The 114,852-nt window shown below is 67.5% G+C and carries 106 protein-coding genes and 2 tRNA genes (1 of these 108 only partly in view); 49 read left to right on the plus strand and 59 right to left on the minus strand.

All coding sequences use genetic code 11. From position 1 onward, the window contains the following. From AC1U2B_RS22970 to AC1U2B_RS22980, 3 genes are all read left to right on the plus strand, one after another. On the plus strand, positions 1–147 hold a 147-nt coding region (locus AC1U2B_RS22970; protein ID WP_480218684.1), incomplete at its 5' end, for an MmpS family transport accessory protein. Continuing rightward, positions 144–3,068, plus strand: a complete 2,925-nt coding sequence (locus AC1U2B_RS22975) for an MMPL/RND family transporter (RefSeq protein WP_480218611.1) — start codon at positions 144–146, stop codon at positions 3,066–3,068. The genes AC1U2B_RS22970 and AC1U2B_RS22975, both read left to right, overlap by 4 nt. Positions 3,069–3,098: 30 nt before the next feature. Next, positions 3,099–3,557 carry a DUF5078 domain-containing protein gene (locus tag AC1U2B_RS22980; protein WP_260940944.1) on the plus strand — a complete coding sequence of 153 codons (459 nt, stop codon included), beginning with the start codon at positions 3,099–3,101 and terminating at the stop codon, positions 3,555–3,557. Here the strand turns inward: AC1U2B_RS22980 and AC1U2B_RS22985 are convergent. Genes AC1U2B_RS22985 through AC1U2B_RS22995 form a run of 3 tightly spaced genes read right to left on the minus strand, consistent with a single transcriptional unit; the run spans position 3,463 to position 6,460 of the window. Then, positions 3,463–4,515 carry a TIGR03617 family F420-dependent LLM class oxidoreductase gene (locus tag AC1U2B_RS22985; protein ID WP_480218612.1) on the minus strand — a complete coding sequence of 351 codons (1,053 nt, stop codon included), beginning with the start codon at positions 4,513–4,515 and terminating at the stop codon, positions 3,463–3,465. The two genes, AC1U2B_RS22980 and AC1U2B_RS22985, sit on opposite strands and share 95 nt — an antisense overlap. A 17-nt stretch (positions 4,516–4,532) precedes the next feature. Then, positions 4,533–5,429: an alpha/beta fold hydrolase gene (locus AC1U2B_RS22990; protein WP_480218613.1), complete on the minus strand. Its 897-nt coding sequence runs from the start codon at positions 5,427–5,429 to the stop codon at positions 4,533–4,535. 5 nt (positions 5,430–5,434) lie between these two features. Continuing rightward, positions 5,435–6,460 carry a zinc-binding dehydrogenase gene (locus tag AC1U2B_RS22995; protein ID WP_480218614.1) on the minus strand — a complete coding sequence of 342 codons (1,026 nt, stop codon included), beginning with the start codon at positions 6,458–6,460 and terminating at the stop codon, positions 5,435–5,437. 117 nt (positions 6,461–6,577) lie between these two features. Here AC1U2B_RS22995 and AC1U2B_RS23000 point away from each other — a divergent pair, with 117 nt between their 5' ends. The 3 genes from AC1U2B_RS23000 to AC1U2B_RS23010 are packed head-to-tail and all read left to right on the plus strand — an operon-like array spanning position 6,578 to position 8,732. Next, positions 6,578–7,384 carry a helix-turn-helix domain-containing protein gene (locus AC1U2B_RS23000; protein ID WP_480218615.1) on the plus strand — a complete coding sequence of 269 codons (807 nt, stop codon included), beginning with the start codon at positions 6,578–6,580 and terminating at the stop codon, positions 7,382–7,384. After that, positions 7,375–8,361, plus strand: a complete 987-nt coding sequence (locus AC1U2B_RS23005) for an alpha/beta hydrolase (RefSeq protein ID WP_480218616.1) — start codon at positions 7,375–7,377, stop codon at positions 8,359–8,361. The genes AC1U2B_RS23000 and AC1U2B_RS23005 overlap by 10 nt, the downstream gene beginning before the upstream one ends. Continuing rightward, positions 8,358–8,732, plus strand: coding sequence for a cupin domain-containing protein (locus AC1U2B_RS23010; protein ID WP_480218617.1), 375 nt, complete (start codon positions 8,358–8,360; stop codon positions 8,730–8,732). The genes AC1U2B_RS23005 and AC1U2B_RS23010 overlap by 4 nt, the downstream gene beginning before the upstream one ends. A gap of 14 nt (positions 8,733–8,746) precedes the next feature. Here AC1U2B_RS23010 and AC1U2B_RS23015 read toward each other — a convergent pair whose 3' ends face one another. The 3 genes from AC1U2B_RS23015 to AC1U2B_RS23025 form a co-directional block, all read right to left on the minus strand. Next, entirely contained in the window at positions 8,747–10,543 is a 1,797-nt protein-coding gene (locus tag AC1U2B_RS23015; RefSeq protein WP_480218618.1) for a hypothetical protein, read from the minus strand. A 166-nt stretch (positions 10,544–10,709) separates the two neighbouring features. Continuing rightward, positions 10,710–12,212 (minus strand): alpha/beta hydrolase, encoded by a 1,503-nt coding sequence (locus AC1U2B_RS23020; RefSeq protein WP_480218619.1) that lies wholly within the window; start codon positions 12,210–12,212, stop codon positions 10,710–10,712. A 70-nt stretch (positions 12,213–12,282) separates the two neighbouring features. Beyond that, positions 12,283–12,504 carry a hypothetical protein gene (locus tag AC1U2B_RS23025; RefSeq protein ID WP_480218620.1) on the minus strand — a complete coding sequence of 74 codons (222 nt, stop codon included), beginning with the start codon at positions 12,502–12,504 and terminating at the stop codon, positions 12,283–12,285. Between the two features lie 538 nt (positions 12,505–13,042). Here AC1U2B_RS23025 and AC1U2B_RS23030 point away from each other — a divergent pair. Next, positions 13,043–13,459 (plus strand): transglycosylase family protein, encoded by a 417-nt coding sequence (locus tag AC1U2B_RS23030; RefSeq protein WP_043400454.1) that lies wholly within the window; start codon positions 13,043–13,045, stop codon positions 13,457–13,459. Between the two features lie 41 nt (positions 13,460–13,500). Here the strand turns inward: AC1U2B_RS23030 and AC1U2B_RS23035 are convergent, their stop codons facing one another. Continuing rightward, positions 13,501–13,974 carry a nuclear transport factor 2 family protein gene (locus tag AC1U2B_RS23035; protein WP_480218621.1) on the minus strand — a complete coding sequence of 158 codons (474 nt, stop codon included), beginning with the start codon at positions 13,972–13,974 and terminating at the stop codon, positions 13,501–13,503. 128 nt (positions 13,975–14,102) lie between these two features. Between AC1U2B_RS23035 and AC1U2B_RS23040 the strand changes: the two genes are divergently transcribed. Next, positions 14,103–14,693, plus strand: a complete 591-nt coding sequence (locus AC1U2B_RS23040; protein ID WP_480218622.1) for a TetR/AcrR family transcriptional regulator — start codon at positions 14,103–14,105, stop codon at positions 14,691–14,693. A 56-nt stretch (positions 14,694–14,749) separates the two neighbouring features. On the opposite strand, the gene AC1U2B_RS23045 is transcribed toward AC1U2B_RS23040, so the two are convergent. From AC1U2B_RS23045 to AC1U2B_RS23060, 4 genes are all read right to left on the minus strand, one after another. After that, positions 14,750–14,890, minus strand: a complete 141-nt coding sequence (locus AC1U2B_RS23045; protein ID WP_162625338.1) for a hypothetical protein — start codon at positions 14,888–14,890, stop codon at positions 14,750–14,752. Positions 14,891–15,099: 209 nt separating this feature from the next. After that, on the minus strand, positions 15,100–15,339 hold the full coding sequence (gene mbp1 / locus AC1U2B_RS23050; protein WP_071286898.1) for a microaggregate-binding protein 1: 240 nt from the start codon (positions 15,337–15,339) through the stop codon (positions 15,100–15,102). Between the two features lie 103 nt (positions 15,340–15,442). Beyond that, positions 15,443–16,762 (minus strand): Dyp-type peroxidase, encoded by a 1,320-nt coding sequence (locus AC1U2B_RS23055; RefSeq protein WP_480218623.1) that lies wholly within the window; start codon positions 16,760–16,762, stop codon positions 15,443–15,445. Beyond that, positions 16,762–17,322: a hypothetical protein gene (locus tag AC1U2B_RS23060; RefSeq protein ID WP_480218624.1), complete on the minus strand. Its 561-nt coding sequence runs from the start codon at positions 17,320–17,322 to the stop codon at positions 16,762–16,764. Before AC1U2B_RS23060 ends, AC1U2B_RS23055 begins: the two co-directional genes overlap by 1 nt. 201 nt (positions 17,323–17,523) lie before the next feature. Here AC1U2B_RS23060 and AC1U2B_RS23065 point away from each other — a divergent pair, with 201 nt between their 5' ends. The 4 genes from AC1U2B_RS23065 to AC1U2B_RS23080 all read left to right on the plus strand — a co-directional run bounded on the left by AC1U2B_RS23065 (position 17,524) and on the right by AC1U2B_RS23080 (position 19,368). Beyond that, positions 17,524–17,826, plus strand: a complete 303-nt coding sequence (locus AC1U2B_RS23065; protein ID WP_480218625.1) for a hypothetical protein — start codon at positions 17,524–17,526, stop codon at positions 17,824–17,826. A gap of 38 nt (positions 17,827–17,864) precedes the next feature. Further along, positions 17,865–18,209, plus strand: a complete 345-nt coding sequence (locus AC1U2B_RS23070) for a heme-binding protein (protein WP_043400445.1) — start codon at positions 17,865–17,867, stop codon at positions 18,207–18,209. Between the two features lie 26 nt (positions 18,210–18,235). After that, positions 18,236–18,841, plus strand: coding sequence for a hypothetical protein (locus tag AC1U2B_RS23075; RefSeq protein ID WP_480218626.1), 606 nt, complete (start codon positions 18,236–18,238; stop codon positions 18,839–18,841). 203 nt (positions 18,842–19,044) lie between these two features. Further along, positions 19,045–19,368: a CD225/dispanin family protein gene (locus AC1U2B_RS23080; RefSeq protein WP_043400440.1), complete on the plus strand. Its 324-nt coding sequence runs from the start codon at positions 19,045–19,047 to the stop codon at positions 19,366–19,368. 154 nt (positions 19,369–19,522) lie between these two features. Here AC1U2B_RS23080 and AC1U2B_RS23085 read toward each other — a convergent pair whose 3' ends face one another. From AC1U2B_RS23085 to AC1U2B_RS23095, 3 genes are all read right to left on the minus strand, one after another. Next, a complete protein-coding gene (locus AC1U2B_RS23085) occupies positions 19,523–20,119 on the minus strand; it encodes a fascin domain-containing protein (RefSeq protein ID WP_260940916.1) in 597 nt (198 codons plus the stop codon). Between the two features lie 119 nt (positions 20,120–20,238). Next, the gene (locus tag AC1U2B_RS23090) at positions 20,239–22,287 is read right to left on the minus strand and encodes an FUSC family protein (protein ID WP_480218627.1); all 2,049 of its coding nucleotides are present in this window, start codon (positions 22,285–22,287) and stop codon (positions 20,239–20,241) included. Between the two features lie 180 nt (positions 22,288–22,467). Continuing rightward, positions 22,468–23,718, minus strand: a complete 1,251-nt coding sequence (locus tag AC1U2B_RS23095) for a hypothetical protein (protein ID WP_480218628.1) — start codon at positions 23,716–23,718, stop codon at positions 22,468–22,470. A gap of 380 nt (positions 23,719–24,098) precedes the next feature. Here AC1U2B_RS23095 and AC1U2B_RS23100 point away from each other — a divergent pair, with 380 nt between their 5' ends. From AC1U2B_RS23100 to AC1U2B_RS23110, 3 genes are all read left to right on the plus strand, one after another. Next, positions 24,099–25,751: a C39 family peptidase gene (locus AC1U2B_RS23100; RefSeq protein WP_480218629.1), complete on the plus strand. Its 1,653-nt coding sequence runs from the start codon at positions 24,099–24,101 to the stop codon at positions 25,749–25,751. Continuing rightward, positions 25,751–26,737 (plus strand): hypothetical protein, encoded by a 987-nt coding sequence (locus AC1U2B_RS23105; protein ID WP_480218630.1) that lies wholly within the window; start codon positions 25,751–25,753, stop codon positions 26,735–26,737. Before AC1U2B_RS23100 ends, AC1U2B_RS23105 begins: the two co-directional genes overlap by 1 nt. A 101-nt stretch (positions 26,738–26,838) precedes the next feature. Then, positions 26,839–27,960, plus strand: coding sequence for a T6SS phospholipase effector Tle1-like catalytic domain-containing protein (locus tag AC1U2B_RS23110; RefSeq protein ID WP_480218631.1), 1,122 nt, complete (start codon positions 26,839–26,841; stop codon positions 27,958–27,960). Between the two features lie 278 nt (positions 27,961–28,238). Here the strand turns inward: AC1U2B_RS23110 and AC1U2B_RS23115 are convergent. Next, a tRNA-Ile gene (locus AC1U2B_RS23115) sits at positions 28,239–28,312 on the minus strand. 88 nt (positions 28,313–28,400) lie between these two features. Here AC1U2B_RS23115 and AC1U2B_RS23120 point away from each other — a divergent pair. Both AC1U2B_RS23120 and AC1U2B_RS23125 read left to right on the plus strand, forming a co-directional pair. Then, entirely contained in the window at positions 28,401–29,645 is a 1,245-nt protein-coding gene (locus tag AC1U2B_RS23120) for a phytanoyl-CoA dioxygenase family protein (RefSeq protein ID WP_480218632.1), read from the plus strand. Positions 29,646–29,679: 34 nt separating this feature from the next. Continuing rightward, positions 29,680–30,483, plus strand: a complete 804-nt coding sequence (locus AC1U2B_RS23125; RefSeq protein ID WP_480218633.1) for an acyl-CoA thioesterase — start codon at positions 29,680–29,682, stop codon at positions 30,481–30,483. Positions 30,484–30,514: 31 nt separating this feature from the next. Here the strand turns inward: AC1U2B_RS23125 and AC1U2B_RS23130 are convergent, their stop codons facing one another. Further along, the gene (locus AC1U2B_RS23130; protein WP_480218634.1) at positions 30,515–31,759 is read right to left on the minus strand and encodes an NADH:flavin oxidoreductase/NADH oxidase family protein; all 1,245 of its coding nucleotides are present in this window, start codon (positions 31,757–31,759) and stop codon (positions 30,515–30,517) included. 124 nt (positions 31,760–31,883) lie between these two features. Between AC1U2B_RS23130 and AC1U2B_RS23135 the strand changes: the two genes are divergently transcribed. Next, on the plus strand, positions 31,884–32,465 hold the full coding sequence (locus AC1U2B_RS23135; RefSeq protein WP_480218635.1) for a TetR/AcrR family transcriptional regulator: 582 nt from the start codon (positions 31,884–31,886) through the stop codon (positions 32,463–32,465). Positions 32,466–32,475: 10 nt separating this feature from the next. On the opposite strand, the gene AC1U2B_RS23140 is transcribed toward AC1U2B_RS23135, so the two are convergent. Then, positions 32,476–33,318: a carboxymuconolactone decarboxylase family protein gene (locus tag AC1U2B_RS23140; RefSeq protein WP_480218685.1), complete on the minus strand. Its 843-nt coding sequence runs from the start codon at positions 33,316–33,318 to the stop codon at positions 32,476–32,478. A 14-nt stretch (positions 33,319–33,332) separates the two neighbouring features. Here AC1U2B_RS23140 and AC1U2B_RS23145 point away from each other — a divergent pair, with 14 nt between their 5' ends. Beyond that, positions 33,333–34,358, plus strand: a complete 1,026-nt coding sequence (locus AC1U2B_RS23145; protein WP_480218636.1) for a threonine aldolase family protein — start codon at positions 33,333–33,335, stop codon at positions 34,356–34,358. On the opposite strand, the gene AC1U2B_RS23150 is transcribed toward AC1U2B_RS23145, so the two are convergent. Then, complete coding sequence (locus AC1U2B_RS23150) at positions 34,342–35,712, minus strand: metallopeptidase TldD-related protein (protein ID WP_480218637.1); 1,371 nt, start codon at positions 35,710–35,712, stop codon at positions 34,342–34,344. The two genes, AC1U2B_RS23145 and AC1U2B_RS23150, sit on opposite strands and share 17 nt — an antisense overlap. Beyond that, positions 35,712–37,229 (minus strand): TldD/PmbA family protein, encoded by a 1,518-nt coding sequence (locus AC1U2B_RS23155; RefSeq protein WP_480218638.1) that lies wholly within the window; start codon positions 37,227–37,229, stop codon positions 35,712–35,714. The genes AC1U2B_RS23150 and AC1U2B_RS23155 overlap by 1 nt, the downstream gene beginning before the upstream one ends. A gap of 38 nt (positions 37,230–37,267) precedes the next feature. On the opposite strand from AC1U2B_RS23155, the gene AC1U2B_RS23160 reads away from it, so the two are divergent. From AC1U2B_RS23160 to AC1U2B_RS23170, 3 genes are read left to right on the plus strand one after another with little or no spacing between them, the layout of a single operon-like run. Then, positions 37,268–38,140: a carbohydrate ABC transporter permease gene (locus AC1U2B_RS23160; RefSeq protein ID WP_480218639.1), complete on the plus strand. Its 873-nt coding sequence runs from the start codon at positions 37,268–37,270 to the stop codon at positions 38,138–38,140. Further along, positions 38,127–38,939 carry a carbohydrate ABC transporter permease gene (locus tag AC1U2B_RS23165; RefSeq protein WP_480218640.1) on the plus strand — a complete coding sequence of 271 codons (813 nt, stop codon included), beginning with the start codon at positions 38,127–38,129 and terminating at the stop codon, positions 38,937–38,939. Before AC1U2B_RS23160 ends, AC1U2B_RS23165 begins: the two co-directional genes overlap by 14 nt. After that, a complete protein-coding gene (locus AC1U2B_RS23170; RefSeq protein ID WP_480218641.1) occupies positions 38,936–40,258 on the plus strand; it encodes an ABC transporter substrate-binding protein in 1,323 nt (440 codons plus the stop codon). Before AC1U2B_RS23165 ends, AC1U2B_RS23170 begins: the two co-directional genes overlap by 4 nt. Here the strand turns inward: AC1U2B_RS23170 and AC1U2B_RS23175 are convergent. Further along, the gene (locus AC1U2B_RS23175; RefSeq protein WP_480218642.1) at positions 40,255–41,091 is read right to left on the minus strand and encodes a CbiQ family ECF transporter T component; all 837 of its coding nucleotides are present in this window, start codon (positions 41,089–41,091) and stop codon (positions 40,255–40,257) included. The two genes, AC1U2B_RS23170 and AC1U2B_RS23175, sit on opposite strands and share 4 nt — an antisense overlap. Next, a complete protein-coding gene (locus AC1U2B_RS23180; RefSeq protein WP_260940443.1) occupies positions 41,088–43,115 on the minus strand; it encodes an ATP-binding cassette domain-containing protein in 2,028 nt (675 codons plus the stop codon). Before AC1U2B_RS23180 ends, AC1U2B_RS23175 begins: the two co-directional genes overlap by 4 nt. Positions 43,116–43,214: 99 nt before the next feature. Between AC1U2B_RS23180 and AC1U2B_RS23185 the strand changes: the two genes are divergently transcribed. Next, positions 43,215–43,658 carry a MarR family winged helix-turn-helix transcriptional regulator gene (locus tag AC1U2B_RS23185; RefSeq protein WP_480218643.1) on the plus strand — a complete coding sequence of 148 codons (444 nt, stop codon included), beginning with the start codon at positions 43,215–43,217 and terminating at the stop codon, positions 43,656–43,658. Between the two features lie 81 nt (positions 43,659–43,739). Here AC1U2B_RS23185 and AC1U2B_RS23190 read toward each other — a convergent pair whose 3' ends face one another. Continuing rightward, positions 43,740–44,243 carry an LppP/LprE family lipoprotein gene (locus tag AC1U2B_RS23190; protein WP_260940439.1) on the minus strand — a complete coding sequence of 168 codons (504 nt, stop codon included), beginning with the start codon at positions 44,241–44,243 and terminating at the stop codon, positions 43,740–43,742. A gap of 247 nt (positions 44,244–44,490) precedes the next feature. Here AC1U2B_RS23190 and AC1U2B_RS23195 point away from each other — a divergent pair, with 247 nt between their 5' ends. The 3 genes from AC1U2B_RS23195 (at position 44,491) to AC1U2B_RS23205 (ending at position 46,824) form a co-directional block, all read left to right on the plus strand. Continuing rightward, positions 44,491–45,810, plus strand: coding sequence for a cellulase family glycosylhydrolase (locus tag AC1U2B_RS23195; RefSeq protein ID WP_480218644.1), 1,320 nt, complete (start codon positions 44,491–44,493; stop codon positions 45,808–45,810). 116 nt (positions 45,811–45,926) lie between these two features. Next, positions 45,927–46,319, plus strand: coding sequence for a hypothetical protein (locus AC1U2B_RS23200; RefSeq protein WP_260940435.1), 393 nt, complete (start codon positions 45,927–45,929; stop codon positions 46,317–46,319). A 31-nt stretch (positions 46,320–46,350) separates the two neighbouring features. Continuing rightward, positions 46,351–46,824, plus strand: a complete 474-nt coding sequence (locus AC1U2B_RS23205) for a GNAT family N-acetyltransferase (protein ID WP_480218645.1) — start codon at positions 46,351–46,353, stop codon at positions 46,822–46,824. Between the two features lie 13 nt (positions 46,825–46,837). On the opposite strand, the gene AC1U2B_RS23210 is transcribed toward AC1U2B_RS23205, so the two are convergent. From AC1U2B_RS23210 to AC1U2B_RS23220, 3 genes are all read right to left on the minus strand, one after another. Further along, entirely contained in the window at positions 46,838–47,347 is a 510-nt protein-coding gene (locus AC1U2B_RS23210) for a PRC-barrel domain-containing protein (protein ID WP_480218646.1), read from the minus strand. Beyond that, positions 47,340–47,564 carry a hypothetical protein gene (locus AC1U2B_RS23215; RefSeq protein WP_043394089.1) on the minus strand — a complete coding sequence of 75 codons (225 nt, stop codon included), beginning with the start codon at positions 47,562–47,564 and terminating at the stop codon, positions 47,340–47,342. The genes AC1U2B_RS23210 and AC1U2B_RS23215 overlap by 8 nt, the downstream gene beginning before the upstream one ends. Positions 47,565–47,751: 187 nt before the next feature. Beyond that, positions 47,752–47,824 (minus strand) — tRNA-Asn (locus tag AC1U2B_RS23220). A 158-nt stretch (positions 47,825–47,982) separates the two neighbouring features. Here AC1U2B_RS23220 and AC1U2B_RS23225 point away from each other — a divergent pair. Further along, complete coding sequence (locus AC1U2B_RS23225; protein ID WP_071286920.1) at positions 47,983–48,225, plus strand: hypothetical protein; 243 nt, start codon at positions 47,983–47,985, stop codon at positions 48,223–48,225. Between the two features lie 38 nt (positions 48,226–48,263). Here the strand turns inward: AC1U2B_RS23225 and AC1U2B_RS23230 are convergent, their stop codons facing one another. The 3 genes from AC1U2B_RS23230 to AC1U2B_RS23240 all read right to left on the minus strand — a co-directional run bounded on the left by AC1U2B_RS23230 (position 48,264) and on the right by AC1U2B_RS23240 (position 51,875). Continuing rightward, positions 48,264–48,545, minus strand: a complete 282-nt coding sequence (locus tag AC1U2B_RS23230; RefSeq protein ID WP_418002744.1) for a DUF7155 family protein — start codon at positions 48,543–48,545, stop codon at positions 48,264–48,266. A 78-nt stretch (positions 48,546–48,623) separates the two neighbouring features. Continuing rightward, positions 48,624–50,537 (minus strand): DNA primase, encoded by a 1,914-nt coding sequence (dnaG, locus tag AC1U2B_RS23235; RefSeq protein ID WP_480218647.1) that lies wholly within the window; start codon positions 50,535–50,537, stop codon positions 48,624–48,626. A 69-nt stretch (positions 50,538–50,606) separates the two neighbouring features. Continuing rightward, positions 50,607–51,875, minus strand: a complete 1,269-nt coding sequence (locus AC1U2B_RS23240) for a deoxyguanosinetriphosphate triphosphohydrolase (RefSeq protein WP_043394095.1) — start codon at positions 51,873–51,875, stop codon at positions 50,607–50,609. A 63-nt stretch (positions 51,876–51,938) separates the two neighbouring features. On the opposite strand from AC1U2B_RS23240, the gene AC1U2B_RS23245 reads away from it, so the two are divergent. Next, on the plus strand, positions 51,939–53,885 hold the full coding sequence (locus AC1U2B_RS23245) for a TPM domain-containing protein (RefSeq protein WP_480218648.1): 1,947 nt from the start codon (positions 51,939–51,941) through the stop codon (positions 53,883–53,885). Here the strand turns inward: AC1U2B_RS23245 and AC1U2B_RS23250 are convergent. The 4 genes from AC1U2B_RS23250 to AC1U2B_RS23265 all read right to left on the minus strand — a co-directional run bounded on the left by AC1U2B_RS23250 (position 53,882) and on the right by AC1U2B_RS23265 (position 57,225). Beyond that, entirely contained in the window at positions 53,882–54,721 is an 840-nt protein-coding gene (locus AC1U2B_RS23250) for an SDR family oxidoreductase (RefSeq protein WP_480218649.1), read from the minus strand. The genes AC1U2B_RS23245 and AC1U2B_RS23250 overlap by 4 nt on opposite strands. A 68-nt stretch (positions 54,722–54,789) precedes the next feature. Further along, positions 54,790–55,230, minus strand: coding sequence for a hypothetical protein (locus tag AC1U2B_RS23255; protein ID WP_043394100.1), 441 nt, complete (start codon positions 55,228–55,230; stop codon positions 54,790–54,792). Next, on the minus strand, positions 55,227–55,757 hold the full coding sequence (locus AC1U2B_RS23260) for an EspA/EspE family type VII secretion system effector (RefSeq protein WP_260971618.1): 531 nt from the start codon (positions 55,755–55,757) through the stop codon (positions 55,227–55,229). The genes AC1U2B_RS23255 and AC1U2B_RS23260 overlap by 4 nt, the downstream gene beginning before the upstream one ends. An 82-nt stretch (positions 55,758–55,839) precedes the next feature. Beyond that, positions 55,840–57,225 carry a glycine--tRNA ligase gene (locus AC1U2B_RS23265; RefSeq protein WP_260940423.1) on the minus strand — a complete coding sequence of 462 codons (1,386 nt, stop codon included), beginning with the start codon at positions 57,223–57,225 and terminating at the stop codon, positions 55,840–55,842. A gap of 115 nt (positions 57,226–57,340) precedes the next feature. Between AC1U2B_RS23265 and AC1U2B_RS23270 the strand changes: the two genes are divergently transcribed. Continuing rightward, positions 57,341–57,733, plus strand: a complete 393-nt coding sequence (locus AC1U2B_RS23270; RefSeq protein ID WP_418002752.1) for an ArsR/SmtB family transcription factor — start codon at positions 57,341–57,343, stop codon at positions 57,731–57,733. Further along, a complete protein-coding gene (locus AC1U2B_RS23275) occupies positions 57,730–58,122 on the plus strand; it encodes a Fur family transcriptional regulator (RefSeq protein WP_043394108.1) in 393 nt (130 codons plus the stop codon). The genes AC1U2B_RS23270 and AC1U2B_RS23275 overlap by 4 nt, the downstream gene beginning before the upstream one ends. A 15-nt stretch (positions 58,123–58,137) precedes the next feature. Here AC1U2B_RS23275 and AC1U2B_RS23280 read toward each other — a convergent pair whose 3' ends face one another. Genes AC1U2B_RS23280 through recO form a run of 4 tightly spaced genes read right to left on the minus strand, consistent with a single transcriptional unit; the run spans position 58,138 to position 60,637 of the window. Beyond that, positions 58,138–58,527 (minus strand): NUDIX hydrolase, encoded by a 390-nt coding sequence (locus tag AC1U2B_RS23280; RefSeq protein WP_043394110.1) that lies wholly within the window; start codon positions 58,525–58,527, stop codon positions 58,138–58,140. Beyond that, complete coding sequence (locus tag AC1U2B_RS23285) at positions 58,524–58,937, minus strand: hypothetical protein (protein WP_043394112.1); 414 nt, start codon at positions 58,935–58,937, stop codon at positions 58,524–58,526. Before AC1U2B_RS23285 ends, AC1U2B_RS23280 begins: the two co-directional genes overlap by 4 nt. A gap of 25 nt (positions 58,938–58,962) precedes the next feature. Next, on the minus strand, positions 58,963–59,847 hold the full coding sequence (locus AC1U2B_RS23290; protein WP_480218650.1) for a decaprenyl diphosphate synthase: 885 nt from the start codon (positions 59,845–59,847) through the stop codon (positions 58,963–58,965). Continuing rightward, positions 59,792–60,637 (minus strand): DNA repair protein RecO, encoded by an 846-nt coding sequence (gene recO / locus AC1U2B_RS23295; protein ID WP_043394116.1) that lies wholly within the window; start codon positions 60,635–60,637, stop codon positions 59,792–59,794. The genes AC1U2B_RS23290 and recO overlap by 56 nt, the downstream gene beginning before the upstream one ends. Before the next feature lie 79 nt (positions 60,638–60,716). Between recO and AC1U2B_RS23300 the strand changes: the two genes are divergently transcribed. Next, positions 60,717–62,150 (plus strand): amidase, encoded by a 1,434-nt coding sequence (locus AC1U2B_RS23300; protein WP_480218651.1) that lies wholly within the window; start codon positions 60,717–60,719, stop codon positions 62,148–62,150. Here AC1U2B_RS23300 and era read toward each other — a convergent pair. The 5 genes from era to AC1U2B_RS23325 form a co-directional block, all read right to left on the minus strand. Continuing rightward, positions 62,147–63,064 (minus strand): GTPase Era, encoded by a 918-nt coding sequence (gene era, locus AC1U2B_RS23305; RefSeq protein WP_260971659.1) that lies wholly within the window; start codon positions 63,062–63,064, stop codon positions 62,147–62,149. The two genes, AC1U2B_RS23300 and era, sit on opposite strands and share 4 nt — an antisense overlap. Then, complete coding sequence (locus AC1U2B_RS23310; protein WP_480218652.1) at positions 63,054–64,403, minus strand: hemolysin family protein; 1,350 nt, start codon at positions 64,401–64,403, stop codon at positions 63,054–63,056. Before AC1U2B_RS23310 ends, era begins: the two co-directional genes overlap by 11 nt. Beyond that, positions 64,400–64,936 (minus strand): rRNA maturation RNase YbeY, encoded by a 537-nt coding sequence (gene ybeY / locus AC1U2B_RS23315; RefSeq protein WP_043394124.1) that lies wholly within the window; start codon positions 64,934–64,936, stop codon positions 64,400–64,402. Before ybeY ends, AC1U2B_RS23310 begins: the two co-directional genes overlap by 4 nt. Positions 64,937–64,940: 4 nt before the next feature. After that, entirely contained in the window at positions 64,941–66,002 is a 1,062-nt protein-coding gene (locus AC1U2B_RS23320; protein WP_480218653.1) for a PhoH family protein, read from the minus strand. A gap of 150 nt (positions 66,003–66,152) precedes the next feature. Then, entirely contained in the window at positions 66,153–66,368 is a 216-nt protein-coding gene (locus AC1U2B_RS23325) for a hypothetical protein (protein ID WP_043394126.1), read from the minus strand. Positions 66,369–66,645: 277 nt separating this feature from the next. Between AC1U2B_RS23325 and AC1U2B_RS23330 the strand changes: the two genes are divergently transcribed. From AC1U2B_RS23330 to AC1U2B_RS23355, 6 genes are read left to right on the plus strand one after another with little or no spacing between them, the layout of a single operon-like run. Beyond that, the gene (locus AC1U2B_RS23330) at positions 66,646–68,298 is read left to right on the plus strand and encodes an EspA/EspE family type VII secretion system effector (RefSeq protein WP_480218654.1); all 1,653 of its coding nucleotides are present in this window, start codon (positions 66,646–66,648) and stop codon (positions 68,296–68,298) included. Positions 68,299–68,319: 21 nt separating this feature from the next. Then, positions 68,320–68,634 carry an ESX-1 secretion-associated protein gene (locus AC1U2B_RS23335; RefSeq protein WP_043394130.1) on the plus strand — a complete coding sequence of 105 codons (315 nt, stop codon included), beginning with the start codon at positions 68,320–68,322 and terminating at the stop codon, positions 68,632–68,634. 3 nt (positions 68,635–68,637) lie between these two features. Beyond that, positions 68,638–69,219: a hypothetical protein gene (locus AC1U2B_RS23340; protein WP_480218655.1), complete on the plus strand. Its 582-nt coding sequence runs from the start codon at positions 68,638–68,640 to the stop codon at positions 69,217–69,219. A 44-nt stretch (positions 69,220–69,263) separates the two neighbouring features. Further along, positions 69,264–70,787 carry an EspA/EspE family type VII secretion system effector gene (locus AC1U2B_RS23345; protein ID WP_480218656.1) on the plus strand — a complete coding sequence of 508 codons (1,524 nt, stop codon included), beginning with the start codon at positions 69,264–69,266 and terminating at the stop codon, positions 70,785–70,787. Positions 70,788–70,805: 18 nt separating this feature from the next. Further along, positions 70,806–71,120, plus strand: a complete 315-nt coding sequence (locus AC1U2B_RS23350; RefSeq protein WP_418002766.1) for a type VII secretion target — start codon at positions 70,806–70,808, stop codon at positions 71,118–71,120. Between the two features lie 5 nt (positions 71,121–71,125). Further along, positions 71,126–71,656 carry a hypothetical protein gene (locus AC1U2B_RS23355; protein WP_480218657.1) on the plus strand — a complete coding sequence of 177 codons (531 nt, stop codon included), beginning with the start codon at positions 71,126–71,128 and terminating at the stop codon, positions 71,654–71,656. On the opposite strand, the gene AC1U2B_RS23360 is transcribed toward AC1U2B_RS23355, so the two are convergent. The 3 genes from AC1U2B_RS23360 to hrcA are packed head-to-tail and all read right to left on the minus strand — an operon-like array spanning position 71,653 to position 74,630. Next, positions 71,653–72,390, minus strand: a complete 738-nt coding sequence (locus AC1U2B_RS23360) for a 16S rRNA (uracil(1498)-N(3))-methyltransferase (RefSeq protein ID WP_480218658.1) — start codon at positions 72,388–72,390, stop codon at positions 71,653–71,655. The two genes, AC1U2B_RS23355 and AC1U2B_RS23360, sit on opposite strands and share 4 nt — an antisense overlap. 15 nt (positions 72,391–72,405) lie before the next feature. After that, positions 72,406–73,557: a molecular chaperone DnaJ gene (gene dnaJ, locus AC1U2B_RS23365; protein ID WP_043394137.1), complete on the minus strand. Its 1,152-nt coding sequence runs from the start codon at positions 73,555–73,557 to the stop codon at positions 72,406–72,408. 41 nt (positions 73,558–73,598) lie between these two features. Further along, positions 73,599–74,630, minus strand: coding sequence for a heat-inducible transcriptional repressor HrcA (hrcA, locus tag AC1U2B_RS23370; protein WP_480218659.1), 1,032 nt, complete (start codon positions 74,628–74,630; stop codon positions 73,599–73,601). Between the two features lie 179 nt (positions 74,631–74,809). Between hrcA and AC1U2B_RS23375 the strand changes: the two genes are divergently transcribed. Next, positions 74,810–75,139, plus strand: coding sequence for a type II toxin-antitoxin system VapB family antitoxin (locus tag AC1U2B_RS23375; RefSeq protein WP_043394140.1), 330 nt, complete (start codon positions 74,810–74,812; stop codon positions 75,137–75,139). A gap of 7 nt (positions 75,140–75,146) precedes the next feature. Here AC1U2B_RS23375 and AC1U2B_RS23380 read toward each other — a convergent pair whose 3' ends face one another. The 10 genes from AC1U2B_RS23380 to AC1U2B_RS23425 form a co-directional block, all read right to left on the minus strand. Next, a complete protein-coding gene (locus AC1U2B_RS23380) occupies positions 75,147–75,497 on the minus strand; it encodes a hypothetical protein (protein ID WP_480218660.1) in 351 nt (116 codons plus the stop codon). Positions 75,498–75,586: 89 nt separating this feature from the next. Next, complete coding sequence (locus AC1U2B_RS23385) at positions 75,587–76,837, minus strand: IS30 family transposase (protein WP_480218661.1); 1,251 nt, start codon at positions 76,835–76,837, stop codon at positions 75,587–75,589. 89 nt (positions 76,838–76,926) lie between these two features. Then, positions 76,927–77,139, minus strand: coding sequence for an MbtH family protein (locus AC1U2B_RS23390; RefSeq protein WP_480218662.1), 213 nt, complete (start codon positions 77,137–77,139; stop codon positions 76,927–76,929). After that, positions 77,117–78,409 (minus strand): NADPH-dependent L-lysine N(6)-monooxygenase MbtG, encoded by a 1,293-nt coding sequence (gene mbtG / locus AC1U2B_RS23395; protein WP_071286145.1) that lies wholly within the window; start codon positions 78,407–78,409, stop codon positions 77,117–77,119. The genes AC1U2B_RS23390 and mbtG overlap by 23 nt, the downstream gene beginning before the upstream one ends. Further along, the gene (locus tag AC1U2B_RS23400; protein ID WP_480218663.1) at positions 78,406–82,764 is read right to left on the minus strand and encodes a non-ribosomal peptide synthetase; all 4,359 of its coding nucleotides are present in this window, start codon (positions 82,762–82,764) and stop codon (positions 78,406–78,408) included. The genes mbtG and AC1U2B_RS23400 overlap by 4 nt, the downstream gene beginning before the upstream one ends. After that, a complete protein-coding gene (locus tag AC1U2B_RS23405; protein ID WP_480218664.1) occupies positions 82,761–87,824 on the minus strand; it encodes a non-ribosomal peptide synthetase in 5,064 nt (1,687 codons plus the stop codon). The genes AC1U2B_RS23400 and AC1U2B_RS23405 overlap by 4 nt, the downstream gene beginning before the upstream one ends. A gap of 1 nt (position 87,825) precedes the next feature. Continuing rightward, complete coding sequence (gene mbtD, locus AC1U2B_RS23410) at positions 87,826–90,732, minus strand: mycobactin polyketide synthase MbtD (protein WP_480218665.1); 2,907 nt, start codon at positions 90,730–90,732, stop codon at positions 87,826–87,828. Further along, positions 90,729–92,045: a beta-ketoacyl [acyl carrier protein] synthase domain-containing protein gene (locus AC1U2B_RS23415; RefSeq protein ID WP_480218686.1), complete on the minus strand. Its 1,317-nt coding sequence runs from the start codon at positions 92,043–92,045 to the stop codon at positions 90,729–90,731. The genes mbtD and AC1U2B_RS23415 overlap by 4 nt, the downstream gene beginning before the upstream one ends. A 4-nt stretch (positions 92,046–92,049) precedes the next feature. Next, positions 92,050–92,808, minus strand: coding sequence for a thioesterase II family protein (locus AC1U2B_RS23420; RefSeq protein ID WP_480218666.1), 759 nt, complete (start codon positions 92,806–92,808; stop codon positions 92,050–92,052). Beyond that, entirely contained in the window at positions 92,805–96,293 is a 3,489-nt protein-coding gene (locus tag AC1U2B_RS23425; RefSeq protein ID WP_480218667.1) for a non-ribosomal peptide synthetase, read from the minus strand. The genes AC1U2B_RS23420 and AC1U2B_RS23425 overlap by 4 nt, the downstream gene beginning before the upstream one ends. Positions 96,294–96,388: 95 nt before the next feature. Here AC1U2B_RS23425 and AC1U2B_RS23430 point away from each other — a divergent pair, with 95 nt between their 5' ends. From AC1U2B_RS23430 to AC1U2B_RS23440, 3 genes are all read left to right on the plus strand, one after another. Continuing rightward, complete coding sequence (locus AC1U2B_RS23430) at positions 96,389–98,032, plus strand: (2,3-dihydroxybenzoyl)adenylate synthase (RefSeq protein WP_480218668.1); 1,644 nt, start codon at positions 96,389–96,391, stop codon at positions 98,030–98,032. Between the two features lie 126 nt (positions 98,033–98,158). After that, the gene (locus AC1U2B_RS23435) at positions 98,159–98,821 is read left to right on the plus strand and encodes a VC0807 family protein (protein WP_418005996.1); all 663 of its coding nucleotides are present in this window, start codon (positions 98,159–98,161) and stop codon (positions 98,819–98,821) included. 43 nt (positions 98,822–98,864) lie between these two features. Further along, positions 98,865–100,247 (plus strand): acyltransferase family protein, encoded by a 1,383-nt coding sequence (locus tag AC1U2B_RS23440; protein WP_480218669.1) that lies wholly within the window; start codon positions 98,865–98,867, stop codon positions 100,245–100,247. Here the strand turns inward: AC1U2B_RS23440 and AC1U2B_RS23445 are convergent. After that, a complete protein-coding gene (locus tag AC1U2B_RS23445; RefSeq protein WP_480218670.1) occupies positions 100,188–100,898 on the minus strand; it encodes a VldE C-terminal domain-containing protein in 711 nt (236 codons plus the stop codon). The two genes, AC1U2B_RS23440 and AC1U2B_RS23445, sit on opposite strands and share 60 nt — an antisense overlap. 114 nt (positions 100,899–101,012) lie before the next feature. Here AC1U2B_RS23445 and AC1U2B_RS23450 point away from each other — a divergent pair, with 114 nt between their 5' ends. After that, positions 101,013–101,501: a MarR family winged helix-turn-helix transcriptional regulator gene (locus AC1U2B_RS23450; RefSeq protein ID WP_480218671.1), complete on the plus strand. Its 489-nt coding sequence runs from the start codon at positions 101,013–101,015 to the stop codon at positions 101,499–101,501. Between the two features lies 1 nt (position 101,502). On the opposite strand, the gene AC1U2B_RS23455 is transcribed toward AC1U2B_RS23450, so the two are convergent. The 4 genes from AC1U2B_RS23455 to hemW all read right to left on the minus strand — a co-directional run bounded on the left by AC1U2B_RS23455 (position 101,503) and on the right by hemW (position 107,696). Further along, complete coding sequence (locus AC1U2B_RS23455; protein ID WP_480218687.1) at positions 101,503–102,855, minus strand: salicylate synthase; 1,353 nt, start codon at positions 102,853–102,855, stop codon at positions 101,503–101,505. A 42-nt stretch (positions 102,856–102,897) separates the two neighbouring features. Beyond that, positions 102,898–104,652 carry an ABC transporter ATP-binding protein gene (locus AC1U2B_RS23460; protein ID WP_480218688.1) on the minus strand — a complete coding sequence of 585 codons (1,755 nt, stop codon included), beginning with the start codon at positions 104,650–104,652 and terminating at the stop codon, positions 102,898–102,900. A gap of 2 nt (positions 104,653–104,654) precedes the next feature. Then, complete coding sequence (locus tag AC1U2B_RS23465) at positions 104,655–106,457, minus strand: ABC transporter ATP-binding protein (RefSeq protein WP_480218672.1); 1,803 nt, start codon at positions 106,455–106,457, stop codon at positions 104,655–104,657. A 96-nt stretch (positions 106,458–106,553) separates the two neighbouring features. After that, positions 106,554–107,696 carry a radical SAM family heme chaperone HemW gene (gene hemW / locus AC1U2B_RS23470; protein WP_480218673.1) on the minus strand — a complete coding sequence of 381 codons (1,143 nt, stop codon included), beginning with the start codon at positions 107,694–107,696 and terminating at the stop codon, positions 106,554–106,556. Positions 107,697–107,768: 72 nt separating this feature from the next. On the opposite strand from hemW, the gene AC1U2B_RS23475 reads away from it, so the two are divergent. The 7 genes from AC1U2B_RS23475 to epsC all read left to right on the plus strand — a co-directional run. Beyond that, entirely contained in the window at positions 107,769–107,891 is a 123-nt protein-coding gene (locus tag AC1U2B_RS23475) for an Ms4527A family Cys-rich leader peptide (RefSeq protein WP_377042186.1), read from the plus strand. Positions 107,892–108,014: 123 nt separating this feature from the next. Then, complete coding sequence (locus tag AC1U2B_RS23480; RefSeq protein WP_480218674.1) at positions 108,015–109,679, plus strand: nitrite/sulfite reductase; 1,665 nt, start codon at positions 108,015–108,017, stop codon at positions 109,677–109,679. A gap of 8 nt (positions 109,680–109,687) precedes the next feature. After that, positions 109,688–110,389 (plus strand): phosphoadenylyl-sulfate reductase, encoded by a 702-nt coding sequence (locus AC1U2B_RS23485; protein WP_260940393.1) that lies wholly within the window; start codon positions 109,688–109,690, stop codon positions 110,387–110,389. An 8-nt stretch (positions 110,390–110,397) separates the two neighbouring features. Continuing rightward, positions 110,398–111,099 (plus strand): sirohydrochlorin chelatase, encoded by a 702-nt coding sequence (locus AC1U2B_RS23490; RefSeq protein ID WP_480218675.1) that lies wholly within the window; start codon positions 110,398–110,400, stop codon positions 111,097–111,099. A 301-nt stretch (positions 111,100–111,400) separates the two neighbouring features. Next, on the plus strand, positions 111,401–113,317 hold the full coding sequence (locus AC1U2B_RS23495; RefSeq protein WP_480218676.1) for a potassium transporter Kup: 1,917 nt from the start codon (positions 111,401–111,403) through the stop codon (positions 113,315–113,317). 220 nt (positions 113,318–113,537) lie between these two features. Beyond that, on the plus strand, positions 113,538–114,473 hold the full coding sequence (gene cysK / locus AC1U2B_RS23500; protein WP_480218677.1) for a cysteine synthase A: 936 nt from the start codon (positions 113,538–113,540) through the stop codon (positions 114,471–114,473). A gap of 35 nt (positions 114,474–114,508) precedes the next feature. Continuing rightward, positions 114,509–114,852, plus strand: the 5' portion of a protein-coding gene (gene epsC, locus AC1U2B_RS23505) for a serine O-acetyltransferase EpsC (RefSeq protein WP_480218678.1). 241 nt of this gene lie beyond the right edge of the window; the window shows 344 of its 585 coding nt (coding positions 1–344); it begins with the start codon at positions 114,509–114,511; its stop codon lies beyond the right edge, outside the window.

Genomic DNA, 114,852 nt, shown 5'->3' on the forward strand with positions numbered 1-114,852 from the left:
ACCGCACCGGCAGCGTCGCCCAACATCGTCGCCCAAGGCGACGGTGACTCCATCACCTGCACCGTCCACGTCGACGACGAACTCAAAGACACCCGCACCTCCACGGGCGTGCACGCCCAGACCTTCTGCCTGGTGAAATCTGCATGAGCCACCCCACTTCCGACAACTACGCGGGCGCACCGACTGCGGTCATCCCGAAGGCTGAAAAGCCCCACCGGCCCTTGATCCCGCGGTTCCTTCGCACCTTCGCGATCCCGGTGATCCTGTTCTGGATCGGCGTCATCGTCGTGCTCGGGACCGCCGTGCCGTCGCTGGACGAGGTCGGCAAGATGCGCTCGGTCTCGATGTCGCCGGATCAGGCTGCCTCGGTCATCGCAACGAAGCGCGTCGGCGAGGTATTCCAGGAGTTCAAGTCGAACAGCTCGGTGATGGTCGTGCTGGAGAGCGATCAACACCTCGGCGCAGAGGCACACGCCTACTACGACGAGATGATCAAGAAGCTCGAGGCGGATACCACGCACGTCGAGCACGTCCAGGACTTCTGGAGCGACCCGCTGACCGCAGCCGGCTCCCAGAGCAACGACGGCAAAGCCGCCTACGTGCAGGTGTACCTGCACGGTAACCAAGGTGAGTCGCTGGCCAACGAATCCGTTCAGGCCGCGCAGGACATCATCAAGAGCATCAAGACGCCGCCGGACCTGAAGGTCTACGTCACCGGCCCGGCAGCGCTGGCCGCCGATCAGCACATCGCCGGTGACCGCAGCGTCAAGATGATCGAGGGCGTCACGTTCCTGGTCATCATCGTCACCCTGCTGCTCGTGTACCGGTCGTTCATCACCGTGCTGCTCACCTTGTTGATGGTGGTGCTCGAGCTGTCCGCGGCGCAGGGCGTCGTCGCGACACTGGGCTACTACGACATCATCGGCCTGTCGACCTTCGCGACCAACCTCTTGGTCACCCTGGCCATCGCAGCGGCGACCGACTACGCCATCTTCCTGATCGGCCGATACCAGGAGGCCCGCGGCGCCGGCGAGTCCCGCGAAGAGGCCTATTACACGATGTTCGAAGGCACGGCCCACGTCGTGCTGGGTTCGGGTCTGACCGTTGCGGGCGCCACGTTCTGCCTGCATTTCACCCGGATGCCGTATTTCGTGTCGCTGGGCGTCCCGCTGGCCATCGGCATGGTCACCGTGGTGTTTGCCGCGCTGACCCTGGGTCCGGCCGTGATTTCGCTGGCCAGCCGGTTCCGCAAGACGCTCGAGCCCAAGCGCGCGATGCGGGTTCGCGGCTGGCGCAAGATCGGTGCGGCAGTGGTCCGCTGGCCCGCCCCCATCCTGGTCGGCACCATCGCGCTGTCCCTGGTCGGCCTTCTGACGCTCCCGGGCTACCAGCCCGCCTATAACGACCGCCTGTACCTGCCCGCCGACATCCCCGCCAACGAGGGTTATGCCGCGGCAGACCGGCACTTCTCGCCGGCCCGGATGAACCCCGAGTTGATGCTCATCGAGAGCGACCACGATCTGCGCAACTCCGCCGACTTCCTGGTGATCGACAAGATCGCCAAGGCCATCTTCAAGGTCCCCGGGATCTCCAGGTCGCAGACCATCACCCGCCCCGAGGGCAAGCCGATCGAGCACACCTCGATCCCGTTCCTGATGAGCATGAGCGGCACCTCGCAGAAGATGAACGAGAAGTACGCGCAGGACTCGATGGCCAACATGCTCAAGCAGGCCAATGACATGCAGGTCAACATCGACACGATGAAGAAGATGCAGGGCATCACCACCCAGATGGCGGCCACCACGCACAGCATGGTCGGCAAGATGGTGACGATGACCCTGGATGTGGCCGACCTGCGCGACCACATCTCCGATTTCGACGACTTCTTCCGGCCGATCCGCAACTACCTCTACTGGGAACCGCACTGCTACGACATCCCGGTCTGCTGGACCATGCGCTCGGTCTTCGACACCCTCGACGGCATCGACACCATGACCGACGACATCCAGAACCTGATGCCGGACATGTTGAAGCTCGACAAGCTGATGCCTCAGATGGTCGCGTTGATGCCCGAGATGATCTCGACGATGACCAACATGAAGCAGTACATGTTGACCATGTACCAGACCCAGAAGGGTCTGCAGGATCAGATGCAGGCGCAGCAGGACAACGCGAGCGCCATGGGCGAGGCGTTCGACAACTCCCGCAACGACGACTCGTTCTACCTGCCGCCCGAGGTCTTCGACAACGCCGAATTCAAGCGCGGCATGAAGAACTTCATCTCGCCCGACGGCAAAGCAGTGCGGCTGATCATCTCGCACGAGGGCGAACCGATGAGCGCCGAAGGCATCTCGCACATCGACGCGATCAAGAACGCCGCCAAAGAGGCCATCAAGGGCACTCCCATGGAGGGCTCCAAGATCTACCTCGGTGGCACCGCGGCGACCTTCAAGGATCTGCAGGAGGGCGCTGACTACGACCTGCTGATCGCCGGAATCTCCGCCCTCGCACTGATTTTCGCGATCATGTTGATCATCACCCGATCGGTGGTGGCCGCCGCGGTCATCGTCGGCACCGTGGTGCTGTCGCTGGGCGCGTCCTTCGGTCTGTCAGTTCTGGTGTGGCAGCACCTGATCGGGCTCAACCTGCACTGGATGGTCATCGCGATGGCCGTCATCATCCTGTTGGCCGTCGGCGCGGACTACAACCTGTTGCTGGTCGCCCGGTTCAAGGAAGAGATCCACGCCGGGCTCAACACCGGCATCATCCGGTCGATGGGCGGCACCGGTTCCGTGGTCACCTCGGCCGGTCTGGTCTTCGCCTTCACCATGATGTCCATGGCGGTCAGCGAGCTGCACGTGGTCGGTCAGGTGGGAACAACCATCGGTCTGGGTCTGTTGTTCGACACGTTGATCATCCGATCTCTGATGACGCCGGCTATCGCCGCCCTGATGGGCAAGTGGTTCTGGTGGCCACAGCGCGTGCGTCAGCGTCCGGTGCCCGAGCCGTGGCCGCAGCCCAAACAGGCCGGCGAACTGCAATCAGCCTCCAGCAGCACAGGTATCTAGGAAACAGGAGTAAGGACTATGGTCGAGATCATGCGTGGTCTGAAGCATGCCGGTGTCGCGGTCGCAGCCCTGGGCGCGGTCGCCACGACTCTCGCCGGACCGGCCGCCGCCGATGCCACCGACGACTACCCGATCCCCCACCGGATCATCATCACGACCTGTGATGCCGAGCAGTACCTGGCCGCCGCCCGCGACACCAGCCCGGTCTACTTCTCGCGGTACATGATCGACATGCACAACCGCCCGGCCGACATCCAGCAGATGGCCCAGGACCGCATCCACTGGTTCTTCTCGCTGGACGCCGTGGGCCGCCGGCAGTACTCCGAGGACACCGCCACCAACATCTACTACGAGCAGGTGGCCACCCACTGGGGCAACTGGGCGAAGATCTTCTTCAACAACAAGGGCGTCGTCGCCAAGGCCACCGACGTCTGCCAGAGCTACCCCAAGGGCGACCTGAACGTCTGGAACTGGGTGCAGGCACCCTAGGGCCTTCGGCCCAGCCGACCTCGGCGTGATTCGTACCGGTCACCGGTACGAATCCGATCTCGGCAGCGCACTGCTCCGGGGTACCGACGATGCCGATGGTCCGGACCATGTCGTCGCTGATCAGTGCCCGCATGCCGGCGAAGTCACCGACCTTGGACATGGTGTTGAGCGTCGGCTGCAGATCGGCCCACCCCTCGGTCTCCAGCACCGGCAGGTAGGCGGGCGTGGAGCCGTAGAACGCGATCAGCGTCGCGACGCCGTTGATCGCCGCGGTCAGGTCCTCCTCGGTCCGTCCCACCGCCACCATCGCTTGAGCGATGATCTGCAGGTCGCCCGGTGCGCGCCCGGCACGCTGCAGTCCCTCCCCCACCGCCGCCAGGGTGCGGTCGGCGAAATGCCGGGCACTGTGGAACGGCATCACCAGCAGCCCGTCGGCGACCTGGGCGGCGGTGCGGGTCATGATCGGACCCAGCGCGCCCATGAGCACAGCCGGTGGCCCGTAGGGGTTGGGGCCGGGGTTGAAGTTCGGCGGCATCAGGGTGTGGGTGAAATGCTTGCCGCGAAAATTCAACGGCGCCTTGCCTTCCCAGCAGTCGAAGATCGCCTTGATCGCCGTGACGGTCTCGGCCATGCGTTCGGCGGGTTTGGCCCACTGTGCGCCGTAACGCTTTTCGATGTGCACCTTGATCTGTGAGCCCAGGCCCAGCCGGAAACGACCGCCGCTGTACACCTGCAGGTCGTAGGCGGCGTGCGCGAGATGCAGCGGACTGCGCGGGCCGGCGATCGCGACGTTGGTCATCAGGTCCACCTCGACCGCGCCGGCCGCCGCCACCAGTGGCAGGAAGACGTCGTGCGGGCCTTCGAACGTGAACACCCCGTCGGCGCCGAGGCCGGCCAGCTCGCGAGCATGGTCGGCGGCTCGCTGAGGCGCGCCGTCGATCTGGAGTTGTACCCGCATGGGCGGTTGCCTTCCGTTCAGTTCCCGACGTAGTCCAGAATCGCCGCGGCCACCTCGGCCGGCCGGTCGACCTGCAGGAAATGCCCTGCGCCATCGATGGTTTGGACCACCGACCCGGCGGGCAAGGCATTCAGCAACTGCTCGGTGTAGCCGACCTGCATCGCGCCATCCTGCGTTCCGTGCAGGTACAGGATCGGGGCACACGGCAGTTCCTGCAGATACCGCTCGAACTCGGCATACGGCGCGTTGACGCCGCCGGGGCGAACCAGCGCCCGGTAGTAGCCGACCGCGGCGGCCCGATGCGCGGGGCTCGGCAGCGCGGCCAGCGTGGTGGCGACATCGTCGGACACGTCAGTTCCGGCCGGCGACCAGTCTCGCCAGAGTCGCGGGATGACCCGGTGCAGGGTGCGCTCCGGCAGGCCGGGAAGCTGAAAGTACATGATGTACCAACTCATTCGGAGTTGGATCAGGCTCATGCGGACGGTGCGGGCGGCACTGAACCGGGTCTGGCTCATCGCCGCCAGCGGCGGGACGGACATCGACACCACCGAACCGAACGGCGAATTCGGATACGCAGCAACGGCATTGGCGGCGAAGGCACCCCAGTCGTGGCCCACCAGCACGGCGTCGGGCCCACCACCCAGTGCGTCGTAGAGGTCCAGCACGTCGGACACCAGGGCCCCGACGTGATAGTTGCCGTCGGCCGGCACACCGCTCGGTGCATAGCCGCGCATGAAGGGCGCCACGACGCGGTAGCCCGCCTCCGCCAGCAGCGGCGCAACGCGCCGCCAGCCATGTGCGCTGTCCGGAAAACCGTGCAGGCACAACATCAATCGCCCGTCGGCCGGACCCCACGCCAACGCCCGCATGCGCAGGCGCGGTAGCGCGAGGTCCAGGGTCTCCTGATTGGCCATCATCGCTACGGGGTCAGCGTGACCTTGATGCAGTCCGCGGTCCGTGCCGCGACGGCGGCGTAGGCCTTGGGCGCGTCATCGAGCGACATGGCATGAGTGAAGATCCCGTCGACGTCGAGCCGGCCCGACCGCAGCAGCGGGATCAGCGCGGGCCAGGTCTGTTGCACCGGCGCGGTCGTCATGCGCAGGGTGATGCTGCGGATGAGCGACAGCGTCGCGGGGAACGGAAACGGGTTGAGGTCGTGCACCCCGACCACCGACACCGTGCCGCCGGCGCGCACCGCGGCCAGCGCGGCGTTCATGGTGGTGTCGTTGCCGACGGCGTCGATCACCGACGCCGCTCCCCTGCCGCCCGTCGCTTCGTGGACGGCACCGATCTGGTCGGGGGTGATCGCGGTGGCTCCGCTGCGGGCGGCCAACTCGCGCCGCCCCTCGACCGGGTCGACGGCGAACACCTGACCGGCGCCCTGGGCGATGGCGCAGCGCACCGCGCACAGGCCGACCGCACCCAGACCGAACACGACGACGGTGCCGCCCGGCGGGATGTCGGCGCGCTGCGCCGCGGCCCAGCCGGTGGCGAGGTTGTCGGTGAGCAACAGGGCGGCCTCGGTGCTGAGATCGCTTGGCAGCCGGTGCAACTGGAAGTCCGCCGACGGCACGGCGAGCAGTTCGGCCTGGGCGCCGCCGAGCACGCCGGAACCGAAGATCTGCGGACCCGACACACACGTGATCGGGTCCTTCGTGTCGCAGCCGACGCAGTGGCCGCAGCCCGCCACCGACGAAATCAATACCGGGTCACCGACTTTGACGGTGCGAACCTCGGAACCCACCTCGACGACGGTGCCGATGGCCTCGTGGCCGAGCGCCAGCGGCGTGGCCAACGGGTAGTCACCTTCGTAGAAATGCAGGTCCGATCCGCAGATCGCCGCCGTGGTGATCTGGACGACGGCGCCGTCCGGCCCGGGCAGCACCGGGTCGGGCACGGTATCGACGTAGACGTTGCCGGGGGCGTCGATCAATACGGTTCTCAACTGTCCACCTCTGCTGATCCGGTGTTCCGTAACGGTGTTACAGGGTCACCTTACGGAGTCCGGATCCGGCTGTGTCGAGAACCCTCGGCAAGCCCGGGCCGCGCCTACCATCGAGGCATGACGGCGAGCACGGGGCGGCTGAGTGCCGCCGTGTGGGACCTCGCGATTCCGGCGCACCGGCAGCCGGGCCTGGCCATGGCGGGGTTCCGCGGCCGGGCCCCGACACAGCTCGCGCTGCAGCTCGTGCCCTACCCCGCCGTGACGGTGTTCATCGAGTTCGGTGACGGCGAGTTGGTCGACGCGTCCGGCACGCGCCGCACCGGCGGCGGTGTCGTCGGACCGGCACCCGGCACGCTGACCGCGGTCGGCCGCGACGTCGACTGCCTGCAAATCCGGCTGTCGCCGCTACTTGCCCACGCGGTGTTCGGCGGCTCCGACCCGACCGGCGTCATCCCCCTCGACGCGGTCTGGGGCAAGGGCGCCCAGCGCCTGTGCGAGCGGCTCCACGCGGCTCCGTCGTGGGACGAGCGGTTTGCCATCGCCACAACGGAATTCGCCCGGCGCCGCGAATCCGGGCCCGCCGTGGATCCCGAGGTCGACGCGGCGTGGCACGCCATGGTGCGCGGCCACGGGCAGGTGCGGGTCGACCGCATCGCCGACGAGATCGGCTGGAGCCGCAAGCGACTGTGGTCGAGGTTCGGCGCACAGATCGGCCTGCGACCCAAGCGCGCCGCGCAATTGATCAGGTTCGACGATGCCGCGCACCGGCTCGCCACCGGCAGTGCGCCGGGCGAGGTGGCCTACGCCTGCGGCTACGCCGATCAGTCGCATCTGCACCGCGATGCGCGGTCGTTCGCCGGGCTGACGCCGGCGGGCGTCGCCGAGGCGCCGTGGCTCGACGTCGACCCCGTGGCGTGGCGGTAAGGGAACATTCGTCCAAGACGCCGCCGTGTCCGGCCACCATCGTGGTGGCCATGGATCCCGAGTTGCAGCCCTTCATATCGCTGTTCCCGAAAGCCGAGCTGGACGATCCGGTGGTCGCCAGCCGCCGGCTCGCCGAACTGTCCGCCGCGGTGCCCGCACCCGACACCACCGGCTTGCAGATCAGCGACCGGCTCGTGCCCGGCAATCCCGACATTCCGGTACGCCTGTACCAACCCGCGGAGCCGATCGGCGCCATCGTGTGGCTGCGCGGCGGCGGATTCGTCATGGGCGACCTCGACACCGAGCACCCGTGGGCCGCTCGTATCGCCCAGGCGACGGGTGCTGTCGTGGTGTCCGTCGGGTATCGCTGTGCACCCGAAAACCCTTATCCGGCAGGGCTGGACGACGTCTACCGGGCGCTGACGTGGGTGGCCACCAACGCGGCGGCGCTCGGAATCGATCGCGACCGCATCGCCATCGGCGGCCATTCTGCGGGCGCGAATCTGGCCGCCGCGGCCGCACTGCGGGCACGCGACGAGGGCGGCCCGCGGATCGCCTTCCAGCTGCTCAACCAACCAGTGCTCGACGACCGCCAGCTCACGTGGTCCGCCCGAGCCTTCACCGACAGCGTCTTCATGACGCGGGCGAAGGTCGCCGCGATTTGGCGGCACTATCTCGGCGGCAGACCCGCGTCGGCGTACGCCGCACCGGCCAGGGCCGAAGATTTGTCCGGGCTGCCGCCCGCCTACCTCGCGACGGCGGAGTTCGACCCCAACCGCGACGAAGCGCTCGAGTTCGGCATCCGGCTGCTACAGGCCGGCGTTTCGGTCGAGCTGCACCAGTGGCCCGGCACGTTCCACGGGTCGCAGGCGATCCTCGGCGCCGATGTCTCGGGGCGTCAGCTCGCGGAGCTCAGCGGCGCGCTGCGTCGCGGCTTGACCACCGACTCGGCGCACCCGCGGGCGGTGTCCGCGTGACCGCCACCGTCGACCTGTTCGCGTCTTTCGTGCACCTCTACGACGACGGCCGCGTCGCACCCGCCGAGCGCAGGTTCGGCTCCGGAGAGCCGGGTTGGCATGTCATGACGTTCCACGCGGAAACCGACGCCGAGGTGCACGCCGATCACTGGGAAATCCACACGGAGGCAGACGAACTCGTCGTCTGCCTCTCCGGGGAGATACGGCTCTACCTACGCACCACGGCGGGCGACGACCCCGGCGTCGCACTGACGACGGGGCACGCGATGGTGGTGCCGCGCGGGACGTGGCACCGCATCACGTTGACCCGTCCCAGCGACATCATGTCGATCACGTTTCCCCGCGGCAGTCGGCTCGAGCAGCGCGACTGACCGCGGGGACAACGTCAGACCACCTCGCGGCGCCGGCGACCGATGTAGATGCTCAGACCGACCGCACCCAGGCTCAGCAGGCCGCAGGTCACCGCGGCGATGGTCAGCGCCTTGTTCGGGTTCTCCAACCCCTTCTGGTCGTTGACCAGTTGCAGGTTGTAGTCGCCGGGCAGCGGTGCCTCACGCGGCTCGTCGAGGCCCGGGAACTGCTGGGTCCGGTGCACCTCGAATTGCCGTTCGCCGGCGGGGCTTTGGGTCCACTGGCCCCAGGCCGGGGTGACGCCGTCGAGCAGCACGCGGCGTTCGCCGTACTGCACGTCGTCACCCGCGTCGACGATGCGCTGCACCCGGAACGGCTGGTAGACCGCGTCCGAATAGCGAACCTGCACAGGCACATTCGCGTAGCTCAGTACCGGTGGAGGCGGCGGAGGCAGCGGCATCCCGACGCCCGGGTAGTAACCGCCGCCGAAGAAACTGCCCACCGCGACGTTGACGGCGGTGTTGACGGCGTTCACCACGACCGCGGTGAAGCTGTACGCCGCGAGGTCGGCGACCTCCATGACGATGCGCTGCAGCGGCGGGATGTACACGATGCGCGGCGCGTTCCGGTAGACGTACACCACCCGGACGGGGTCGCGGTACGGGTTGAACATCACCGGGCGGTAGTAGTCGTCGTACTGCACCCAGTCGGGCCGCCACTGCCGGACCCGGTTGTCCCAGTCCCGGCCCATCGGACGGTTGTCGTGACGATCCCAATCAGCCCGGTTGTCCCGGTTGTCTCGGTCGTCGCGGCGGTTCCAGTCGGCACGGCTGTCGAACTGGAAGTTGGCGACGTTGACGACCTTGGCCAGGTCGGCCACGTCGTGCACCGGGGCCGGTTCCGGCAGCTTGACATCGACCGCCGCGGCTGCCTTTGCGGTCGCGATATCCGCGACCGGGGCGGTCAGCGTCTCGGGCTTGAGCAGCTCGATCGGCCGCACCTCGCGGGCTTCGCGAGCCCCAGTGGTCGACGGCGACGCCGACTTCGACGATCCGGCGGTCACTGTCGCCGAAGCCGTGGCGGTGGCATCGATCCGGCCGGGGCCGGCCTCGATACCCGCGTGCTCGCCGAGCTGGCCCTCCACGCCCGCGAGCGGCTTGCCTTCAGCCACAGTGCGATCGGTGGGAGCCGTCGACTTGTCCGGCTTGTCCGGCTGGACAGCGTCGGCCGGCGACGGGCGCTCTGCGAGCGCGGTGGTCGGGCTCGCCGTCACCGAGGTCGCCGACGGAGCCGACGGGGCCGGCTCGGCGACGACGGTCGACGGACGCGCCTGCGTCGTCGGCTCAACAGGTGCTTCCTGTGCCTTGGTGACCTTGGTGGTCGGCGCGGGGGTTTCCGTGTGCGACGGCGGAGCCGCGACGACAGGCGTCTCGACAGCCGTCGTCGTGGTCGGCGCCTGCGGCGTCTTCTCCGGTGCCTTGTTGTCCGGCACCTTGCTCTCCGGGGCGGCGGTCACCACCGGGGCTACCGGAGCCACCGGAGCCGCGGGTGGGTCGGCGGGCGGCTTGGCCTGGACGACCGGGGCGTCGGCGGGAGCCTGCCGGCTCGGCGCCTCGGCCTCCGCCGTCTGCTCCCGCTGCTTACGGCCGCGCTGGCCACCGTCCTGCCCGTAGCCACCACCGGACCCCGAGCCGTCCTGCGCCGAGGACGAGGAATCCTGCCTGGGCGGCTTGGGCACGAGTGTGGTGGTGCTCGAGCTGTCGGAATCACTGCTCGGCTTGGCCGACACCGGAGCCGCGCCCACGGTGAGCGCGGTCAATGTCGTCGCCACGCCGGCAGCGACCGCTCCTACGAGCCGCCCCTGACGCCGTGACTGCCGAGTGTTCTTGTTATTGGTTTTATCGGTATGAGTAGCCATCGCGTATCGACTCCCTGCTGTGTCGCAACGATCTCACCGAGTCCATCTACTTAGACGGGCTCGGCGTTACATTCGACGTCTACTTGCCCGGGTTTGTTCCGGCCGCGACCGTCGCGGCCGGGCCGGCGGGCGGTGCCGGGGTCGTCGATCCCGCCGGGAACCCGGTCACCGGGACGCCGGGAGTGCCGACCCGTCCGGCCAGCCACGGCAGGCTGGTCTGGAATGCCGTCACCGCAAAGGGCCAGTCGTGCTTTCCCGGCTGCGCGACGACAGCGCAGTCGATCCCCAGCTGCCGGCCCACCGCGCACAGCGTCTTCCCTGCCTCGGTCTGGTCGCCGGGGTTGCCGGCGCCGTCACGGCCGCCGAGGCCGACGGCGTCGGGGTGCGCCTTGGCCCCTTTCCACTGGGTCGGGGCATCCGACGAGATGGAGAACCAGCCCGAAACACCTTGATAAGGGCCGTGTTTGGTCATCACGGTTTGGGGATCGAAGGTCGCCCACTGCGCTTCGCTACCGCCGTAGAGCCGGGCGATGGTCTGCTCCTTGGTACCCGCGTTGGGGCCCATGTCCCCGGCGATGTCGACGAATGTGCCGAACAGCTCGGGGTGCATGACGGTGAGATCCACCGCACAGGTGCCGCCCATGGACCAGCCGACGACGCCCCAGTTGGCCGGTTTTGCGCTGACGCCGAACGTGGACTCCATATATGGCGGGATGTCCTTGGTGAGGTGGTCGGCGACGTTGCCGCGGGGGCCGTTGACGCACTCGGTGTCGTTGTTGAACGAACCGCCCGCGTCGACGAACGCGAATACCGGCGCATTGCCGCCGTGCGCGGCCGCGAAGTTGTCGAAGAGGCTGGCGACGTTGCCGATGCGCAGCCAGTCCGCCGGGGTGTTGAACTCGCCGGCGACCATCATCACCGTCGGCAGCGGCGGGGCGTTGTGCGCGAACCACGCGGGCGGCAGATAGACGACTTCGGTGCGGTGCGCGAAGCCCGACGCGGTGTCCGGGATGTCCACCTGAACCACCGCACCATGCGACGGGACGATGCCGGCGGCCTTCATCGAGGTGACGCTGGACATCTCGGTTTCGTCGGTGAGCGGGCCGGCGGTGAGCTCGCCCCACGCGGTCTGGACGGTCGGGAAGTAGCCGACCCAATCGTTGAGGGCGACACCGGTGCTGAGCAGGCACAGCGGCACGGCGAGAATGGCGACGCCGCGGCGCCACCACTTCGACCCGCGCCAGCCGAGCACCAGCACGCCCAGCGCCAGCCCGGACAGACCCACCCAGATCCACAGTGACGCCGGTGCCGGGTTCCCTGCCAGGCCTTGCGATGCGGTGTACCAGTTCGCCCACGCGGCGGCGGCGATGCCGAGGATGGCGCAGACCGGCAGCCACAGGTACCGCCACCGGCGACCGCGCCAGCCGATGGCGAGGATCAGCACAATCGCGGCGATCACCTGGATGGTGACGGGCAGCCATCCGTAGAGCAGAGAAAGCCCGTGGTGATTGGGCGCGACAACAGGTGGGAGCGGCGGGGCCGCAGGGCCGCCCGGGGCGTCGGCAAGAAACGTCGTCGTCACAGAATTCGATGATGGTCGCGCCAGCTGTGCGCCCGCTGTGCTGACCGCATGAGGCTCGTGAGCTTGCGGCCTAGCCGATGCCGATACCGAAATACAGTTCGGGCACGACGCCCGGATACAGGTCACGCGGGTTGGCGCCACCGGCCTGTCCCGGAATGCCGACGCAGACGTCCTCTTCGACGCCGTCGACGTGCCGGCTCTGGCAGGTGGCCGGCTGATCGGCGGCAGCGGTCGGCGCCGTCAGAAATCCCGATCCGAGGCAGACAGCTGCCATCAGCAGCCCGGCGGCCATCCGCCACGACTGTGCTGCCCTGATCGCTGCGCTTGTCATCACTTGCCCGGCATTCGTCGACCACACCGAATTTCGGCCCTATGAGAAGTCTGCGCGCTGACCGAGCCACACGCCAGGGCCATTCCCGCCACCACTGGGCGTCGAATTCACTCTAGTCACACCAGTCACAGCTGCCACATAGGAAACTCTAATGTGTATTAGTAACTCAGATCACTTCAATAACAATTGCATCACTAAGCGCGACTGAATCACTAATAACAAAAGAATCACAGGCCCCATACGTACCTATAACCACACGGTAAACACTACTCTCGTAACAGCTCACTGACCTGCAGCGACACGCTAGATAACAACTGCCAGTGCCGTCTCTTCTGCATCAGAAATATGCAGAAACACTAAATTTACTCGAAGAATAACAATTACCCCATTAGCACAGCTGATTATCAGGTTTAACGTCTGTATGGACAGCACCACGCGTCAATTGCGAACCATTTTGCGATCGGTATAGGGCCGTTCGCACAACAGGATCGAGGTGGGTATGAGCGGGCACCTATTTGTTCGTGCGGTCGCCATATCCGGCGTACTCGCGATCTCTCAACTGTCGTTGTCGATCTCCGAGGCCAACGCCGAACCCAACTGGGACGCCATCGCGCAATGCGAATCAGGCGGCAACTGGTCGGCCAATACCGGCAACGGCTTCTACGGCGGACTCCAGTTCAGCCCGGGCACCTGGACCGCCAACGGCGGCATGGGATCACCGGCAGCGGCCAGCCGCGGAGAACAAATCCGGGTGGCCCGAAATGTCATGCGTACGCAGGGCATCGGCGCTTGGCCGGTGTGCGGAAGCCAGGCAGGACAGGCGTCGGCGCCCAACGTGTGCCGCACCCTGGTGCAGTTCATCCCGCTGTCGAACCTGCCATTCCTGTGCAGGACGCTGCTGAACGTCTTCCGCTAAAGGGCGGGACACTCCCTTCGACGGCTGACTGGGACGCGTCCTCAGAAGCCGAAATCGCCGAGACCGGGGTGGTCGTCGGGACGGCGGCCCAGCGGCCAGAAGTACTTACGCTCGGATTCGGCGATCGGGAGGGTGTTGATGGATGCGTGGCGAGTGTGCATCAGACCCTGCTCGTCGTATTCCCAGTTCTCGTTGCCGTAGGAGCGGTACCAGTTCCCGGCGTCGTCGCGGTGCTCATAGGCGAAGCGCACGGCGATGCGGTTGCCGCCGTAGGCCCACAGCTCCTTGATCAGCCGGTAGTCGAGCTCGGTGTTCCACTTGCGGGTCAGCAACGCGACGATCTCGTCCCGGCCCGTGGCGAACTCCGAGCGGTTGCGCCAGCGGGAGTCCACCGCGTAGCCCAGCGACACCTTCTGCGGGTCGCGGGTGTTCCACGCGTCCTCGGCCAGTCGGACCTTCTCGATGGCGGCCTCCCGGGTGAACGGGGGCACCGGCGGGCGGGTTGTGATGGTCATATCGACTCAGCTCCTTCGAACTCTGAGGATCCCGAAGGCTCGACGAGCCTCGGAACCATCGGAGAACGCTCGTTCTCTCGATATCTGCTAGCGTAGAGAACGTTGGTTCTCCGCGCAAGGGGGCATAGATGCTAGATCAGGAAACGGCACGCGAGCGCGCGCTCGAAGCGGCCGAGGAGCTGTTCTACAGCCGAGGCATCCAGGCGGTCGGGATGGATGCAGTGCGCAACGCTTCCGGGATATCGCTCAAACGCCTCTACGGGCTGTTCCCCTCGAAGGAAGAGCTCGTCATGGAGTTCCTCCGGCAGCGGGACTCACGGTGGCAGCACGCCCTCGCCGGCTACGTCGACGCGCAGCCACGGACCGAGGAGCGGATCACCGCTGTGTTCGACTGGTTGTACATGTGGTTCTCCGAGCCGGATTACCGCGGTTGCGCTTTCATCAACTCCTTCGGCGAACTGGGCGCGGTCTCGCCCGAGGTCGCAGAGCAGGCCCGACACCACAAGAAGGCCTTCCACGACTACCTCGCCGGCCTCGTCAGGACATCCGGGCGACCTGCCGAACTGGCCGATCAGCTCGCGCTGCTCGCCGAAGGAGCGATCACCACCGCAGCGATCTTCGGTACGCCTGAATCCGCCCACCAGGCACGAGACGCGGCGCGCTTCCTGATGCACGCGCATCCGGCCCAGGTCTCCCAGAACGACGGCGATGACACGTAGCCGAGGCGGCAATCAAGACGCCCGGGTTGGTGACAACGGCGACCGGGGAGCCGGAGCTACCTGCTCAGCAGGGCGAGTTCCTGCTGGGTGACCAAGCGCTCCATCTCGGCGCGATAGGCCTGGTCATCCGACGGACGACGGGTGACGGCGGCGGCGACTTGCGCGACGATGCGTTCCACCTTGTGAGCTGTAGACATTGGACGCTCCCAACCACGAACCGAATGGCCTGACTGCCCTCAAGCCACTCTGATCACACTGGTCTACAGGCGTCACATTTCGGCTACGGCTGCATCACATGTCGCGCACGTTGGCGTGCCGCACGCGTGTCGCGGCACGCCCCTGTGAGAACGTGCCGCGCCCAACGCCAGCCAGGGCGAATGATGGTCGCCCATGTCCGATGCCAGAACTACTGATCAGACTGATTGGCCCGCTGACGCGCTTCTGCCACACGGGCCGCAGCCCGGGCCGATTCCGCTTCGGCTTCCTTCTTCGCCGCATCGCGCTGCGCTTCGGCCTTGTCCTGCTGCGCCTGACCCTCACGGAAAAGGTCATCGCGACCGGTCAGCGCACCGACCACCGCCTTGACCTTGCCCTTGATGCCTTCGACGACGCCCTTGGCAGCTTCTTCCGGACCGCTCTCGCCCATGAGGCTCTCTTTCCGATCGTAGGTTCACACCGACCGTGCATACGGCCGTCACTGTGAGGGTTCCCCTACAACCGAAAGCGAAACATGAACCCGCGACGAGCCCTCATTCCCCCAGCGACGCCAGGTAGCGGATTCCGCCGATGCCCGGCAGGAAGAAGTAGGCGCCGCCCTTCATCGTGGTGAATGCCGGAAGGCCCTTGTGCACCTTGCGGATCGGTCGTTTGGGGACGGTGAAGTCCAGTGTGCCGTCCTGCGTGCCGCAGATCGGATCGTGTTCGTTGCCGAGTTCGTGGAAGGCCTTGTCGTTGATCCAGACGTTCTGCGCAAATTCGAACTGGCGCACCAGATCTGCGCAGATGATGAACGCCGCGATACCGCGGTCGACGCCGTCGTCCGGTGCCCCCTCAGCGAGCGCAGGACCGTACGTCGCGCCGCGCCGGATCATCCGGCGGCGATTCATGTAGTGCGCCGTGTCGCGGGGATTCAGCCGGCGCGCGTGGGAGCCCAGGGGGCACGCATAGCCGAACGGATCTTCTTCCTTGTAGTTGAAGTCGTTGTTGCGCATAGGGTCCGCGCCCAGCTCGGGGTCGTCCTGGTCCGGCGCCAACACCAGCGGGGCGCCGCTGCGCCACCGGCCCATGAACTTCGCGGCCAACAACTCTTCGCCTTCGGGGGTGTCGGCGTTCGCGCGCAGGTAATCCCGAAACACCCCGACGTGCTCTTCGAGTCTGCGGTACGCCATATAGCTGCCGTTGCGCGAAAGCGACTCGGGCTGCGGCAGATCCACCACCGGACCGTTCTCGTCGTCGTATCCGAGGATGAACTCACCGGGCGCCAACGGGTCGCCCGACCCCGGCGTGGGCTCCTCCCCTGAACCCTTCATCACCGGCTGCGACAACCGATCCCGGAAGCCGAAGTGATCGTGGGCGTAGTTGAACGGCGGCGTGGCATTGAGGTCGAGGTACGACAGGCTGCGCACCCCGTCGGTCCGTGCGAGCAGGTCGTCGTGCGCCGCGATGGACCTTGCGTTCTGTTCATCGTTGCGGGAGAACAGGATCGCGATGGCGTGCAGATCGTCGCCCGCCAGCCCGCCCACCCAGTGCTCCGGGGCTGCCGTCCCGGTGTCCCCCAGAATGCTGGCTCGCGACGCCATCCCCTCCCGGAACGCATCGGGGAAGGTCGCCAGCGAATCCTCCGGGACCCCCAGCGCGCGCAGGCCATTCCAGGTGAACGCCAAGGTGACCCAGCGATCGGACTCGCCCATCGTGGCCTTGGCGGCGGTCGCCGACTGCACCTTGTCCCGCAGTTCCGACAGCCATGCCCGGCCACCTTCGGGGGTGTCGAACGTCAGGAACTCGTAGCGCCCGGTGAGGGCGGGAGTTCGCGTCAGCAGGATGTGCTGGATGTCGTCGAACTCGAGCATTACTGCATTTGATCGAGCATCGTCGAGAACGCCGCCTTCAGCCGCAGCGCCTTCTTGATTTCGTCCGCGGTCACATAGGGGTACTCGCCGTACTCCAGGAAACTCGGCTGCTGGTGGTCGCGGACGAACTTGATGAACGCGTCGGTATTGGTCTGCCAATCCTCCGGGAAGCCTTCGAGATTGGTGAAGGCTGTCGTGACGCCGGTCGCGCTGAAGAGCGCCACCGCGTCTTCGGTGTACTTGTCGAAGTCGGTGTCGAAGATGCCCATGTACTGAAAATGCAGACCTGAGCCGACGTCGAACAGATTCCACCGCAGGTAGTGCAGACGCAGCGGCGCCAGTGCCTCCGGGCTGGCCTTGATGGTCTCCTCGATGGTCTTGCCGTAGGCCCGGAGCGCTTCTTCGCGCCCCTCCTTGACCTTCGCGATGATCGAGAAGCCGTAGCAGGCAGGGGTCTTCGGGAACACCGGACCGTAGCGGCCCCGCACCTCCTCGAAGTAGCCCTCCTTCGGGATCGCCATGGCGGCCGGTTTGGTCCAGTCCTGATTGTTCTCACCCATGTCGGCCTCCGGTTGCTTGTCCCCTACGCCGGACGCTAACACCACCCGCCAATTGTCTGAAGCAATCGTCAATATCCGAGAGCAATAACTGCCAACTGGCCCTCCAGCCTGGCCATATCCAATTAGTCTGAGCCAACACCGGTTCCGCGCACCGGCGCAGTGCCGACCACCGCGGACCCAGCCGTCCGGAAGAAGAAGACCATGCGACTGAAGCAGCGCTACTTGAGTCTGGGGCTGGCGCTCACATTCGTCCCTGTCGGCCTCAGCGCCGCAGCGCCGGCATCGGCAGACTGCAGCGGTGCCGGATACGCCACCGTGTGCGCCCAGGGCGACGTCCGCGGCGGCGGGCCGACTCCGCCGTCCGCCGGGCCGGCCTACCCGTCCTACTGCGCCGACCCCTGGTATTGCGACGACGGCTGGGGCATCGACATCAATGTCCCGATCCGCCCGATCCGCCCGCCCAATGGCGGTGGTGGCGGTGGCGGTATCGGTCCGCGTCGCTGATCACCCCTAAACCCAACAACCCTGTAGGAGCAACCCACATGAAGATTCGCAACATCATCGGTGCCGGTGTGATCGCCGGTGCGACGTTCATCGGCACAGCCACAACGGCCATCGCTGATCCGCCGGACTGCACCGCCGCCGACCTCGCCAACGTGATGTCCGGGGTGAACGCAGGCACCGCGTCGTACCTGTTCAGCCACCCCGATGTGAACGCGTTCTTCACGGGCCTCAAGGGCAAGACGCGGGATCAGATGCGCACCGAGATCACGGCATACATGGATGCCAATCCGCAGGTGAAGGCTGAGGTCCAGGGTGTGCGTCAGCCCGCGGCCGACTTCCGCGAGCGCTGCAACGCCCCGATGCCCGACGGACCGTTGAACTGACGGCCCGGAGAAAGGAAACCGATCCGATGAAGGCACGTATGACGGTCGCCGTGGCGGCCAGTATCGCGCTGGTCGCAGCGATGAGCGGTTGCAGCAAGGATTCCGCGCCGCCGGCCGCCTCGAAATCTGCATCGTCGTCGTCCAGCTCCAGCACGTCGGCGACCAGCGCTGCTCCGGCCCAGCCCACCGACTACACCGCGTTGCTCATCAAGGGCACCGATCTGGTTGCGCCGGAGGTGTTCACCGCGGGCGAAGCGACGCAGAACCCCAGCGGTAACCCCGGCGTCGCGACCGCATTCAGCAACCCCGACGGCACCCACGTCGTCGGCGACACCATCCTGATCCTGCCGGACCCCGCCGCCGCCACCGCCGCGCTCGAGGCGGCCAAAGCCGGGCTCGGTACCAATGTCGTCGGCGGTGCACCTGCGCCGATCGAGGCCGGCACTGGCGGCACCACGGTGTCGGGGAACTCGCCCGACGGCTCCAAATCGGTGACCGTCGTGCTGTTCACCGAGGGCAAGGCATTCGTCACCCTGGAATTCGACGGCCCCAAGGACGCCGACGCACCGCCCGATTTCGTCAAGGACGTCGCGCAGAAGCAGGCCGCGGCCATCAAGAGTGGGCTGCACTGACGACGGTCGTCCAATCCATCCGGTAACCGCAGCCAGCTGCCGCAAGTTGGGATCGGTAGCCGCGTCTCTGTTGTGTCCTTGCTCTGTAGGCGTCCCAAACGGATTCCAATCGGTGCGCCGTAGCGTCCCGAAACGGTCGATGCTGACCGCGTCCAACAGACGGGTCTCCTACCGAGTAGTGACCAGAACAGAGAAAGGCTGCAATGACTGAGATACCGCCAGGGAATTACCCTCCGCCGCCGGCCGGCGGCCTCCCGCCCGCAGGCGGACCGCCCAACAACAACCTGGTGCTGGGCATCCTCGTCACCATTTTCTGCTGCCTGCCGTTCGGCATCGTGTCCATCGTCAAGGCGACTCAGGTCTCGGGCCTGTGGGCCCAGGGCCAGCCCCAGGCGGCGCAGGCAGCCGCTGACGAGGCCAAGAAATGGGCGACGTGGGGTGCGATCGCCGGCGCCGTGGTGCTCGTGATCTACCTGGTGTTCACCTTCGTGATCGGCGCGGCGTCCTACGGGGCAGCCTTTACCTGATGTCACTCGGCGGTGGCCGCCAACACCCGCAGGGGTGTTGGCGGTTCACTGCTGAGGGGCTCCGCCGATAGCGTTGGGCGACAACGGGTTACCGCAGGCCGCAGGTCTGACCTGCGGCCTGCGGCTATTTGCCGCTTGATATCGCGGCGTGCGCTCAGCTTCCGCAGTGGATGTGGAACTGCTCCCAGCCGTTGGCCACCGTCGCATCGGAATGGATGGTGTCGGTGGTCCGTCCGCCACCGCCCACGGCGGTGAGGAAGTGCCCGTCGATGGTGCCGATCGAATACACGGCCTGGCCGCCGGGAGCCGACGGAAGCTTCGTGACGGTGAACTTCTCCCACGCCTGCAGCTGCGTGGCGTCGGAGTGGATGACGTCGGTGGTCCGTCCGCCACCGCCGACGGCAGTGAGGTAATGGCCATCAAAGGCTCGGATGCCGTAGTGGGTTCCGTCACCGGCGTCGACGAGCGCAAAGGTCTCCCAGGTCCCGACCCGCACTGCATCCGTGTGCATTACGTCGAATGACGGTTGGCCGAGTCCCGTCAACCCGCCGCTGTTGACTGCCGTCACATAGTGCCCATTGGCGGTCTTGAAAGTGCAGTTGGTCTTTGTTGGGGTAGCCGCCGAGGCCACACCGGACAGGCTCACGGCCATGACAGCCATCGCCGAAACGCCGGCGGCGGCGAGCAGTCGCCGGTGCTTACGCGCAGACGTCGACTTCGGTGCGGACTGGGGGTTGATATCGGCGATCATGAAGTGCTCCTTCGATGTGATCGGGGCCCTGGTTGGCCCCTTACACAGGTAGGAGCACCCAGCCCCGCGCGAGGGGACACTTTTCTACGAATTGATCTTCGAGCGCCTGCACGCCGGCATCACACCCGAACAGTCACCTCGGTCAGGGCACGGTCGATGACATTGAGTGCGCGGATGGCCGCCCGCACCGGTCCTGGCCGCATCTCCGGCAGGCCGACATCGAAAAGAACTGCATCGCTGCGCTTTTCTGTCGGGGTGACGTCGTCACCGGCAATCAATGTCCGGATCCCGGCCACCGCGGTGCCGGCGCGCGCCACCGCCTGATGGAGAGCTTCGTCGGCGCCCTCGGGAGCCGGACCGATATGTGACGCCGCGACCCCCGTGCGAGCCAGAGCGTGCGCGGAGCGATTGGCGACCTGCAACCCCAGCATCAGGCGCCGGACCCCATGCCGTAGTTCCGAAAACGGGCCCATCTGAAGCGGTTTGCCGGCCGTGACGGCTTCCTTCAGCGCGTTGTCCAGCCGGCGGGTATCGGCGACGAGGGCGTCGGCCGCGTCAGCGGTGAGTACCGCAGCGACAGCGGTGTCGATCACCTGCTCCAGCCCGTCGAGGTAGGCATTGACCTTTTCGGCGAACGTGGCCCGGGTTTTGGTGGAGAAGATGAAGTACGCCGACGCGATTCCCACCAGGCTGCCCACGGCTGTTTCGGCGATCCGTACCTCGAGTACCTGAGCGCTGAAGTTGCCGAGCAGCCCATACAACATCGCCAGCAGGACCGTCACGAAGAAGGTCAACCAGAAGTAGGCGACGGTCGCCAGATAGAACGCGAAGAACACGCAGACCACCAGGACGACGATCTGCAGTCCCGGATTCCGCCCGATCTCGGCGGCGAGCAGCACGCCCGCTACCACTCCGACGATCGTGCCGACGATGCGATGTCCTGCGCGCGAGAGGATTTCACCGCGTGTGGTGACGCCGGTGAACACCAGGAAGGCCGTCAGCACCGCCCAATACCCGCGATCGGGCGAGACCATGTTGCCCAAAACCGTTGCCGCACTGGTTGCCACGGCGACCTGAATCGCTGCTTTGGTGCTGGGATTCAGGCCGGACGGTGCGTCCTGACCGTCGTCGCCGTCGGCCACTGCGGCAGCGATGTCGTCATCGCTGATGCCACGGGCGTTGGTGGTGATGTGATGAATTGCCAAGTGCGCCTGCATCGCCCGGTAGGCGGTGATGGTGGCAACCCCAGCTGACGTCGACAGGTCGGCCTTGTCTGCCGCTGTCGTACCCATACGACGGGCCTGCCGCAGCTGATCGTCGGTGGGGTTGTTGTCCAGGCAGATCCGGAGCGCGGCAACCGCATCAACCAGACCATCGGGCCATGGCTCGTCCTCGTCCAGCCACCACAGGAACGACGCCGCCTGCTCGAGCATGATCTGCGCCTCGAACACCCGCAGCGCCAAGTCCCTGCTGGTCACGCTGAGCGACTTTGCGGCCTCATGCCGATCCAGCCAGTCATCGATGAGCAGCGCCGTCTCACCGAGTAGGTCGAGTTGGTGCCGCGCGACGTCGACGCTGACCTGACCGCGTTTGGTGGCCACATCCAGCGTCGAGAGCGACGCGGCCCGCAATGCCGACAACAGCCGGCGCGCCTCCACGCGCGGTCGCTCCGGAAACAGCACCACGTGCACCAACAGAGACGCCGCGAGCCCCACCGCGACGGCGATGGCCAGCACCGGAATGTGGTCCACGGGTGTGCGGAGGAACATGACGAAGAAGTACGCGATGAAGGCAACCATCCCCAGCGCGTTTCCGCGCGGGCCGTACCGGCGCCCCCAGACCGCGGCGAAGAGCACGGCGATGAAGCCGACGTCGACGATCTTGCCGTGCGGCGCCAGGAATGCCGCCAATGCCATGGAGCCGATCGCCGGGAAGAACAGCAGCACCGTGGTGACGTTGCGACTGCGCTGATCGCGGTCTTTGACCGCGGCGGAGGCCTGCATCGCGACCACCGCGCCGAGCATCGCGACCGTGATGGGCTGGCCCGCCGAGTGGGTGAACACCAGCATCGCCACGATTGCGACCAGTAGCGAACAGGTAGTTGCCGCCGCGCTGCGCAGCCGGATGCGGCCGGGGTCAGCAGCGTTGAGGACACTCGCTCTACGCACTACCGCCGATAACTGCACAGGTCGATTCTGCGTCACCAAGCTGGGCGGCGTCCTCAGCCATTCCGGTGATCTAGCTTCTCAAACACTACGTCCAACGTCGACGCTCAGACCAGCCACGATGCACGCCGTCTCACACAATGTCCAACGGGATTTGTCTCAAATTCGTATCCACTCCTACTGCTAGCTCGTCGGTTTCTGCGCATCGGGCACAGTCCCGCCCAGGATGGCCTTCGCGCGTTCGTCGACATATCGGGTGACGATGTGCTGTCCCGCGCCGAAGAACACGGCGAACAGTGCGAGTGCCGGAAACGTCGTTGGCGCTTTGACTGGTAGGTCACCTGTGCTGAGGATCGCGATGCCAATCACCGCCACGAGTGGACCAAACAGAATCTTCAGCAGCGCCTGCTGGTAGGGAAAATTGAACGGACTGAAGTTCAACGGAATCTTGGCCATTGCTGGAATCGTCGTGAACAACGCTCCGACACTGCCGAAGATCATCACCACAAGCAGGAACGCCCAAGCCCGGTGATGCCAATCCGCAATCGCCGGCAGTAAATCCGGATTCCCGAGCTTCAGCTGCACGCAGAAGATTGCCACCGTAAACAAGAAACTCATAAGCGAGGCGATCACCAGGCGATTGCGAAAGTACCGTGCCTCTTGACTCTTTTTGTCAGAACACCTCTGCGTCGCGCGCATCACCTCGACAATTGCCGAGCGCATAGCAAGTGCTGGTGGCGCCAGAGGAGCCGGCTGTTGCAGTGGGAGCGGCGGATTCGCTACCGGAGGATTCGAAGCCTCAGCAACTAACCCGTGGAGGCGCTGCAGCCGCGGGTCAGTGGACTTGAGGTAGTCGCTTCCCCGAGCGATAGCGAAGGCGGCCCACGTCAGAAGCTCGTCCTCCGGCAACAGATCAACAGTCCGTTGCCCTACTTCGTGAAGTCGTGCCCACGCACGCTCGATCTCTGTGCCCCACCACCATCGCCAGAACCGGACTCTCTCCCTTGAGGCAATGTCGGCATCCTCGAGCAATTCCCCGATAAGAAATACACGCTCATCGATCTGGTCCTGCGCAGTGAGATTGAGGCGCAGCAGATCACACACCATCATGACGCGATATTGCTGAACTACCTGCCGCCACGGCGCGGACAGACCTTTCCAGCTCACATGTATCGGTGCCGGATTGGTCGACCACCCGGTCCCAGGACCAGGCGCGGTCACGTCAGTCCCCCACAGTGCGACTGCCGCCGCACTGCGCGGCAATCGATAAAGTTGCGCTGGGTCATGCTCGCCTCCACCGGCGTTTCCACCCCGTTTTGCGTCGGGAGAACGCAAAATCAATTGTATGCCGTGAGCAAACTGAGCTCGGGTGTTTTCGCCGACCAGGAATTCTGAAATTAGTGCGACTATTTCAAGATCGGAAACACCAGCCACTTACAGCATCACTAGTCACGCGGATCGCGCCACGAACCGTCACAGGAACGAGCCGACTCCGTTGTGACTGAACGTTCGTTTATCGATGTCAGAGCGGCATCGTCCGGTGGCAGCGGCGCACCGGACGACAGGCAGATCGCGCGCCCGATAATCGCTCAGGTAAGACTGCGAAAGCTCCACCAATCACCCTCGACACTCGTATCGTTGTTCCTTATTACTCCGGCGCTTGGTCGGAGGGGGAGCAAATGTTTGGAAGCGTTCCAATATGGAATTCCGCCAAAGACATGTGCGCTAACACTGGCGAACCGGGCAGCGCAACGCGGCTGACCGGAATCGGCGCCGACAGCGGACGCGACCTAGCTCAAGGGGGCGCATAACAGATGACAGAGAAAGTTCTGCCTTTTGACCCGGACGTCGTGCCACAGCAACAGACGTGGGACTGCGGGCCGGCGTCGTGCCAAGTGGTACTGAATTCGCGCGGCATCATGCGCAGCGAGGACGATCTGATTCAGCAGATCGGGACCACGGTGAACGGCACGGACTATGTCGGCCTCATCGAGCGAGTCCTCGACGTGATCGTGCCGGACGCCAGATACACGTCGGAGTACATCGACCACTATCCGGCCACCGACCAGCAGAAAACTGACTTGTGGAGCAACGTCGTCCAGTCGATCGACGGTGGCTACGGCGTCGTGATGAATTGGGACGCGCCGCCGGATAACTATCCGATCGGCGTGAAGAACACACCTTCGCCCAGCTACCACGGCGGCGAGGTCCTTCACTACGTCGCATGCATGGGCTACGACGACGACCCGGCCGCGCGGGCATTAAGGATTGCCGACCCCGGCTTCCCCCCATTTTGCTATTGGATCACCTTCGATCAAGCGGCCAAGCTCATCCCGCCGAAGGGCTACGCCTATGCCGACACCGGGGTCAAGCAGGCTGCACCGATAGCGCCGCCAGACCAGGCCGCCGACACGCTGATGCGCGCGATGGGTGGCACGGTGTCGTTCGACCGGTACCGCGCGCTGCTGCCCTCGGTGACCGACGCGCTGCAGCAGTCCCAGTGCAACACCGTCGACCGCGTCGTGATGTGGATGGCCCAGGTCGGCCACGAATCGGTCGGATTGAAGTACATGGTCGAGCTGTGGGGTCCGACGGCCGACCAGGCCGGATACGAGGGCCGCGCTGATCTCGGGAACACCCAGCCTGGGGATGGCTTCCGGTTCAGAGGCCGCGGCCCAATCCAGGTCACCGGGCGAGCCAACTACGCCAGCGTGTCGCATTGGGCGTTCGACAAACAGCTTGTGCCCTCGCCGACGTTCTTCGTCGATGACCCCGATCAGTTGGCAACCGACCGCTACGCGTTGCTCGGAGCCATCTGGTACTGGACCACCCAGCGGCCGATGAACGACTTCGCCGACCGCGGGGACATTGAGGGCGGATCTATTGCGGTCAACGGCCGCAACGAAAACACAGGGCGAGCCAACGGGATCGAAGACCGCATCGCCCGCTGGAACCACTGCCGCGACATGGGCGCGGTCCTACTCACCATCCCCACCACAACAGGAGTGATCAGCATGGCCGACGCCCAAGACATCAAGAACGCCACCGCTGGTGTGGAAGGCAACGGTTTGCCGGAGTCGTGGCGATGGGCGTACTCACGCTGGCCACGCGACTTCAACCAGGTCGTCATGGATCAGGCGCGTGAAAAGTGGGAACGCACCATGCCCGACGGCAGCGTGCATCCCGGTCACACCGATGCCTATGAGCAGATCGTGCCCATCAACGAGCAGATCGCCTGGACGCACGAGTTTTCTGATCACATCGTTCGTGATTCGGGCGATGTGCTGATGGAATTGATGGAGTTCGCGATCCAATGGCGCCAAGCCAACGGCTTGCCCACGAGCGCATTTAAGCCAAACGGCAACGGTGGGCCCGTGAAGGCAGTCGCGGCGGTGAAGGCCGCGAGAAGGCGGCCGGCCAAGGCAGCGGCGAAGAAGCAACCGGCCGCGAAGAAAGCTCCCAGATAGTGACTGACTTCGGGGATTTGCTCGCCGACATCCGCGGGGTCCGCCGGGTCCGTCACGCGTGGCTGACCTGCTCGGGCACCTGGGCGGCTCCGGGCACCGGCTACAGCTCGTGGGTGATCCAAAACGCCAACCCTGAACTGGTTTACGAGGTCGCGGTACAGGCACCCTGGTCATTCGGCCCGGTCAACAGTCCCGACCCGAACGCGCCGAGCTACCGGCAGAGCGTCGCGAAGGGCAAGAAATGGGCGGTGGATTGGATCAACGACCACCCGCGCCAAACATTCGGCCTCGGCGGCTACAGCCAGGGTGCCCAGTGCGCCAGCGAAATCTACATCGAGCTGCTGCCGGGCGGTCAATTGGAGAGCCGATTCGATGATTTTGTTGGGGGTTTCAGCTTCGGCGATCCGATGCGGCCGGCTGGCGTAACCGGTGGCGGCGCACCCGATCCTGGTGGCGCCGGTATCAGCTCAGTTCGGGTGGACCATCCCGATCCGCGCTGGTGGTATGAGGCCAACGGACCCGCCAACGGCGCCACCGGAATCGACCTCTATACGGCTACACCGCTCAACGGCGCCGGCCGAATCATCCGCACGTTCTACGACATGGGCGTGGACATCGGGCTGTCACCGACACCGTTGCCGATGATTCAGGCGATCGCCAAAGGCGTTGTGCAACTGCTCATGGGCTTGTTGGGCCCGCTCGGTGGGCTCGGCGGACTCGCAGCGCTGGGCGCCTTCGCAGCGCAAGCCGGGCAATTGATGAGCACTCCGGGTATCGCTTTGCTGCCAGCAGACCGCGTACAGGGTGTCACCGTAGTTGACGCCATCGAAGCAGCCGTCGTGGCATTGCAGTTCGTCTCCGCCAACACCGCACCACACATCACCTACGACACCACCGACGCGGTCCCCGGCGTGAACCACATCGCGCACGCAGTCGGTCACGTCAATGCCCTGTGCGCCGCGGCATCTGCTCGCATCGCCGCGTGAGGTCTGTGATCACGTCGTTTTGCTGACCGTGAAAGCGCTTACAGCTTCGCGCCGCAGGCTGATCCAGTTGGCCTTCTTATCCCCCTAAGGAAGGAGCCGCGATGTTCAAGCGCCTGGTGGTGTGCTGCGACGGCACCTGGAACACCCCCGACCAGCTCAGCGGTGGCATATCGACACCGACGAATGTCACCAAACTCGCGTTGGCGGTCGTCCCCAACGACCCGAAAGGCCGCGAACAGCGCATCTTCTATCATCGCGGCGTAGGGACCAGCCGGTTCGAACGCATCCGCGGCGGCGCCTTCGGTTTTGGGCTGGCCCGCGATGTCCGAGACACCTATCGCTTCCTCGTGGAGAACTACGAACCCGATGACGAACTGTTCTTCTTCGGCTTCAGCCGCGGCGCGTTCACCGCACGCAGCACCGCCGGGTTGGTGCGCAACTGCGGAATCCTGCGCCGCGAGTGCGCCGACAAAGTCGACGAGGCCTACGCGTTTTACCGCAGTCGCAGCGACACCACCCATCCCCGCAGCGTCGAGGCGGCCCTCTTCCGAAGTTCCTACTCCTACGAGCCAGATATCCGCTTTATCGGTGTCTGGGACACCGTCGGCGCACACGGCATCCCGCTCAACGGGCTGCGTCTGGTCAACCTATTCAACCTGCGCTTCCAGTTCCATGACACCGACCTGAGCACCAAAGTTGATGGCGCATTCCAGGCGCTGGCCATCGACGAGAAACGCGGGCCATTCCGGCCCGCCGTCTGGAAACAGGCGACGAACGCACCCGCTACCCAACGCGTCGAGCAAGTGTGGTTCGCTGGCGTGCACTGCGACGTCGGCGGCGGCTACAACCCGCCTGGCCTCAGCGACATCACGCTGCCGTGGATGGTGCGGCACGCACAGGAATACGGCCTCGCCTTCGACCCGGAAGCCTTCGGCTATCGCGAATCCGCCGACGTCCCACCACCAGATCTGACCACCACCATGGCCGTCCGCACCTCCGTACACCCGGACCCACAACAGCTACCCAACAACTCGCGCACCGGCTTCTACCGGCTGATCCCGCCATACATTCGACCGATCGGCTGCACTGATCCCGACCGGGAATCCATCGCCTCAACGGCAGTCGACCTGCACAACCAGAGGCCGGTTTATGCACCCGACAACCTGATTGCCTACGTCAACGGTCCACACAACACAACCCCGACCGACGTCGACACGGGGTAGCGCCTGCAATTGAGCACTTGCCTGTCGTCGGTGAAGGCCTTGCTGCCCAACACCGGCCCTGCGCACCGCTTCCATCACCTTCGCGATAGCCATTGCCGCAGTGACTATTACGTGCCTGATCGCACTGCTGGGCCGCTTGCGGAACGACCCCCCTGGGCTCCCTCATCTCGGGAGTGTCAAGGATCAACCGACGCAGGTGTAAAGCGCCAGCCGAACCACTGTCGTGCATCACCCGAAGGCAAACGTCAACCATCAGCCGACGTCATACAGCCTTTGAGTAGGGCGGGCGGGGCTCGAACCCGCGACCAAGGGATTATGAGTCCCCGGCTCTAACCAACTGAGCTACCGCCCCGTCGCGAAGATCGCGGCCACCATGGTCGCATGTCGCCGCGGGGCGACGCTCCACGGGCTGATAATCGACGTCAGAGGGAAGGGACACAATGGCGACCGATGAGTTGGGCACTGGTCTTCCGTGGGTCGACGCCATCGCAGCGTCGTTTCCGCAGCATTCGTTCGGCGCGTTCCACACCCGCGATCTGCCCGCTCTCAACGCACGGCACGGCGCCCTCGTCGTCGACGACCTCGCCGGTGTCCCGCCGCTCACCTTCCAGCTCCCGGACGGCACGACCTACACCTGGCGCGCGACGCCAACGGGAGTGGAAACCAGCGCAGGCGACACCAACGCCCCCACCCTGATCGAGCTCGACGAGACCACGTTCTCGGCCTTCCTGCACCGACTGCTGTCAGCATCCGGCGCCGTCCGCACCGGCCGGGCGCGTCTGGTGCGCGGCACGCTGCAGGACTGGCAGCGCTGGGAACCCGCCATCCAGACCCTGCTGAGCGGTACCCCGATCTACACCGCCGCGGTGCGGGACAGTCTCATCGACCGTGACGGCCGGCCGCTCGATCTGAACCAAACCTTCACCGCGGACGACGACGTCGAAGACCTGCGCCACTTCTTCAACGTCGCCGGCTACCTACACATCCGCGGCGTCTACAGCCCCGACGAGATCGCCGCCTGGGGCGCGGAAGTCGAGAACGTCCGAGCCATGAGTACGCCGGGCGACCCGTTTTCGTGGTGGTCGCTGAACTCCAGCGGATCCGAAATCGTCACGCGCATCAACTATCTGGGCCGCTACTCGGACGTCCTGCAAGGGCTGTGCACAGAACCGCGAACCACCGCGTACGCCCAGCTGGCGGGTCCCGAACTCCGGGTCTGCGACGACCGGCTCGACGGCCCAATGGTTTTCATCAAGAACTCCGATGTGGTCAAGGGTGACGGCGATCTGGGCTGGCACGTCGACGACGGCATCGGCGGGCACCCCGTCATGTGCCCACTCATCCAGGCGGGCATCCAGCTCGATCACGCCAACGCGGCCAACGGCCAGCTGATGGTGCTGGCCGGGTCGCACCGCTACACCAAGCACTGGCTCCAGTGGGGGCACGAGGGCGACCTCCCCGTCGTCAAGCTCGACACCGAACCCGGCGATCTCACCCTGCATTACGGCGACATCATGCACAGCACTCCCCCGCCGACCGCGCCGGATGCCGGGCGCAGGGTCCTGTACTACAAGTTCGCCGAAGAGAAGACCTTCGGATGGATTCCGGCGGGCTGCCACTACAACGACGCGCTCTTCCGCGCCGACGCCGCCGGCAAGGTATCCAGCCGCGCCGCAACACACTGAGAGCGCCCAACCAGCACAAGGCATCATGTTGAGCGTGACCAGTTCTCACTCGCTCGACCAAGCCCTGGATTTGCAGCCCATCGATGACACCCGCATGCGCGGCAGCACCCAGCCGGACTGGGCGAACATGGTCGGCCCGTTCGGCGGGGTCACGGCCGCGACACTGTTGCATGCGGTCGAGCTGCGGCCCGATCGCATCGGTGAACCGTTGGCCCTCACCGTCAACTACGCGGCACCGATCGCCGACGGCGAGTTCGACATCGCACTGAAGCCCGCCCGCACCAACCGGACCAACCAGCACTGGATCGCCGAACTCAGCCAAGACGGCGACATCAAGACCACGGCCACCATGGTCTTCGGCGTCCGTCGCGACACGTGGTCGGACGACGAGTCGCGGATGCCGAGCGTGCCGGGACCCGAGGGACTCGCCGTCAGCGGCCCGCCCCTGCCGTGGGTCAGCCAGTACGACATGCGCTTCGTCGAAAACCCTTTTCCGGCAGAGGATGCCCAGCCCAGTGAGTCGTCGAGGACGACACTATGGGTGCGGGACGCGAACCAACGGGGCCTCGACTTCGCCGCGCTCGCCGCGATGTCCGACATCTTCTATCCCCGGGTTTTCCTGCGGCGCGGCGGCTTCTTCCCGGCCGGCACCATCTCGCTGACCACGTACTTCCACGCCAACGGACACGAGCTCGAGAACATCGGCGGTGACTACGTCCTGGGCAGCGCCCACGCAAACCGCTTCTCGGACGGCTACTTCGACCAGAGCGCCCACGTGTGGACCCGCGACGGTGCGCTGCTGGCCAGCACCCATCAGATCGTCTACTTCAAGGGCTGACGCGCGCACAGCGTCACCGCGAGACCGGCCGTCAGGCTCCGCGTTTGCGCCCGAAGGACGCGCGCCCGTTACGCCGCACCATCGCCACGGTGGTCGCGATACGGCCACGCTTGACGTCGGGCTGCAGACCGGCACCGAGGCGATGTAGCTGATCGGTGTGCCAATTGAGATCCAGCAGCCCGTCCATCGACTTGAGATCGACGACCCGCCCGACCACGGGCGGCATGCCGTACCGAATGGTGTGCGAGGTAAGAGCTTCCGTGTGACCAGCCAGGATTTGTTGGGCAGCATCGGTCGTGGTTGCGGTAGGCCGGCCGAGACCGATGACGTCGCATTCGCCGTTGGACACGGCATCGTGCATCGCGGAGCGCGACCGGAATCCACCGGTAACGGCCAGCGGCACATCACCAATCAACTCGCGCACAGTGCGGGCGTACTCGAGGAAATAGGCCTCGCGGGCCCGGGTGCTCTCCGCGGCAGCGCCCATCATGGCGGGTTGTTCGTAGCTCCCGCCACTGATCTCGATGAGGTCCAGTCCTTCCGAGGCGACCGCCGCCAGCACGCCGCGGGACTCGTCTTCGCTGAATCCGCCACGCTGGAAGTCCGCTGAATTGAGTTTGAGCGCAACGGCAAAACTCGGCGAGACCCGGCTGCGGATGCGACGGATGATCTCGACCAGGAAGCGCATCCGTCGTTGCGGGTCACCGCCCCACTCATCGTTGCGCTGATTCGACAGCGGCGACAGGAACTGCGCGACGAGGTAGCCATGCGCGCCATGAATCTCGACGCCGTCGAAACCTGCTGTCTCACAGACCGCAGCGGTCGTCGCGAAACGGTCGATGATGTCCTCGATCTCGCCGGACGTCAGCTCACGCGGGGTTGCCGCACCGGGAAAGTTGAGGGGAACCGCACTGGGCGCAACGGGAACATGTCCGAGTGCGAGCGGATTAGATTGCCGCCCAGGATGATTGATCTGCACGAAGATGGGGACGCCGGCATCCTTGGTCGTCTTGGCCCAGCGCGACAGCGCGTCGAGGTCGCGCTCGTCCTCGATGACGACGTTGCCCGGTTCGCCCAGCTGCGTGCGGTCGACCATCACGTTGCCGGTGACGATCAGGCCGTAGCCGCCACTGCCCCACGCGGTGTACAGCCGTTCGAGACGCTCATCGGGCGCGTTGCGCTTGGTGCCGAGCGCTTCGCTCAAGGCGGCCTTCATGATTCGGTTCGGCAGCACCAGACCGCAGGGCAGGGTCAACGGGTCGTGCAACGCGGTCACGGACTGGTCCTCTCGTCGGCCATCAGATGTTCGGAGGCAAGCGAACTCATCGGGCGCGCGGTCGAAGTATATCGATCGGTATACCGACGACGACCGTAGTACACCGAATGGTATATTTCAAGACGTGCGGGTCCGCGAACGTCTCATCGCAGCGACAGCGTCGCTGATGCGGTGCCACGGCGTCGCAGGGACGGGCATCGCCGGCATCGTCGACCGCAGCGGCATCACCCGACGCTCGATCTACGTCAACTTTCCGGGCGGCAAGGCCGAACTCGTCGCTGCCGCAACGCGTTCGGCGGGCGATGAGCTGGCGGCGATATTGCGCGACAATCTGTCGGAGCCCGATCCGGTCGCGGCCTTCGCCAAGATTTGGGCCGAGCATCTCATCGAGACGAATTTCGAGGGCGGGTGCGCGATCGTCGCTGCGGCGACGAGCCGGGACGAAGCACCCGAGGCGGCCGACGCCGCCGCCGAGGTCTTTGAGGACTGGGCCCAACTGATCGCCTCGCGACTTACCGAAGAGGGCATCAAACCCCAAGTCGCGCAATCGCTGTCAACCACGATTGTCGCCGCGATGGAAGGCGCAGTGGTGATGGCACGCGCCGCGCAGTCAACGACCCCGTTGGACTTGGTCTCCCAGCACATCAGCGAACTCGTCGCAGCGCACCTCCCCCGGCGTGCACCGCGAAAGCGGTCAGCGGTCTAGAGGCACCGCCTCAGGAGAACACCGGCTGACCGTCAGCTCCCAGCAGATACCGCTCGGTGCCTTCGGAGACCCGGGGTGCGTCGCCACCGAGCGCCACGGCGATCTTGTTGATGGCGTTGCGCATGACGTCGAGCGTGATCTCGGTGGCCTCGGCGTCAGAGAAGTGCGCCCGCACGCCAGCGGCCACCTCGGCCGGAATCCGCGACGGCGTCCAGACCAGGGCGTCGACATAGCGCAGCGCCGCCTTCTGCCGCTCGTCGAGCAGCGTTGACGACTCGTACAGTTCGATCTCGGAGTACAGGGACTCGTTGCCGCCGGCGTCCAGCGCAGTGCCCTCGCGCAGTGACTTACACAGCCGACAGTTGTGGGCGGCCGCGCCGCGCAGCCGCACCACCTCGGTCATCACCGGATCGAGCTCGCGTCGCGCCCCGACCGAGCTGGCGAACCGGTTCAGCAGCAGGTCTACCGGGTCAGTGGCGTGGTCCCAGCCGTCGGGGTCGGCTACCGGCGGCAGCCCCAAAGCGGCGAATCCGGCCCGCACCCGCGGCACGAAATCGGCAACGAACATCAGCGCCACGATGCGAAAACTATTGGCGCCCAGCGCTGCAGTGAGCTGTCCGCGCTGGGCCACAGAAACCACCGACACATCGGTGCTGAACTGCTCGGCGAAGTCAGCCACCAGCGGCTCGGCGTCGGACACCGGCCCGAACACCTCTTCATAGGGCAATGCCGCCAGGCCCAAAGTCTCGGCACACGTCTGCCGCATCACCGCATTGAGCCGGCGATCAGCGGGTGGCGACAATGCGATCAGGGCCGTCAGTAGATCCTCCACGCTGTGGATTATGGCCGCGATGAGACCATCGACGCATGGGTTCGACCGTCTCAGCCGCATTCGCCTCCGACAACGCTGCTGGTGCTCACCCGCGGGTGATCGAGGCCATCATCGACGCCAACCGGGGCTCGGTGAGCTCGTACGGCACCGACCCCAGCACAGAACGTGCAGCGCAGGCCCTCAGAGCAGCCTTCGAGGCCCCCGACGCCGACGTGCTGTTCGCGCTGACGGGTACCGCGGCCAACGTCATCGCGCTGGCCTCCGCCGTACAGCCGTGGCAGGAGATTCTGTGCAGCGACATCGCGCACTCGTTGCTCGACGAAGCCGGCGGACCCGTGCGACTGTCCGGCGCGCAGCTGACTCCCCTGCCCAGCGATGACGGGCTGATCGCGCCGCAGGAACTCGATCGGCACATCGCCCGCCGCGGGCCGGTGCACCACTCCCAGCCGCGCATCGTCACCATCACCCAGTCCACCGAGAACGGCCGCGTCTGGTCACCCACCGCGCTGGCGGACTTCATCGACTACGCCCACCGGCACGACCTACTGGTCCACGTGGACGGCTCGCGCATCGCCAATGCCATTGCCGCGCTGGACGTCCATCCGCGCGACGCCATCGGGGACGCCGACATCGTCACCGTCGGCGGCACCAAGAACGGCATGCTGTTCGGCGACGCCGTGCTCGTGCGCCGACCCGAACAGTTCCCCGGAATTCGGTTCGTCCAGAAGCAGATCGGTCACCTCGCCAGCAAGCACCGCTTCATCTCGGCCCAGTTCGAGGCGATGCTGCGCGACGACCTCTGGTTGCACAGCGCGGCCCACGCCAACCGCATGGCCGCGACCTTGAGCGCCGGGGTGGCGGAGGCGGGCCTGCAACTGGCCGCACCGACCGAGGCCAACGAAGTGTTCGTCATCCTCGACGCCGCAACCACGGCGCGCGTCCGGGAACAGTTCGCCGTCCACGCTCCAGATCCGCTGCGACCCATCGTCCGGTTCGTCTGCTCCTGGGCGACCAGTGACGAGGACGTCGCCGCGGCGCTGAAAGTTATTGCGCCTGACTGACCGATGACATGTGGAAGTCCGGAATCCGCAGCGACGGCATCTGGGCGCGGGTGGCCCAGTCGCCCCATTCGCGGGGCAGCGTGGTCTCGCTGACGCCGGCCTCGGTGGCGCGGCGCAGCAGGTCCAGCGGGCTCTCGTTGAACCGGAAGTTGTTGACCGCGCCTGTCACCTCGCCGTCCTCGATGAGGTAGACGCCGTCGCGCGTCAGGCCCGTCAGCAGCAACACTGTCGGGTCGACCTCGCGCATGTACCACAGCGTGGTCAGCAGCAGGCCGCGCTCAGTGCTGCCGATCATCTCGGCCAGGCTCACGGTGCCGCCGGTCATGAGCAGGTTGTCGGCGGGCACCGCCACCGGTGCGTCGAATTCCGCTGCGGCAGAGCGTGGATAGGCCAGCGCGTTCACCACGCCGTCGCGAATCCAGTCGACGCGACCGATGTCCAGGCCGTTGTCGAACACCGACACCCGCTCCGATGAACTCGACGCCGCCACGAACGGAAGGCATTCCAGTCCGGGCGCAACAGGATCCGAGTACAGCGTCAGGCCGAGATCGGTGAGCTTCTCCCCCACCCGGGTGCCGCCCGGCGCCGACAGCGCGGTGCGCCCCTCCTGGGCGCCGCGGCCGTCCATGCTCCAGCCGAGGTAGATCATCATGTCCGCAACGGTCGACGGCGGCATCAGCGTCTCGTACCGGCCGGCCGGCAACTCCACGGTCTTCGACGCCCAACCCAGCCGCAGGCACAGGTCGTCGAGCATGGAATCGATTGGCACATCGACGAAATCGGCGGTGCTGACCCCGGCCCAGGCGCTGGCGCCGTCCCGCTTGGCGTTGACCTCCACCGAGCCCGTCGGCTGCGTGAACCGCCGCCGGATACCGCCCGAGGTGGCCAGATAGGTGGTGTCGAGCTCATGACGGGCGAACCCGTACAGCGCGTCACTGCGGTGGAAGCCGTCGACGAGACGCGCACCCACGTTCCCGAACACCGAGGCGCCGGTCAGCGGCGACGGCGCCTCCCAGTCGTCGTACACCTCCTGACCGGCCAGCGCCGGCGCGCTGTCACGGGCCTCCGGCGCCGCCTGTGCGGCATCCTGCGACGCCGCCACCAGACCGGCGATGGTCGCCGGATCGACCTCGCTGGACTTCACCGCGCCGACCCGGGCCTTATCCCCTTGCCGGACAATCGAAATGACGGTGGTATCCCGGCTGACCGACTCGCCGTTGGTGGTCATGGTGTTGCGGGCCCAGCGCAGCGACGCGGTGGATCGGTCGGTCACCAGGACGATGGTCTCGTCGGCTCGACCCCGGCGGGTGGCCTCGGCCAGCACCAGGTCGACAACCTGCGGTGCACTGATCATCAACGCCCCGATTCAGTTCGCGTGTTGAGCACATTGATTCCCCGGAACAGGGCGGACGGGCAGCCGTGGCTGACGGCGGCCACCTGGCCGGGCTGCGCCTTGCCGCAGTTGAACGCCCCGCCGAGGCGCCAGGTCGATTCTCCGCCAACGGCTTCCATCGAACCCCAGAAATCGGTGGTGGTGGCCTGGTAGGCGACGTCGCGCACCTGCCCGTCCAGCTTGCCGTCGCGAATCTTGAAGAAGCGCTGACCGGTGAACTGGAAGTTGTACCGCTGCATGTCAATTGACCACGACTTGTCGCCGACGATGTAGATGCCGTTCTCGACCCGGCCGATCAGGTCGTCGGTGCTCAGATCGTCGAGCCCGGGCTGTAGCGAGACATTGGCCATCCGCTGGATCGGCACGTGATGCGGCGAGTCCGCGTAGGAGCAGCCGTTGGACCGGGCCACACCCAGTTTCGGCGCGAACACCCGGTCCAACTGGTAGCCGACGAAGACGCCGTCGCGCACCAGGTCCCAACTCTGCGCGCGGACGCCTTCGTCGTCGAATCCGATGGTGGCCAGCCCGTGTTCGACGGTGCGGTCGGCGGTGACGTTCATGATCGGCGACCCGTACTGCATGGTGCCCAGCTTGTCCGGGGTGGCGAACGACGTTCCGGCGTAGGCCGCTTCATAACCGATGGCGCGGTCGTATTCGGTGGCGTGGCCGATGGATTCGTGGATGGTCAGCCACAGGTTCGTCGGGTCGATCACCAGGTCGGTCGGACCGGCTGTCACACTCGGCGCCTTGACCTTCTCGGCCAACAGCGTCGGCAGCTCGGCCAATTCGGTTGTCCAGTCCCACACCTCGTCGCCGGCGACGGCTTCCCAGCCGCGGGCGGTCGGCGGCGCCAGGGTGCGCATGCTCTCGAACGATCCGGCGGCGCTGTCCACGGCGACGGCTTCGAGCATCGGCTGCACCCGCACCCGCTGCTGGGTGATCGACGAGCCGAACACATCGGCGTAGAACACCTGCTCCTTGACTGCCTGCAGCCCCGCTGACACGTGATCCACTCCGTCGGCCGCGAGCAACCGGCCCGAGTACTCGCCCAGCAGCGCGATCTTGTCGGCAGCGGTCACCTCGAACGGGTCGACACCGTACGGCGACACCCACGACACATCGGCGTACACCGGTTCCGGTGCCAACTCGATGCGTTCGGCGTTCAGCGGCGCCAAGGCCACCGCGACCTGCACCGCGCGGCGCGCGGTCTCGGCCGCGACCTCAGGTTTCAGCTCGGCATGCGAGGCGAAACCCCAGGTGCCGTCCACGATCACCCGCACCGCGAGCCCGATCTCGCGGGTCACCACCGAGGTCTCCAGCTCGCCGTCGCGCAGCTGGATGTGCTCGGTGGTGATCCGGTGAACCCGGAGGTCGGCGTAGCTCGCACCAGCAGCCAGCGCGGCCGACACCGCGGCCTCGGCCAGCAAATGGCGCGGCAGGGCCAGGAAGTCGGCGTCAACCCGTCGCAGCGCAGTCACGGCTACACCGTAATGGCAGGACCGGCTTTAATGATCCGGTGGCACGCCGCAGGTTCCGGGACACCCTGACCGGGTACGCGCTGCTCGCCCCCAGCCTGTTCGGCGTGGTCATGTTTCTGCTGCTGCCCATGCTGGTGGTCGGCTGGCTGAGCCTGCAGCGGTGGGACCTCTTGGGACCCATCCGATTTGTCGGGCTCGACAACTGGCAGGCCGTGCTGACCGATCCGACGTTCGGCCGCTCGATGGCAGTGACCTTCGGCTTCATCGCGCTGGTCGTGCCCGTTCAAACAGTGCTGGGTCTGGGGGCGGCCATGCTGCTGGCCCGCGGGCTGCCGGGCACCGGGTTCTTCCGGACGCTGTATGTCCTGCCGTGGATCTGCTCGCCGCTGGCGATCGCGGTGTTGTGGCGCTGGATTCTCAGCCCCACCGACGGCGCGGTCAGCACCGTGCTCGGGCACCGCATCGAATGGCTGACGGACCCGACGCTGGCGCTGCCGCTGGTTTCGGCGGTGACCGTGTGGACCAACGTCGGCTACGTGACGCTGTTCTTCCTCGCGGGAATCCTGGCTATCCCCACTGATGTTCACGACGCCGCCCGGATCGACGGAGCGACGGCGTGGCAACGATTCCGCCGCATCACCCTGCCGATGCTGCGGCCAACGCTGTTCTTCGTCCTGGTGACGGGAATTGTGAGTGCGGCACAGGTTTTCGACACCGTGTACGCGCTGACCGGCGGCGGACCGGACGGCCGCACCGATCTCATCGCGCACCGCATCTATGCCGAGGCGTTCGGCTCGGCGGCGGTGGGCCGCGCCGCGGTGATGGCGCTGGTCCTGTTCGTCCTGCTGCTCGGCATCACGTTGGTGCAGCACATCTACTTCCGCCGACGGGTCAGCTATGACCTCACGTAACGCCCTGATCTACCTGGTCCTGGTGGCCGGCGCCGCGATCACCCTGGTGCCGTTCGGCCTGGGTCTGCTGACCTCGTTCACCTCGGCCCGGCAGTTCAACACCGAGTCGCCGCTGTCGCTGCCGAGCCCGCCGACATTGGCCAACTACACGGCCCTGAGCGACGCCGGCTTCGGTCGGGCCGCGCTGGTGACCGCCCTGATGACCGCGGTGATCCTGTTGGGCCAGTTGGCCTTTTCGGTGACGGCCGCCTACGCCTTCGCCCGGCTCGAATTCCCGGGCCGGGACACCCTGTTCTGGCTGTACCTGGCAACGCTGATGGTGCCGGCGACGGTGACCGTCGTGCCGCTGTATCTGATGATGGCCGAGGCCGGGCTGCGTAATACGTTCTGGGCGTTGGTGCTGCCGTTCATGTTCGGCTCGCCCTATGCGATTTTCCTGCTGCGCGAGTACTTCCGGTCCATCCCGGCCGACCTGATCCGCGCCGCCCGCATCGACGGCGCCGGCACGCTGGATGTCATCGTGCACGTGGTGCTGCCGGCCAGCCGGTCGATCCTCGTGACGCTGGGGCTGATCACCGTTGTCTCGCAGTGGAACAGCTTCATGTGGCCGCTGGTGATCACCAGCGGCTCGTCGTGGCGAGTGCTGACCGTCGCCACTGCCGGGCTGCAGTCGCAGTTCGACGCGCAGTGGACCGTGGTGCTCGCCGCGACGACCGTCGCGATCGTGCCGCTCATCCTGCTGTTCAGTGTGCTGGGCCGGCACATCGTGCGCTCCATCGTCGTCACCGGCTTGAAATGAGGTTCTCGACCCGGTTCGTCACCGCCCTGGCTGCCGCCATGGCGGTGCTGCTGGTGGCCGCCGTGCTCATGGGCCGGACGCCGGACACCGGGAAAATCGTTGTCACCGTGCGGCTGTGGGACGCGCAGGTCGCCGCCGCGTACCGGTCGTCATTCGCCGAGTTCACGCGCCGGCACCCGGACATCGAGGTCCGGGTCGACGTCGTCGCCTATGCGTCGTATTTCGATTCGCTGCGCACCGATGTCGCGGGCGGTGGTGCCGACGACATCTTCTGGCTGTCCAACGCGTACCTGGCCGGCTACGCCGACACCGATCGGCTGCTGGACATCGGACAGCTGTTGGGCCCCGGCGCCGCCGACGCGTGGGATGCCTCGGTGACGCAGCAATTCACCCGCGGCAACAAGGTGTGGGCGGTGCCGCAGCTGACGGACGGCGGCATCGCGGTGTACTACAACGCCGACCTGCTGGCGACCGCCGGAATCGACCCAGCCGAACTGGACGCGCTGCACTGGTCCCCCGACGCCGATGACACCCTGCGTCCGCTGCTGGCCCGGCTCACTCTGGACCGGCACGGAAACCAGGCCGGGGCACCGGGATTCGACGCCGGGCAGATACGGCAGTGGGGCTACAACGCGGCCAACGACCTGCAGGGCATCTACCTCAACTACATCGGCTCGGCCGGTGGCACTTTCAGCGACGGGGACCGCTTCGCCTTCGACAATCCCGGCGCGCGACAGGCATTCGAGTATCTGGTCAACCTGATCAACACCGACCACGTCTCCCCCTCGGCCGCCGACACCAACGGCAACGGCGACTTCTCCCGCAACCAGTTCCTGCAGGGCCGGATGGCACTGTTCCAGTCGGGCACCTACAACCTGGCCGCCATCGCCGATCAGGCGCCGTTCCGCTGGGGTGTGGCGATGCTGCCCAGCGGACCGGCCGGCCGCGTCAGCGTCACCAACGGGATTGCCGCCGCGGCCAATTCGGCCACCCGTCATCCCGACGCGGTGCGTGCGGTGCTGGCCTGGATGGGCAGCGCCGACGGGAACGCATTCCTGGGCACGAGCGGCGCCGCGGTGCCCGCCGTGCTGGCGGCCCAACGGGTCTACTTCGACTACTGGGCGCGGCGCGGGATTGACGTTCTGCCCTTTTTTCAGGTCCTGAACGGCCCGCGCATCCCGGCCCCCGGCGGCGCGGGCTTCCCGGCCGGATTCCTGGCCATCAGACCGCTTTTCGACGAGATGTTCCTGGGCCGCGCCCCGGTCGCATCGACCTTGGCCGACGCGCAGAAGGCGGCCAACGCCGCAGCCGAGCGCTAAAGCTTGCTGGTGGCCAGCGGGGTCCACACCTCGACGTACACCGACAGCGCACACATCGCGACCACCATCAGCAGCGCCACCGCATCGGACAGTCCGGGCCGTGCCGGACTCGCGACGATCTGGCCCACTCCACCACGGGCGGTGATGGCATCGCCCATCTCGTCGCCGCGGCGCAGCGCCACTGTCACCGCGGCCGCCAGCAGGTCGACGATCTCGACGCGACGCTGCCGGCTGCGCTCGCGGCGGGTCTCCGGCTGCGCACGGGGACGCAACCGACGCGCCGCGAACAGCACGCGGTATTCGTCGATCAGCATCGGGAACGCCCGCAGCGCCAAGGCCAACGTGACGGCCCACTCGTCGACCGGGATCCGCAACCACTTCAGCGGACGGCCCAAAGTGGCCACCGCCGGGGCGATTTCGGCGACGTTGGTGGTCCAGGAGACCAGACCACCCAGACCCAGCAGCACGATGGACAGCGCGGTGATCTGCAGGAATTTCAGCAGGCCACCCAGTCCCAGGTGCAACGACGCGATGTCGATGAACGGCTCGCCCCCGGCCAGGGCCGCCGTCCCACCGCCGAGCAACAGCAGCACCCACACCAGGCGCGGCACCGACGGCAGCACGCCGCGCGGGATGCGCGCCAGCCACACCGTCACCATCACCAGCAGCGCGACCAGGCCGATCGGTATCCACCCGGGGTAGATCGTCAGGACGGCGCCGATCAGCGCGACCACGATGAGTTTGGTGCCGGCCCACAGTTCGTGAACCGGCGACGTGCCCGGTATGGGACGCAGCAGCACCATCGACCGGCGCTGGGCGGCTGGAGCGGTCATGATCGTCCTCCCGCGGTGATGGGCGCTTCGGCGAGTTCGCCGCGGTGCAGCCGCAGGATGCGCGGGCACAGCTCATCGAGTCCGGCGAAGTCGTGCGAGATGACGACGACCGTCAGCCCGGTGGTCCGGCGCAGCTCGGCGAGCAGCGTGACCAGGCCGCGCTGGCTCGCGGCGTCCAGCCCGGCCAGCGGTTCGTCCAGGATCAGGGCCCGGGGACGACGAGACAGCAACCCGGCCAACACCACTCGGCGCATCTGGCCGCCACTGAGCTGATCGATGCGCCGGTCGGCCAGCTCGGGGTCCAGGCCGACCATCGCGAGTGCCTCGGTGATCCGGGCGGTGTCGCGCTTCGAGAATCCCGCAGCCGACGCGATTTCGGCGCCAACGCGGGACCGCATCAACTGCAACCGCGCCGCCTGGAACGAAATGGCCACGGCGCCAACCTGATCGGACACGGGCTTGCCGTCGAGCAGACAGCTGCCGGTGGTCGGCACGGTGAGTCCGGCCAGAATCCAGGCCAGCGTGGACTTGCCGGAGCCGTTGAGCCCGTGGATCAGCACGCCCTCGCCCTCGTGGACGGTGAAGCTGATATCGCGCAACGCCGTTGATTCCCAGGGCGTTCCGCTGCCGTACTGGTGGCCGACTCCGCTGACCTCGAGCACCGCCGGGCCGTCGGGTTCGATGCCCGTCGACACGATCGGCACCGGTGCGGTCGCGACCATCTCGATGTTGTCGCTGGCGCCGTCCAGGCGGACCACCCGGTCGGCCGAGTCGGCTTCGTCGTTGTAATGCGTGATGTGCACCAGCGAGGTTCGGTGGTGGCGCGTCAGGTCGGACAGCACCGAGAGCAGCACGTCGCGGCCCTCTTGGTCGACCATGCTGGTGACCTCGTCGGCGATCAGCAGCGCCGGCTCCCGGGCCAGCGCGGCCGCGACGGCCAGGCGCTGCAGCTCGCCGCCGGACAGCCCGCCGGTGTCCCGGTCGGCCATGCCGCTCAACCCGACCTCACCGAGTAGCCGTTCGACGTCGATGGTCGTGCCCGACGGCAGGCCCCAGACCACGTCGTCCGCGACGCGGGTGCCGAGCACCTGACTTTCCGGGTGCTGCATGACCACCGCAGTGCCCCCGGCCTGGCCGAGGCCGACCGCACCCGGTCGGTCGATGCTGCCGGCGGTCGGTGCGCGGCCCGCGAGCATGAGCATCAGCGTGGTCTTGCCCGACCCGTTGGCACCGGTGACGGCGACGTGCTCGCCCGCGTTGATGTCCATGCTCACCGGTCCGAGCGCATCACGATTGGTACCTGGGTACCGGAATCGAACATCGCGCAGGCGTGCCGGGACCGGTGCCACCGGTCCGGCGGATTCGGCGGTGTCGAGCTTGTGCACATCGGGAATGCCGAACAGTCGCTTCAAGACTCGCGACAGTGCCCACCAACCCAGCAGGGTGACGAACAGGATGTGCATGATCATCGAGAGCATCACCGGCACCGGCCAGTAGTGCAGGAATGCGGCGAAACTCGTGCGCAGATCCTCGGCAGCAGGCTCCCCGCCGGGCATCGCCCCGACGATGTTGGCGATGCCGTTGATGTTCGAGGTCATCGACGCGAAGATCAGCTCCCGCAGCCGTCCCACCAGCAGCAGGACACCGATGACGTACGCGCCGAACGCAGCTCCCGCGACCACCGACGCCCACAGGACCGTCCCGATGCCGCGGCCCGTGCGCTTGACGATGCCCGTCAGGCCGCCGATGTAGGCGCAGAACACCACCGTCATCAGGCCGCCCATGCCGGCGATGAGGAACGCGATGGTGCCGCCGGCGACGGTCGCGGCCACCAGCACCCGGAGTCGGTAGCGGTAAGCGAGCAGTCCCATCGGGACCGTGCCCAGCATGCCGAGGCCCGCGGCGAACGGTACGACGACGGCAATGATGGCGGTGGCCGCACTCAGCGCCGCCATCACGGCGGCCTGGGCGTACTCGCCCGGATTGAGGGGACCGGCTTTGTCTCGGATGCCGGCAACAGTCATTGCACAATTCTGCCAGCTGCGTAGACGAGTAAACTCGACGCTGATGTGACCGTCACCACTCGCGACGGTAGTTCGACTACATAGAGAATCTATGAAACCATGTTGAACGTGGCAATTGCACCGGCGACCGACACGACTCTCGGCTCGGATCTCCTCGCCGTCGTTGCCCGCATCAACCGCTTGGCCAATCAGCGCGTCCGGCTGCCGCTGCCGTTCGCCCAGGCCCGGCTGCTCTCCACCATCGAAGCCGAGGGCCGCGCCCGGATCTCCGACCTCGCCGCGCTCGACCACTGTTCACAACCGACGATGACGACCCAGGTCCGTCGGCTCGAGGATGCCGGACTGGTGTCCCGCACCGTCGACCCCCACGACGCCCGCGCCGTGCTCATCAGCATCACCCCGCAGGGCATCGCCACCCTGGCCCAGGTGCGCGCCGACCGCGGCAGCGCCATCGACCCGGTCCTGGATGCGCTCGACAGCTCCGACCGGGAAACGCTGGCCGCTGCCGTCGAGATCATGCGCGGCATGCTCGCCACGTACTGACCTCAGGTGTTGATTCCGCGCTGAGGGCAACCGCTACTCGGACTTTCCCGCCGCAGCCGCAGGGTCAACGGTGGACGCCGGCTACTTCGGTCCGGGAATCGGATCCAGCGCCTTGAGCGCACCACCGTCGACGGTGAATCGCGTGCTACCGATGCCCGTCGGCATTCCCGGCTGATCCTTGGCCTGCTCCCATTGGTACTGAACCGTCACGCTGTCCGGCGCGCTCGCGGTCACCGTGATGTACGGCCGCGCGTTGGGTGTCGGCGTGCCGATCATCGTGTTCTTGTTGAAGAACACGACCTGCTGCGGGCTGTCCGGCGTCGAGTTGTTCTGGCCGACCTGCACCCAGTACAACGCACAATTCGCGGTGTGGCCGCTGCTCATCTGGGTCCACTTGCCCGACGGCGGTGCCGGCAGCGCGAAGATCGATGCGGTCACGACGTTCTGGGCCGGTCCATCGGCTGGCGTGCACTTGTCGGCCTGCGGGGCGGAGTCCGGACCTTTCGGGCTCCAACCACACCCAGCGGTGAGCAGGGCCGAGGCCGAGAGCAGGACGAACGCTGACGTATAGCCGATGGACCGCATGCGGCCAGCCTACGTCCAAGCGCACCAAGCATTTTGAAGTCAGCATGGTTTGCCCATCCACGAGGCGGGGAACTCTACCTCTGTCTTTGACATCCGGTTGGGGTAGCCGGATGCGAATTGGATTGTGACAAGGGGTAATCCGATGTGGCATAGGCAAAAGAAAGGTCAACTCAGGCGGCCGGTGATCAAGACCGGTGTGACACTGGCAATCTCGGCGGCACTGCCGGTCGGGGTTGCAGGTCTGCTCGTGACGAGCATAGGCACCGGCCCCGAACCGGGGCCTTATTCGCTGTCCGCCGCGATCAGCGATTCCAACACGACAATCGGATTCGCCGATTCGGACATCATCGGCATGTCCACCGCCGACATCAACAAGACGCTCGACGAAATGCAGTCGCTGGGTGTTCAGAACGTCCGGATCCTGATCCCGTGGAACAACGTCGAACCGGTACAGGGCTATTGGAATTGGAGCACCGTCGACACCCTGGTGAACGCCGCAGCCGACCGCAATATGGGCATTCTCGGCGTCCTCAACTCGACGCCGGCCTGGGCGGTGCCGGCCGGCTATCCGGCCGTGGCGACGCCACCGGCCTCCGATGCCCAGTACGCGGCATTCGCCAGTGCGGTCGCCCAGCGCTACGCCGGCAAGGTGTCCGCCTACGAAGTGTGGAACGAACCCAACGCCGCGACGTTCTGGTATCCCTCACCCGATCCCGCTGCGTACACGAAGTTGCTGCAGGCGGCGTATCCGGCGATCAAGGCCGCTGATCCGAACGCCACGGTGATCGGGGGTGTGGTCGGTTGGGTCACCGACACCCCGGGCCTGGCCATCAACGCGGCCTCGTACATCCAGGGCATGTACGACAACGGAGCCCAAGGCTATTTCGACGCGCTGTCGTTCCATCCGTACCAATACCAAGTTCCGTTCGGAAACGGCACCCCGTATGGACCGCTGGCGCCCATCAACCAACTCGCGACGATCCATCAGGAGATGGTCGCGGCGGGCGATGGCAGCAAGCAGATCTGGGCCACCGAATACGGGGAACCGACCTCGGTCGTCGACAACACCACGCAGGCGGCGTTCATCTCCAACTTCCTGAATTCGTGGAGCAGCTTCAACTACACCGGGCCGATGTTCATCTACACCACCCGCGATCGCAACACCGGAAGCACCAGCGACCAGGACACTCTCGGTGTCTTCCAAACGAATTGGACGCCCAAGCCCGCCGCGAACGTCATCGCTCAATGGACCGCGACCCATCCGCAGACCGCGCCCGCAGACCCGCCGAGGACGTTGGCACCGATCACCAGCGCCGTCACCAACACTGCGACTGACGCCGCCGCGACCACCAAAACCGCTGCCGCACAGACATTATCGATGGCCCAGGCAACCGTGATGACACTGGCCGGCATGCCGGCCACCACTGCCACGACGGCACCGACGACGGCGTCGACCACAACGCAGGACTCGACAGCCAAGGCGACTACGACGAAGGCCGGGCCGAAGGCCGCGCCGACCAAATCCGGGTCCGTGAAGTCCGGACCGTCACCGAAGTCGAAGAGATAGCCTGTCCGACCGCGCCGGGTAGAGCAGCCTGCCGGGCGCGGCCGGGCACCCCGACCGCTTGCACCGCACCGATAGCTGAGCGTTTCGCCGCACGTGTGCACGGGTACTCATTCGCCATGTCGATCATGGTCGGTGGTGGACCACCGGAGTACGACGGCGATTTGCTCGGCGGTGCGCCGGGGCTGTACGGCACCGGGGCTTTGCCTGCCTCGGGCACCAAAGCTCAACGCCGTGTGCTCGCCCTCGCCGTCGGTGTCCTCGTGGGACTGCAACGACGACGTTGGCAAGACGCCGCCGTGGAATTGATCGCGGTCGCCCATGACTTCGACATGTCGCCCTATGTACTGGCCGAGGCATTGGTCGAGCTGTCGGGCGGCCATTCCCTGCGGCTGGCGGGTAGCTCGCGCCCCGACGCGGTTCGCGTCGCGCAGAAGTATTGGGGCCACCTGCTGAATCCCGCTCCGGGGGCCTCGGACGACCAGGACCCCGACCATGCGCTGGTTTGGTGAGGCCACCGAAGCCGTCATTATTCTTCAGAGCGTGACCGCAACTCAAAGCTTCGCGCTCCGCGCGTGCCACGGCCCCGCCGAATGGCCTGCACTGGTGCGCATCTGGCGTAGTGCAGTGGAAGCGACGCACGACTTCCTGACCGCCGACGACATCGACTTCTACGAACGCCGGCTCGCCGAGGAGTACTTGAAGATGGTCGACGTGACGGTGGCGGATGCCGACGGCGTGCCCGTCGGGTTCTCGGGCGTCGCCGGCGGGAACCTCGAGATGTTGTTCATCGACCACCAGCATCGTGGCCGGGGCGCGGGATCGGTTCTGCTGGCCGATGCGATGGCCAAGAATCCGGGCCTGCTGGTCGATGTGAACGAGCAGAACCCGCAAGCCGTCGGTTTCTACCACCGCCACGGCTTCGTCACCCTGAGCCGTTCGGAGACCGACGGCGACGGGCGGCCGTTTCCGATCCTGCATCTGGGACCCGCCGAGTCTGCCGCGCAACGCGGCTAGGAGCCGTCGGCGGTCACTGACCTGGAGTCTCCGGCTCGGCCGTGCGTGCGGACGTGTTGGCGGCAGTGCCCCCGATTCCTGCTGCCGCGGCCGCGGCTTCCCGGAGGTGCTTCCCCGGCGCCGAGGACTGCTGCGGCGCCGATTCGAGTCCGGTCGCGTGCTCCGCAGACATCCCGTAATGCCGGAGCAGCGTGGCCACCTCCGGCGCGGTGATGCGATCGCCGTCGGCTACCGGCGGGGCGTTCCCGACGATGTTCTTCGCGACGGCAACCCGAACCGATCCGTCACCGCCTCGCGCGCCGCCCAACGGCACGAACGACTCTGAGCTACCGAACCATCCGCTGCGAACAGACGCCCATTTCGGGTGCCCGGTACGCCGATCGACGTACACGCGATGAATCTTGCCGATCTTGTCTCCCGCCAGGTCGTAAACGGTCGCGCCGACAAACCGGGTCACCTCATCCGACATCGAGCTGTTCCCCTGTTCTTCTACCCGCGCTGTCCCGCGCGGGAACTCAGCCATGGTGCAGATGGTGGTGGTGCTCGTTGAGCAACATGCCCGACAGCAACCACACGGCACCGAACGTCGCAGCGGCCAAGGAGACGATCATCGCCACTGCGCCGAACGTCAGATATCCGGCCACCATCGCGACGGCACCGGCAACCAGGGCCACGAAGCTGACGGCGATGGTCACCAGACCCGGCACCATGGCGCCGACCGGGGTAGGTGATTCATTCATGTACTGCGGATACCCGAATGCCAGACGACCAAAACGCTGGGCGCCGGTGCGCCTCTGCCGAGCGTGGGGCTTGCCGAGGCGACACGCCGTAAAAGCCACGGCAGGCCACACGCTCGGCATAGGGCGCGAAGCGGGGACCCCGCCCCAGAAAGCAAAATGACCAGCACTTTCGTGCTGGTCATGCTTGCTCCCCCGATTGGACTCGAACCAATAACCGCCCGATTAACAGTCGGGAGCTCTGCCAATTGAGCTACAGGGGATTGTGCTCAGGCCCCGGGCGCGTGTCCCTGAACCGAGGCATGACTCTAGCGCATGACTGCGCGGATCTTTGAATCGGCTGGTAGCCGCCGGTCGGGCCAGACGCATCGGCGATCGTGAGGCAGGATGGAGCCAAGCACCGTCATCAGGGAGGGGTCCAGTGATCCGAGCCGTCGCCGTCATGGCCGTTGGCTATGTTCTGGGAGCCAAAGCAGGCCGTCGCCGTTACGAGCAGATCGCCGGCACCTATCGCGCCATCACCGAGAGCCCGAAGACCAAGGCGATGCTGGACGCCGGCCGGCGCAAGTTGGCTGACAAGGTGTCACCGGACCCGAACATGGTGCGGTTGACGGCGATCGACACTCAGACCACGGTGCTGCATCCGGAGTCGATTCACGACTGACCCGACTGGTCGTCGTGCGGTTATCGGTTCGAGAACCGTCAGCCGAGCGGCTGGTGCCAGGTCTGGCCGGGCAGCAGCGGACCGCTGCTGACACCGCCATTGGGACCCCAGACGCCCCACGGCGTGCCCACGTTCACGGGCTGACCGTTGGACCGGCCCATGCAGTTGCCGTCTTCTTTGTTGCCGAACCAGGCGAGGCAGCCGCCGTCAGCCGTCGACTGTGACGACGGAGCGCTGCTCAGCGCGACGATGACCGGGGCTGCCACTGCGGTGGCCACGAGCGCTGCTGCGGCGAAAAGCCGGGTTGCTCCGATGGTCATGGTGGGCCTCTCCCCTTTGGTCGGTTCTGCCCCACCATATCGCGCACGGTGGTTCTGCGCGTTACACCAGCTGAAGCGTCAGCTGACGTCGTCGCCGCTGGCCTGCTGCAGCAGGCTGCGTCTGTACTGCTCCATGGCGACGAGGTCACCGAACAACGCGTGGTACTCGGTGCTCTGCTCCACGGGCGACATGCGCTGCAGTTTCGACTTCAACTCGGCGATCTCGCGGCCGACCCAGACTTCCTGCAACCGGGCCAGCACGCTCGCGATGTACCGCGGCAGCCTGTCCTCTTCGACCTGGAACGCCTCGACCGACAGTTCGTTGATCAGACTCGCCGCCGCCGGGTCGGCCGCCCGGATCGCCTCGATCCACTCCGCGCCGCCCAGACCGGACGCCGTGCCGCCCGCGGCGGTGATCGCCTGCCGGACGGCGGCATAGGCGGGGTGGGTGAAGCTGTCGACCGGCAGCCCGTCGAACACCGGGCCAGCCAGCGCCGGGTGTTGCAGCGCCGACTTGAGTGCTTCACGCTGTGGCCACAACGTCGGATCTTTGGGGTTCGGACGCCCCACCGCCGGGACCGGGGCTGCCGGTGCCGCCGGGCGACGGGCGTCGCGCTTCGACGTCGCGGGGCCTGCCTTGGCAGACTCGCGGACTCGCGAAATCACCTGCGCCACATCGTCCCAACCGACCCAGCCGGCCAACTGACGGGCGTACTCGTCACGCAGGGTGGGGTCTTTGATGCGGGCGGCCAGCGGCACACAGCGGCGCAGCGCCGCCACGCGACCCTCGGCGCTGTCCAGGTCGTGCTCTTCGAGCGCGGTGCGAATCACGAACTCGAACAACGGCGTTCGGCGTGCCACCAGATCCCGCAGGGCACTGTCGCCGGACTTGAGCCGCAGATCGCAGGGGTCCATGCCGTCGGAGGCCACCGCGACGAACGACTGGCCGGTCAGATTCTGTTCGCCCTCAAAGGCTTTCACGGCGGCAGCCCGGCCGGCGGCGTCGCCGTCGAACACGTAGATCAGCTCGCCGCGAAAGAAGTTGTCGTCCATCATCAGTCGCCGCAGCATCGACAGGTGCTCGTCGCCGAAGGCCGTGCCGCAGGACGCGACCGCGGTCGTCACCCCGGCCAGATGCATGGCCATGACGTCGGTGTAGCCCTCGACGACGACGGCCTGGTGTCCCTTTGCGATGTCACGCTTGGCCAGGTCGAGCCCGAACAGCACGTTGGATTTCTTGTACAGCACCGTTTCCGGCGTGTTGACGTACTTGGCTTCCATCTGGTCGTCGTCGAACAGGCGGCGGGCACCGAACCCGATCACCTCGCTCGTCGCGCCCCGGATGGGCCACAGCAGCCGGCGGTGGAACCGGTCCATCGGGCCGCGGCGACCTTCCCGAGACAGCCCGGCGGCCTCCAGCTCTTTGAAGGTGAATCCCTTGCGCAGCAAGTGTTTTGTCAGGGTGTCCCAGCCCGACGGCGCGAAACCGCAGCCGAAACGCTTGGCCGCGTCGGCGTCGAAGTTCCGCTCGATCAGGTACTGGCGGGCGGCGGCGGCTTCGGCCGACTGCAGCGCCTCGGCGTAGAACTCCTGTGCGGCGGTGTTGGCGGCGAGGAGGCGGCTGCGGCTGCCCTTGTCCCGTTGCACATTGGTGGTCGATGACCCCTCGTAGCTGATGGGGTAGTTCAGCCGGTCGGCGAGCAGTTCGACGGCCTCGACAAAGGTGACGTGCTCGACCTTCTGCACAAACGCGTAGACGTCGCCGCCCTCACCGCAACCGAAGCAATGGAACTGGCCGTGGTTGGGCCGCACGTGGAACGACGGTGACTTCTCGTCGTGGAACGGGCACAGACCCTTCATCGAGTCGGCCCCCGCGCGCCGCAGCTGCACGTGCTCGCCGACGACGTCCTCGATGCGGGTGCGTTCACGAATGGCCGCGATATCGCGATCAGGAATCCGGCCGGCCACGCGCCCAGTGTAGGCGCGCGCCATCCGGCCGCTGAACGTTGGCTTGTGTTCGAACTTTCGCGCGAAAGTGGCACACCAGCCAACACTCGAGCGCTAGTCCAGGGGCCGCGGCGAGCGGGCTTCGTGGACGCGTTCGAGCCGGGTCTCGGTGTACGACGCGATCTGGTCGACGACCACCCGCAGCCGGGCACCGTCGTCGTCCGCCAGAGCGAACTCGGCGGCGAACTGCGGGTCGAGGCTCGCCGGGGCCTGGCCCCACAGCGACAGCGCGACCTCGCCGACCATGGTGCGCTGGTCGGCCTGAATCTGCAGGTGCTGGTGGTCGGACATGATGAACTGCAGGGCCAGCATCTTGAGCACCGCCACCTCGGCACGGACCAGAGCCGGAACCGCGAGTTCGGCCTCGAAACGGCGCATCGTCGCGCGCCCCGCCTGCAACTTGGTCTCGGTGACCGCGGCGTTGGCGAACCGGCCGACCAGTTCACTGGTGAGCCGCTTGAGCGCCACCGACGTCGCGACAGAACCGTCGTACTTGCCGACGGCGGTGACCACCGGCAGCTCTGACAACCGCGCGGCGGCCGCCAGCATGTCGTCGTGCGTCACCGTCGGATGAGACCGGGCACCCAGTCGGGCCAGGGTGTCGGCCGCGTCCGCGTCGGCGAGGACGCGCAGGTCGATACGGCCGGAGATGATGCCGTCCTCGACATCGTGCACGGAGTACGCGACATCGTCGGCCCAGTCCATGACCTGCGCTTCCAGGCACAGCCGCTCGGCGGGCGCGCCCTCGCGCACCCAGGCGGCGGCGGCCGCGTCGTCGTCGTAGAAACCGAACTTGACGCGGTCCTCGCGGAACCACGGGTACTTGATCACGGCGTCCAGCGCGGCCCGGGTCAGGTTCAGCCCTGCCGAACGTCCTTCGCTGTCAAGCGCTTTCGGTTCGAGCCGGGTCAGGATCCGGAAATTCTGGGCGTTGCCCTCGAACCCGCCGAACGGTTTGGCGATCTCGTCGAGCGCGCGTTCGCCGTTGTGGCCGTAGGGCGGATGGCCGATGTCATGCGCCAGCCCGGCGAGGTCGACCAGGTCGGGATCACAGCCCAGGCCCACCGCCATGTGGCGCCCGATCTGGGCCACTTCGAGCGAATGGGTGAGCCGGGTCCGTGGCGTCTCCCCCTGCCGGGGCCCGACCACCTGGGTCTTGTCGGCCAGTCGGCGCAGCGCGGCGCTGTGCAGCACCCGCGCCCGGTCACGCGAGAAATCCGTGCGGTGTCCGGCATCGGTGCCGGGCAGCGTGGCGCTCTTGACGCCTTCCTCGACCAGCCGCTGCCGGTCGAAGTCGCTGTATCCCTCACCTGCGATGCCCACAGCCGAAGTCTGCCAGCCCGGGTGCGCCGAATTACCACATACCCTGTCACTACATTGGGCGGCATGCGCATTGTGCGACTGCTCTGGCTGATGATCTCGGTCCTGATCGTGGGGACGCTGCTGGCCCCGACCACCACCGCCGAGCCGCCGATGCGGCTGCCGGACTACGTCACCGATGAGGCCGGCGTGCTGAACTCGCAGCAGCGCACCGAGGTCTCGGGCGCGGTGCAGCGGCTGTACGACAAGCGCGGCACGCGGCTGTGGGTGGTCTACGTCGACACCTTCGCCGGGGCGAATCCCCGCGAGTGGGCGGAAAACAGCTGGCGCCAAAGCTTTCTGGGCGACCACGACGCCATCTTTGCCGTTGCGATCAAGGACCGCGCCTACGCGCTGCTGGTCCCGGAGGCCGCGACGGGTGACGTCGACGTCGACCGCCTGCGCCGGGATGTCGTCGAAGCGAAACTGCACGACGGCGACTGGGCGGGCGCGGCCGTCGCTGCCGCCGACGGGCTTCGGGCGCCGGGTGGGCCGTTCAACTGGGTCGGGTTGGTGGTTGCGCTGGCGGTGATCGGCGTCGCGCTGGGCGGACTCATCTGGTGGGTCCGGCGTAGTCGTCGGCAGCGCCGGCAAGCCGATCTGAACGCCGCGCAGCAGGTCGATGCCACCGACGCCAACGCCCTCGCGAAGATGTCGCTGGAGACCTTGGAGGACCTGTCCAAGTCGATCCTCGTCGAGGTCGACAACGCGGTGCGCACCAGTGACAACGAGCTGTCGCTGGCCGTCGGCGAGTTCGGCGAGCGCGACACCGCGCCGTTCACCACCGCGGTGCAGAACGCGAAAACCGCCATGGCACAGGCGTTCCGTGTCCGCCAGATCCTCGACGACGACGTGCCCGAAACCCCGCAGCAGCAGCGCGACCTGCTGACCCAGGTGGTCGTCGCGGCCGCCCGCGCCGACAAGGAACTGGAGAACCAGCGCGCCGCCTTTCATCAGATGCGCGACTTGGTCATCAACGCACCGACCCGGTTGGACGCGCTGACCCAGCAGATGGTCGTCCTGACGGCGCGCGTCGAGCCGGCCCAGCAGACCCTGGCCGGGTTGCACAGCCAGTTCACCCCATCGGCGCTGGCGTCGGTCGCCGGCAACGTGGACGGCGCCAAACAGCGCCTGGCGTTCGCGGACCAGAACATCAGCGCCGCGCGCGGACTGGTCAGCAAGGCCGGCGACAGCCAGGCCGCCCTGGTCAATGCGATCCACGGCGCGGAGTCGGCGCTGGGTCAGACGCAGCGCATGCTGGATGCGGTCGACAGCGCCGCGGACGACATCACGCACGCGATCAGCGCCCTGCCCGCCGCGATCACCGACATCCAGCACGGGATCGCCGCCGCGGAGGCGGTCCCACCCGGAGCGCGCTACACGGAACTGACGGCAGCGCGTACCGCTGCGGTGCAAGCGGTTTCGAACGCGCAGGCGTCGGGCGCGGCTGATCCGTTCGGCGCGTTCACCCAATTGACCGCCGCCGACGCCCAGTTGGACAAGCTGCTGGCGATCATCGCCGACGAGGCCGCCGCCCGGCAACGGCTGCAGCAGTCGTTCGATCAGGCCCTGCAGGCCGCGAGCTCCCAGGTGCGCGGGGTGTCGGATTTCATCGACACGCACCGCGGGAGTGTTGGCCCCGAAGCCCGCACCCGGCTGGCCGAGGCGCAGCGCCGAATCGAATCCGCCCGGCAGACGTCGCGCACCGACCTGCCCGCCGGCATCGAGCAGGCCAACTCCGCAGCCGATCTGCTCAAGCAATCCCAGACGCTGGCCGCGAACGATGTGCTCGCCGCGCGGCAGTCCTACACCGGCACGAGTACCGGCGCCGACCTGGGCGGCATCATCATCGGCGGCATCCTGTCCGGCATGATTCGCGGCGGCAGTAGCGGTGGCAGCAGTGGCGGTGGTTGGAGCTCAACGACTTTCGGCGGCTCCGGTGGCGGCTTCTCGGGCGGTGGCGGGCGGTTCTAGCCCTGCGGGGCGGCGAGACGGGCGCGTTCGCGCATCGAGGCGACCACGCCGCCGTCGTTGAGGATGTCGGTGCCGGTGAGGTAACCGGCCTGGTCGCTGGCGCAGAACGCGAACAGCGCCGCCATCTCTTCGGCTTTGCCCCAGCGTGGGACGGCGGCGTTCGTCAGCATCGCGCCCGCACCGGCGTCGGCCTCCAGTAGCCCCATCTCGGTGTCGACCGAACCCGGCGACACCGACACGATGCGCAAGCCCTTGGCGTTGAAGCGCTCGGCCTGCGAGCTGCTGTACCACTTGACGAAGTTCTTGCTCACCCCGTAGGCCATGCCCGAGCGCAATTCCTCGGGCGCGAACGCGCAGGCCGCCGCCATCTCGGCCAGGAATGCGTCCTCGTCGGTGAGTGCCAGCGGGAATTTCGTGGTCGGGATGATCTCGTCGGGCAGCAGGTGTGCCGCCATCGACGCCACGTTGACGATCGCCGCGCCCTCGTTCGCGACCCGGTAGAAGGCCTCGTTGACATTGACGGTGCCGACGGCGTTGGTGCGCGTCACATAGTCCGCCGCCCCCATGCTGGGGCTCACGCCGGCGGCGTGGATCACCGATGCGATGGGGCCGAGACCTGTTGCGGTAGCGAACAACTGGTCCACCGCGGCCCGGTCGGTGACATCGGCGTTGACGATGGTCGCGGCGATGCCGAGGTCGGCCAACTCGGCGGTGGCTTTGTCGAGGCGATCCTGACGGACGTCGGCGAGCACCACCGCATGATCCCGCCCGACGACCTTGGCCGTCGCTGTACCCATTCCGCCGGCCCCGCCGGTGATCACCGAAACCCGAGTCATACCGGCACGCTATACCGGAAGCCCAACGGGACGCGGACCGGTGCTCACAAACTGCTCAGCAGAATGGCTCAGGTGGTGTACAGCGACAGGTGGACGTACACCTCGTCGGGCCCGCGTTGGTCGACGACGACCTCGCGGTTGACCAGCCCGTGATCCTTGGTGGTGACCTTGTCCTGCAGGAAAAGCGGCGTGGGAGCACTCGCCAGCGACGGTCCCGCGAGCGCCGTCATCGTCTTGGGAATCTGGGACGGTCGCGGCGCCGCCGGGAACTGGCCCAGAAAGTCGTGAAGTTGACTGTCGGTCATCCGCAGCGCCACGCGATAGCGGGTGTCGCGGCCCGAATCGGTGACAGTGGCGAGGACCGCTGCGCCCTGCGGCAACGTCACATCGCCGAACGCCGCAGCCAGCTCAGCGGGAACCGGCACCTTCTGCTCTCGGTTCTCGGTCGAGCATGCGGACAGCGCACACAGCAGCAGGACTGCGGTCAACGCCCGCAGGTATCGGGTCATGGGTGTTTGTCGTTCGGCTCGTCGGCCTCGTCGCCGCGCCCGGCGACGTCGCCGTAGGCCGTGCCGATCTCGCGGATGCGCGCCGCGATGGCGTCCAGATCCGTGTTCGACCGACTGATGATTGCGGTGATCTCAGCCGTCCCCTTGGCCACCACGGGAAGCAGCGCACGGTCACCCGCCGCGGTGGACGGGACGCTGGCCGCGGCATCGATCACCCATTGCTTGACGGAATCGAGATCGCGACGACCTGCCGTCACCACAGCCGCGGACCGATCGACCTCGGCACCGAGGCGCCGGTCGAGTGCGGCCAGCCTGCCGATGGTCCCGGCATGCTCCCGATTGCAGCCGTCGTATGCCTCGGCCGCGGCGCCTGTCCACTCTCCTCCGGGCGCCACCGACAGGACCGTGCTGCGCAGTTCGTGGAACTGCGCACTCCTGTCGAACTCGGAGCCGCCAACCGGCGTGTCGGAGCCGAACGTCGCGCGCGCGTCGTCCCAAGTCGAAAGAAATGCGCCGAGAACCGTCACTGTCGCCCCCTCCAGCGTCCCTTGGCCCTTGGCTCACAAGCCTATTCGAGCCCGCGGTAGGTCCCCGGCGGCAATTTCTCCGTCAGCAGCCCTTGAGGCGCACCGCGAGGTAGTCGCTGACGGCGTCGATGGCGACGCGCTCCTGGGTCATGGCGTCGCGCTCGCGGATGGTGACGGCGTGATCCTCGAGCGTGTCGAAGTCGACGGTGATGCAGTACGGCGTGCCGATCTCATCCTGGCGACGGTAGCGGCGGCCGATGGCGCCGGCGTCGTCGAACTCGACGTTCCAGTTCTTGCGCAGCTCGGCGGCCAGGTCGCGGGCCTTCGGCGACAGGTCGGCGTTGCGCGACAGCGGCAGCACCGCGGCCTTGACCGGCGCGAGGCGCGGATCGAGCTTGAGCACCGTGCGCTTGTCGACGCCGCCCTTGGCGTTGGGTGCCTCGTCCTCGTGGTACGAGTCGACCAGGAACGCCATCAGCGACCGGGTCAGGCCGGCTGCGGGCTCGATGACGTACGGCACGAAGCGGGTGTCGGTGCCCTGGTCGTAGAACGACAGGTCGACGCCCGAGTGCTCGCCGTGCGTGCTCAGGTCGAAGTTGGTGCGGTTGGCGATGCCCTCGAGCTCACCCCACGGGTTGCCGGCGAAGCCGAACTTGTACTCGATGTCGGTGGTGCCGGCGCTGTAGTGCGACAGCTTCTCCAGCGGGTGTTCGTACAACCGCAGGTTGTCCGGGTTGATGCCCAGGTCGGTGTACCACTGGAAGCGGGTCTCGATCCAGTACTTGTGCCACTCCGGCGCGGTCGAAGGCTCGACGAAGAACTCCATCTCCATCTGCTCGAACTCACGGGTGCGGAAGATGAAGTTGCCCGGCGTGATCTCGTTGCGGAAGCTCTTGCCGATCTGGCCGATGCCGAACGGCGGCTTCTTGCGCGCGGTGGTCACCACGTTGGCGAAGTTCACGAAGATGCCCTGCGCGGTCTCCGGGCGCAGGTAGTGCATGCCTTCTTCGGACTCGATGGGGCCGAGGTACGTCTTGAGCATCATGTTGAAGTCACGCGGCTCGGTCCACTGGCCCTTGGTGCCACAGTCCGGGCAGACGATCTCGTCCATCGAGACGGCGTCAGGATCGTCCAGGCCCTTCTTCAGGGCGTAGGCCTCCTGCATGTGGTCCTGACGGTGCCGCTTGTGGCAGTTCAGGCACTCGACCAGCGGGTCGTTGAACACCGCGACGTGGCCCGAGGCCACCCACACCTGCCGCGGCAGGATGATCGCGCTGTCCAGGCCGACGACGTCGTCGCGGGAGGTGACGACGGACTTCCACCACTGGCGCTTGATGTTCTCCTTGAGCTCGACACCCAGTGGCCCGTAATCCCACGCAGACTTTGTGCCGCCGTAGATTTCGCCGGACTGGAAGACCAGACCACGGCGTTTGGCCAGGTTGGCAACGGTGTCGATGATGGACGCCACGATGTTCGAGCACTCCTCGAGTCAGCTGGGATGCAACCCGTCCAGCCTAAAGGCCCCACTCACCGGTCAATGTCGCACCCACCTTTGACATGCGTATGCACGCATGGAAAGCTAAATGAAAACTATTTCCAATAGCTTGGGAGTTACCGGGGTGCCACCCACCACCACGCATGACGAGCTCGACCACCAGCACAGCGGTGCGCCGTTCCCGTCGTCCCCGCCGCGGGAGACGCTCGACGCCGCCGGCGATCTGCTGCGCGCCCTGGCCGCCCCCATTCGCATCGCGATCGTGATGCAACTGCGGGAGTCGCAGCGCTGCGTGCACGAACTCGTCGACGCCCTGGGTGTGGCGCAGCCGCTGGTCAGCCAGCACCTGCGCATCCTCAAGTCGGCGGGGGTCGTCGCCGGCGAACGCGCCGGCCGCGAGGTGATGTACCGCCTGGTCGACCATCACCTCGCGCACATCGTGGTCGACGCCATCGCCCACGTCGAGGAGGACCGGCCGTGACCGCCCCCACCCGGTCCACCAAACAGCGCACCGCGATCGCCGCGCTGCTCACCAACGTCGAAGAGTTCCGCTCCGCGCAGGAGCTGCACGACGAACTGCGTCGCCGCGGCGAAGGCATCGGCCTGACGACCGTCTACCGCACCCTGCAGTCGATGGCCGCGGCCGGACAGGTCGACAGCCTGCGCAACGACAGCGGTGAGGCGCTGTACCGGCGCTGCTCGCAGGCCCATCACCATCACCACCTGGTGTGCCGGCAATGCGGCGCGACGGTCGAGGTGGCCGGCAGCGAGGTCGAGGCCTGGGCCACCGAAACCGCTGCGGCCCATGGCTTTTCCGACGTCAGCCACACCCTGGAGATCTTCGGCGTTTGCAGTCGGTGCACGGCCTGACCGCGTCCGTGCCGGTCAGCTGATCCGAACGAAGTCCAGCACGATGTCGCGGGTCAGCGGCGCCAACACGACGTCGCCGGGATCGTGCGGATCGATCCAGGCCATCTCCTCGATCTCGGCGGCAGCCTGCGGCACGCCGTCGAGCGTCACGAAGAAGAGGTCGGCCGCGACACTGTGCCCGGGCTCGTTGGCCGCGATCGCGGTGTGGTGACCCAACTCTCGCACGTCGGTCACCCCGACCCCGAGCTCTTCACGGACCTCGCGGACCAGCGCGTCGACCGGCGCCTCCCCCGGCTCGAACTTGCCGCCGGGCTGCATGAACGCCGTCGTCCCGCGTTTACGGACCAACAGCAGCCGCCCGTGCTCGTCGACCACCACCGCGGCGACGATCCGGATGACGGTCATGACGCCAGGTCGGCCCGCACGTCGACGCCGGTGGACAGCACCAGCAGGACCAGCGTGGACAACGCGTCGTCGCTGAGACCGGCGGCCGGAAAGTTGTAGCGCAGCATCACGTCGCCGACCTTCTTGGCGCCGTTGCTCCGCGGGTCGCCGGCCCGCTCGACCAATACCACCGAGCCGAGCATGGTGCGTCCCGCATGATCGGACACCCGGTCACGAATCTTGTTGTCCAGCTTGATGTCCCACGCCAGCGGCTGGGTCAGTGAGATCAGTTCCAGGCCCTCGCTGATGTTCACCACCCGCAGCGAGGCCACCGTCCCGTCGTGCCCGACGGTCAGGGCGCCGTCGTTCTCCTCGACGATGGTGACCGTATCGGCCAACACAGAAGCCAAGCGCTGCAACAAGTTCGACATCAGGCCCTCCCACTCAGGTTCATCATCAGGCTCTGCCGAAGCGTCGGTTGCGATTGACGTATTCCTCGCACGCGGCCCACAGGTCGCGACGGTCGTAGTCCGGCCAGAGCTTGTCCTGGAAGACGTACTCCGCATACGCCGCCTGCCACAGCATGAAGTTGCTGGCGCGCTGCTCGCCCGAGGTGCGGATGAACAGGTCGACGTCAGGAATGTCGGGGCGGTGCAGGTGCTTGGCGACCGACGCCTCCGTGATCCGGCTCGGGTTGATCTTGCCCGCGGCCGCCTGCTCGGCGAGTTCGCGTGCGGCTTCGACGATCTCGGTGCGCCCGCCGTAGTTCACGCAGTAGTTGACGGTGATGACGTCGTTGCCGACCGTCATCTGCTCGGCGATGTCGAACTCCTTGATGACGCTGCTCCACATGCGCGGCCGGGACCCGACCCAGCGCATGTTGACGCCCATCGCGTTGAGGTTCTCCCGGCGGCGGCGCACCACCTCGCGGTTGAAGCCCATCAGGAAGCGCACCTCTTCGGTGCTGCGCTTCCAGTTCTCGGTGGAGAACGCGTACACCGACAGGTGCTTGATGCCCAGTTCGATGGCTCCGCAGGTGATGTCGATCAGCACCGCCTCGCCCATCTTGTGGCCTTCGGTCCGCCCGAGCCCGCGCTGGGTGGCCCACCGGCCGTTGCCGTCCATCACGACGGCGACGTGGTTGGGCACCTGGTCGGCGGGAATCTGCGGGGCCACGGCCTTGGACGGGTGCTGCGGCGGCCGGGCGAAGCGCCCATTGGACCTCGGTGGGAGCTCCGGAAAGACCACCGGCCAGGTCGAAACGTCCGGGAAAATCGGATAGTCGTCAGGCGCCTGCGGCAGCTGCGGATAGCTGATCTTGCGCGCCCGGTTGAGTGCCATGGGCAATATCCTGCCTGAGGAGGGTTACTCGCTGTTCAATGAGTGCGGTATCGGGGCGGTAGACGCGCTCGACCAGAGGCAATGTCCGCAGCTGACGCTCCAGATGCCACTGCAGGTGCGCGGCCACCAAGCCGCTGGCCTGGGTGCGATGCCCCGCCGGTGAGTCCTGCGCAAACTCCCAGTCGCCGTCGTGCAGCGCGGCCATCAGATCCAGCACACCCTGAGGTGGGGTGACCGATCCCGACGGCCGGCAGTGCACGCACACGCTGCCGCCGGCCGCGACGTGGAACGCCCGGTGCGGACCGGGTGCGGCGCAGCGGGCGCATTCGGTGATGGCCGGCGCCCAGCCGGCGATCCCCATGGCCCGCAGCAGATAGGCGTCGAGCACCAGTTCACGGGGCCTGCTGCCGTCGGCGACGGCCCGCAGCGCACCAACGGTGAGCCGCTGCAGCGCCGGCATCGGGTTGCGTTCCTCACCGGACAGCCGTTCCGCGGTCTCCAGGATGGCGCAGCCGGAGGTGTAGCGACCGTAGTCGTTGACGATGTCGGTGGCGAACGCGTCGATCGACACCACCTGGGTGACGATGTCGAGGTTGCGGCCGGGGTGCAGCTGCACGTCGATGTGGGCGAACGGCTCCAGCCGCGAGCCGAACTTGCTGCGGGTCCGGCGCACGCCCTTGGCCACCGCGCGGACCAGCCCGTGGTCGCGGGTGAGCAGCGTCACGATCCGGTCGGCCTCGCCGAGCTTGTGCTGGCGCAGCACGACCGCTCGATCCCGGTACAACCGCATCGGGAGATTGTCCCATCGCGGACCGACAACTTCGGTTAGGCAGCGCCGGGCGAGTGCCCAATCTATTCTCGGAATCGCCATGGCCAGCCTTCCGAAACCATCCACTCCGCCCCGATTCCCGACCCTGACCCAGCAGTTGTACCGGCTCGCGAGCGGCGCGGTGACGTCCCAGCAGATCGTGCAGCAGTCGCTCGATGCCATCGCCGCCAGCCAGCTCGAGCTGAACGCGTTCCGGGTGGTCTTCACCGAACAGGCACTGGCCGACGCCGCCGAAGCAGACCGCAAACGCGCTGCCGGACAACACCTTCCACTTCTCGGTGTACCCATCGCGATCAAGGACGACGTCGACGTCGCGGGCGTGCCCACCCGGTTCGGCACCGACGGCACGGTACGTCCGGCCACCGCGGACGCCGAAGTCGTCCGCCGGCTGAAGGCGGCCGGCGCGGTGATCGTCGGCAAGACCAACACCTGCGAGCTGGGCCAATGGCCGTTCACCAGCGGCCCCGGATTCGGGCACACCCGCAACCCCTGGTCCCGCGGGCACACCCCGGGTGGGTCGTCGGGCGGCAGCGCCGCGGCCGTCGCCGCCGGATTGGTCACCGCCGCAATCGGATCCGACGGTGCGGGCAGCGTCCGCATCCCCGCCGCCTGGACCCATCTGGTCGGCATCAAGCCGCAACGCGGACGGATCTCCACCTGGCCGCTGCCGGAGGCCTTCAACGGCATCACGGTCAACGGGGTGCTGGCCCGCACGGTGGCCGACGCCGCGCTGCTCCTCGACGCCGTCTCCGGCAATGCCGACGGTGATCTCCACAAGCCGCCGCCCATCGAGGCGGCCGAGGCCGTCGGGCGGGCGCCGGGTCCTCTGCGCGTCGCGCTGTCGACCAAGTTTCCGTTCACCCTGTTCCCGGCCCGGCTGCATCCGGAGATCCGGGCCGCACTGAACAACGTTGCGGGACAACTGGAAGAACTCGGACACACGGTCCGGCCGGACGACCCGGAATACGGGCTGCAACTGTCCGTGGATTTCCTGGCCCGCTCCACCTCCGGACTTGCCGAATGGCGCGACCGCGTCGGACCCGGGGTCGCTCTGGACCGTCGCACCCGCAGCAACATCCGGACCGGTTGGCTGCTGTCGGAGCACGCGCTCCGGGAGGCACGGCGGCGGGAAAAGTCCCTTCAGCGCCGGATCGGCTGGATTTTCAACCTCTTCGACGTGGTGCTGGCACCGACCACCGCGCTGCCGCCGCCGCTGATCGACGCCTTCGACCGCCTCGGCAGCACCGCCACCGACCGCGCCATCATCGCGGCCTGCCCGGTGTGTTGGCCATGGAACGCGCTCGGCTGGCCGTCGATCAACATCCCGGCCGGCTTCACCACCGACGGGCTGCCCATCGGCGTGCAGCTGATGGGTCCGGAGGGCAGCGAACCGCTGCTGATCTCCCTGGCCGCCAGCCTCGAAGCGATCAGCGGCTGGGCCACCAAGCAGCCCGACAACTGGTGGGCCAGCTAGAAGCCAAGCTTGCCAAGCTGTTTCGGGTCGCGCTGCCAGTTCTTGGCGATCTTCACCCGCAGGTTCAGATACACCTTCGTGCCGAGCAGCTTCTCGATCTGGGTGCGCGCCGCGGTGCCGACCTCACGCAGCCGCGAGCCGCCCTTGCCGATCACGATGCCCTTCTGGCTGTCACGCTCGACATAGATGATGGCGTGGATGTCGCACATCTCGCCCTGTTCGGCGGTGCGGCCTTCGCGCTCGGTGAACTCGTCGATGACCACCGCCAGCGAGTGCGGCAGCTCGTCGCGGACGCCTTCCAGCGCGGCCTCGCGGATGAGCTCGGCGATGAGTACTTCTTCGGGTTCGTCGGTGAGTTCGCCGTCCGGGTAGAAGGCAGGCCCCGGCGGCAACTTGCTCGCCAGCACGTCGATCAGCACGTCGACCTGTTCTCCGGCCACCGCGGAAACCGGGACGATCTCGGCAGTGCCCTCGGTGAGCTCGCTGACCGCCATCAGCTGCGCGGCCACCTTGTCGCGCGGCACCTTGTCGGTCTTGGTGACGACCACCAGCAACGTGGTTCGCGGTGCGACAGTGCGGATCTGCTGATAGATCCAGCGGTCGCCGGGCCCGATGGCCTCGTCTGCCGGGATGCACAGGCAGATGATGTCGACCTCGGAGTAGGTGTCCTTGACCAGTTCGTTGAGTCGCTGGCCGAGCAGCGTGCGCGGCCGGTGCAGGCCCGGCGTGTCCACCAGGATGATCTGGAAGTTCTCGCGGTGCACGATGCCGCGGATGGTGTGCCGCGTGGTCTGCGGCCGATTCGACGTGATCGCGACCTTGGTGCCGACGAGCGCGTTGGTCAGCGTCGACTTGCCGGTGTTCGGCCGGCCGACCAAACAGACGAAGCCGGAATGGAATTCGTCACTCATCAGGTTCTCCTTCTTCAACAGCATCGGGCGCGGCGGATCGTTTCGGCTCGACGGGCTTCACCAGCACGGTGCCGACGCGGACCCGGCCACGATGGTCGCGCCCGCCCTCGGCCCGCAACTGGAGGTAACGGACGTCCTGCGAGCGATGCGACGGAAAGGACACCCGCACCTTGACCCCCGGCAGTGGCACGCGCCCCAGCTCGTGCGCGAGCAACCCGCCGACGGTGTCCACGTCCAGGTCGTCATCGACCTCGAAGCCGTACAGTTCGGCCAGGTCTTCCAACGGGAGACGGGCGGACACCCGAAACTTGTTGTTGCCCAATTCCTCTACCGGCAGCACTTCGTCGGTGTCGTATTCGTCGGCGATCTCGCCGACGATCTCCTCGAGCACGTCCTCGATGGACACCAGACCGGCGATCGCGCCGTACTCGTCGACCAGCAGCGCCATGTGGTTGCGGGTGCGCTGCATCTCGTTGAGCAGCTCATCGAGCGGCTTGGAGTCCGGCACGAACACCGCGGGACGCATCACTTCGGCGACCTTGGTCCCGCGACCGCCGTTGGTGGAGTTGTACGTCCGCTCCACCAGGTCTTTGAGGTAGACGACGCCGACGACGTCGTCGACGTTCTCCCCGATCACCGGGATGCGGGAGTGCCCGCTGCGCACCGCCAGCGAGGTTGCCTGGCCGGCCGACTTGTCGCTTTCGATCCACACCATCTCGGTGCGGGGCACCATGACCTCGCGCGCGGGGGTGTCACCAAGTTCGAAGACGGACTTGATCATTCGCCGTTCTTCGGCGGCCACGACGCCACGCTGCTGCGCGAGATCGACGACCTCGAGCAGCTCGATTTCCGACGCGAAGGGTCCGTTGCGGAAGCCCCGGCCCGGAGTCAGGGCGTTACCGATGAGCACCAGCAGTCGGCTGATGGGGGTCAGCAGTGCCGAAATGAACTGCAGCGGAAGCGCCGACAGCAGTGAGATGGAATAGGCGTTCTGCCGCCCCACGGTGCGCGGGCCGACACCGATACCCACGAAGCTGACGACCACCATGATGGCCGCGGCGGATACCAACGCCCAACCCCGCGTCATCAGATCGTCGAGGTAGTCCACCAACAGGACGGTCGCCGACGCCTCGCAGATAACCCGCAGCAGCACAACGAGATTGACGTACTGTGGCCGGTCTCGGATGATCTTCGCCAGCCGCACCGCACCGGGGCGCTCATCGCGGATCAGCTCATCGACGCGCGCGATGGAGACGGTGTTGATGGCGGCATCGATCGCCGCGAACAGCCCGCCGACGACGACGAGCACGATGGCGCCGATCAGCGGCGTCAATCCGGTCACGGCTCGTCGAAGTACCGCGACTTGTCGAGCAGCCTGCGGTCTTTCTCGGTCTGCCGATCCTGGTGGTAGGCGTGCACCTGGTCGGCAACCCACTCTTCGAGCAGCTGGCGCTGCAGGTCGAACATCTCTTTTTCTTCGTCGGGCTCGGCGTGGTCGTAGCCCAGCAGGTGCAGCACGCCGTGCACGGTCAGCAGCGCCAGCTCGTGGCCCAGCGAATGTCCGGCGGCCTCAGCCTGATTCGCGGCGAACTCCGGACACAACACGATGTCGCCGAGCATCGAGGGCCCCGGCTCGGGCGCATCCGGACGGCCGCCGGGCTCGAGCTCGTCCATGGGAAAGCTCATCACATCGGTGGGGCCGGGCAGGTCCATCCAGCGCATGTGCAGATCGGCCATGGCCGACTGGTCCACCAGGACCATCGAGAGTTCAGCGGCCGGGTTCACGTCCATCTTGGAGATGACGAACCGCGCCACACTGATCAGCTCGTCTTCGGATACGTCGATCCCCGACTCGTTGGAAACCTCGACCGTCACTCCGTCACCGCCTCGTCCGGCCGGTGGATCGGCGGTGTGAACGGTTGGCCAGACCGTGCTCGCTCACTTTGGCTTCCGCTGCTTCATACGCGTCGACGATTTCCGCAACCAGCTTGTGGCGCACCACATCCGCACTGGTGAGTTCGGCGATGTGGATGTCCTCGATGCCGTCGAGGACCTCGACGGCCGTCCGCAGCCCCGACCTCGATCCGCCCGGCAGATCGACCTGAGTGACGTCACCGGTCACGACGATCTTGGACCCAAAACCCAAGCGGGTCAGGAACATCTTCATCTGTTCGGCGGTGGTGTTCTGCGCCTCGTCGAGGATGATGAAGGCGTCATTCAACGTCCTCCCCCTCATATATGCCAGCGGCGCAACCTCGATCACCCCGGCTGCCATCAGCTTCGGGATCATCTCGGCGTCCATCATGTCGTGCAGCGCGTCGTACAGCGGCCGCAGATAGGGGTCGATCTTCTCGTTCAGGGTGCCCGGCAGGAAGCCGAGCCGCTCCCCCGCTTCGACGGCGGGACGCGTCAGGATGATCCGGCTGACCTGCTTGGTCTGTAGAGCGCTGACGGCCTTGGCCATTGCCAGATAGGTCTTGCCGGTACCGGCGGGGCCGATGCCGAAGACGATGGTGTGGGCGTCGATCGCGTCGACGTACCGCTTCTGGTTGAGCGTCTTGGGCCGAATCGTCTTGCCGCGCCGCGACAGGATGTCCAGCGTGAGTACCTGCGCGGGCGACTCGGTGTCGGCACCGTCGAGCATTCCCACGCTGCGGCGCACGACGTCCGGGGTCAGCGACTGCCCGCCGGCGGCGATCGCGATCAGCTCACTGACGACGCGCTCGGCCATCGCCACTTCAGCGGGCCGGCCGGATATCGACAGCGAATTGCCGCGGACGTGGATGTCGGCCGCCAGCAGGTTCTCCAGGGCACGCAGATTCTCGTCGGCCGAGCCGAGCAGGCCCACCACAAGATCAGGCGGAACAGTGATGCTGCTTCGAACCGACGGGTCGAGCTCCGAGGAGCGCGACGAGGCGGCGTTCGTATCGCGGGGCGTCACGTGGTTTTCGATGCCTGCTTTCTTGGGTCGAGCTGAGAAGCACATTCTACCGCCGGGCCGATGGCACGCCCAATGAGTTGGCTGGTCACGCAACCGCGGGCGGTACCTTTCCGGTACCGCCCGCGGGGCCTGAGTAGTTGTGGTCGCCGATTACCGACTCTGGTGGACGTTGGTGTCGACCTTGGGCGACTTGGCGCCCTGGTGGACGTCATCCAGCCAGTTCAGGTGATCAACTCCCGTCGGCACCATCGTTGCCTGCACTCCTGTCGGTGCCGGGCCGGTGGCTGCTACGGCGGGAACGGCGAACCCCATGGCACCGGCGACCAATCCGCCGGCGATAACTGCTGCAATTCCGAAATTCTTCATGGTGAGTTCCCCTTCACGTCTTCTGTCCGTCTTTGTCGCCTTGCGGCCTGTGCCGCTGTGACATTTATGTAAACAGGCAGGTCAAGGGATTAATTCCGCTGGCAGGAAATTATTGTTTCCTGGCAGGAATTGCTGTGCCCCAGGCCACACGATCCGGCCCGTCCGGTCGCGCCGCGGAGTTCCGAATTAGCGCAATGGAGGGGCTGGGGCCGCTGTTAGGCTCGATTTCACCGGCGAGGGTCCGCCGGGGCGATGAGAAATCGGGGAGGGTTTCTGCATGGGTCGGCATAACCGTCACGGCGGTCACGGCGGATCGCATGATTCGCCGAGCACCCGCCGCCCGCGTCACGACGACGAGCCCACGGTGCGCATCCCCCGGCCACATCACAATGATCGCAACGACCACAATCCGCGGCGCCACGACGATCACGACGGCAACTCACACCGGCGCGGCGACCACGACGGCGGTGACACCCCCAGCCTCGGCGAGAAGATCAACGACATCCTCGACAAGGCCAACGATGTCCTCGACACCGCCACCGACATCGCGGACAACGTCAAGAAGCTGATGGAAGGCGACCCGATGGGCGTCGTCGGGCTGCTCAGCGACGCGGGCGACGTCGCCAAGATGCTGATGCCCGAGGCCGCGGCGACCCCCATCATCGAGGGCGGACTGTTCGCGTTGGACCTCGCAGGACTCGGCTTCGGCATCGGCGATCCCGACGTCGGCGGATCATTCTCCGACGGCGCCGAGCTCTTCCAGGCCGCGGGCGACGGACTCAGCGGCGCCTATCCCAACGCGTGGCACGGCACCGGCTCGTCTGCGTACTCCAACCGGAACGCCGAGCAGATCGGCAGCGCCGAACAGTTGCTGCAGGCCGACAATCTCGTCGTCGAAATCCTGAGCGCCGAAGCCGATCAGGTGGTCGCCGGCCGCGAGCAGATGGACAACATCGCTACCGGCCTCGGCGCGATGATCCCCGTCTGCCTGGCGCTGGAGGCGACGGTCATCGGCGCCCCCGAGTCGCTGGCGCTTCAGGCCGCGTCCGTCGCCGTCGCCGCAGCGGCCTCCGCCCTGGTGATGAACAACATGATGGCGCAATCATCAAGTAACGCATCGAAACTGAGCCAGGCGACGAGCATGTACCAGAGCGCGTCGCACGCTCCGCCGCTGAGCACCATGCCGCCGCCCGCGAAAAAGCCGGGCGACGGACCAGATTTCGGCAACAGCGATCCCAATGCGCCGGGCAACCCGAACCAGCCGGGAAATCCGCCGGGAACGAATTCGCCGTACGGCCCGCCGACGGGCAATCCACCCAGTTCCGGCAATCCGACCGGTACGGGTACCGGCACGGGCACGGGTTCCGGTGGCGGCGGCAGCGGTTCCGGCGGCGGTTCGGGCTCCGGTGGCGGTGGCGCTACGCCAAGCATGCCGAAGATGCCTGAAATGCCCACGGCCCCAGCGGCATCGGGTGCGGGCACCGGCGCGGGCGCCGGCATGGGCGGTATGCCGTCCCTGCCGCAAATGGGCGGCGGCTCCGGCAGCGGAGGCGGCGGTCTCCTCGGTACTCTCGCCGGCCTCGCAGGACAGGCCGCGCAAACCGCGACGCAGGCCGCTCAGGCTGCGCAGCAGGGCAAGCAGGATCCGAACGCCCAGGATCCGAACGCACCCGGTGCGGACAAAGACGGAGACGGCAAGCCCGACGATCCGGCCGCCGACCCCAATGCCCAACCCGCGGAAGAGAATCCGCCGGGCGCCGCAGCCGGGACCGACTCCCCCGCGGGACGTGCACCCATCCAGGTGTCGTTCGACGACGGTACCCATCACGTCGAGGTGGCCGTCGATCCCGACACCGCCAAAGGCCCTGTCCACGTGAGCCTCGACCCGGCGAATCCGACTGCGCCACCGCGCATCACGACCGAAATCTAGTTCTTAGCAAAGGAGCAACACATGAGCAGCAAGCTCAGCGTCGAGACCTCAGAGTTGCGAGAGCTCTCCACCAAACAAGACGACGCTGCCGCCACGTTCAGCGCAGCGGGCAACACCACGTCGTACGTCGAGGTCAAGGTGCTCGCGACCCACGGGCCGCTGTGCATGTCGACGCAATCAGCCCTGAGCGCCGCGAACAACGCACGCAAGGCTGCCTGCGAGCAGATGATGAACAAGTCGCGCGACCTGGCCTCGAAGCTGACCACGGCCGCATCGCAATACGACCAGACGGATGCGCAGGAAGGCTCCAACCTCGGCAAGCAGATGCAGATCTGATCGATGTCAGACCATTCTTGGGACGACCACGACGACGAGCATCTCGCCGAACCCGAGGACTCGCTCGACTTTTTCGCCACCGACAGCGGTGACGACGCCGACCCGGAGGACTCGGGCCTGGATCTGTTCGCGGCGTCGGACGACGAAGCACCCGGCGCGGCAGCTGAGACCGACTCGTACGCGGCCGCGATGGAGCAAGCAGTCCCCCCGGTAGCGGACGCCGACGAAGATCAGGGCGACGAAGGTCCGCGGGTGGTGGTGTTCGCCGTGTCCGATCCCGCGGGCAACGTCACCGCCGAGGCGTCGATCGCCGGATCGATCCAGCGGATCAAGCTGGCCCCCAAGGCCGCATCGGTGACCGAGGCCGAGCTCGCTCGCAGCATCTTGGCGACCGCGAAGCTCGCGAACATGAAGGGCCGCGCGGTGCAACGCGCCCTCATGGAAGGCGTCCTCGCGGCCGAAGGGCTGGACGCGGATCGCGTCGAGACCATCATCGAGGCCAACGCACCCGACCTGCCGACAGCGAGACAAGCCGACGACGCGGTCGCCGATGCCCAGGCGGCATACCTCCGCGGTGAGCATTGATCGTCGATGCAGCGGCCCTGGACGAATACGGTTGGGTGGCTTAGATGTTCGGTGGACTCACTGACTTCCTGACCGACGTCGGACGCGGCGCGGCAAACGTCGTGAGCGGCGTCGACCACGTCGTCGATGAGGCTGGCCACGCTTTCGCCGAGGGCGTACAGACCTACACCCACACCCTCGGTGAGGTCGGCGAGAGTGTCCTCGATGGCGGCGAGAACCTGGTCGAAGGTCTGGTCGACGGGGTCAAAGACATCGTCGGGGCCGAACTCGGACTCCTCGGTGACGTCAACACCGCGATCATGGACGGCGTCATGGCGGTCGGCGGACTGGTTGCCGACGCGGCCGACATGGCCGGCAAGTTGTTCCAGATGGCGTCGTTCGAGACGCCGATCATTGCGCGTGGCCTGCAGGACCTCGACAAGATGTCCAAGCAGCTGGGGACGGGTGCACCCGAGAACGGAGAGTCCTTCACCAAGGGTGCGACCGAATTGAATTCGGGCGCCACGGCTCTCGGCCAGGCGGTGCCCGGAGACAGTTGGTCTGGCAGCGGTGCCGACGCCTACTCGACGAAGAACAAGACCCAGATCGCGCAGACCAACGCCATCGCCAAGACCGACAGTGCCGTAGCGAAAATCCTTGCCCGAGAAGCACAGCAGCTCGCCACCGCCCGCAAACAGCTGAACGCGATCTCTACGATGCTGTCCCTGGCCATCCCGGGGGCGGTGATGTCGCTGCACATGGGCGACCTCGTGGGGTGGCAGGTCAAGCAGATCACCGCGGTCAACCTCGCGATGGCGGCGGCCGGCCAGGTCATGAGCACGATGACGGCCCACGCCGCCACCAACGCAGCCGAAATGACCACGGCAGCAAGCGGTTACCAGACGGTGGCGACGGCCACGACGGCTCAGACCCCGACCCCGCCCACCCCGCCCCCGGGCAACACTCCCCGCACCACTCCGGGATCCACGCCCGGCGGCAACCCCGGTACAGGTGGAAACCAGGGCGGTGGCGGCGGGAACTCGGGCGGTGGCGGTGGAAGCTCCGGCGGAGGTGGGTCACCCAGCGCACCCACGATGCCCGAAATGCCCAGCACCACAGGTGCATCCGGCGGGTCCGGCGGCGGGTCCCCGACCGGTGGCATGCCGCCCTCGGGTGGCTCGCCCTCAGGCGGCGGGTCCCCCTCCGGGGGCGGCGGCAGCGGAGCCGGCAGCGGGCTCGGCTCCCTGGGCCAACTGATCGGTCAGGCGATCCAGGCCGCTCAGGAGAAGAAGGACGACAAGACCAAAGAGGGCGAAGAGGGCCCGGCCGACGAAAAGGTCAAGGACGGCAAGGACAAAGAGGGCGAGGCGGACAAGCCTGGCGAGGAGTCGAAGGACCCGGCCGCCGCGCCCGAGGGCGCTGCCGCAGCCGACGGCGCCGCAGGACGCGCGCCGATCCACGTCTCGGTGGACGACGGCGTCCGCCGCGTAGAGTTCGACGTCCAGCCCGAGCAGGCCCAGGGCACTGTCCACGTCAGCCTGGATCCGGCCAATCTGGCTGCGCCGCCCCGCATCACCACCGAGACCTAAACCCGAGAGGACTGCATCATGACCAACCTGAAAGTCATCCCGGGCAAGCTGCGGGAGCTGTCCGGCAAGCAGAGCGAAGCCGCCGCGCACTACCCCACCGCGAGCAGCGCCACCGCAGGCGCGGCCGCCAAGGTGACGTCGACGCACGGCACCATCTGCTCGGCGACGGCCACCGCCGTGACCACTGCCACGACCGCGCGCGCCACCGCATGCACCAACCTCCAGCGGATGGTGACGCAGACCGCCGAAGACCTGATGACCGCTGCCGGCCAGTATGAGCGGGCTGACGCCCAAGGCGGCGAGAACATCAACCGCACCCCGATGCCGCGCTGATCGACATGCCCGGTGACTGGGATGACCCCGACGAGGACGACGCCGGCTGGCCCGACGAAGACCAGGCCGAAACTGCTTGGGTGCCAACGCAGTATGACGAGCCGGTACGCGAGGACCGCTGGCTGCCCGGCGACGACGGCGACCAGCAGCCGCAGCTAGCGCAATACGAGCAGCCGGCGCCGGACACCACCCCGGTCCCCGCTGTCCCGGTCTGGGTGAACGTCTCCAATCCGGCCGGTTCGGTCACGGTGCAGGCCAGCACCGGTGGGCGTATCCAGCGCGTGGCGCTCTCCCCCGAAGTCGCCCGCATGCCGGAATCACAACTCGCGCACCAGATTCTGACCACCGCCAGGCTGGCCAATCTGAAAGGCCGGGCGGTGCAGCACCTGTTGGTCGAACAGATGCTCACCTATCAGGGCCTGGATCGGGCTGCGGCCCGCGACTACATCGATCAGCAGATGCAGCTGCCGACGCCCGAACAGTCACTGGCAGCCGAGGCCGAAGCGCGCGCCCGGTACCTGCGCGGCGAGTACTAGACCTGCCAGCGCGGCGTCAGCACGCCCAAGGCGCCCAACGCGACCGCGGCCGCGGTCGACGTCCGCAGCACCGATGGCCCCAGGCGAACGGCGATCGCGCCGGCGGCAACCAGCGCCGCCACCTCGCCGTCGGTGATGCCGCCTTCCGGTCCGACGATCAGCGTCACAGCCGCAGTGGACGGCGAAATGACTTCGCGCAGAGCCACTTCCGCCGACTCGTGCAGGACCAGGGTGACGCCGGTACCGATCGAGGCGACCAACTCGGCGGTCGATACCGGGCCGCTGACCGACGGTACATACGGCCGCCGCGACTGCCGCGCCGCCGACCGGGCGACCGCACCCCAGCGGCGTAAACCCTTCTCCACCTTGGTCGCACCGTCCCAGCGCGCGACGCACCGCTCGGACTGCCATGCCACGAAAGCGTCGGCGCCGGCCTCGGTGGCCAGTTCGATGGCCAGCTCGGAACGTTCTGATTTGGGCAGGGCCTGCACCACGGTCACGGTCGGCGCCGGGGCCGGGACCTCGGTGACCGACAGCACCCGCGCCGTCAGCCGGCCCTTCACCGCGTCCTCGATCACGCAGTGCGCCAACGTCCCTGCCCCGTCGGACAGGTCGAGTTCCTCGCCGGGACGGATGCGTCGCACCGTCGCCGCGTGGAATCCCTCGTCGCCGTCGACGACGGCAAGCCCGCCGACCTCCGGTACCGCGTCGACGTAGAACAGCGCCCGGCTCACCAGCAGCCCCGAAGGCTAACGGCCGCTGAAGGTTTCGCGCAGGCGGCTGAACAGTCCGCCGCCGCCGCCGGCGACGGACTGCGTGGACCGCACCTCGGTGACGTCCCGGGTCCGCTGCTCCTTGAACTTGCGCAGCAGGTCCAGATCCCGGTTGTCCAGGCGGGACGGCACCACCACGTCGATGTGCGCGTGCAGGTTGCCCCGGACCCCGGACCGCAGGTGCGGCATGCCGTGGCCGCGCAGCGTGGTGATCGAACCGGGCTGGGTACCCGGCGCGATGGTGATCTCGGTCGGCCCGTCGAGGATGGCGTCGACGCTGACAGTGGTGCCCAGCGCGGCGTCGACCATCGGCACCGAGACGGTGCAGTGCAGGTCGTCGCCGTCCCGGAGGAACAGCTCGTGCGCCTGCTCGTGCACCTCGACGTACAGGTCGCCGGCGGGTCCACCGCCCGGGCCGACCTCGCCCTGGGCCGCCAGGCGCACCCGCATGCCCTCACCGACACCGGCCGGAATCTTGACGCTGACGTCGCGCCGCGCGCGGACGCGGCCGTCGCCGCCGCAGCGGTGGCACGGGTCGGGAATGACCTCACCGACACCGCCACACACCGGGCAGGGACGCGACGTCATCACGTTGCCGAGCAGCGACCGCTGGACCGTCTGCACCTCACCCTGACCGTGGCAGGTATCACACCGGGCCGGCTGGGAATTGCCGTGCGTGCCCTTGCCCTGGCACAGGTCGCACAGCACAGCGGTGTCGACGGTGACCTGCTTGGTGACACCCGTCGCACATTCCTCGAGGTCCAGCCGCAGGCGCAGCAGCGAGTCCGAGCCTGGGCGCACCCGGCCGATCGGACCGCGCGAGGACGCACCGCCGCCGAAGAACGCCTCGAAGACGTCGCCGAGACCGCCGAAACCGGCGAAGCCCCCGGCACCACCGCCGCCTCCGGCGCTCCCCATGGGGTCACCACCGAGGTCGACGATGCGCCGCTTCTCCGGGTCGCTGAGGACCTCGTAGGCGGTGCTGATCTCGGCGAACCGTGCCTGTGCGCCCTCATCGGGATTGACGTCGGGGTGCAGCTCCCGGGCCAGCCTGCGATAGGCCTTCTTGATCTCCGAGTCGCTGGCGCCTTTGCTCACGCCGAGCAGGCTGTAGTAATCGCGTGCCACGCCTAAGAACCTTGCCTAATCTCTCGAACCGCTGTGCACCCTCACCGGGTGCCCAGGACCTCGCCTATGTACCGGGCAACGGCCGCGACGTTGGCGATGGTCCCCGGATAGTCCATCCGGGTAGGACCGACCACGCCCATACCGCCGTAAACCTTGCCCAAGCTGCCGTAGGCGGTGCTCACGACTGACGTCCCTGCCATCTGCTCGGCCTCGGTTTCATGGCCGATGCGTACCGTGACTTTACCTGCCTCCTGCTGGGCAGCCAGCAACCGCAGGACCACGACCTGCTCCTCCAGTGCCTCGAGCACCGACCGCAGGGACCCACCGAAATCGGCCGTGTTGCGCGTCAGGTTGGCGGTACCGCCGAGCAACAGCCGCTCCTCCTGGTGCTCGACCAGGGTCTCGACCAGCACCGTCGCCGCGCGGCCCACTGCGTCGCCCAGGCCGCCGTGACCGTCCATCTGCGATGCCAGGTCGGCCACCGCGATCGACGCGGCCGACAGCAGTTTGCCTTCCAGCGCCGCGCCCAGTCGCTCCCGCAGCTGGCCCAGCTCATGCTCACCGATGGAGTCGCCGAGTTCGACAACCCGCTGGTCAACCCGTCCGGTATCGGTGATGACGACCAGCAGCAGCCTGGCCGGGGTCAGCGCGACGACCTCCAGGTGGCGCACCGTGGACCGCGACAGCGTCGGGTACTGCACGATGGCGACCTGCCGGGTCAGCTGCGCCAGCAGCCGCACCGCGCGGCGCAGCACGTCGTCCAGGTCGACCCCGGACTCCAGGAAAGTCAGGATGGCGCGGCGCTCACCGGACGACAGCGGCTTGACGTCGTCGATCCGGTCGACGAACTCGCGATAGCCCTTCTCCGTGGGCACCCGGCCCGAGCTGGTGTGCGGCTGGGTGATGTAGCCCTCGGCCTCCAGGACAGCCATGTCGTTGCGCACCGTGGCGCTCGAAACGCCCAGGTTGTGACGCTCGACGAGCGTCTTGGAGCCGATGGGCTCCTTGGTGGAAACGAAGTCGGCAACGATGGCGCGCAGCACCTCAAAGCGACGGTCGTCGGCACTTCCCATTCGCTACCTCCGGATTCCCTGCCATTTTACGGTGACGATGGATTTGGGCGGGCGTCAGAGGCCATCTGGTGGTTGGATGCCTCGGCAAACCCCGAGTCGACCCGCTAGGGTCAGGTGTATGCCGACGTTGTCACCGCGGACCCGTTCGGCTCACGGGGAGCTTGCGGAGTGATCTACTCATGATTTTCAAAGGGGTACGCGACGGAAAGCCCTACCCGGAACATGGGCTGAGCTACCGCGAATGGGCCCAGATTCCACCGCGGCAGCTGCGTCTCGACGAAATCGTCACCACAACGACGGTGCTCGCCCTGGACCGGCTGCTGTCCGAGGACTCGACCTTCTACGGCGATCTGTTCCCGCATGCCGTGCGCTGGCAGGGCACCATCTACCTCGAAGACGGCCTGCACCGTGCTGTGCGCTCCGCGTTGCGGAACCGCGTGGTGCTGCACGCCCGGGTGTACGACATGGATGTGCCACTGTCGCAGCAGATTTCGCCGACCGGCGTGTGAGCTCGCGCTAGCGCAGGTACATACCGGCCAGCACGATGAGCACCAACGCGACGAGCGCGATCCCCATGCACATCAACGCCGTGACGACTCGATCGCGGGCGCTGCCGCCCAGCCGGTAGGTGCCGCGAAACAGCAGGGACATTCCGATGCTGGCGGCCCGCCAGCCCGTCGAATTGCCGTTGGCCGGCTCGGCCTGCTGCGGGTGGCCGTAGGGCTGTTGGTACCCGTACGGCTGCGGGTAGCCCGGCTGCGCGTACGGGTACGGGTACTGCTGCTGCGGATTCGGATGGCCCTGCGGCGGCGGATACGGCCCCGGCGGTGGTTGTTGCTGCGGATACCGAGGATCCGGATACGTCATTGCTGCACTCCCCCTGGTCAGCTTTGGCTATCGCGACTCTACTCGGGCCCTCGAGCGTGGGGGTTGGCGCGGAAAATCGTCGGGTGAATTCAAGGGCCTAGTGCAACAGCGGGTGGATCGGACGGGTTGGACAGTAGTTCGTCGAGTCGCTGGGCGGGTGTCTTCCAGTCGAGGGTTTTGCGTGGCCGGTTGTTGAGTTTGGCTGCGACGTAGTCGAGGTAGTCCTCGGGGAACACCGATAGGTCGGTGCCTTTAGGGAACCATTGACGCAGAAGACCGTTGGTGTTTTCGTTGGTGCCGCGCTGCCAGGGTGAGTGCGGGTCACAGAAGTAGATATCCAGGTCGATGGCGTCGGTGATCTGGGCGTGGTTGGCCATTTCTTTGCCCTGATCCCAAGTCAGGGTTTTGCGGAGCAGAGCCGGCAGCTGGGGCATTTTGGCGACGATCGCGTTCTGCAGCGCTTCGGCGGTGTGGTTGTCGGGCAGGTGCAGCAGCATCGCGTACCGGGTGGACCGTTCCACCAATGTCCCGATCGCCGATCCTGATTCGGTGCTGCCCAGGATCAGGTCGCCCTCCCAGTGGCCAGGAACAGCCCGGTCGAGGGCTTCGGCGGGCCGTTCACTGAGGTGAACCATGCCCGGGATGCGTCCGCGGCGTTCCCCGGGCCGGCGCCGCGGGTGGCGTAAGGCCCGGCCGGTGCGCAAGCACGTGTGCAGTTCCCGGCGTAGGTTGCCTTTGCCTTGCACGTAGATCGACTGGTAGATCGTCTCGTGGGACACCCGCATCTCCAGGTCGTCGGGAAACTCCATCATCAGCTGCCGGGCGATCTGCTCGGGGCTGTGAAAGTCCGTCAACCAAGTCTGCACCTGAGCATGCAGGCGGCCGTTGGTGGCTAGCTTGCGCGGGTGGCGGCGCCGGGCGTTGCGTTGTGCGCGGCCTTGGGCGGCGCTGGGGAAATAATGCGGTCGCCGCAACGGCCCGCCGCGCCATGGGGCGCCGAACCGGAACTGCGGGCGGTACTTGTTGCGGCCGTCGGAGCTGTTGCGTTTGATTTCCCGGCTGATCGTCGACGGTGCCCGGCCCAATCGCGTAGCGATGGAACGGATCGGTTCCTGCGCCGCTACCGCAAGACCGATCTGTTCACGTTCAGCGAAGGTCAGCCGGGTGTATTTCCTTGGCGCCGAGTCGATCTTGGGTTTCACCCCGCCAGCTTTGACAAACCACGCCCATCCCGTGCCCGGCGACACGCCAGCAGCGACCGCGGCGGCATCGATCGACGGCTCACAACTGACACGGGACCAGAACAGGCGGACCACCGAAGGTGAAGGACCAGGACGCATGAAACAACTCCCCAGGCGAGAGCTGTTGCACTAGACCCTTGAACGGAAGTCGCGCTTTCCTCGCAATCCCCCACGCTCGAGGGAGCGGCTCAGCCGACCAGGGAGTCCCGCAACGTCTTGGGCCGGATGTCGGTCCACGTCTCTTCGACGTAGGCCAGGCAGTCCGCGCGCGTGCTCTCGCCGAACACGACGCGCCAGCCGGCGGGCACATCGGCGAACACCGGCCACAAGCTGTGCTGCGCTTCGTCGTTGATCAGGACGTAGAACGCGCCGCTCTCGTCATCGAACGGATTGCTGCTCATCGCTTCTCCTCGCGGATTGTGTGGAATATTCGGCACCCAGCACGCGGTCGCTGAGCAGACCGAGGCAGCTGAGGTTGGGGAAACCAGGGCCCTGGGTGAGCCAGGACAGGCTGGGCAGGAACAACTTCGGCGCGACGCCCGTGACCGCGAGGTCGTAGCCGATGGACCGCTGCAGCGAGTCGGACGACAGCGGCGCACCGATGCCCAGCTCCAGGACGTCCAGTGCATCCTGGCTCAGCAGCGGCGCGAACCACATGGCATCGGCACCGGAACCGTCGATCACCAGGTCGAAGCCGTGCACGGTCTCCAGACTGCCGGACTCGCGTTCGGTCTGCAGGGTCAACCGGATTCGGTCTTCCCGGGGCACCGCATGGGCGACCCTGCCGCGCAGATGCCGGATGCGGTCGTCGGCCAGGAGCGAATCCTGAACCCGGGCGGAGAACACGCCACGGTCGGTGCGGGCCATGGCATCTCGGCGCTCGGAGACGCTGAGCCCGGCCCAGCCGGTCGGATCCGAGAACAGGGTGTTCTCGAAGTAGCCCTCACCGCGGGTGAACAGGGTGACCCCCGGGGAGATCACCGTGATGGTCGAAACCCGGTGCGAGAACAGCTCATCGAGCATGGTGGCGGCCGTCTCGCCGCCACCGATGACGGCGACCCGCTCGGCGTTGATGCGCTCGTCCTGGGCGACGCGATGCCAGAACTGGGCGATCGACAGCACCCGCGGGTGTCCCGGCAGGATGGACCGCTCGGCCTGGCCGGGCCCGGTGATCATCACGCCGTCGGCGCGGACCTGCTGATCGCGGCAGTGCAGCACCCATTGGTCGCCATCCACCGACAGTTGCGTGACCTCGCCCGTAACCACCTGCATGGCAACGCTTTCCGCCACCCACGCCAGGTACTGGCTCCAGCGCCGGTGGGTGGGCGCGGGCCGTCCGCGGTCGATCCATTCGGCGAACTGCCCCGTCGAGATCAGGTACGACTGCCAGCTGTGCCGCATCATCCGCTCGTCGAGCTCGACGTTGCGGCGCGGCACCAGCGCGGACCGGTACGGGAATCCGACGTCCTTCTCGGGGCCGGTACCCAGCCGGTGCCGGCCGTCGGTCCAGCCGCCGGCGGCCTGCCAATTGGCGCCCACGCCAAGGCGTTCCACCGCGATGATGTCGGGCGCGTCCACGCCCATGGCCCGCAGTTCGGCGGCCTTGGCGGCCACGGCGACGGCCTTGGCACCGGCGCCGATGACGGCCAATGTGTTTCTGGTCTCGGTCATTTCACCACTTCCCTGAGCTGCGATTCCCACAGCTGCTGCAATTCGGCAATGTCGTCTGCGCTGAGAATGTCTGGCACCGTGCGCCATTGGACACCGAGCATCGTGGTCCCCCCGTGGTCGATGATCCCGGCCATCAAGGTCAGCTCGTGGTGCACCGCGTAGTTCGGCTCGGGTACCGGTGACGCGCCGGCCAGCAGTGCACCATCGAGCTGCATCGCATCACCGCTCGCCCCGAGGTGCACTCGGCCCAGGTAGTTCAGCAGCACCTGAGGTTCCGGGTAGGCCGACAACCGCTCCGCGGTGTCCGCGCGCAGATACCGCAGTAGCCCGAAGTCGATGCCGTGGCCCGGGACCGCGGCGATCTCGACGCTGACCTCGTGTGCCGTTTCGGAGCTGATCCGCACCGGGTAGATGGCACTGAGCAAGCCGACGGTGTCACCGGTGTCGACGTCATCCGACACCACGGAGTCTGCGCGGCCGTGGGTCTCCAGAGCCAGCAGCGGAGCCGGGGTGTCCTGTCCGCGGCGCTGCCGCCAGCGGGTCACTGTGCGTGCGGTCGCGGCGGCCAGCAGATCGGTGACCGGTTGACCCGCCGCAAGCACTCGCGCGGTCAGCTCCGGGTCGATGATCGCCATGGCGACCACCACGTCTGCGGCGCAGTCCGTCTCGGGCCGCACCCGGCGGCTGCCGAGCTGCGGATCGGGGCCGGCGACCTGCGCCTCCCAGAAGTCCACGGTGTCGAGGCGCTGCGCTCGTTCGACGACCAGTCGGGACCACGCCCGATAGCTGGTGTGTTCGCGGATGGCGGCGGGTTCGGCACCGGAGGTCAGTGCGTGCCAGCCGTTCTCCAACTCGCCGAGCACAATTCGCCAGGACGCCGGGTCGACGGCCAGCACGTGCGCACTGAGGACCAACACCTTGTCGCCGGACCCGGTGTGTATCAGCACCGCCTGCAGCAGGCGTCCCTGCTCCGGGTCGAGCCGTTCGACCGCGAGATCGGTCTGCTCGGCGACCGCGGCCACGACGTCGCCGTCGACGGTGATCTCGGACAAGATGTCCCCCACCGGATGGTCGACCAGGGTCATCGTGGCCCGGTCCAGACGGCTGCGCAGGGCCGGGTGTGCGGCGATGACGTTGTGCAGCAGCAGGGTCAGTTGCTCGGCGGTGATGGCGTCCGGCAGTCGCAGCGCCTGGGTCTGAGCCAGTCGCCGGCCGTCGCCGTATTGGTACAGCCAATGCACGTTGGGCAGCACCGGTACGGGGCCGGCCTCCTCTGCCGCGGTGGCGGCCAACTCGTTCTCGGCGTCGAGTTCGTCGGCCAGCTCGCGAATGCTGGTGCAGTCCAGCATCATCCGCGCACGCAATGCCAGTCCGCGGCGGCGTGCGGCCTGCACCACCGACAGCGCGACGATGCTGTCGAGCCCCAGATCGAGGAAATCGGCGGTGACATCGAGTCCGGACGGCTCGGCCACACCGAGGACCTCGGCGAACAGCTCGGCCACGGCCAGTTCGGTAGCGGAGGCCGGAGCTGCCGTCTGCCCGGCGCCGGCTGCGGCGTCGATCGCGGCCAACGCGGCGTCGTCCACCTTGCCGTTGACGGTCAGCGGAATCTCGTCGACGGCGATGATGTGGTGCGGCACCAGGTATCTCGGCAGCCGGGACGCCAGCATCCGCCGCAACTCGGCGACCGCTGCCGCTCCGGCGACGTAAGCGACCAGCCGTGGCCCGCTGCCGTGCCGCCGGACGGTGACGTGCGCGTGCCGCACCCCGGGGTGCGCGTGCAACACCGCGGCGACCTCGCCGGGTTCCACCCGGAAGCCACGGATCTTCACCTGATCGTCGGAGCGCCCCTGGAACTGCAGTCCGCCGGTGGCGGGATCGCGGCGCACCACGTCGCCGGTGCGGTACATCCGGGCGCCGGGCACGAACGGATCGGCGACGAACCGAGCGGCGGTCTCACCGGCGCGGCCCAGATAGCCGCGCGTGAGCTGGTCACCGGACAGGTACAGCTCACCGGTGACACCGTCCGGCACCGGCCGCAGCCAGGCGTCCAGGACGTAGGCGCGAGTGGCGGTGGTCGGATGCCCGATGGACGGCGCGTCGTGCTCGGTGAATGCGGCCACGACAGCTTCGACCGTGGTTTCGGTTGGGCCGTAACAGTTGTAGGCCGACATGCCGGTGCGGTCGCACTCCGTGCGGATGGCCGTCCACGCGTTCGGGTCGACGGCCTCGCCGCCCAGCGCCAGCGCGGTCAGTGGCACGGTCGTCAGCAGGCCTTCGGCTTGCAGCTGGGTGAACATCGACGGCGTGGTGTCGATCAGGTCGACGCCGTACTGCCCGATGGTCGCCACCAGCGCCTCGGCATCGCGCTGCACCTCATCACCGACGATGTGCAGGCCGTGGCCGTCCAGCAGCGCCGCCAGCGGCTGCCAGGCCGCGTCGAAGGTGAACGACCACGCGTGCGCAACCCGAAGTGGCCGACCCGTTTTCGCCACCGCGGGGTGCAACACCCGAGCGGCATGATCGGCGGCGTACGCGAGCACCGCGGCATGCGTGCCGATCACGCCCTTGGGCTTGCCGGTGGTACCCGACGTGAACACGATGTAAGCACCCTGGCCGGGATGTGTTGGCGCCGGCTCGAATTCGCCGACGGGAGTGCTGCCCGCGGCGGTCAGCAGGGCGTCGTCCACCACGATCGATGCACTGGTCTGGCCCAGGATCTCTTCGATCCGGTCGGCGGGCATCGACGGATCCAGCGGCACGATCAGTCCGCCGGCTTTGAGCACGCCGAGCATCGCGACCACGTAGTCGGGGCCCCGGCGCAGCAGTATCGGCACCGGCGTCTCGGTCACGACGCCGCGGCGCCGCAGTTCGGCGGCGACGTGGTCGGATGCTTCGTCGAGACCGCGGAAGGTCAGTGCGCCGCCGTCGTAGGTCAGGGCCACCGACCCCGGCTTGCTGCGCGCGGCGGCGGTGAATTTCTCGTGAATGCCACCGGTTTCAGTGGTGGCCGGCGCCCCCGCCACAGCGGGCGCCGTCAGATGGATGCTGACGTCCCGCAACGGCCGGTCCCAGCCGTCGACGAGCCGCTGCATCACCGCGAGCACCTGCCGGCCGAGACTCTCCGGCGAAAGCAGCCCGGTGGCACCGTCTTTCGTCTCGACCAGAATGGTCAGTTCGCCGTCGGTCAGGTGCGCCGCGACGGTGATCGGGAAATGCGCGAGGCTCTGCAGTGCCCGGGGCCGGAAAATGGCTCCGCGGACGTCGAATTCGCCGCTGCCGACCAAGGCACCCGGCGGGAAGTTCTCGTAGACCAGGAGGCTGTCGAACAGTTCCCCCACACCGCCGAGGGATCGGAGTTCGGTGTGCGTCAGGTAGCTGTGCTCGCGCAGTTCGGCAGCGTCCCGCTGCAGTGCCAGACACTGCTCACCGACGCGCCGCAGCGGGTCCAGCCGGATCCGCAGCGGCACGGTGTTGATGAACAGCCCGACCATCGACTCGACGCCGGCCAGTTCTCCCGGCCGTCCCGAGACGGTGACGCCGAAGACCACGTCGCGCCGGTCGGTGAGCACCGACAGTATTGCCGCCCAGGCCATCTGGGTGAGCGTGTTGACCGTGACGCCGTGCGCCCGCGCAGCCTCGACCAGACGATGCGTGTCCTCGCGGGATGCCTTGATCTCGGTGCTGTGCGGCAGATCGTCGCCGAGCTCGCCCGAGCCGAGCGCCGGAGCCAGCATGGTCGGGCCGTCGAGTCCGGACAGGTGCTGCTGCCAGAGCCGGCGGCTGGCCTCCGGGTCGCGGGCCGCGAGCCATCCGATGTAGTCGCGGTACGGACGAGGTGCGGCGGGCAGCACCGTGATGTCGCCGCCGGCGGCGTACAGCGCGAGCAGTTCGCCGACGAACAACGGCAGCGACCAGCCGTCGATCACGATGTGATGCGCGACGACCGCGAAACGCCAACGCCGTTCCGGCATTTCGATGAGCAGGAAGCGGACGGCCGGGCCACGCTCCAGGGTGAACGGACGGCGCCGTTCCCGCGCTTCGAGGTGGTCCGCATCGTCGGACGACTCGGCCGTGAGCTGCTGCCACGGCAGCTCGACGGCACTCGGAATCAACTGCACCGTGCGGGTTCCGGCCTGCACGAAGCTGGCCCGCAGGTTCGGATGCCGCACCAACAACGCTGCCGCGCAGTCCCGCAGGAGCGCCGCGTCGACGTCGCCATCGATGTCGGCCGACATCGCGATCAGGTACGGATCGTCCGCCTGATCGAGCTGGGCCATCGAGTACAGCCCGTGCTGCAGCGGGCTGAGCGCCAGCACATCCTCGATTACCGGTGCCGGTTGCAGTGTGGTCACTGCGGCTCCTGCGACGCCGCGAACGACGCGGTCAACTCGGCCAGCTCTGCCGCGGACAGACCCGACACCGTCATCGGCGCGTGCTCGCGGTCCTCACCCTGTGCCCCAGGAGTTTCCGCGGACGACCGGGCGTCGATCGCCGCCGCCAGCTCGTGGACCGTCGGATACTCGAACACCATGCGAGCGGTCAGCTTCAGGCCCGTGTCGCGGCCCCGGGCTGCCAGCTGCACTGCCTTGATGCTGTCGCCACCCAGACTGAAGTAGTCGTCGTTGCGTCCGATCTCGGCGCCGGCCTCGAGCACCTCGGCCAGCAGGGCGATGAGGGCGCGTTCGGTGTCGGTGCGCGCAGGTTCCGCAACGGTTGTCCCGGTGCCGGCCGCGCGCAGCTGTACGGCCTCGATGCGCTCGAGCTGCCCGTGTGCCAGCCATCTGCCGCGTTCGCCGGTCGGCTCCGAACCTGTTGCGGCGTCGTAGATGTCACCCACCACACCTACGCCCACGGGCTGACGCCACTCGTCGAGCACCAGCACCCCGTCGGTACCTTCAACCGCCTCATCGACACGCAGATCCCGCAAGCGCTGATCGGCGTTCTCGGCGATGCCGGTGATCACCCGGACCAGCCGATCAGCGAGCCGCTCGGCCGTCTGCCGCGTGTACAGATCGGTGCGGAAGATCAGGTGACCGCGGTAACCGTCCTGCGTGGCAAAGAAATTCACCGACAGGTCGGCGTGCGCCACGTCGAAAGTCGGCTCCAGCGCCGTGAACGTGGTGTCGCCGTCGGCACGCGAATCGATGACGTGGTCGGTGGGCAGGTCTTCCCGCACGTGCACGACGACGCCGAACAGCGGGTTGCGCGACAACGACCGGGCCGGGCTGACCGTATCGACGACGTGATCGAACGGCAGGTCCTGATGCGCGTAGGCAGCCAGGGCGGTGTCCCGAGACCGGACCAGAATCTCGCGCAGGGTCGGGTCCCCGCTCAGGTCGTTGCGCAGTACGAGGATGTTGATGAAAAAGCCCACCAGCGCATCGAGTTCGGCTTCGGTGCGGCCCGCGACCGGGGTGCCGAGCGGAATGTCGAGCCCCTCCCCCGATTTCGCGAGCGCCACGGCCACCGCGGACTGCAGCAGCATGAAGTCGGTGATACCGAGCTCGCGGGTCAGCGCGGTCAGCTTGGCCCGAATATCGGGGTCGACGACGAACGGCACCGACGCGCCCTCACCCGAGAGCACCGGCGGCCGGGTGAAGTCGGGCCGCAGCCCCGGGTCGGCGGCCGGCGCGGCGAGTTGGCCGCGCCAGTAGTCACGTTGCTCGGCAAGCATTCCCGACTCATCGGACAGCAGCGTGGCCTGCCAGGCCGCGTAGTCCGAGTACTGGATCGGCAGCGGCACGAACTCGGGAGCGCGGTGCTCGAGACGAGCCCGGTACGCGGTGACCAGATCGGTGAACAGCACGCCGGCCGACCAGTGATCGGCGGCGATGTGGTGCACCATGATCGACAGCACGTGCTGGCCCGGGATCGACAGCACCGCGGCCCGGATCGGCCACTGCGCCTCCAGGTCGAACACGTACCGGCGTTCCTGGTCGAGTTCGGCCTGCAACCACTCCTCGTCGGCGCCGCGGGCGCGGCGGACCGGCAGCGGCGCCGGGTCGTTCACGACCTGGTAGGGCACGCCGTCGATTTCGGTGTAGGTGGTGCGCAGCACCTCATGCCGCTCGACCAGATCACCGAGCGCGGCGACGAATGCGTCGACGTCGCACGGGCCGGTGATCCGGGCCGCGAACGGGATGTTGTTGACCGGGCCGGGACCGTCGATGCGGTACTGGAACCATTGGCGCAGTTGCGATGCCGACATCTGGCGCGGGCCGGTGTGCTCGATCGCCAGCAGCGGCGGCCGGTTGTGCGGCGCCCCGGTGTCGACCCGAGCGGCGATCTCGGCGACGGTGCCCAGCTCGAACACCTCACGAACGCCGATCTCGGCGTTGCAGCGCGCCCGGATCGCGGCGACCAGTTTGGTGGCCAGCAGCGAGTGCCCGCCGAGTTCGAAGAAGGAGTCGTCGGCACCGATCTGGTCGACGCCGAGCAGGTCGGCGAACAGTTCGGCGACCTTCCGCTCGGTGTCGGTGGTCAGTTCACGGAAAGCGGTGCGGGACTGGATGTCCGGATCGGGCAGCGCGCGGCGGTCGATCTTGCCGTGCGCGGTGATCGGGATTTCGTCGAGCACGACGTACCCGGCCGGCACCATGTACTCCGGCAGCGCTGCCGCCACCCGGGCCTTGATTCGTTGCACGTCAACCGATTCCAGGTCACCGCGCTCAGCCGGGGTGAGGTAGCCGACGAGGCTCTTGCCCAGCCCGGGCAGGTCGCTCGCCACGACGACGGCCTGGCCGACGCTGGGGTCCACCGCGATGGCGGCGGCGATCTCGCCGAGTTCGATGCGGAAGCCGCGGATCTTGACCTGCTCGTCGGCGCGGCCGACGAATTCGATGTCACCGTCGCTGTTCAGACGAGCCAGGTCACCCGAGCGGTATAGCCGGCCACCCGCGGTGAACGGGTCGGCGACGAAGCGCTCGGCGGTCAGGCCGGGGCGCCGGTGGTATCCGTGCGCGACATGTGTCCCGCCGATGTAGATCTCGCCGATGACGCCGACCGGCACCGGCCGCAGGGCATCGTCGAGCAGGTGCATCTGCGTGTTGATCTTCGGCTTGCCGATCGGCACGATGCGCGTGCCCTGCTTACCCTCGACGCGGTACCGGCTGGCATTGATGACCGTCTCGGTCGGTCCGTAGAAGTTGTGCAGCAGCGCGTCGAAGGTGGCGTGGAACTTGTCCGCCACCTCGCCCGGCAGCGCTTCACCACCGATCGGCACGCGCTTGAGGCTGCGCCATTCGTTGACGCCCGGCAGGGACAGGAACAGCCCCAGCAGCGACGGCACGAAGTGCATGGACGTGATGCCCTCGCCGCGCAGCAGCTCGGTCAGGTACCCGATGTCGTTGAGGCCGCCCGGGCGCGGAATGACCAGGCGCGCACCGCACGCCAGCATGCCGAACACCTCGGCGATCGACACATCGAAGCTCGGCGAGGCGACCTGCAGCAGCCGCTCGTCGGCATCGATCTGGTACTCGTCGACGAACCACACGAAGTACTCGGCGACCGGACGGTGCGGCACCGGGACGCCCTTGGGCAAACCGGTCGAGCCCGAGGTGTAGATCAGGTAGGCGGTGTTGCCCGCGGTGAGCGGCCGCACCCGATCGGCGTCGGTGGGGTTGTCGTCCCGCTGCCCCGAGAGGTCGGTGACCGGTTCGCGGATCACGAGTTTCGGGTCGCAGTCACCCAGGATGAAGGACAGCCGGTCCTCCGGGTAGGTCGGATCGACCGGCAGGTACACGCCGCCGGCCTTGACGATGGCGAGCGCCGTGATCACCAGCTCGGGCGACTTCTCCAGCAGTACGGCAACCCGGTCTTCGGTGCCGATGCCCTGGCCGATCAGCCAGTGCGCCAACCGGTTCGCCTCGGCGTTGAGTTCGCGGTAGGTGTAGTACCGGCCCTCGTAGGCCACCGCAACCGACTCCGGGGTGCGCTCGGTCTGGGCCTCGATCAACGCGGCCAACGTGGTGTCCGGGGTGCTGAACTGTTCCCCGTTCGCCATCTGCCGCAGCCAGTCGGCGTCGTGGTCATCCATCAGATCCAGCTCGGCCAGCGCCCGGGTCGGGTCGGCCAGCGCGGACTCCAGCAGCACCACGTAGTGCCGCAGCAGCTGGTCGGCCAGTGCGGCGTCGAGGATTTCGGTCAGGTACTCCGCCTCGACCACGGCCCCGTCGTCCTCGAACTCGACCATGAAGCCCAGCGGCAGCTGCGTCTGGTGGCCCCGGTACTCGGCCCGGCGGCAGGTGATGCCGGACGGGCAGAAGCCGCGGCCGTCGGCCTCGCGGGCGCCGAACGAGACCCGTGCCAGCCGCTCCACGCCGTGCCGGCGGTCCGGGTTGAGCTCGCGCACCACCCGGTCCAGGTTGATCTGCTGATGCGCGAAGGCGCCGTGGGTGGTGCCCTTGGCCTGAGTGACGAATTCGCCGAAACTCTGGCGTGATTCGGGGCGCAGCCGCAACGCAACCGTGTTGCCGTAGTACCCCAGCGCTTCCTCGGTGCCGCCGCTGCGGTTGAGCACCGGCGTCGCGACCAGGACATCGTCGGCGTGGGTGTAGCGGTGCAGCAAGGTGCCGAACGCCGCCAGCAACACGGTGTACGGCGTGGATCCGGTCTGGCGGGCCAGCTCGGAGACCCGGGCCACGGTATCGGCATCGATGCGCCGGGTGACGCGCTGCGAGCGGTGACCGGTCGGCACCAGCGAGCCGTGCGGACCCGGAAGTTCCAGCGGCTCAGGCGGATCGGCGAGCACGCCGCGCCAGTACTCCAGGGCCTCGGTGTGGTCATCGGCGGGCACCGCCGCCGGCACCACCTCGGCCAGCTGCGCGCCGTCGTACGCCCGCGTGAGATCGCCGAAGAAGACCTGCCAGGACGCGTCGTCCCAGGCGATGTGGTGTGCGGTGAGCAGCATGATGTGCTCGTCCGCCGCGGTGCGAATCAGGCTGATCCGCAAGGGCGATTCAATGTCGAGCTGGAACGGCGTGCCGAATTCCCGCTGCGCCAACACTTCGAGCCGCAGGGCGCGCGACGCTTCCGAGAGCTCGCTCAGGTCGTGGGTGCTCCAGCCCGGTGCCAACTGGTCGTGCACCGTCAGGCCGGGTTCGCCTGTCGCGTCCGCCCGGTAGGTGGTGCGCAGTACCGCGTGCCGGCCGGCCACCGCGTTCACCGCAGCCCGCAGGCGCTGGTGGTCGAGTTCGCCGGTGATCGCGAAGGACACACAGACATTGAGCAGGGCGCCCGCGGGTTCGGCGGTCTGCACGAACCACATCCGGCGCTGGCCGTCGGACAGCACCGGCACCACCGGCGCCCCATCGTTCGACTGCGTGTTGCCCTGGGACTGCAGGCCGCGCTCGGCCAGCTTGCGCCGCAACAGCTCCAGGCGAGCGTCTTCTGCCCGGATGTCGGTCTCGGTCACGCTAGCTCTCCACCTTTTCTGATCTATCGGTTAGCAAATCCACCAGTTCGATACCGGTGATGCCGCTGAGCAGCCCGGCCAGCGGCACGGACCGGCCGGTGCCCCGGCGCAGTCGCTTGCGCAGGTCCAGTGCCAGCAGCGAATCCAGGCCCAGGTCGAACAGGGCCGCGGTCAGGTCGATGCCGCCGGGGTCGCCCAATTTGAGCACCGCCGAAAGCTCGTGCCGGACGACGTCTTCGGCGTCGGCACCGGCACTGATGGCGACCGGAACCTGCTGCGGTACAGCCGGTTCCGCGTCAGCGGGGGCAGCACCGAGCAGCGTCGCCAACCGCTCGGCATCGGCGCTGAAGATCAGCGGCGCGGGCGCGGAGGTCCCCAGGGCCGCCTCGATGGCGACGTCCGGATCCATCTCCCGCAGCCCGGCGCGCTCGATCCGCGCCACCTCCTCGGCACCGACGATGCCGGCGCCCGGCCACAGTCCCCACCGCACGGCCACACAGTCGAGCCCCTTGGCGCGGAACTGCCCGGCCAGCACATCCTGCATGCGGTTCACGGCCGCGTAGGCGACATGACCGAGCCCGCCCCACAGTCCGGACACCGATGAGCACACCAGGATTCGGGCATCGGCACGCAACGGCCAGGACTCGGCCAGCCGGGCCAGACCGGCGACCTTCGCGGCCGCGGTGGCGATGAGCTCATCCGCGCCGACCGTCGTGCCGAACGCCGCCGCTCCGGCCGCGTGGACCACGAGCGTCGCACCGTCGCCGGCGTGGGCGGCCGCGGCGGCCGAAACCTGTTCGGACGACGTGATGTCGCACTGCACCGACACCACGTCGGTGCCGTCGAGCTCGGCCAGTTGCTGTGCATCGGTGCCACTGCGGCTCACCAGCACGATGCGCCGGGCGCCTGCGGCGGCGAGAGTCCGCGCGAAATGCCGGCCGACGGCACCGTTTCCGCCGGTGATCACCACGTTGTCCAATAGCCCGAGCGCCGGTGCGTCAGCAGCCAGCAGGGCCACCAGCCCGCGCCGGTACTGCTGCGAATCGCGCAGCGCCACTTCGGTTCCCGTACCCAGCATGGTCTCGACGACGGCGGTCGCCGCCGGCGTGTCGATTTCCCAGGAGGCCAGGTCAACGTGGCGGAAGGACTGATCCGGATGGTCGAAGCCGATGCTGCGGTGCATGGCGGCGAGGGCCGCCTGAGCCGGCAACGCCACCGGCTCGTCGTCGCGCACGTGCTCGCCGCCGACGGTCACCAGCCACACGTCGTTGCATTGTGACCCAATGGCATTCGGGTAGTCGCAGAGTCCACCGCGGATCAGCTGGGCGAGGTCCGTGATCGCCGCCTCGGTATCGGGGTGGTCGAGCATCGGCGCGACGACGATGAGCAGATCGGCCTCGGCGGGCTCGACCAGCACGGTGCCGAGGTTGGCCCGCACACCGTCGCGGATCCGGTCGGCCAGCTCACCCCGCGGTCCCGGCAGGTCGAGCACCGCGGCACGCCGGATGATCAGCGGCACGGTCTCATCGGGCTGCGGCAGCCAGTGTTCGGCGCTGACCGTCAGTCCGGCCACCGCGGGCAGCGGTTCCGGCGCGGCCCACAGGTGCATCGCTGCCATCGGGGCATGCGGAAATCCGCGCAGTATCGGTTGATTCGGCTCGATGTGCTCGGCCCAGTCGTAGTCGGGATCGGCTACGGCCATGGTGGCGATGTTGTCGGAGAGCACGTCGACGACGGCCTCGTCGCGGCGTCCCGACCCGACGATCAGCGGCGCATCGGTGTCGGCGAGCGCGTGCAGCAACGCGGGGTGCGCCGACATCTCGACGAATCCGTCGACGCCGCTGTCCCGCGCGGTCGCGGCGGCCCGGTCGAACCGCACGGTGCTCCGCAGATTCCGGTACCAGTACTCACCGAATTCCGTGTCCGCGCCGACGACCTCACCGGTCACCGATCCGATGAACGGCACCGTGCCATCGCCGAATCGAGACTCCGGCACCCCGGCAAGCAGTTGTGCCCGCAGCGGATCCAGCGCACTGGTGTGGGCGGGGAAGCTCATGGCGATGACGCGCGCGAAGCGACCGCGCGATTGCATGTCGGACACCAGGTCCGCGATGGCGGTCCGGTCCCCGGACACCACCACCGAGGCCGCCGAGTTGACCACCGACAATTCCATCCAGCCGGCGGCATCCGAAACCGCTTGCCGCGCTTCGTCGACACTCACGCCCAGACTCGCCGCGCCGAAGTCGCCGGCCAGGCTGTCCAACGCCCCGGCCCGGGCGATCACCACGGCGACCGCTTCCGCCAGCGTCATGGCACCGGCGACATGGGCCGCGGCGATTTCACCGAGGCTGTGCCCCAGCGTGACGTCGGGCTCGATGCCCAGCGCCTGCCAGACCGAGGTCAGTCCGACGGCGTGCGTGAACTGCGCGCTCTGACTGTGGATTTGGGTCCACTCGCGGTCGACGGGGTCGACCAGGAAGTCCAGCGGCGAGTCGATTCCCGCGGCGACGAACGCGGCGGCGCAGCGGTCGACCGCGGCGCGATACACCGGCAGCTGCCGATACGCGTCGGTGCCCATCGACGGCCACTGGCCACCGTTACCCGGGAACACGAAGGCCGTCCGGGGGGCTGCGGTCCGGGAGGACACCGCCACCAGGGGGTGCTCTTCGCCCGCCGCCAGCGCCCGCAGTGCGGCCGCCAGTTCGGCGGCGTCATGCGCCCGGACCACGGCGCGGAACCGACGACGACGGCGCAGCCGCAACAACATCGCGGCCACCGCACCGAGGCTCACGGCCCCGATCCGGTCCAGGTAGTCGGCGATGCCGGTCGCCTCAGCCGCCAGCAGCTCTTCGGTGTGCGCGCTGAGCAGCACGGGTACGCGGCCGTCAGGAAGGTGCGAGATGTTCATGAGGCCACCCGCGCATCAACATCGCTGGGCATGGCGACGATGACGTGCGCATTGGTGCCACTCATGCCGAAAGCCGAAACCGCGGCAAGACGTTCGCCGTTCACCGCAGGCCACGGCGTGTGCTCGGTGGCGAGCTTCAGTCCCTGTGCGCTCCAGTCGATTTCAGCGCTGGCCTGTTCGATGTGCAGGCTCGCCGGGATGGTGGCGTGCTCGGCCGAGACCAGCACCTTGGCCAGTCCCAGCGCGCCCGCGGCGGCCTGGCTGTGTCCGACATTGGATTTCACCGAACCCAGGACCGCGCCCTGCCCGGGTGCGGTGGCACCGTAGGTCTGGGCCAGCGAGTTCAATTCGGTCCGGTCCCCGAGTTTGGTTCCGGTGCCGTGCCCTTCGATCATCCCGATCTGGTCGGGCCGGGCGCCGGATCGGTCGAGCGCGCGGCCGAACAACCGGGCCTGGGCCGGACCGCTCGGCGCGGTCAGGCCGGTGCTGCGTCCGTCCTGGTTGAGGCAGCTGGCGCGCACCTCCGCGAGCACCCGGTGCCCGTTGCGCTGCGCCACCGACTTTCGCTCCAGCACGAACATCCCGGCGCCTTCGGCCCACACGGTGCCGCTGGCCTGCGCGCTGTAAGGCCGGCAGTGCCCATCATCGGAAAGTGCATGCTGCTTGGCGAATTCGACGAAGTATCCGGGCGACCCCATCACGCATACGCCGCCGGCCAGCGCCATGCTGCAATCACCTGTGCTCAGTGCCTGCACCGCGGTGTGGAACGCGGTCAGCGCCGACGAACACGACGTGTCGACCGTCAGCGCCGGACCATCGAGGCCCAGCAGGTAACCGATGCGTCCGGAGATCACGCCCAGCGACGTCCCGGTGATCAGATGCCCGCTCAAGTCCGAGTATTCGGCAAGGTCGGGGCCGTACCCGGTGCCCGAGGCGCCGATGTAGCAACCGACGTCGTGTCCGGCCAGCTCGTCCGGGTTGATCCCGGCGTCCTCCAGCGCCCGCCACGTCACCCGCAGTGCCACTCGCTGCTGCGGGTCCATCGCCACCGCCTCGCGCGGCGAGATACCGAAGAACGACGGATCGAACAGAGCGGCGCCCGAGAGGAAGCCGCCGCGGTTGTGGATGCGCTTGAATCCGTCGCGGCGCGAGCCCGCGAGCAGGTCGCGCACGGCCCAGCCCCGGTCCTCTGGGAAGGTGCTCAGCGCCTCGCATCCGGAAGACAGTAACTGCCAATAGCTTTCGGCATTGTCCACGTCACCGGGCGCTTCGACCGCCATCCCGACGATGACCACCGGATCGTCCGTGCCCATCAAGTCAGCGCGCACTGATCACTTCCGCGATCGCGTCCAGCCGGTCGTTGAGATAGAAGTGACCACCGTCGAATTCGGTCAGGGTGAAGGCACCCGACGTGTGATCTTCCCAGCGGCGCAGCATGTCCTGGTCGATGCGATGGTCGTCGCGTCCGCCGAGGGCGTGGATGTCGGCGGCGATGCGGCCGCCGCCCAGGTACCGGTTGAGGGCTTCGTAGTCGGCACCCACCGCCATCAACAGGAGTTCGACGAAATCTGGGTCGGCGAGCAGCCGGGGGTCGGTACCCCCGAGATCGACCATCTCCGCGAGCATTTCGCGAGGTCCGGTCGGCAGCGGAGGCGCGTCGACCACATCGCACGGCGCCTGGCCGGCGGATGCCCAGAGGCTGTGCACGGTGGCGCCGCTCTGTTCGGCGACCCGGGCGAACTCGAATGCCACCACCGCACCCATGCAGTGCCCGACGAGCCGCAGCGGGCCCGCGGCCGCCCAGTCGCCCGCGGCGAACAGATCGGCGGCGAGCTGCTCGACCGTCGGGTGCGCCGGATGCGCGAGCCGATCGGCACGGCGCGGATACTGCACGACGTACGTGTCGATCCCCTTGCCCGACAAGGCAGTTGCCAGGTCCCGGTAGGCCACCGCGGCACCGCCGGCATGCGGGAAGACCACCACGGCCCCAGCGTCGCCGGTGCCCGGGTAGTGCTTGATCCAGGGCGCGAAGGCGCCTTTCAGCCCAGTCGCGGAGGCCGATCCCATTTCGGTCATGAGACAGCCGCCGGATCCAGCGCGGTGAGCACGTCGTCGTGGTTCATCTCAGCAATCTCCAGGTAGAGCTCGGCGACCATTTCCAGTCGCCCGCTGCCGCCCTCGCGGCCGATGAGCCGCTGCGCCAGCGCTCGCACGGTCCGGGCGGCGAAGATGTCGGGTACGCCGACGGTCGGGGTGTCCAGCCACTTCCGGATCCGCGCCACGGTGGCGGTCGCCAGGACCGAGTCACCGCCGAGCTCGAAGAAGTCGTCCTCCACACCGGCGTCGACCGTGAGCAGCTCGGAGACGATCGCCACCAGCGCCCGCTCCAGCGTGGTCTCCGGCAGCGCCCGTCCGGCGCCGTCGGCCGCCTGAACCAGCGCCGCCAGTTGACCGGCTGCGGCCCGACGGTCGGTCTTGCCGCCGACGGTGAACGGAATCGCCGCAACCACCTGCAGCTGCCGCGGGATCATGTGCGGCGGTACGAGTTCGGCCACCGCCGCGCCGATGCGCTCGGTGGTCAGGTCGGGATCGTCGACCGAGACCAGCGCCGCCAGCACGTCGTGCCCGCGCTCGCCCCCGGAGACCACACCGGCCACCGCGGCGCGCACCCCGGGCACCCGCTGCAGTGCGGCTTCGACGTCACCGAGCTCGATCCGGTAGCCGCTGATCTTCACGCGGTGGTCGGCACGCCCGACGAACTCCAGGACGCCGTCCGGCCGGTATCGCGCCAAATCCCCTGAGCGGTACCAGGTTCGGCCGGCGTAGCGCACGAATCGGTCGGCGGTCAGGTCCGCCCGGCCACGGTAGCCGGAGGCGATGCCGCGTCCGGTGAACCACAGTTCGCCGGCCACCCAGTCGGGGCAGTCCTGGCCGGCCTCGTTGACCACCCGGCACGCGTTGTTCGTGAACGGCACGCCGTAGGGCACCGCCGACCAGGTGTCGGGCAGCTCGCCGGCCTCGAAAATGGTTGCGTGGATGGCAGTTTCAGTGGCACCGCCGAGCCCGGCGACGCGCACACCCGGTGCCTGCGCCTGCAGGTGCCGCACCATGGCGGTCCGGACCCAGTCACCGCCGGTCAGCACCACTCGCACGGTGTCCAGACGTCCCGCGCCCACCTCTACGAGCATCTCCAGCCAGCCCGGTAGGAAATTGAGCACCGTCACGCCGTGCTCGGCGATGAGGGCGGCCCAGTGGTCCGGGTCGCGCCGGTACGGCTCGTCGACCACCACGATGCTGCCGCCGGTGGCGAGGGTGGCGAACATGTCGAGCACCGACAGGTCGCATTCCAGGGTGGCCAGCGCGAGGCAGCGGTCAGCTGGTCCGATGTTGAAGTGCCCGTACAGGAATTCGGCGGTGTTCATCGCCGCATCATGGGTGACCTCGACGCCCTTGGGCTCGCCCGTGGAACCGGAGGTGAACAGCACGTAGGCCAGCTCGTGCGGATCGGTGGCGGCGGGGACGAACGGCCCGTCGGCGCGGCGCCCGATCCGCATCGCCTCCGTCACGGTCAGTGACGGCTTCCACGACGGTGTCAGGTCGCCGCAGTACAGCGCCATCCGGACGCCGCCGGTCGCCAGAATCTTCTCGGTGCGGTCGGCCGGCTGGTCGACGCCGATCGGCAGGTAGACGCCGCCGGCGGCCAGGATGGCCAGCAGCGCGATGATCTGTTCTGCGCCCTTGGGGCCGAGGACGGCCACGGTGTCCCCCGGCGTGATGCCGGCGATCCGCAATGCCGATGCCACGGCCGAAACTTCTTCGGCCAGTTCGGCATACGTCCACTGCCGGGTCTCGCCGATCATCGCCGTGGCAGCCGGCCGCGCGGCAGCCGAGGCGAAGAAGCCGGTGTGCAGCGCCGCGCCACTCGGCGCCGCCGTGCGGCTGTTGGCCTCGTCGCGGACCGCGCGCTGCGCCGCCGACAACGGCTCCGGCGTGGTGGCCTCCCAGGCGGTGTCGTCGACGGCCAGCCGCTCCAGCTCGGCGATGTGCCGCGCGAACATGGCGTCGATGACGCCCGCCGGGAACGCCTCTTCGCGGACGTCCCAGTTGACCAGCACGCCGCCGTTGAACTCGGTCACCTGGGCGTCCAGCATCACCTGCGGCCCTTGCGAATTGATCCACCCCGGGGTGCCGAACGTCTCGATCACCGCCGAGCCGAACAGTTCGCCGAGGCCGAGGGCGCTGGTGAAGACCACCGGCGCCAACACCTGGGTGCCGCGGTGCCGACTCAGGTCCCGGAGAACTTCGAGCCCGGAGTAGTCGGAATGTGCTGCGGCGCTGCGGAATGCGTCCTGCAGGACAGCGCATCGCCCGGTCGCGGTGGCCGCGTCGGTCAGGTCGACGTCGAGCAGCAGCGACGACGTGAAGTCGCCCACCAGGCGGTCGACATCAGCGTGGCGTTGGTCGCGCCCGAACAGCGGCACGTTCAGCAGGAAGCGTTGCCCGGCCGACCAGCAGGCCAGCGCGTCGGAGAACGATGCGGCCAGTGCCATCGCGGGCGTGATGCCGCGCCGGCGCGCGGCGGCATACAGCGCGTCCCGCACGTCGGGGGCCAGCCAGTGCCAGCGCCGGGTGGTGTGGCGCGGGTCGTTCTGCTCGGCGGCCGGTACCAGCGGCAGGCGAGGCGGATCGGGCAGTTCCGGGAGCCGGTCGCCCCACCACTGCCGGTCCGCATCAGCCCTGGGATTGACCTGTTCAGCTGATTGTGTTGTGGCCATGCGATATTCGCGGTAGGTGTAGGCCAGCGGAGCCAGCTCGACACCGCGGTACAGAGCCGCGAGATCGGCCATCAGGGTGCGGTAGCTCATCGCGTCAGCGGCCTGCATGTCCAAGTCGACGTGCAGGCGGGTGGCGCCGTCCGGGAGCAGCGTCAGACTCAGTTCGAACACCTGGCCGGTCAACTGCTGATGCGCCTTGCGGCGTTGGATGGCGGCCAGCTGCTCCGCGATCTGATCGGCCGGCAGGGCCCGCAGGTCGGTGACCGTCACCGGGAAGTCACCGTCGAGCGCGGCGATGCGCTGCGTGCCGTCGGCCAGGAACTGCACACGCAGCATGGGGTGCCGCGCTGCCAATGCCGTTGCGGCAGTGGTCAATCGCTCCGCATCGACCTCCTGGCCGTCGAATTCGACATAGAGATGTCCGGCGACGCCGCCCAGTTGCTGGTCGCCTTCCCGGCCGATCCACATGGCGTGCTGCATCGGCGCCAGCCCGAACGGCTGGTCATGTTCCGAATTATCTTGCGGCACCGAAGCTTCGGCGCGCTGCAGACCGCCCGCCGCGGACAGCAGTTCGGACCAGGCCGCGATGGTCGGCTCCGCTGCCAGTGCGGCGAAGTCGATGTCGATGCCCTGCTTCCGCCAGCGTCCGGCCAGCGACATCATGCGAATCGAGTCCAGCCCCTGACCGATCAGGTCGGCGCCGGGATCGAGGGTGTCAGCGCGGGCACCCAGCAGTTCGGCAACCTCCTCGCGGATGGCCTGCGAATTCACTGCCACGACGCCCACAACACCCTCCAAATACGTTAAAGACAGGCTGTCCTAATTTTGATTAGGCTACCCTATATTGCTGCTACCTCCATGCCTACCCCGAGGGATCTGCCGTGACGCGCACCACTGCCTCCGCCGAGGTCGATCAGCATTTGCTGAACGGATTCGTACCGTTTCCGCACGATCGCGCCGAGCGCTACCGCAAAGCGGGCTATTGGGCCGGTAAACCACTGGACAGCCTGCTGACCGACGGCGCGCGGCAGTGGCCGGACCGCGTTGCCGTCATCGATCCGTCCGCGTCATACACGTTTGCCAAACTCGATGAGATGGCCGCAGAGGCGGCCGCCGGCTTCGCCGCACTCGGCATCGGAATCGGCGACCGGGTCCTGCTGCAAGTGCCCAACACCGCGAACTTCGCCATCGCCCTGTTCGGGCTGCTGCGCGCGGGTGCGGTGCCCGTCATGTGCCTGCCCGCCCATCGCCGCGCCGAACTCAGTCATTTCGCCACGGTCAGCGGCGCGGTCGCCCTCGTCATCGCCGACCGGTTCGGCGGCTTCGACTACCGGGACATGGCGCGCGAGCTGGTCGCCGAGCACCCGAGGCTCCAGCAGGTGATCGTCGACGGCGAAGCCGGCGAATTCACCAGCTGGACTTCCCTTTTCGGCCATGCGCCAATACCCGCGCCGACAATCAACACAGCGGAACCCGCATTGCTACTGGTATCCGGCGGCACCACCGGAGCACCGAAGCTGATCCCCCGCACCCACGACGACTACTACTACAACGCCACCGCCAGCGCCGCGCTGTGCGAAATGACCGGTGACGACGTGTATCTGACGGTGTTGCCGGCGGCGCACAATTTCCCGCTGTCCTGCCCGGGCATGCTCGGTGCGATGTCCGTGGGTGCCACCACCGTCTTCACCACCGATCCCAGCCCGGAATCCGCGTTCGCCACCATCGCCCGGCACGGCGTCACCGTCTGCGCCCTGGTGCCCGCCCTGGCCACCCTGTGGACGCTGGCCTGCGATTGGGAACCGCAGCGCCCCACCACGTTGCGACTGCTCCAAGTCGGCGGCGCCAAGCTCTCCGCACCGGACGCGGCGGCCGCCCGCGCCGCGCTGACGCCCGGCCTGCAACAGGTTTTCGGCATGGCCGAGGGGCTGATCAACTACACCCGCCCCGGCGACGACCCCGAACTGCTCGATCACACCCAGGGCGCGCCGCTGTGCCCCGACGACGAACTGCGCGTCGTCGACGACGAGGGCGCCGACGTGCCGGCCGGCAGCGAAGGCGAACTCCTGGTGCGCGGGCCGTACACCCTGGGTGGCTACTACCGCGCGCCATCGGACAACGAGCGGTCGTTCAGCCCAGACGGCTACTACCGCAGCGGGGATCGGGTACGCCGCAGGGCCGACGGCTACCTCGAGGTCACCGGACGCATCAAGGACGTCATCCATCGTGGCGGAGAGACCATCTCGGCGCTCGATCTCGAAGAGCACCTGCTCACGCACCCGTCGATCCGGGCCGCCGCCGCGGTCCCGGTGCCCGACCCCTACCTGGGCGAAAAAATCTGTGCGGTGGTCGTTTTCGGCGGACCGCCAGTCAGCCTCAGCGACCTCAACGGCTACCTCGACGGCCGCGGTGTCGCAGTACACAGCCGGCCCGACACCCTGGTGGCGCAGACGTCGCTGCCGGTGACCGCGGTCGGCAAGGTCGACAAGAAGGCCATCATCCGCGCGATCGCCACAGCCACCTGACAGCCCCTCGCGAGCAGACATAAAGCTGTCGATTCGCGACTGAAATTGACAGTTTTGCGTCTGCTCGCGAGACAACACCGACCCCCACCAGGAGCAACCCGAATGTCACAGCAAGCCGACGCCGGCATGGACACACCCAAGAGTCTGCGCGAATACATCACGAACACGGCGATCAACACCGTGCCGCCGCTGGTCGCGTACTACGTGCTGCGCATGTTCGACTTCGAGCCGTACCTGGCGCTGGTCGGGGCGATCATCACCGCGGCCGTGCAGGGCGCGCTGACCATGGTGCGCAAGCGGAAGGTCGAGCCCGCGAACGTCGTGGTGATCGTCGGCGCCGTGTGCTCGCTGACCATCGCGCTCACCACCAAGAACCCGCGCATCGTCCAGGCCCTCGAGCTCGTCCCGATGTCCCTGCTGGTGTGGTCGTTCGCCATCAGCGGGCTGCTGCGCAAGCCGAATTCGAAGAAGATGACCGGCGTCATCTCCCCCGCCCTCGCCGAGCCGGCCCTGCCCGAACGCGGCTGGACCGAGCAGAGCCTCCAGGACTGGCACCGGTTGCACACCCAGCTGTGCGTCGGACTCGGGCTGCTCTGCGGCTTCTATCCCGTCTTCGCGCTGTACATGATCTTCAACTATCCCGTCGACCTCTCGCAGTTCGTCATCGTCGCGACGGGGCCCACCCTCGTGGTGCTCTGCATCGTGTTCGCGGTGGCCCGCATTCGTCGTTTCGTCGGCCAGCACGACGCTGCCGCCGAGGCGGTGGCAATACCTACCGGTTCTGAGTAGTCACACTCATCCGCGCCGCGCGGCGCTGGGGCATCATCAGTTCATGCCGAGACTCCTGCCCGACTTCCGCGCCGTGATCGATGGCACCGCGCCCGACCGAGACCGCAGCATCGACGTCGCCAGGCTGAGTGCACTGCTGGTGGTGATGTTCGGCCATTGCGCGCTGCTGCTCGCCACCATCACTGCCGACGGCGTCCGGATCGGCAATACCTTGGGTGCCGTCCCGAGCCTGCAACCGGCCACCTGGGTGCTGCAGGTCATGCCACTGTTCTTCTTTGCCGGAGCCGCGGCAGGCATCTACAGCTGGCAGGACGGCACGCCGTGGGGCACCTGGCTTTTCACCCGGGCACAACGGTTGTGCCGACCGGCGCTGTGGTACCTGGCCGCCTGGACGGTCGCCCTGGTCGTGGTGCGGTTCACCATGGGCGCCGAATCCGCAGCCGCCCTGGGCAACGAGGCGGTGGCGCTGCTCTGGTTCCTCGGCACCTATCTGATCGTGCTGGCGTTCGTCCCCGCCTTGGCCCGGTTGCGCTCGGCCCGCTCTGCCACCCTGGTGGTCGCGGCCCTGATGGCGGTCGCGGCGCTCGGTGACTGGGCCCGCATCAGCACCCACACCTTGGAGGCCGGCGCGGCGAATCTGGTTGTGGTCTGGCTGATTCCGATGGTCATCGGCGCGGCCTACGCGCACCGCCTCGTCGCTCCTCGCTCGGCGCTGATGGTCGCCGCCGCCACGCTGGCCGTCCAGGTGCTGGTCGCCAAGTACGGCCCGTACGACGTGTCACTGGTCGTCACCGGCACCGAACGGATGTCGAACGTGACCCCGCCGACGCTTTTGCTTGCGCTGCAGTGCATCTGGATGCCCACGCTGTTCATCGCCTGTGCCGCCGTGGTCCGCCGGTGGGCCCAGCATCCCCGCGTCTGGTACCTGATCGTGGTGGGTAACAGCGGGGCGATGACGTTGTACCTGTGGCACATCGCGGCCATCGCGATCTCGACGTTCGGCCTGCACGCGGTGGGCCTGGACGCCTACGACCCTGCGGCCCCGCACTTCTGGCGCAACATCGCGATCCGGGCGCTGGTCTTCGCGGTGGTGATGACGGTCATGTTCCTGCTGCTGTCCCCACTCGAGCACAACCCGTTGAAGTGGTGGGATGCCCGGGTCCGGGCGACCGGAAGCCCGTCGACCGTGGCAGGTGTGCTGGTCTGCGCCGCCGGCGTGGCGCTGCTGCTGATGGCCAAGTACGGGCTGGGCACCAGCGCGGGCTGGACACTGTTGGCGCTCTTCACGATTACGCTCGCCGGTGCACGGATCAGCGCAGGACGATCGGCGGCGCGGCGGCCAGTGACCCCGGGCGGATCGGCCGGCTCAGTGCGCGCTGACGAAGATCGCGTTGACCGCGCCGCTCTTGACCAGAGTCGGCCCTGACGCGGAGATGAGGTACGCCTCGTTGCCGGTCGGGTAGCCGCCACCGTTGGTCGAGATGTGCACGTGGGTGTAGTGATTGGCGTCGGGACCGCCGTAATCGGGCATCCGGTGGGCGGTGCCGTCCGGGTAGTAGATCGCCTGCCGCCAGATCACATGGTTCAGATCGAACCGCCGCGCGTTGGCCAGCACGTACGACAGGATGCGGTCGCCAAGCGCCTTGCCGGCGGACGACCCGTAGTCGGGCACCATCACATCCAGCGCCAGGCCTTCGGGATGCCAGCGCAGCGAGTCCGGGCGAACTCCGGTCATCGTGTGGATCTCCGGGAACGCCGCGCTGACGGCGCGCTCGGCGAGGATGGTGTCGATCTGCAGCCCCCGCTCGGCGGCGACACCCACCGGCAAAGCGATGCTGCGCACCATGGCGCGCGAACTCTCGGCTGCCTCGGCGATGATCAGCGAACCCGGATGCGGAGCGGTCGGCTCGGCCAGGACCACCTGCGCGCAGCAGACGTCCACCTCAGTGGCGGTGGTGCCGGTGTGGGCCGCAGTGCCCGCAGCGACGAACGCCGCAGCCGGCATCACCAGCGCCGCCAGAGCCACCGACCAACGGCGCCGTGCGCGCGTCTCGGTAGCTAATCCGGGCTTGTCCACCGGTGCACCATACCCCGCAGGTCACCGTTTGGTAACGGCTTCAATTTCGCCTGACCGGTAAATTTAATTTGCGCGAGGGGTAAATTTGCGGTACCCAGCCGAGGAGGAATCGCGGTGACCGCCCGTCCGAGAACCATCACCGACCCGCCGGCCGATGCCTTCGCCGACGCGCTCGTCACCGCATCGCGGCTGCTCCTGGACATCACGGCCCGCTGTGTCGCGGTCGTCGACGACACTCTGACCATCCCCCAGCTACGGGTCCTGGCAATCCTGTCAACGCGCGGCGCGACCAATCTGACCACGCTCGCCGCTCAACTCGACGTGCAGCCGTCGACCATCGGCCGGATGGCCGAGCGCCTGGTCACCGCCGGCCTGATCGACCGGCGCACACACCCGAATTCCCGCCGCGAGATCGTCATCGAGCTGACCCGTAGGGGGCACGCCGTCGTGGACACCGTGATCGCACGCCGCCGCGCCGAGATCGCCCGGATCGTCGAGATCATGCCGGCCCGCGAGCGCCTTGGCATGGTCCGCGCGCTGCACGCGTTCACCCAAGCCGGCGGCGAACCACCCGCCGACGCCCCGGCCGGCCTGGACTTCTAGCTCAGCTGCGGGGCACCAGGTACGGCGCCAGCGTCGTCAGCTTCTCGCAGGTCTCCTCGAACTCGCGTTCCGGAGTCGACTCGGCGATGATGCCGGCGCCGGCCCGCAGCCAGGTCTGGCCGTCGGCCTCGTAAGCCGAGCGCAGCGTCAGCGCCGCGTCCATGCCGCCGTCGGCACTGAACATCACGACTGCGCCGGAGTACAACCCACGCGGCGACTCGTCGAGCCGCATGATGGCGTCGACGCTCTCGGCCTTGGGTATTCCGGAGGCCGTCACCGCCGGGAAGAGTGCCTCCAGCGCGTGCATCCGGTTCATCTGCTCCGACAGCTGGCCGGACACGGTCGAACCCAGGTGCTGCACGCTGCCGCGCTCGCGCACCGTCATGAAGTCACTGACGACGGTGGTGCCGGGCTCGGCCACCTCGGTGATCTCCTCTTGGGAGCTGCGCACCGAGATCGCGTGCTCGACAATCTCTTTCGAGTTCGATTCCAGATCCGCACGCGCCGCACGGTCTTGGTCGGCGCCGCGGCCGAAGGCCCGCGTACCGGCCAGCGGTTCGGTGATCACGGTCCCGTCGGCGCGCACCGCGGCCACCAGCTCCGGACTGAAGCCCAGGGCGCGAATCCCGCCCAGCCGCAACAGGAATGACCGCACCGGGGTGTTGTTCGCCCGGCCCACGCGGAACGTCGCCGGGAAGTCGACCGCGAAGGGGACCTCGAACCGGCGCGACAGGATCACCTTCTGGTAGTCGCCGGCAACGATCTCGGCGACGGCCGCGGCAACCCGCGACGGGTAGTCGCTGCCATCGACACTCACATCGACGGCGCGGGTGACGCCGGCCGCCGGAATCCCCGACTGCAGCAGACGATTCAGCGTGCCGGCCACGACGTCGACGTCGCCCAGCACGTACACCTCACCGCCGGTGACGACCACCTGAGTCCGCGCGCTGAAGACCCGCGCCAGCGGGGTCCCCGCCGGCAGGCGCTGCTGCAGCCCGAACCGGTAGGCGCCGAATTCGAAAGCGACCCAACCGAACAGCCGATCGGTCTCCAGGAGCAGCCGATCGACAGCGTCGCCGAGTACCTCTCCGGGCCGGCCGCTCCACGCCTGGCGGGCGACTGCGCCGCCGGCGTCGACGATCCGCAATTCGTCACAGTCGAGTTCGATGGCGGTGCGCACTCCGATGGCCAGCACCCACTCCCCCGAATGCTCGTAGCCGACGTAGTCGGCGCCGGAGCGCTCCGGCAGTTCGGCTGCCAGTTGCGCGATCAGATCGGCCGGGGAGACATCGGCGGGCAAAGCAATCCGGGTCACAGACGCCGCGTCTATAGCTTCAGCAGTCACAAAGTTAATTTAGCCTAACCTCACCAAAAAAACACCGCCCACCCCTGTGATTCACGCCCCAGCATCAGCCTCGGCCGCCGCTTTCGCGACGGTCCAGCCACTGGCCGACGTCCGCTGCGCCCAGAAATCGGCGTAGCGGCCACCGCGCGCCATGAGCTGCTCATGGGTGCCGCTGTCGTCCACCGTGCCGCGATCGGACAGCACGACGATGTTGTCGGCGGCGGTAACCGTGGACAGTTTGTGCGCGATCACGATGACGGTGCTGCGGTCCGCCAATTCGCGGATGGACGCGGCGACATGGCGTTCGTTCTCGGGGTCCAGTGCGCTGGTGGCCTCGTCGAACAGCACCACCGGGGCGTTTTTCAGCAAAGCGCGTGCGATCGAAACCCGCTGCCGCTCACCGCCGGACAGCGCCGAACCGCCCTCACCCACCCGCGTTTGCCAGCCGGCCGGCAGGCGGTCCACGACAGATTGCAGCCCGGCGGTGCGGGCCGCTTCCCGGATGTCGTCGTCTGATGCGGTCGGCGCACCGATCCGCACGTTCTCCCACAGGGTGTCGTCGAACAGGTACACGTCCTGGAACACCAGGGACAGCTGCCCCATCAGCTCCGCGGTGCCCTGATCGCGGACGTCGATGCCACCGACCCGGACCACGCCGGCGTCCACGTCGTAGAACCGCGCCAGCAGCCGGGTGATGGTCGTCTTGCCCGAGCCCGACGGACCCACCAGCGCCGTCATGGTGCCGGGCGCCGCGACGAAGCTGACATCCTCGAGCACCCGGCGCCCCGGATAGCTGAATCCGACGTGGTCCAGCTGAACCCGACCGCGCTCTGAAACCGGTTGCGGGGCAGCTGGTTCCGGCAGCGCCGGGGTATCCAGCACCGATGTGATGCGGTCCAGTTCGGCACCGGCCATCCGCATGGCGGAGCCGTATTCGGCCAGTTCCGACAGCGGAGAGGTGAATCGCGCCGCCAGGCCGAGGATCGCCACCAACGTCACCGGATTGATCTCGCCGCCGACCGCCAGCCAGACGCCCACGGTGATCAGCCCGCCGAGCACCGCCTGCACGCCGACGCCGCTCAGCATCATGCCCGCCACCGACGCCCACAGGGCCCGCTTGCCGACCTGCTCCTGCTCGGTCAGCGCCCCGGTGAGCGGATCGAACTCGGCTCCGGTCCGCCCGAACGCCCGCAACACCGGCTGGCAGCGCGCGAATTCGATGACGCGGGAGTTCACCTCGATCTCGGCAGCGTGGGTGCGCGCTTCGGCCGACGCGATCAACGTCGCTGAGGCCCGGGTGGCGAGGATCAGGACCACCCCACCGGCCAGTGCGGCGATACCGATCCGCCAGTCGAAGACGAACAAGCCGACCACCACGGTCAGCGCACTGGTGGTGTTGACCACCAGCGGCGTCACCAGGTGCGCACTACTCGTACCGACGAAAGTCGTGCCCTTGACCGCGATCTGGGATACCTGGCCGACCCGTTCCCGGGTGAACCAGCCCAGCGGCAAGGTGACCATGTGGTCGCCGAGCCGGTGGTGCAGCAGCCGCATGGTGGTCAACGCCATCCGCATCGACTGCGCCGCCTGCACGTAGTGCGCGACAGCACTGAGCAGCACCACCACCGCCAGGACGACCAACCACCGGCCCGCCGCACCGAAGTCGCCGTCGAACAGCGCCAGCGAGATCGGCACCAGCAGCGTCATCGAAAGACCGTACAGCAGCCCGTAACCGACGGCCCAGGCCAGAAAGCTGTACATCCGGCCGCGCTCGGCGCCCAGGATCCGCAGGAACCCGCTGATCATCGTCATCGCGATGCCTCCAACTCGCCGGACGCCGTGTAGGTCTGCCACATACGCGCGAAAACACCTTCCCGAGAAAGCAATTCGTCGTGCTGGCCCTGCTCGACGATCCGCCCGTCCCCCAGGACGACGATGTTGTCGGCACCGACGATCGACCCCAACCGGTGGGCGATCACCAGCACCGTGCGCCCCTCGATCAAGGTCGACAGCGCCGCCTGGATCTGCGCCTCCGAGTCGGGGTCGGCGAAGGCCGTGGCCTCATCGAGCACCAGTATCGGGGTGTCGGCGAGCAATGCGCGGGCGATGCTGATGCGCTGCGCCTCACCGCCGGAGAAGTGCGCGTCCTCCCCGACCACCGAGTCATATCCGTTGGGCAGGGCCATGATCCGGTCGTGAATGTGCGCGGCACGCGCGGCCTGCCGCACTTCCTCGTCGTCGGCGCCGGAGCGGCCCAGCCGGATGTTGTCGGTCACGCTCATGCCGAGCAGTTGCACGTCCTGCAGGACGAATCCGACGTGCCGGTACAGCACCGCGGGGTCGATCTGGCGGACGTCCACACCGCCGATGCGCACCGCACCGGCGGTGGCGTCGTGGAAGCGCGGCACGAGCGTCGCGAGCGTGGACTTGCCACTGCCGGACGGGCCGACCAGCGCCGTGATGCTGCCGGCAGGCAGGTCCAGCGAAATGTCGTGCAGCACAGTGTTGGTGCCGTCGTACGAGAAGTCGACGCCGGAGAAGCTGACCGAATTGCCCTGCGGCACTTCCGGATTCTGGGCGATCGGCAATTCAGGGGCAGTCAGCAGCGCCGTCAGCCGGCCGGCCGCGGCCACCGCCTGGCGGCTCGCGGCAGCCGAGTATCCGACGGCCAGCACCGCGGTCGGGATGGTGACCGCGACCAGCGTGGAGCCCAGCACCTCGATGGGCGTCACCCAACCGTTGCGGATGAACCACAGGCCGCCGGCCAGGTTCACCAGCAGCACCACCGGCGCCTCGACGAACACCGACGACACCGCGCGCAGGCGCACCATGGGCCCGACGAAACCGGCGAAGCCGTCGTTGAACTCGTCGGCGGCGTCGGCAAATCGCTTGTGCGCCTTGCCGGTTTCACCGAAGGTCTTGACGACGGAGACGCCGGCGATGAACTCGACGATGGTCGCGCTGATCTGTGCGATGCCCTCGTTCATCTGCCCCATCCGGGCCATCGCGCCGCGCATCAGGACGCCGTAGACCACGAGGTAGATCGGAATGGTGCCGATGGCCAGCAGCCCCAGCCGCCAGTCCAGGTACGAGCAGTACGCCAGTCCGAACACCGGCGTGGCCAGCGCGCCCGTCTTCTCGACCGCGGCATGGGCCACCAGGTGGTGCAGTTCGCCGACATCGTGCTGCACCGCTTTGCGCACCTCGCCGGAGGACGTCGCGCCGAACCAGCCCAGCGGCAGCCGTCCGAGCGTGGTCACCAATCGACGACGAAGCTCGCCCTGCAACTGGACGTCGGCGTGATGTGTCAGGGTCAATGCCAGACCGCCGGCCAACGTGCGCACCGCCAGGCCGCCACCGATCAGGACCGCGACGATGGTCCATACCCGGGCCGCGTCGATCGGGTCACCGGCCAGCAGGTACCGGCCCAACTCGACGATGCCGATGAACGGCACCACTGTCGCCGCTGCGGCGATCAGCTGCAGCAACTGCGCCAGCGCGGTGCGGCCGCGCACCGGAGCCAGCAGTTCTTTGAGCGCCACGCGGTCCTGCGCCGCCGCGAGCTTGGCCAGTTTGAGCTGCTCACGCGGCGACGGTTCTGCGTTGGTCATACGAATACCCACTCCACCCGAAGACTAAGGTTTGCCTAACCATAGCGACCGGCTGCGGGGTGTGAGTACCCGCCTGCTCGTTCAGTTCAGTCCAGTTCAGTCCAGGACGGTGCGCACCACGGCGTCGGCCAACAACCGACCCGGGTCGGTCAGCACCAGACGGTCGTCGGTGACCGCCACCAGACCGTCGGCCACCGCCTCCTGTGCCCGGTCCCGCTCCGCGGGGGTGAGCACGGCAACCGGCAAACCGGAGCGCAGCCGCAACCGCAACATCACGTCCTCGACGTGCCGGGTGGCGTCGTCCAAGTCCTCGAAGTCCGCGACCGGTAGCCTGCCCTCGGCCAGCGCCTCGGCATAAGCGTTGGGGTGCTTGACATTCCACCACCGACGGGCCCCCACATACCCGTGCGCGCCGGGTCCGGCACCCCACCACTGGCCGCCGTCCCAGTAACCCAGATTGTGCCGGCACTCGCCGCCCGGGCGGCTCCAGTTCGACACCTCATACCAGTCCAGCCCGGCCCGGCTCAGGTGTGCGTCGAGCAGCTCGTAGCGGGCCGCCAGCACGTCGTCGTCGGGCGCGGGGAGCTCGCCGCGCCGGACCCGTCGGGCCAGTGCGGTGCCGTCCTCCACGATCAGCGCGTACGCCGACACATGGTCGACGCCGACCTCGATCACGGTGTCCGCGGATCGGCGCAGGTCGTCGTCGGACTCCCCCGGCGTGCCGTAGATGAGATCGAGGTTGACGTGCTCGAACCCGGCCGCCAGCGCCTCCCGCGCCGCCGCGGGCGCCCGGCCGGCCGAGTGGGTCCGATCGAGTGCCGCCAAGACGTGCGGCGCCGTCGACTGCATCCCGAGGGACACCCGGGTGTAGCCCGCGTCGAGGAGCTCGGTGAAGAACTCGGGTGACGTCGACTCCGGATTGGACTCGGTGGTCACCTCGGCGCCGGGATTCAGGCGGAAATTGTCGCGGACCGCGTCGAGCACCGCCCGCAGCCCGGAACCGCCGAGCAGGGACGGGGTACCGCCGCCGACGAACACCGTGTCGACCGGTAGATCGACCTGGGCGCCGGCCATCGACAGCTCGGTGCGCACCGCGGCCAGCCAGCCCTCGGGGTTGGCTCCGCCCAGCTCACCGGCGGTATAGGTGTTGAAGTCGCAGTATCCGCACCGGGTCGCGCAGAACGGCACGTGGATATAGATGCCGAACGGCCCGGTGTCGCTGGTATGGGCGTCGGTCATGGCAACCAGTGTCCCATCGCAGGCAGCGAACTTTTGCTCGCGATGATTCCGAACCTGGCCCGGTTAGGCCGAATGTCCTGTTCGTGGCAGAATGACGGGGTGTCCGCCAGCCTCAACCGCGCCCTCGGTTCCGCATTGGTAATGCGGCGGCATGTCGACTTCAAGCGTGTATGCAGCTGTTGCTGTCTGCCTTGATGCCTGCCTCGATGCCCTAGTTCTGACCACAGAATCTTTCAGCCGGCACAGGATCGGCAGTGCCGGACAGCCCCCGGCGAACGCGTGATCCAACGCCTGCTCTTGCGCGAAGGAAACCACCCAGTGACAACAGCAAAACCCGCCAAGACCCGCGACGAAGGCCAGTGGGCGCTGGGCAATCGCGAGCCGCTGAACCCCAACGAGGTGTTCAAGCTGGAAGACGACGCCCTCAATGTGCGGCAGCGCATCATCGACGTCCACTCCAAGCAGGGCTTCGAGTCGATCAGCAAGGACGATCTCCGCGGCCGCTACCGCTGGATGGGCCTGTACACCCAGCGCGAGCAGGGCTATGACGGCACCTTCACCGGCGACGACAACGCCGACCTGCTGGAGGCCCCGTACTTCATGATGCGGGTGCGCTGCGATGGCGGCGCCCTGACCAGCGCCGCGCTGCGGACCATCGGCGAGATCTCGACCGAGTTCGCCCGCGACAGCGCCGACATCACCGACCGCGAGAACATCCAGTACCACTGGATCCGGGTCGAGGATGTGCCGGAGATCTGGCGTCGCCTCGAATCGGTCGGCCTGCAGACCACCGAGGCGTGCGGCGACTGCCCGCGCGTGGTGCTCGGTGGCCCGCTGTCCGGTGAGTCCCTCACCGAGGTGCTCGACCCGAGCTGGGCCGTCGACGAGATCGTGCGCCGCTACGTCGGCAACCCGGAGTTCTCCAACCTGCCGCGTAAGTACAAGACCGCCATCTCGGGTCTGCAGGACGTCGCCCACGAGATCAACGACATCGCGTTCATCGGCGTCAACCACCCCGAGCACGGCCCCGGCCTGGACGTCTGGGTCGGCGGTGGCCTGTCCACCAACCCGATGCTGGCGCAACGCCTCGGCGCGTGGGTGCCGCTGGCCGAGGTGCCCGACGTCTGGGAGGGCATCACCAAGGTCTTCCGCGACTACGGCTACCGCCGCCTGCGGTCGAAGGCCCGGCTGAAGTTCCTGGTCAAGGACTGGGGCGTGGAGAAGTTCCGGGAAGTTCTCGAGACCGAATACCTCGGCCGCAAACTCATCGACGGCCCGGCGCCGGAGCAGGTCCCGCACACCATCGATCACGTCGGCGTGCAGAAGCTCAAGAACGGCCTCAACGCCGTCGGTGTCGCGGCCATCGCCGGCCGCTCCTCGGGCACCATCCTGACCAAGGTCGCCGACCTGGCCGCGGCCGCCGGTTCCGACCGGATTCGCCTTACCCCGTACCAGAAGCTGGTCATCCTCGATGTCGCGGACGACAAGGTCGAGGAACTGGTGGCCGGGCTGGAGGCGCTGGGTCTGCAGGCGCGACCGTCGCACTGGCGCAAGAACCTGATGGCCTGCAGCGGCATCGAGTACTGCAAGCTGTCGTTCGCCGAGACCCGGGTGCGGGCCCAGTCGCTGGTGCCCGAGCTCGAGCAGCGGCTCGTCGACCTCAACGCCCAGCTGGACGTGCCGGTCACCATCAACGTCAACGGCTGCCCGAACTCGTGCGCCCGCATCCAGATCGCGGACATCGGCTTCAAGGGCCAGATGATCGACGAGGGCAACGGCCCCGAGGAAGGTTTCCAGGTGCACCTGGGCGGCAGCCTGGGCCTGGACAGCGGTTTCGGACGCAAGCTGCGCCAGCACAAGGTGCTGGCCACCGAGCTGGGCGACTACATCGACCGTGTCGTGCGCAACTTCGTGAAACAACGCGAGGCCGGAGAGCGTTTTGCCCAGTGGGCCATTCGGGCCGACGAAGCTGACTTGAGGTGACCGCTGACATGACGGACGTATCGGAAACCGACTTAAGGGAACTGGCGGAGCGCGGGGCCGCGGAACTGGCCGACGCCAGTGCCGAGGAACTGCTGCGCTGGGTCGAGGAGAATTTCTCCGGCCACTACGTCGTCGCCTCCAACATGCAGGACGCCGTACTGGTCGAGATGGCCGCGAAGGTCCACCCCGGCGTCGACGTCCTGTTCCTCGACACCGGCTACCACTTCGCCGAGACCATCGGCACCCGTGACGCGGTCGAGGCCGTCTACGGCGTGAACGTCGTGAACGTGACCCCCGAGCAGACGGTCGCCGAGCAGGACCAGCTCGTGGGCAAGGACCTGTTTGCCACCGACGCCGCCCGCTGCTGCAGCCTGCGTAAGGTGCAGCCGCTGTCCAAGGCCCTCAAGGGCTACACGGCGTGGGTGACGGGCATCCGCCGGGTCGAGGCGCCGACGCGCGCCAACGCGCCGCTGATCAGTTTCGACGAGGCGTTCGGTCTGGTGAAGATCAACCCGATCGCCGCGTGGAGCGATGAGCAGATGCAGGAATACATCGAAGCCAACGGCATCCTGGTGAATCCGCTTGTGGACGAGGGCTATCCGTCCATCGGCTGCGCACCGTGCACCCAGAAGCCGGTCGAGGGTGCTGATCCTCGCAGCGGTCGCTGGGCCGGTCTGGCCAAGACCGAATGCGGTCTGCACGCATCCTGAGGCAGCCCGTGCAACTCATCCTCACCGCGCACGGCAGTGCCGATCCGCGGTCCGCGGCGAACGCCCGCGAGGTGGCCCGTACAGTGGCCGCCTTGCGGCGCGACGTCGACGTCAAAGTGGCGTTCTGCGAACAGAATTCGCCGAATCTGCGGGAGGCACTGGCCGACTCCCCCGCCGGCGGTGTCGTGGTGCCGCTGCTGTTGGCCGACGCCTATCACGCCCGCATCGACATTCCCGAGATGATCGCCGACGCCAATCCGGCGGTCCTGCAGGCCGGCGTACTCGGTGAGGACGACCGGCTGATTCACGTGCTGAGCCAACGACTCACCCACTGCGGGGTGTCCCGGCTGGACGCCAGCGTCGGTGTCCTGGTGACGGCCGTCGGGTCGTCGTCGGCTGCCGCCAATGCACGTACCGCCGCAGTGGCCACCGGCCTGGTTGCGGGCACCCACTGGCAGGCCACGACGGCGTTCGCCACCGGCCCGCAGGCCAACCTGGCCGAGGCCACCGAGCTGATGCTGGCCCAGGGTGCGACGCGTCTGGTCATCGCGCCCTGGTTCCTGGCCCATGGCACCATCACCGACCGGGTCGCCGAATTCGCCGCCGCGCACCGGATTCCGATGGCACAGCCGCTGGGCTCGCACCGGCTCGTCGCCGAAACCGTGCTGGACCGCTTCGACGACGTCGCGGCCGCTCGCCGCGCCGCGTAACCCAAGCCGGCTGAATCCCGGCAAGACCGGGACTCTCGCCGTATGGATTGCGTATAGATCGTGGCACCGCAGCGATGACGCCGGTTGACTCGGGCTCATGCGAATATCTGGGACCGCTGATGTCTGACCTGCTGCAACTGCTGTCGATGCTGGCGCTGCCGGCATCGGTCCTGCTGCTGTGCCGACGCGCCAACCGACGCCACCCGCAGGCGCCCGCGATTCGAACCTGAGCACGCACCCCGCCGCCTTCGCCTACGATCCGGACCGTCGACCAACGATCCCGACGAAGGAGACACCGCGCGTGGGCACACACCCCGACACCGGTCGGAAAGGGTTGGGCGCCGGCCTGGCCGTCAGCGCGCTGGGCGTCGTCTTCGGCGACATCGGTACGAGCCCGATCTACACCATGCAGACGCTGTTCAATCCTGATGACCCGCATCCGGTGCCGATCAGCCGAGACAACATCTACGGTGTCGTCTCCTTGGTGTTCTGGTCGGTGATGCTGATCGTGACCATCACCTACGTGATGCTGGTGATGCGGGCCGACAACGATGGCGAGGGCGGCGTCATGGCGCTCATCACCCTGGTGAAACGGTCGTCGAGCAAGCTCGGTAAGCGCACCGCGACGATCCTGGCCGCGCTCGGAATTCTCGGTGCCGCACTGTTTTTCGGTGACTCGATGATCACCCCGGCGATCTCGGTGCTGTCCGCCGTCGAAGGCGCGAAAACCATCGACCCCGGTCTCTCGGACTGGGTGGTGCCGATCACCGCGGTGATCATCGCCGTCTTGTTCAGCGTGCAGCGGCACGGCACCGCGGCCGTCGGCCGGCTTTTCGGTCCGGTGATGATCCTGTGGTTCGTCGTGATCGGCGCGTGCGGCGTCACCGGCATCGCCGAGGAACCCGGCATCTTGCGCGCGCTGAACCCGATGTACGCGCTGGGCTTCATGGCGGGGCACTTTCACATCGCGTTCTTCGCGCTGGCCGCCGTTGTGCTGTCGGTGACCGGCGCCGAGGCCCTGTACGCCGATATGGGCCACTTCGGCCGCAAGCCGATCACCGTGGCCTGGCTGATGCTCGTCTTCCCGGCCTGCATGCTGAGCTACTTCGGGCAGGGCGCGTTGCTGCTCAACAATCCCGACGTCCACGACGCCCCGTTCTTCCTGCTGACGCCGGACTGGGGCCGGTTGCCCATGGTCCTCCTCGCGACGGCAGCCACGGTGATCGCATCGCAGGCCGTGATCACCGGCGCGTTCTCGGTCGCCGCCCAAGCTGCCCACCTGGGTTATCTGCCGCGGCTGCGGATCCTGCACACGTCGGCGTCCACGATGGGCCAGATCTACGTGCCCTGGATCAACAGCATGCTGCTGATTGCCGTGCTGACCCTGGTGTTCGCCTTCCGCAGCTCCGCGGCCCTCGGATATGCCTACGGAATGGCGGTGACGGGCACCATCACCATCACCACCCTGCTGTTCCTCAACATCGCGCGCGCCAGGTGGAACTGGCCACTGTGGTCGGTGATCGCGATCGGGATCCCGCTGCTCACCGTGGACCTGTTGTTCCTCGCCGCCAACCTGACCAAGCTGGTCCACGGCGCCTGGCTGCCACTGCTGATCGGGTTGATCGCATTCACGGTGATGACCACGTGGCAGCAAGGCCGCGATGTGGTCACCCGGGCCCGCGACAAGGTCGAGGGACCACTGCGCCAGTTCGTCGACTCGATCGTCTCCAGCGAGCCGCCCCTGACCCGGGTCCCGGGCACCGCGGTGTTCCTCAACCGCGGTGTCGAGACGGCGCCGCTCGCGATGCGCGCCAACGTCAAGTACAACCGCATGCTGCACGAGCACGTGGTGGTGCTGTGCCTGGTCACGACGACGGTGCCGCGCGTCCCCGACGCCGACCGATTGTCGGTCGACGACCTGGGCTACTCGGACGACGGCATCATCCACGTCACCGCCACATATGGGTACATGGACCGGCCCGACGTCCCGGCCGCCCTGGCGCTCATCGATTCCGCCCACAGCGAAGGGCCGCTCGACCTCTCCGGCGCCACCTACTTCCTGTCGAAGGTCGACCTGGTGATGGGCAAGGAACCGTCGATGGCCCCATGGCGGACAAAGCTTTTCATCGCTACGTCGTACATCACGTCCGACGCCGCGGCCTACTTCCGGCTGCCGCCCGACCGCACGGTGATCCTGGGCTCGCGCATCGAGGTGTGAAATACCCACCCGTGGGGCACGCGTTGTCCCAAGCAGATAGATTTTGTGATGATCGAAACCCTTGACGGAGCACTTGCGATTCAGCAGATTCGGCAGGTGCACTTCGCGGCGTGACGGTCGTGCGTGGCACCACGGTGCCGCGTGGGCACCCACAATTTCACCAGCAGGTCCGCTGCGAGCCCACCCACGCGGTGAGCTTGCGTATGACGAGAGGTTGTCGATGGGCAAGATCTACGCCAATGTCACCGAATTGGTCGGGCGCACCCCACTGGTCCGGCTCAACCGGTTGACCGAGGGCGCTGGTGCTCAGGTCGTCGCGAAGCTCGAGTTCTACAACCCCGCCAACAGCGTGAAGGACCGCATCGGCGTAGCGATCGTCGACGCCGCGGAACAGTCCGGTGAGCTCAAGCCCGGCGGCACCATCGTGGAGGCCACGAGCGGCAACACCGGCATCGCCCTTGCCCTCGTCGGCGCCGCCCGCGGCTACAAGGTCATCCTGACCATGCCCGAGACCATGTCCCTCGAGCGACGAGTGATGTTGCGCGCGTACGGCGCCGAGATCGTGCTGACGCCGGGCGCCGAGGGCATGGCAGGCGCAGTGGCGCGGGCCAAGCAGATTCTCGCCGAGACCCCCAACTCCGTCGCGGCCGATCAGTTCGCCAACCCGGCCAACCCCGCCATCCACGAAAAGACCACGGCCGAAGAGGTGTGGGCCGACACCGATGGTGAGGTCGACATCTTCGTCGCCGGCATCGGCACCGGCGGCACCCTCACCGGCGTCGGGCACGTCCTCAAGGCCCGCAAGCCGGACGTGAAGATCGTCGGCGTCGAACCCATCGACTCCCCCATCCTCACCGGCGGCCAGGCCGGACCGCACAAGATTCAGGGCCTCGGCGCCAACTTCGTTCCCGAAATCCTGGACCGGACGGTGTACGACGAGATCATCGACGTCGCGTTCCCGGACGCCATCGAGGTGGCGCGCGCACTGGGCACCGATGAGGGCATCCTGGGCGGCATCTCGGCGGGTGCCAACGTGTGGGCGGCGCTGCAGCTGGCCAAGCGCCCCGAGAACGCCGGCAAGCTCATCGTGGTGATCGTCCCCGACTTCGGCGAGCGGTACGTCTCCACGGCGCTGTACGAGCACATCCGGGACTGATACCGGGCGAGCGAAGCGACGGGAAATACATACGCATGACGCTGTTCTCTACGCTCCGTGAGGACCTGGACAACGCACGCAGCCACGACCCGGCAGGACGTGGGGACTTCGAGAACGCTCTCGTGTACTCCGGCCTGCATGCCATCTGGTCGCACCGGCTGGCCCACCGGTTGTGGGCCAGGCCGGCCTGGCGCGGGCCTGCGCGCGTGCTGGCTCAGGCGACGCGGTTCTTCACGGGTATCGAGATTCACCCGGGCGCGACCATTGGGCGGCGGTTCTTCATCGACCACGGCATTGGCGTGGTGATCGGCGAGACCACCGAAATCGGCGACGACGTGATGCTCTACCACGGCGTCACGCTGGGCGGCCGCAGCCTCAA

The organism is Mycolicibacterium sp. P4_G11, assembly GCF_056555145.1.

Coding starts and splice junctions, on each gene's coding strand:
- AC1U2B_RS22975 (WP_480218611.1), top strand. CDS start 144: ATGAGCCACCCCACTTCCGACAACTACGCGGGCGCACCGACTGCGGTC.
- AC1U2B_RS22980 (WP_260940944.1), top strand. CDS start 3,099: ATGCGTGGTCTGAAGCATGCCGGTGTCGCGGTCGCAGCCCTGGGCGCG.
- AC1U2B_RS22985 (WP_480218612.1), bottom strand. CDS start 4,515: ATGCGGGTACAACTCCAGATCGACGGCGCGCCTCAGCGAGCCGCCGAC.
- AC1U2B_RS22990 (WP_480218613.1), bottom strand. CDS start 5,429: ATGGCCAATCAGGAGACCCTGGACCTCGCGCTACCGCGCCTGCGCATG.
- AC1U2B_RS23000 (WP_480218615.1), top strand. CDS start 6,578: ATGACGGCGAGCACGGGGCGGCTGAGTGCCGCCGTGTGGGACCTCGCG.
- AC1U2B_RS23025 (WP_480218620.1), bottom strand. CDS start 12,504: ATGGCCGCCGGGCTGCTGATGGCAGCTGTCTGCCTCGGATCGGGATTT.
- AC1U2B_RS23030 (WP_043400454.1), top strand. CDS start 13,043: ATGAGCGGGCACCTATTTGTTCGTGCGGTCGCCATATCCGGCGTACTC.
- AC1U2B_RS23035 (WP_480218621.1), bottom strand. CDS start 13,974: ATGACCATCACAACCCGCCCGCCGGTGCCCCCGTTCACCCGGGAGGCC.
- AC1U2B_RS23040 (WP_480218622.1), top strand. CDS start 14,103: ATGCTAGATCAGGAAACGGCACGCGAGCGCGCGCTCGAAGCGGCCGAG.
- AC1U2B_RS23045 (WP_162625338.1), bottom strand. CDS start 14,890: ATGTCTACAGCTCACAAGGTGGAACGCATCGTCGCGCAAGTCGCCGCC.
- mbp1 (WP_071286898.1), bottom strand. CDS start 15,339: ATGGGCGAGAGCGGTCCGGAAGAAGCTGCCAAGGGCGTCGTCGAAGGC.
- AC1U2B_RS23055 (WP_480218623.1), bottom strand. CDS start 16,762: ATGCTCGAGTTCGACGACATCCAGCACATCCTGCTGACGCGAACTCCC.
- AC1U2B_RS23060 (WP_480218624.1), bottom strand. CDS start 17,322: ATGGGTGAGAACAATCAGGACTGGACCAAACCGGCCGCCATGGCGATC.
- AC1U2B_RS23065 (WP_480218625.1), top strand. CDS start 17,524: ATGCGACTGAAGCAGCGCTACTTGAGTCTGGGGCTGGCGCTCACATTC.
- AC1U2B_RS23070 (WP_043400445.1), top strand. CDS start 17,865: ATGAAGATTCGCAACATCATCGGTGCCGGTGTGATCGCCGGTGCGACG.
- AC1U2B_RS23075 (WP_480218626.1), top strand. CDS start 18,236: ATGAAGGCACGTATGACGGTCGCCGTGGCGGCCAGTATCGCGCTGGTC.
- AC1U2B_RS23080 (WP_043400440.1), top strand. CDS start 19,045: ATGACTGAGATACCGCCAGGGAATTACCCTCCGCCGCCGGCCGGCGGC.
- AC1U2B_RS23085 (WP_260940916.1), bottom strand. CDS start 20,119: ATGATCGCCGATATCAACCCCCAGTCCGCACCGAAGTCGACGTCTGCG.
- AC1U2B_RS23100 (WP_480218629.1), top strand. CDS start 24,099: ATGACAGAGAAAGTTCTGCCTTTTGACCCGGACGTCGTGCCACAGCAA.
- AC1U2B_RS23110 (WP_480218631.1), top strand. CDS start 26,839: ATGTTCAAGCGCCTGGTGGTGTGCTGCGACGGCACCTGGAACACCCCC.
- AC1U2B_RS23120 (WP_480218632.1), top strand. CDS start 28,401: ATGGCGACCGATGAGTTGGGCACTGGTCTTCCGTGGGTCGACGCCATC.
- AC1U2B_RS23145 (WP_480218636.1), top strand. CDS start 33,333: ATGGGTTCGACCGTCTCAGCCGCATTCGCCTCCGACAACGCTGCTGGT.
- AC1U2B_RS23150 (WP_480218637.1), bottom strand. CDS start 35,712: ATGATCAGTGCACCGCAGGTTGTCGACCTGGTGCTGGCCGAGGCCACC.
- AC1U2B_RS23165 (WP_480218640.1), top strand. CDS start 38,127: ATGACCTCACGTAACGCCCTGATCTACCTGGTCCTGGTGGCCGGCGCC.
- AC1U2B_RS23170 (WP_480218641.1), top strand. CDS start 38,936: ATGAGGTTCTCGACCCGGTTCGTCACCGCCCTGGCTGCCGCCATGGCG.
- AC1U2B_RS23175 (WP_480218642.1), bottom strand. CDS start 41,091: ATGACCGCTCCAGCCGCCCAGCGCCGGTCGATGGTGCTGCTGCGTCCC.
- AC1U2B_RS23180 (WP_260940443.1), bottom strand. CDS start 43,115: ATGACTGTTGCCGGCATCCGAGACAAAGCCGGTCCCCTCAATCCGGGC.
- AC1U2B_RS23185 (WP_480218643.1), top strand. CDS start 43,215: ATGTTGAACGTGGCAATTGCACCGGCGACCGACACGACTCTCGGCTCG.
- AC1U2B_RS23190 (WP_260940439.1), bottom strand. CDS start 44,243: ATGCGGTCCATCGGCTATACGTCAGCGTTCGTCCTGCTCTCGGCCTCG.
- AC1U2B_RS23200 (WP_260940435.1), top strand. CDS start 45,927: ATGTCGATCATGGTCGGTGGTGGACCACCGGAGTACGACGGCGATTTG.
- AC1U2B_RS23210 (WP_480218646.1), bottom strand. CDS start 47,347: ATGGCTGAGTTCCCGCGCGGGACAGCGCGGGTAGAAGAACAGGGGAAC.
- AC1U2B_RS23215 (WP_043394089.1), bottom strand. CDS start 47,564: ATGAATGAATCACCTACCCCGGTCGGCGCCATGGTGCCGGGTCTGGTG.
- AC1U2B_RS23230 (WP_418002744.1), bottom strand. CDS start 48,545: ATGACCATCGGAGCAACCCGGCTTTTCGCCGCAGCAGCGCTCGTGGCC.
- dnaG (WP_480218647.1), bottom strand. CDS start 50,537: ATGGCGCGCGCCTACACTGGGCGCGTGGCCGGCCGGATTCCTGATCGC.
- AC1U2B_RS23245 (WP_480218648.1), top strand. CDS start 51,939: ATGCGCATTGTGCGACTGCTCTGGCTGATGATCTCGGTCCTGATCGTG.
- AC1U2B_RS23250 (WP_480218649.1), bottom strand. CDS start 54,721: ATGACTCGGGTTTCGGTGATCACCGGCGGGGCCGGCGGAATGGGTACA.
- AC1U2B_RS23255 (WP_043394100.1), bottom strand. CDS start 55,230: ATGACCCGATACCTGCGGGCGTTGACCGCAGTCCTGCTGCTGTGTGCG.
- AC1U2B_RS23270 (WP_418002752.1), top strand. CDS start 57,341: ATGAAAACTATTTCCAATAGCTTGGGAGTTACCGGGGTGCCACCCACC.
- AC1U2B_RS23280 (WP_043394110.1), bottom strand. CDS start 58,527: ATGACCGTCATCCGGATCGTCGCCGCGGTGGTGGTCGACGAGCACGGG.
- AC1U2B_RS23285 (WP_043394112.1), bottom strand. CDS start 58,937: ATGTCGAACTTGTTGCAGCGCTTGGCTTCTGTGTTGGCCGATACGGTC.
- AC1U2B_RS23290 (WP_480218650.1), bottom strand. CDS start 59,847: ATGGCACTCAACCGGGCGCGCAAGATCAGCTATCCGCAGCTGCCGCAG.
- recO (WP_043394116.1), bottom strand. CDS start 60,637: ATGCGGTTGTACCGGGATCGAGCGGTCGTGCTGCGCCAGCACAAGCTC.
- AC1U2B_RS23300 (WP_480218651.1), top strand. CDS start 60,717: ATGGCCAGCCTTCCGAAACCATCCACTCCGCCCCGATTCCCGACCCTG.
- AC1U2B_RS23325 (WP_043394126.1), bottom strand. CDS start 66,368: ATGAAGAATTTCGGAATTGCAGCAGTTATCGCCGGCGGATTGGTCGCC.
- AC1U2B_RS23330 (WP_480218654.1), top strand. CDS start 66,646: ATGGGTCGGCATAACCGTCACGGCGGTCACGGCGGATCGCATGATTCG.
- AC1U2B_RS23335 (WP_043394130.1), top strand. CDS start 68,320: ATGAGCAGCAAGCTCAGCGTCGAGACCTCAGAGTTGCGAGAGCTCTCC.
- AC1U2B_RS23340 (WP_480218655.1), top strand. CDS start 68,638: ATGTCAGACCATTCTTGGGACGACCACGACGACGAGCATCTCGCCGAA.
- AC1U2B_RS23345 (WP_480218656.1), top strand. CDS start 69,264: ATGTTCGGTGGACTCACTGACTTCCTGACCGACGTCGGACGCGGCGCG.
- AC1U2B_RS23350 (WP_418002766.1), top strand. CDS start 70,806: ATGACCAACCTGAAAGTCATCCCGGGCAAGCTGCGGGAGCTGTCCGGC.
- AC1U2B_RS23355 (WP_480218657.1), top strand. CDS start 71,126: ATGCCCGGTGACTGGGATGACCCCGACGAGGACGACGCCGGCTGGCCC.
- hrcA (WP_480218659.1), bottom strand. CDS start 74,630: ATGGGAAGTGCCGACGACCGTCGCTTTGAGGTGCTGCGCGCCATCGTT.
- AC1U2B_RS23375 (WP_043394140.1), top strand. CDS start 74,810: ATGATTTTCAAAGGGGTACGCGACGGAAAGCCCTACCCGGAACATGGG.
- AC1U2B_RS23380 (WP_480218660.1), bottom strand. CDS start 75,497: ATGACGTATCCGGATCCTCGGTATCCGCAGCAACAACCACCGCCGGGG.
- AC1U2B_RS23385 (WP_480218661.1), bottom strand. CDS start 76,837: ATGCGTCCTGGTCCTTCACCTTCGGTGGTCCGCCTGTTCTGGTCCCGT.
- AC1U2B_RS23390 (WP_480218662.1), bottom strand. CDS start 77,139: ATGAGCAGCAATCCGTTCGATGACGAGAGCGGCGCGTTCTACGTCCTG.
- mbtG (WP_071286145.1), bottom strand. CDS start 78,409: ATGACCGAGACCAGAAACACATTGGCCGTCATCGGCGCCGGTGCCAAG.
- mbtD (WP_480218665.1), bottom strand. CDS start 90,732: ATGAACATCTCGCACCTTCCTGACGGCCGCGTACCCGTGCTGCTCAGC.
- AC1U2B_RS23415 (WP_480218686.1), bottom strand. CDS start 92,045: ATGGGCACGGACGATCCGGTGGTCATCGTCGGGATGGCGGTCGAAGCG.
- AC1U2B_RS23420 (WP_480218666.1), bottom strand. CDS start 92,808: ATGACCGAAATGGGATCGGCCTCCGCGACTGGGCTGAAAGGCGCCTTC.
- AC1U2B_RS23435 (WP_418005996.1), top strand. CDS start 98,159: ATGGACACACCCAAGAGTCTGCGCGAATACATCACGAACACGGCGATC.
- AC1U2B_RS23440 (WP_480218669.1), top strand. CDS start 98,865: ATGCCGAGACTCCTGCCCGACTTCCGCGCCGTGATCGATGGCACCGCG.
- AC1U2B_RS23460 (WP_480218688.1), bottom strand. CDS start 104,652: ATGATCAGCGGGTTCCTGCGGATCCTGGGCGCCGAGCGCGGCCGGATG.
- AC1U2B_RS23465 (WP_480218672.1), bottom strand. CDS start 106,457: ATGACCAACGCAGAACCGTCGCCGCGTGAGCAGCTCAAACTGGCCAAG.
- hemW (WP_480218673.1), bottom strand. CDS start 107,696: ATGACCGACGCCCATACCAGCGACACCGGGCCGTTCGGCATCTATATC.
- AC1U2B_RS23475 (WP_377042186.1), top strand. CDS start 107,769: ATGTCCTGTTCGTGGCAGAATGACGGGGTGTCCGCCAGCCTCAACCGC.
- AC1U2B_RS23485 (WP_260940393.1), top strand. CDS start 109,688: ATGACGGACGTATCGGAAACCGACTTAAGGGAACTGGCGGAGCGCGGG.
- cysK (WP_480218677.1), top strand. CDS start 113,538: ATGGGCAAGATCTACGCCAATGTCACCGAATTGGTCGGGCGCACCCCA.